This window comes from Actinopolyspora mzabensis, assembly GCF_900101095.1.
GTDB classification, from domain to species: Bacteria; Actinomycetota; Actinomycetes; order Mycobacteriales; family Pseudonocardiaceae; genus Actinopolyspora; species Actinopolyspora mzabensis.
Window position 1 is genome coordinate 57,672 of record NZ_FNFM01000012.1, and the last position, 115,343, is coordinate 173,014.

Consider the following 115,343-nt stretch of genomic DNA (forward strand, 5'->3'; position numbering starts at 1 on the left):
ACACTCTTCGAGGCGGTCGTCGAGCACGTGGATCGTGTGGTTGCGCATCGGCCGCCCGTACGGGATCGAGTCCAGCTGCGGGTCGATCTCACCCAGCTGGTTGACCACACACCAGATCGCGGTTTCGGTAGGTCCGCCCGAAGCGATGATTCGCGCCTTCGGTGCGATCTCGCGCACCCGATCGGGCAAATCGATCGGTATCCAGTCCCCGGAAAACCACACAGCACGCAATTCGTCGGTGCCTGGATGCTGCCGCGTGTCGGCGAGGTGCTCGACGAGCATGCCCATCAACGCGGGTACGGAGTTCCACACGGTTACTCCGTGCTGGGCCATCAGCTCCAGCCAGCGAGCCGGATCCCGTTGGGCTTCCGGCTCCGGCAGCACCAGAGCCGCGCCCGCCCCCAGGGCGCCGAAAACGTCCCACACCGACAGATCGAAGCTCAGCTCCGACAACCCGAGAACCCGATCGTCGGGTCCGACTCGCATTCGTTCGTTCGCGTCGACGAGGGTGTTCAACGTCGCCCGATGGGTTTGCATCACGCCTTTCGGCTCACCGGTCGAGCCGGAGGTGTAGAGAACGTAGGCCAGATCGGTCGGTTGCTGGGCCGGCTGCGGCGCGGGTTGTTGCTCGACCGGCTCGTCGAGATCCACAACGAACCTGGTGACGCCCTCCGGCCAATCGCGGTCCGGCCCCTGCGCCCGAGTCAGTACCAGTGACACTTCGCCGTGAGACAGCAGGTGATCCTGCCGTGCGGTCGGCAGATCCGGATCCAGTGGCAGGTACGCCGCGCCCGCGAGCTGCACGGCCAGCGCCGCGACGATCTGTTCGGCGCTTTTGTCAGTGGCAACAGCGACCAATCGGTTGGGCACGGCGCCCGCCTCCCGCAACAACCAGGCCAGGCGGCAGGCGTGTCCGTGGAGTTCCGCGAACGTCAACTTCCGCATCGAGGTGATCACCGCGGGACGCTGCGGATGCGTGGCTGCCTGCTCGACGATCCCGGAGAACAAATACCCGGCGGGCGCCGGCCCGGCGGTGTCGTTGGCCGAGTCGATCAGTTCCCGGTGTGCTCGCGGCAACGGATCGAAACCGCCTGGTTCCCAGGTGTGTTCGTGGTCGGCGAGTTCGTGCAGCAGGCGCAGATAGGTCGCGAACATGTCGTCGAGAACACCCGGTGCGAACAGTCGCTCCACCGCGTCCCAGTTGAACGTCAGAGCACCGTCACGTTCGTAGACCTGGTGATCGAGCAGTACCTGCGGTGTCTGGGTAATGCCGTAGACCAGCTCACCCAGCCACTTCGACCCCCACTCCCCCTGCTCGAAGGCTTGGTCGCGCCCGTGCTCACGTGTGCTAGCGAAGACCACGGACGCGAACGCGCTGGGGGGAACGCCGCGTGCTCGGGCCGCCTCGCGCATCACCTCCACGCCGCTGAAGTAGCGGTGTTCCAGGTCGCGCCACATCTGGTGCTGCAGCCGCTGGGCCAGCACCCCGATGCCCTCGTCGCTGCGCAGATCCACCTCGAGCAGGCTCACCGAGGTGAAATCGCCGAGGATGTTGTCGATGTGCGGGTGCAGCGGGAACCGGCTGAACAGCGGGACGTCGATGGTGAAGTGGCTGGAGCGGCTCCAGGCTCCCAACGCGGTGGCGTAGGCGGCCAACAGCACGGAGGTGGGGGTCACGCCGAGCTCGGCGGCGTGTTCCTTCAACCGCTGCCAGCGTTGCGCATCGAGCCGGTCGTGCCTGCGTTGACGGATCGGGCGATCGAGCTGCTCCGCTGAGTTCGCCGATGGCAGTTCCGGCGAGGGCGGCAGCGTCGCGATCCGATCCATCCAGTAATCGCGGGAGCGTTGGTACTCGTCGGTATCGGCGATGTGCTCCGCAGCGAGCACGAAGTCGCGGAACGACACGTCCACCGGCGGCAGCTGCGTGTTCGGATCTCGGTAGAGATCTCCCCACTCCAGGAAGAACAGCCGGACGCTGGCCACGTCGAATATGAGCAGGTCGAGGCTGACGTGCACCCGAGCGTGGTTGCCTTCCATCCAGGTCACCCGGATGTCGAACATGGGCCAGGTATCCAGCGGGATCACCTGGTGGCCCATCTCCTCCCGCATCGCGTCCAGGTGATGTTGCACAGCCCGCTCGTCGGCGTCGCGCAGGTCGTATTCGGCGATCGGGACCGAGGGGACCTCGGCGAGGATACGTTGGTAACCGTCGGCGGAGACCACGGCACGCAGCATCTCCTGGCGCTGCACGAGCGTGTCCAACGCTCGTTGCAGCCGTGGAAGATCCAACTCAGGACTGTCGTGTTCGGCGTAAAGGTGGATCGAGGTGCCGCTGAGCTCGTAAGTCGCGGCTCTGCCCACCAGATAGGCGTGTTGCAGGCCGGTGAGCGGGAACGGTTCGAAGCGGTTGTCCGGATCGCTGGTCAGCGTGGGCCAGGATGCGGCCGAGGAACCGCCCCCGTCGAGGCCACGATCGATCAGCTCCCCGAGCTCGGTCACCGTCGAACGGAAGAACTCGGCCGTCGGAAGGGTGACACCGAAGTCACGCTGCAACGAGTGGCGCAACTCGATCGTGCGCAGCGACTCGATCCCCAGCCCGGCCAGCTGCTGATCGCCGGGCAGCTCCTCCGGGGAAGTGCCGCACGCGTGGGCGACTCGACGCCGCACTTCGGTGCTGATAACGGAGGAGCGCAGTTCCGGCGCGAGTCCGAGCACCATGTTGCGCATCTCGGAGTGCTCGGAATGCGTCTCGGTGGCCGTCCGGTCCACGTCTTCGGGTGCGGCGCTGCGTGCGACGGTGCGGAGTTCACCGCGTTGGTAGCTTTCGCGACAGTTGCCACGTCGAACTTTCCCACTGTGCGTGGTGGGTATCTGGCCGGGTTCGACGAGTAAGATCTCATGCACGGCGACCTGGTGGTCGCTGGTCACCGCCTGCCGGAGACGTTCGGCCACGGCGGCGAGGTCGTGCCGCGCGCTGTCGGGAGTGCCGGGCACGGTTTGAACGACGACGAGTTGCTCTTGCTCGTCGACCTCGGTCGCGAAGGCCGCTGCCGGCAGCGCCGGGTCGGGGCTTACACGCTGGGCCGATTGCTCGATGTCCTGCGGATGCATGTTTCGGCCGTTGACGATGACCAGTTCCTTCAGCCGGCCGCAGATGACCAGTTCGCCTCCGCGCAGAAATCCGAGATCACCGGTGCGCAGAAATGGTCCTCGACCGTCGTCGAGCATCGCGCCGAAGGTGTTCTCGGTGGCCTCGGGTTTGCGCCAGTACTCTCGGCACACCACGGGGCCCTCGATCCACACCTCGCCGATCGCGTTGTCGGCGCGCTCGGCCCCGGTCTCGGGATCGACGATGTGCACATTCGCTCGCGGACCAGGGGCCCCGCAAGGCACGAAAGCCTGCGATCGCTGTTCACCGGTGGCCTCGGCAGCATGTCCTTGTTCCAAGCGGACCGCGTCGAGTTCCACCCCCTCCGGGGCTGTCCCCGGCCCGGCGGTGACGATCTGCATCGTCTCGGTCAACCCGTAGGCGGGAAACAACGCCCTCGTGCGAAAACCGCACGGGACGAACAAGTCGGCGAACCGGCGCAGCGTGTGCGGCCGGAGCCGTTCGCCACCGATCAGCGCGGCGTGCCAACCGCTCAGGTCGAGCTGTTCGCGCTGCTGTGGCGTGATCAGGTCCACACACCGCTGGTAAGCGAAATTGGGTCCACCACCGAAAATCGGTCCTTCGGTGGCGGTGATGGCTTCGAGCCACCGGTGCGGTTGTGCGACGAAGTCATCGGGATTCATGAACACGCCTTCGCCACCGACGAACTGGGCCAGCAACACGTGACCCAGGCCGAGCGCATGATGCAGTGGCATCCAGCTGACCACGTTTCCGCCGGCGGGCAACCCCGCGAGGTCGCGGAAGTTCACCAGTTGCGCGGCGAGATTGTCGGCGGTGACGGCCACGCCCTTGGGGTCACCGGTGGACCCGGAGGTGTACTGCAGCATCGCCAGATCCGTGCCGTGGAGGAGCGGCGGCTTCCACAGCGATGCCGCGTCCGGGGCGACGCGATCGACCTCGATTCGGGCGACATCATCCGAAAGCGGGTCCCCTCGCCCACGCGGATACGCGGGGTCGGTCATCGTCGAGTGCATCAGCACGGCGCCGACATCGGCGTCTTCGGCGACGCGAGCGATCCGGCCGCTTTCGGAGGAGTCGGCATTGCTCGGCGGTGCGCAGGGAACAGCTGCCACACCGGCGTACAAGCACCCGAAAAAGGCGACCAGGAAATCCATTCCCCCAGGCAGCAGTAGCAGTGCCCGATCACCGCCGAGCCGACGATCTTGGAGCTCCGACGCGATGGCACGAGCACGGGTGTCGAGCTCGATACTGGTCAGAGTCCGTCCCGGATACTCGCCCGAGGACAAAAACCGCAACGCCACCGCGTGTGGATCGCGCTCGGCGCGCTCGCGGACGACGTCGAGCAGCGATTCGGACCGGCTGTGCGGGGCACGCTCGGCGAGGTCGGTCATGCTCGGCTCCCGTATGGCGGTCTCGACGATGGAACGGAGGGGCGCTTCGGCAGGCAATGCTCGCGGCGACTCCACGAGCCGCGACATCCCCGAAAAGACCGCCCGAACGATCACACGTGGCACTACCCGTCCAGTCACCTCAATTCGGCGGTAGCCGACCGGGCACCTCACTCGGAGGAACCAGAAGATGACTCTGATTCGTGGCAACGATCGGCACCATGAGGCCTCGCGGCCGAATCACCGTGAGCCTGCGAGAGAGGGACCCGATGGTCGAGCAAACACCGCAGACGGAAGCGTCCGCGCAATGGATCGTGGAGGACCTGTGGGCGGCTCGCGAAGCACAAGTCCTGATCGCAGGCACGGAACTGGACGTGTTCACCCACATCTTCCGAGGGGCACGGAGCGCCGAGGAGGTGGCGACGGCGATCGGCGCCCCCATACGCGGTGTAGAACGCCTGCTGGATGCGCTTGTCGGGATCGAGTACCTGGACAAGCAAGACGGTCACTACACACTTTCGTCCTTGGCGGACAAGCTGCTGGTGCGCGACAAGGACACCTACGTCGGCGAGATGGTGCAGGAGATGAAGCTGTTGTGGAACAGCTGGTCCAACCTGACCGAGGTGATCCGCACCGGGGAGCCGGTGCAACCGTGGGACGACGAGGAGACCGGACGACGGTTGTTCCCCAGCCTGGTGCGGGCGCTGTTTCCGATGAGCTGGGGATCGGCTCGTGCCGCTGCCGCGGTCGCGCTGGAAGCCGACGATCGCGTCGAACGGATCCTCGACGTGGCCGCGGGATCGGGTGTGTGGTCAATCGCGTTCGCCCAGCAGGCACCGAGAGCGCGCGTGACCACGGTGGACTACTCCGAAGTGACCCCGCTGACCCGTGAATTCGCCGAACGTTACGGAGTTGTCGACAGGTTCGATCACATCGAGGGCAACCTGCGTGACATCGACTTCGGAGCGGAAAGCTACGACCTGGCGATACTGGGCTACATCCTGCAGACCGAAGGTGAGGACCGCAGCAGGGATCTGCTGGAGAAGTGCCACCGCGCGCTGCGTCCCGGTGGTCGGTTGTTGATCGCCGAGATGATCCCCGATGACGATCGAACGGGGCCCGCGGCGCCACTGGTGTACGCCATGGACATGGTGCTCTACACCGAGCACGGAGACGTTTTCACCATGACGCAATACCGGGACTGGCTGCACACCGCGGGTTTCCGGCGAGTCGAGACGATCGACATACCCGCCCCTTGGCCACTGGTCCTCGCCACCAAATAGCTCCGCGTTCGCCGGTGTCCACGGCGGAGCGCAGGATCGAGGTGTTCCACCGATGACGAACGCGCCGAGCGGTCACGAGGACATGCCGGTGACCATCGATGTGTTCAAAGCTCTCATGAGCACTTTCCCGAGCGGTGTCGCCGTGGTAACGACCACCGACGTCGACGGCACTCCGCACGGTCTGACCTGTACGTCGCTCTGCGGAATCACCGACGAACCGTCCACCTTGGGCGTCTGTCTGCACAACCGTGGCGCGACGGTGCGGGCGGTGCGACGGCGCGAGAGGTTCGCGGTCAACTTTCTGCACACCGGTGGTCGTGCGGCTGCCGAACACTTCGCTTCGGGAGCGCCCGACCGCTTCGAACGCGTCGATTGGAGGACCGGCGAGTACGGTTTACCGCTTCTTCCGACGGCCTCGCACGGAATCGCCGAGTGCCGGGTTCGCGATCTGATCGTTTTCGGCAACCACACGATCGCGTTGGGCGAGATCGCGTCGGCCACCACCGGGACGGAAACGCCGCTCTTGTACGGTGCTCGGCGGTTCGCGGCGTGGCCCCCGGATTCGGCGGAGCGATCTCTCAAGGACGCAAGCCAGCCAACATCGACCGACCCCACCACTCAATCTGAGGAGCGCCAAGTGTCCCGGAGCGTGGTTCCACCGGACCTGAACAGTCGTACCGAGCAAACCGAAGGCGCCAGTTACAAGAGCGTGCTACGACTCGACGAGCTGCTGCGCTTGCAGCAAGCTCCGGTAGAGCACGACGAGTTGATGTTCGTCGTGGTCCACCAGGTACACGAACTGTGGTTCAAGCTGATGCTGCACGAACTCGAAGAAGTCCGCGACCTGCTGTTGGACGACCGTGCCGAAGCCGCCACTCACCTGGTCGAACGATGCGCGACGATCCAGAACGTACTCGTCAGCCAGTGGTCGGTGCTCGATACCATGCTCCCCGCCGATTTCCTCGCATTTCGCGACGGTCTCGAAGGCGGCAGCGGCTTCGAGTCCGTACAGTACCGCGAGATCGAATATCTCGCCGGCTTGAAGGACGAAACCTATTTGGAGCGAGCCGTGCTCACCGACGAGGAGCACAAACAGCTACGGACCCGGCTTGAGGAGCAAAGCGTTCGTGAGGTCTTCCTGGACCTGGTGCGACGAAGGGGATTCGGTTCACCGGCGGAGTTGAGCAGCAATCGCTACCGCGACCAACCCGCTCGGGATTGGGACCTGCTGCGGTTGGCCGAGAAGCTGCTGGATCTGGATCAAGCGTTCGCGACCTGGCGAGCCCGGCACACGCTGACGGTGGAACGTCAGATCGGCACCAAATCCGGCACAGGGGGTTCCTCGGGAGTGAACTACTTGCGATCGAGGATGAACGCACGATTGTTTCCCGAACTTTGGGAGCTGCGTGGCGAGCTGTGAAGCTCGCTCGCATCTCACGACGGCCAGCTGTTTTCCCACGCGTCGATCCAGCCACGGCTGTTGTCTTCTTCCCGTTGCGGTACTACGAACCGCACGGTCGCAGCCGTCGATCGGCGCCGAAAACCGGACCGACAAGCCCGCCGGTCAGCGCCGAGTTCCGGCGCTGACCATCGCGCACTACGCACTGGTCCCGTTCGAAGCGGTTATCGGGCCGCCGTCGTCGACGTCGCATGCGAAGCAGAACTCACTCCACCGCTCGACCCCGCATGCTGCTCGGGCACCGGAGGACGAGGATCAACGCATGCCGGCCAGGTACTCGTACTGGCTGGGCAACGTATTCACGAGCTGTTCGGCCTCGGCCCTGACCCGTTCGAACTCGGCGCGCGCAGCGGCGCTGTCCAGACCACGCAGCGCCGGATGCGGATAACGCGGCCGTTGCCCCAACCCCAGCAGCATGACAGCGTAGGAGTAGGGCTCGAAACCGTGGTAATCGGCGATCACGGAGCCCGAGTCGGGCAACCGGGACTTCCACAACTCCATGCGATCGGCCATCCCCGGCGGCAGCGGCAACTCGTTGATCGCCTTCCAGTACGGGGTGTCCTCACGGCGCGCTGCCCGATAATGCAACACCAGAAATTCACGCACGCCGTCGAAGCAACCGGCCATCAACCTGTTGTAGTTGTCCCGTAGTGCTGGACTGCGATCAGGGCCCGGGAAGTGGCGCACGAGCTGTTCGATCCCGTACTGGATAAAGAAGATCCCGGTGGATTCCAACGGTTCCACGAACCCTCCGGAGAGTCCGATGGCCACACAGTTGCGCATCCAGAAGCGCTCGTTGCGTCCGACGCGCATTCGGATGTGATTGGCTTCCACCTCGTCGGCTGCCGGCCCCACATGGGCCCGCAAGTCGGACTCCGCCTGCTCCGGAGTGGTGAACTCCGAGGAGTAGACGTATCCGGTCCCGATGCGATCGTACAGCGGGATCGTCCAGGCCCATCCCGCGTCCATTGCCGTGGCGGTGGTGTACGGAGCGATGCCCTGGCTCTCCCCATCGACCGGAACCCGCAGCGCCACCGCACGGTCGTTCGGCAACACGTCCTGAAACGACTCGAACCGCGCGCCCAGCGTCTGGTTGATCAGTAATCCACGGAAACCGGTGCAGTCGATGAACAGATCACCGTAGATGTCACCGTGCTGCTTCGTCACGAGATGATCGATCGCACCGGTCTCGTCCTGGACCACACGCTCGACATCGTCGAGCACTCGGTGAACCCCGCGTCGCATCCCGAGATCAGCCAGGAAGTGGGCGAGCAGCGTGGCGTCGAAGTGATACGCGTACGGAAACTGGGTGTCGGCTCCGTTCATGACTTCGCGTCGAGGTAGATCGCCGCCGTCGTGCAGGTTCCGGTCGAACAGTGCCCCGCCGGCTCTGTTCGGAGAGCGTCGAGCTTCGCAGAGAGCGGCCAGTACGAAGCTTTCCCGATCGAACGCCTCGGATCCCACTTTCAGCCACCAGTCGGCGAGAGTACATCCGTCGACGTGGCGGGGACGTTCGAAGGGATGGTAGAAGTGCTCGTTCTCCCCACCCCAGTTCTGGAATCGTATGGCGAGTTTGTAAGCGGCACTACAATGCGGCATCCACTCGTGTTCGCGTAGACCGATATAGTGAAAGAAGTGGCGAACAGTGCTGAAGGTAGCCTCGCCCACTCCCACGGTCGGCAGATTCGGTGATTCGACGAGTGAGACGGTTACTTGATCACCAAAGGTCGCGTTGAGGTAGGTGGCTGTCATCCACCCGGCAGTGCCACCACCGACGATCACCACGTTGTCGACCATGCTCAGCCTTTCCACTATACGCCGTTCCCACGAGGACGCGGGCGAACCGAGCCACGCGACGTTCACGCGGCTGGAACGCGACGTCGCACGTTCCGCGAAGCACGGAACCGGTGCCCACACACCGGCACACTGCCGCACAATGCCCGCGGATCCCGCTACCCGAGCGGACGGATAGGGCGGGCATGTCCGAGCGCGCCGGATGGAGTAGCCGTTCGGGGGGTGTCAACCACACCGGCGGGCATCCCCGAATCGGCGCCGAAGCGGGGATCGGCACGAAGCGCTCGGTGTGGTCGACTCGTAACCATCCGGCAAAAACGGAACGACAATTTTCCGATGGGAGGTGGAGCTGTTACTTCGCCGTGCCCAACAAGTTGTCGCGCACCGCGAGCGCGGCGGCCGTGGTTCTGTTCGGGCAGTGCAGCTTGGCCAGAATGTTGGCGACATGACGTTTGGCACCGTGATCGGATATCGATAATCGGCGGGCTATCTGCTTGTTGCTCAGCCCCTCGGTGAGCAGTTCCAGTACCTGCATTTCACGTGCGGTCAGTGGTGCCGTTTGGTTTTTGCCCGACTGGTCCTGGCCGTTCCGTGACAAGAGCTCACGGGCGAGGCTTGTGGGCAGCGGCATCTCGCCCCTGCGCAGCAATGTGAAAGCGTGTTCGAGATGATCAGCCGTGAGACCGTTCTCCGCGAGATAGCCGTCGACGTTGGGCCCCGATGGTGCGATCAGATTCGGATCCGACGAGGACAGCAGCACGAGAACGGCGATGCCCTGGTCCCGAGCTTCGGAGATGGTCGCACAGATGAGGTCGATATCGCGGTCCTGCGGTGGCGGCACGATCAGCACATCCGGCTCCGCAGCCGCCAACCTCGTGCGCAGCTCCCGTGGCTCGTGGCTGGTGTCGATCAGCCCGGTACAGGAGACGTTGCGCAACATCGTCGTAAGCCCGCACCGCACCATCTCATCGGGATGGAAGACCATGACGGTCAGACTGGCACCATCGTTGAGGGTGGCCGCGGCACTTGATGATCGCCCGTCGTACTGTTCGAACATCTCTTTCACAGCAGTTCCCCGTTCGTACCGCCGACGACCCGCCGGATCGGTGGGCGTCGCTTGGACTCTTGCTCAACCGTGAGTCGGTCCTGCCTGTCGTGCCGGCCGGCCACGTTGACAGGCTGCGTCTGGTGAGATCGATCTCAGCCGCCCGTTCGCTGGAGGGAATCGGGCTGATCGGTGGCGAGTGCGGGTATGGTTCGCGCACCAACCAACGCTTGAACGTGTTCACGGCCATCTCGTAGATCATGTGATCGTTTCACTGTCGAACGGAATGGTCGGTGACCACATTTTCTGTTGTGGATAGTTGGTCTCCGCCGCTTGGCTGACGGTCACGTGACGTTCGGCTGTCGCCTGCCGTACAGGTACTCGACCACTGCCACCGATGCCGCTGCCGCCCAAGCCTGCGGTGAGCACGCCGAAGGGTACGGCAATGGAGGTCCTCCGTCCTCGTTTCCGGTGCCTGAGAACAGTTCCGGCATCCGATAATTGAACCGACCGGCCGCTCGCACCAGGTTGTTGGCGAGTTCTCGCGCCTGCCCGTGGTGCCCTTCGGCCGCCAGTCCCAGCACCGCGATCGCCGTGTCGTGCGGCCACACGCTGCCGCAGTGGTATCCGAACGGGTTGTAAGCCTCGGTTCGAGCTGACAGCGTTCGAAGTCCATATCCGCTGCACATACCGGGGTCGGCTAGTTGCCGAGCCACCGCTTCAGACTCCCCGCGGTCCAGCATTCCGGTGCCCAGCAGGTGAGCCATGTTGGAGGCGGGGCCTGCAACCGGCTGCTTGTCCCCGTCCAGCGCGATGGCCGGGTAATGGCCGAACTCGTCGTCGATCCAGAACTCACGGCGGAAGCGCCGCCGCAGCTCGCCTGCCCACTCGCGCCAGGGTTGTCCGTGCGAGCCGAATCGGTCGAGCAACTCGGCCCCGGAAATCGCCGCCGCGTACGTGTACCCCTGTACTTCGCACAACGCCAACGGTTGGCACGCCAACGAACCGTCGGGCCATTTCACGCCGTCCGGTGAGTCCTTCCAGCCCTTGTTGACCAAACCGGCCCGCGCCCCCCGCGAGTACTCGCAGAAACCGTCACCGTCAGGGTCACCGAACTCGGCGATCCAGTCCAGCGCAGCACGCAACGCGGGAAGCAACTCTCGAATCTGCTCCTCGGGCAGCCCCGCGCGCCATGCCTCGTGCAACAAACACACCCAAAGCTGGGTCGCATCGATCGTGCCGTAGTACAACAACGGCAACCTCTGCGACGTGGGACCTGAGAGGTCCATCGGTGTGCGCCGCAGTTCGTGCGGTATCTTGCCCGGCTGCTCCTCGGTGCTCGGATCTTCCTCGCTACCTTGCCGTGCTGCCAGTGCCCGCAAGGTGTCACCCGCCAGCTCCAGGTTCGCCGGGAGGAGGAACCGCGCGGCCCATATGGCGTCCCGTCCGAAAAGAGTGAGAAACCACGGACTTCCCGCCGCCAGAAAAACGCGATCCCCGTCGGAGTCCGACAGCGTGAGCCCTTCCAGATCGTCGAGACTTCTGCGCAGCAGCATCGCCGAACGATCGTCGGCGTGCTCGATCCGCGGTCCGCGCAGTTGCATCGCCGGAGTGGGGTGATGTGGCGAGAAGGCATGGCAGGTGTCGGTTTCCTCGTGCTCGACTCCCAATCGCAACGACCACTGCCCGTGTTCGGTCAGCCGGACCGTCCACTGCCACTCGACTCGATCGTGGTTGACGGAGATCGCGGAAGCGGCACGATCAGGACGCAGGCGGATACGGCTGTCGTCAAAGGACCACTCGGCACCTCGCCCCGTCAGCCACGGTGACAGGTAGCCCCGACTTCGACCACTCTTGACCCGCGACATGCTCTCGAAGTCGCACGCAGTGAAAACGCTGAGCGTGATCGTGCGCGACGACGGCGACGAGTTGTACAGCGTCCATGTCTCGGTCAACGAATCCGAACCGGTATCGCGATCGTGGACGTAGTACAGCGTCGGGTCAGGGGCATCGTCGACGTCCTCGACCACCACACCGTAGAAGCTGATCTCCCCGGAACCACGCCGGGTACTGCCGAGGTGGTGCAGACAGCCGTCGGCGACGTCGTACTCGAGTCCGCGGAGGATACGTCGATCGTGGCGATAGGCACCTTGAGTCCCGGTCGGACGTATCTGACCATCGTTTTCACTTATGGTAACTACGGGTGCGCATACAGCGGTGGTCAACTCGTGCAGTTGTGGGGACCGCTTATCAGACACCTGCTCCCACCTGTTCCGCGTGCTCGATCCGGTGCGCTCTCAGCGGGTGTGGCGACCACTACGAGAGACAGTCGTGCGAGCTCACGCCGTCGTAATCGTACGCATGCCACCCCAACGGGCGCTGTTCAACATCCGGGTGACGAAGGACAACGCTGTTGTGACCTTCATGTGAACGTTCAAACCGCCAAGCATGTACTGTTGTGAGCTACTCGACGAGATCGGAGTCTCGCACGAGCCCTCGATCCGACGCCAGAGCGCCTTGAAAGGTATTCGCGATCCACATGCACCGCGAGACAACTTTGGAAGAGGTCGCCGAACGTGCCGGTGTGTCGCGGCAAACCGTGTCCAACGCCCTGAACGCTCCGCACAAGCTCCATGAACGAACACTCGGCCACGTACGTGAAGTGATAGCGGAACTGGGATATCGTCCCGATGCTCGGGCACGTGGCCTACGTACCAACACGAGTTCTCTGATCGGCTACTGCCTGCCGTCCGACGATGTGGCTGGTTCCGTCAACGCCGTCATGGACCAGTATCTGCACGCGCTGAGCGTGGCGATAGAACGAACCGGCAGGCACCTGCTGTTGTTCACCCGTGCTACGCACGGTTCTGAGCTGGAGGTCTACCGTGAACTGCTGGCCGCGCACTCTGTGGACGGGTTTTTGCTCAGTGACATTCGTACTCACGACCCGAGACCACAATGGTTGGCCGAGCGTGCGGTGCCGTTCGTATCGTTCGGCCGCACCGGAGACGAGCAGCAACGCGGGCCGTGGGTGGACGTGGACGGAGCCGCCGGGGCAGACCAAGCCGTTCGACACCTGGTGCACGGCGGCCACACACGCATCGGTTTCCTCGGATTGCCTGCGGGAAACCGCGTAGGCGACGATCGCGCGCGAGGCTGGTTGCGTGCCTGCGCGGCCGCAGGACTGGGCGACTGCGAGCGAATGCTCGTCCACTGCGCGGACGAGCACCACGACAACGGCGATTCCGCTCGGCGTGCCCTGGCACTGCCTGAGTCCCCCACCGCGCTGGTCGCGGCGAACGATGCCCTCGCGCTCGGCTCCTATGCGGCCTGCGCGGAACGCGGTCTCCGGATCGGAGAGGACATCGCGGTGATCGGTTTCGACGACAGCCCCACGGCCACCAAGGTCCACCCCGCGTTGACGAGCCTTCGTCAACCCGTCGAACACATAGCACAACGCCTCGTCGCACGACTGGACTCAGCTGAGCCGGGCGGTGAACTGTACGAACCGGAACTCGTGGTACGGGCCAGCAGTGCCCCCTGACCGTTGAGTTCCGCCTCGGGTGAGCGCTCCAACGTGGTAGCTACTACCAGGTGAAATATCCGGAATCTCTGGCGATCAAGCCGCTCCCACACCGAAGCGTACTCGCCGAAGAGCGGACACTTGGTTACCGAGCAATCCGAATTATCGGTGATCAGGAACGTGCACTCGCACAATCTCATCAACAACGATTCGACGGGCGTAGATCAACCGCGCGGCGAGGGGTGAGTCGGCGCTTCGCCGCACTGTGAGACACGTAGCGTAATTGACCTACCCCACTCGTCCCGCTGTCCTGCCGCGAATCCGATTCGGCAGCCGGCCCCGGAGCAAGCCTCGAACGGATCGGGCCGAATCCGGTAGTGGCCTTCACCGACAGCGCGCGCCCCGTAGCTCCCGACTCCGGCTTTCGGTTCGGAGAGCTTCCAGCGGCCACACCAGCACCACACCTGTACCATCGGACATCGTACTACTGCAGCCGGCTCAGAAACCGGCTCCGCACGGCCCAACACCTTTCCAACTCGACAAGTGATCGCAACTGTCTCGACCGTGAAGTTCTCCGGCCGACCGAGCAATTGGGGAGACGATGTCGATGCCGATATCGACCAGGCACGCGTTGCGTGACTTCACCGGTGCCGTGGTTTTCGGTGGTTGTGTAGCGGTCGTGGCCGTGGTGGGGGCACTGGCAGCGGGGGCGGCCGGACAGGAGTACGCGGCGCTGCGCGCACCGTCCTGGGCACCTCCCTCCTGGTTGTTCGGACCCGTCTGGACCGTCCTGTACGTGATGATCGCCCTGTCCGGCTGGCTCGTGTGGCGCCGCTCCGGTTCGGTGCGGCGAGCACGTATCCCGCTCGGGGTCTACGCGCTGCAGCTGCTGCTGAACCTGTCCTGGACCCCGTTGTTCTTCGGAGCGGGGCTCTACGGCACGGCATTCGCAGCCATCATCCTGTTGCTGGTCAGCATCGTGATCACGATCGTGCTGTTCGTTCGCGTTCATGTACCGGCTGCGCTGCTGCTCCTCCCCTACGCGGGCTGGACGTTGTTCGCCACCGCGTTGAACGGATCGATATGGCTGCTCAACGCGTGAACGGTCCGGTTCTCCCACTCGGCACGGCGGTCGCCGATCCGCTGGGTTCGACCCAGTGGAACCTGACCGTCGCCTCCCCTCTCGGCCAACGGTAGTGTCCGGCTCGTTGCGGTTCGGGAGTACGAGCACGACGCCGCACGTCGTCCGTGCGGTAACCAGGTAGCGGTCACCACGGTTCTCGCAGTGCCCTCTGCGGGGGAGGTTTGGCTCGACAGCGGGTTGCTCGACAACGGGAGGGAATCGGCCGAGATGGGTTTGCTCGTCGAGAGTCGGGCGTCGGAGTCGCGGTGGATCGAGCGAGTGTGGCGCAGCCGCAGTTTTGCTGCGGTCTCGATGATGATGTCGGTCGCGACCTCCCGACCGGAGCTGGTGATTTGGCAGCAGCACGGCCGGGTGAACGTGGCTGTTCGCGGGCCCGAGTCGAAAGCGAGCCGAGCCCCGGTGCCCGTGGACACGACGTTCTTCGGAATCGTCTTCGCGCTCGGCACGTCGATGTCGCATCTTCCCACCAGCAGACTGGTCGACAGCTCGGTGGAGATTCCCGACACGACGAGCGCTTCGTTCTGGCTCAAGGGCGGGTGGTGGTCGCTTCCCACCTACGACAATGCCGAGGCGTTCGTGGCGCGGCTGGTAAGCCAGGGTGTGCTGGCCGCGGATCCGCTCGTGGTGGGTGTGCTCGGTGGGAACTCGCCGAAGGTGTCCGAACGGACCCTCCAGCGGCGCTTCGTGGCTGCGACCGGGCTGACTCGCGGCGGCGTCCGGCAGATCGACCGTGCCCGGCAGGCGGCGGCACTGCTCCAGGAGGGTAGCTCGGCCCACGACGTGATCGATCGGCTCGGCTATTTCGATCAACCGCACCTGACCCGCTCGTTGAAGCGATATGTCGGGCGGAGCGCGACGCGGTTGCGTCCCGCGGCGGAACCGGACGAACCGCTGTCGCTGTTGTACAAGACGGAAACGTGGGCAAGCGCATAGCCTCTCGAGCGCGACACAGGGCTCAAGCACGAGGAATCGGGGAAGAGTATGCGCAGGATAGTCTCGAGTTTGTTCGTCTCGCTCGACGGCGTCGTCGAATCGCCGGACCAATGGCAGCACGACTTCGACGAGGAGATGGGCGCGTCGCTGGCCACCACCCTGGAGACCACTGACACGGTGCTGCTGGGGAGGGTGACCTGGACCGAGTGGGCCGGGTACTGGCCGTCCTACGACGAGGGGGACGAGGACTCCGAGTTCGCCCGGTGGATCAACGGTTCGCCCAAGTACGTCGCTTCAACCACCTTGGACAGTGTCGCGGAGTGGCCGAACAGTTTTCTGCTCGAAGCCGATCTGGCGAGCGCCGTCAAGGAACTCAAAGCCGCTCCCGGGAAGGGGATCACCGTGGCGGGCAGCCCCGGTCTTGTCGTGTCCCTGTTGGATCGGGGTCTGCTCGACGAGCTGCAGCTGCTGATTCATCCGGTGATCGCCGGTGGCGGCCGCAGGAAGTTGTTCGCCGACAACAGTCCGTTGCAGAATCTCGAGCTGGTGGATTCCAGTTCGACCAGCAGCGGCACGATCATCGCCACCTATCGACCGAAGTGATGAGCTCCCGCTACGAATGCTCGGGAACGTCGACGGCTTCTCACCTCCGGGGAGCCGGAAGTAGCCCGTTCACACCGCGGTCTGACCGCGATCGCTCCGTTCGCGTCGCAGGTTGGCACAGACCGTCGATCGCAGTCCCGGTGGGCGCACGTCGAGTGGAGCGCGGGCTCACGGGATGGGCGCTCCTTCACATGGATTCAAAGATGTGAACCGGATGGCGTGACTTCGGACCACTGCCTGGTACGCGAAACGTGCTCGTGCTACTACCTGTTGACGTGCTCTCCCCGGGACGGGACTTCCGGAACAGCGATGCGCATGGGAGTGACGTGGAGTCGCACGTTTTCAACCGAAGGAACCCGTTGCGCTCCTCGGCCGCGCTCGGCGCGACAGGTGCCGGACAGAGCGTGGGCTCGCCCGACCCGGCAGCGTCCGAGACGGCCCCTGGCGACCGAGCAGCCCACCCGGAGTACGTCATCGAGGTCTTTCGCACTTTGCACAGCCAGGTAGGCGGCTACGGTTTCGCGCCGGCGGGCACACGCACCGAACCGCCTCGAAAGCCGACCAGGTTGCGCGACCTCGTCGAAGGTGGTTCGCTCGCTTACCAGATCACCGTCGGAGACCGCCTGCCAGTCGTGTTCCTCAGCGGCACGGCCGATTTCGCCGAACGGGAGGTAGCAGGCGCCCACCCGGATGTGCTGGTCCTGGGAGCAAGCGGTCACGCGACCGTGCACGACTACTATCGGCGTGTGCTCACCACCCTGGACTGGCCCGAGGTCGTCATCCCCACTCACCACGACGACCTGAGCACGCCACTGACCTCACCGGACATTCACGACACGGTCGATCGCGAGCAAACTCGTGCGCTGCAGGACCTGATTGGTAAGCATGGCATCGCTCTCGACCCCCGCCATCTCGAACCGATCCACCTGTGAGCTACGAGTTCCGTACCGCCGGGAAGTCTCAGCCTGCCACGGCCGTGGCGAGGGCCTCCGAAGCGCGTTGCGGCCGAGCGCTTGCTCGTCACTCCCCTGGTGTCCTCAACCCCGGAAGCCCCTCGGAACCCCCACTGGTGCGATAAACACCAGCGTTGTTGCGGAAGCGCTGTCCGCGCCGAGGCGCGAGGAGTGGTCACCGCCGACCACGAGTGGAGACCACCTGTTCCGACGAGGCCCGGGAGTTCGCTTCCCCACCCGGCGGATATCCGGAATTCGGACCCGGTCAGCACGAGCCGGTGCGCACGTTCCCGCCACGTTCGTAACTCGCCACGAGGACGCCGCTGCTCGTCGGTGAGGACGTGGCCAGCCGCAGGCCGGTCGGGACCGTGCCGTCGGCGAACAGTCGTTTCCCGCTGCCGAGCAGCAGCGGGAAAGTCATCAACCGCAGTTCGTCGACCAGGTCGTGTTCCAACAACGTCTGGACGAGGCCGTGACTGCCGTGCACCTGCAGTTCACCACCGTCGTGGTTCTTCAGTTGCTCGACGGCGCCCACGACGTCGGGCCCCAGCAGGGACGCCCCCTTCCAGTCGACCTGCCGCAGCGTCCGCGACGCGACGTGCTTGGGACGTGTGTTCAGCGCCCGGGCGATGGCGTCCTCCTCGTCGCCCACATAGGGCCAGTAGGCGGCGAAGATCTCGTAGGTTCCGCGTCCGAACAGGAAGTCCTCGGCCCCGGCGAACCACTCCTCGATCCGCCTGCCCAGGTCATCGTCGAAGTAGGGAACTACCCACCCGCCGTGGTCGAACCCCCCTTCCCGGTCCTCTTCCGGACCACCGGGGGCCTGCATCACTCCGTCGAGACTAACGAATGTGGTTACCACCAGTTCGCGCATGAGCAGTCCTGGCTCTCGGGATCGGGAACCAACCGGGCAGGCCGCGACGAGCCCGGTTCGATCAGTCGACGACTTTCACCGGTCACCCCCGATTCTGCCGCCCACCGGCGTTACCCCGCACACCGAGGAGGTCGCCGCGGGCCTCGGATAAGAGCACACTCGACCGCAGCAGTGGCGCGCCCCGAGGAGCCGTTCGATGAGCACCGGATTCGAAGAAGTACCCCCCGTGGCGGTGCGGCGACCCAGCTCAGAAGTCGTCGAACTGACGGTCGGCGACGCCACGAAACGCAATGCGCTCGACCGGGCGGGCTGGGACCTGCTACGGCACGCCGTCGAGCGGATCGGCACCGACGAAACCGTGCGTGTGGTGGTGATTCGCGGCCGCGAGGGCACCTTCTGCGCCGGATCGGACATGACCGAATGGGTCGATGCCGACATGGACTCGGTGGAGGATTCCTTCTCCCGGATGGAAGCGGCCTTCCAAGCCGTCGAGCGATGCCCTGTACCGGTGATCGCCGAGATCACCGGCGTCGCGGCCGGAGCCGGATGTCAACTCGCTCTCGCCTGCGATCTGCGGTACATGAGCACCTCCGCCCGCATCGGCATGCCCATCATCCGACTCGGCATCAACACCAGCCCGGCGTTCGCGAAACGGCTGGTCGTGCTCGTGGGTCCGGCACGGGCGCGACGGCTGCTGTACACGGGAGAACTGCTCGCCGGCGTGGCCGCCGTGCACGAGGGGCTGGTCGAGCGCGCGGTCCCCGAGGCGGAGTTGACCGAACGCACCGGGGAACTGCTCACCACGATCGTCGAGAAACCACCGGCTGCCATCCGGGCGGCGAAGACAGCCGTCGCCACGGCACTGGAGCACCCACCGTCCAACGACACCCCGGCCGTGGATCCCGAGACGTTTCCGGCGAGCATCAAGGGATTCCTCGGGGTCTGATCCCGCTCGGGCTCCGTTGCCGAATCCGGGCCCGTGTGCTGTCGCGGACCTGCTCCTCGGGGACGCCGGGTGCGAGCGAGACCAGCTCCAGGCCGTCCGGGGTCACGTCGAGCACCGCCAGATCGGTGATGATCCGGTTGACCACTCCCGAACCCGTCAGCGGCAGCGTGCACTCCTCGACGAGCTTCGGGCTTCCGTCCTTGGCCACGTGATCGGTGAGCACGACGATCCGCCGGGCACCGACGACGAGGTCCATGGCGCCACCCATGCCCTTGACCATGGCGCCCGGGATCGTCCAGTTCGCCAGATCACCGTTCTCACCGACCTGCAGGGCTCCCAGGACGGCGATGTCGATGTGCCCGCCGCGCATCATTCCGAACGAGAACGCCGAGTCGAAGTAGCTCGCGCCGGGAGTGACCGTCACGGTCTGCTTGCCCGCGTTGATGAGATCGGCGTCCTCGGCCCCCTCCCCCGGGAACGGCCCGAGGCCGAGAATGCCGTTCTCGCTCTGCAGCGTCACCCGCACGTCCTCGGGGATGTGGTTGGCGACCAGCGTCGGGATACCGATCCCGAGATTGACGTAGTCGCCGTCGCCGATCTCGGCGGCGGCGAGTTCCGCCATCCTGTCGCGGCTCCAGGCCATGGCTACCTCCTGCTCGAAGTTTTCCGGTCGGGTTGTCGGGATGTTCGCTCGGCGGAGCCCCTGCCGGCTCCCGCTCCGGGCGGCCCGACGTCGGGTAGGTGGTTCGAAGGGGCATGTTCAGCCCCGCGAGCGCTTTGCGGGCCCGGTCAGCGCATCGGAGTCCGCACGGTGCGCTTCTCGATGTCCTTGACGCGCGGTTCGGCGCGAACCAGGCGGTCGACGTAAATCCCGGGGGTAACCACCAGCTCCGGGTCCAGGTACCGCTCGCCGGGGTTCTCGACCTCGACCACGGTGACTCTTCCGCAGGTCGCCACAACCGGATTGAAATTCCGTGCGCTGGCCCGATAGGTGAGATTGCCCGCGGGATCGGCGGTGTGGGCGTGCACCAGCGCGAGGTCGGCGACGATTCCCCGCTCCTGGACGTAGGTCCGCCCGTCGAACTCGGCCGAGGGCTTTCCCTCCGCCACCGGGGTTCCCACTCCCGCCCGGGTGTAGAACGCGGCGATCCCGGCACCGCCCGCTCGCAGCCGTTCGGCCAGCGTCCCCTGTGGCGCGAACTCCACGGCCAGCGTCCCGTCCAGGTACTGCTGGGCGAACAGCTTGTTCTCACCCACGTAGGAGGCGATCACCCTGTCCACCTGGCGGTCCTCCAGCAGCAGGCCGAGCCCCTTTCCGTCGATCCCCATGTTGTTGGACACCACCGTCAGACCGGTGACCCCGCTGTCACGGACGGCCTCGATCAGGTCGTTCGGAACGCCGCACAACCCGAAGCCACCGACCGCGATCGTCATTTCGTCCGTGAGCGACCCGGCCAGTGCCTGTCGCGTATCGGTACACAGCTCGGACAAGTCGTCACCTCGCGATCTCGGTTCCACTGAGCGGACAGGCGGCAGTAAAAGGGTCACCCGCTTTCCGCCGCAACAATTCACGACGAACGAGACCCGAATCGCTCACCGATCGACCATCGCACCGACAGTGCGTCCACTCCGCGAACGCTAGGATGGCGGCCGTGACCGACGTCCCGAACGCCCACCTGGTCCCCCGGATCGGCTCCGTGCTGCGCGCGTTGTCCGCCACCAACGAGGTGGGCGCGGCCACCAGCGACCTCGCCAGGGCGACCGAGCTGCCGCGACCGACGGTGCACCGACTGCTCAGCTCGCTGGCCGAGGAGGGATTCGTCGATCGCGACCGCCGAACCGGGCGGTGGTTCCTGGGGCCCGAGCTCTACCTGCTGGGCCAGACCGCGGGCACTCGCTACGACGTGACGCACCACGCCCGTGCCTGCGTGCACCGACTGGCGGCCCGAACCGGCGAGAGCGCGTTCTTCTCGGCGCTGCGGGGTGAGGAAACGGTGTGCCTTCTCCGGGAGAACGGCGACTTCCCGATCCGCTCGTTCGTACTGCACGAGGGAGCCCGGTTCCCGCTGGGAGTCGTCTCGGCGGGGCTGGTCCTGCTGGCTTTCCTGGACGAAGCAGAGATCGACAACTACCTCGGTCGTACCGATCTGACCGCCCGGTGGGGCCGGTCGCACTCCGTCGAGGCGGTCCGGGAGCGCATCGCCCGCACGCGTCGCGACGGCTACGCCGTCAACCCCGGACTGGTGGTCGAGGGAAGCTGGGGAATGGCCGCGGCCGTCTTCGACCGGTCCGGCCGCCCCGCTTGGGCGCTGACCCTGACCGGTATCGAGACCCGATTCCGTCCGGAACGCCGCCCCGAGCTCGGGGCCCTGCTGCTGCACGAGGCCCACAACCTCGGCCGCACGCTCGACGTCCCGGAGGACCGGACAGCGCGCTGACCCGGAAACGCGGCTCGCGACATCGGCGGAGGGCGTGCACACCGGCTTGTATACTGAGCTGTATCCCAACCGAGGAGAGCGATGTCGTTCGGTAAGACCCAGGCTGTCTACCTGCGCCTGCGAGAGCTGATCGAAAAGATGGAACTACCGCCCGGGGCGCAGCTGAGCGAGACGAGCCTGGCGGAGCGCCTCGCGGCCTCCCGCACGCCAGTACGGGAGGCGATCCGACAGCTCTCGCACGAAGGGCTGATCAGCTTCACCCCGGGCTCGGGCGCGCGCGTCGCACCGATCTCGCTGCACGGTGTGCGGACGTTGTTCGAGTTCCGCATGATCCTGGAGCCCGCGGCCGTGCGGATGGTCGCCGAGGACGGCCGGACCCGCCCCGAGCTGCTCACCGAGTTCAGCGAAATAGCCGTCGAGCTCGACGCCCTGGCCGAACGGATCGAAACGACACCGCACGCCGAGCTGGCACCGCCCTTCCACCGGCTGACCGAGCGGTTCGACCTGGCCATCACCGCCGCCTGCCACAACCAGCAGCTCGCACGGACGATCGATCACCAGCGTGGCCAGTCCGCACGGCTGCTCGAAGTCGCGCACTCGGCGACCCAGCGGCTGCCCGGATCCGCGCGCGAACACCGGCGGATGTGCCGTGCGGTGCTCGACGGCGACGCCGAGGAGGCCGCGGCCACACTCACCGCGCACCTCTCCCGCACACGGGAGGCGATCATCGAGCAGCTCACCACCGGGATCGACGCGGGCACCTTCGACGTCGAGATCGGCCCGACCGCGTGAGCACGACGAGAACGAAGGGCGTCTCGCTCCCGAAGGGCCTATCGCCGCAACTGGCGCTGCTGCTCGTGTGCGTCGTCTGCACCCAGACCACCCTCAACCTGGCCCGGCCGCTGATCTCGTACCGCACCATCTCCCTCGGTGGCGGCGAGGTCGCGGTCGGACTCATCACGGCTGCCTACGCGATGCTGTCGCTCGTGGTGGCGTTACCGCTGGGCCGCTACACCGACCGACACGGCGGAACCGTGCCGGTGCTGCTCACCGGAACCTGCCTGCTCGTCGCGGCCCCGCTGTGGTTGGCGAGTTCGACGTCGCTGCCGGGGGTGACCGTCGGGTCGGCCGTGCTCGGCCTGGGGCACATCGTGTTCATGATGGGTGGTCAGCGCTTCATCACCACGGTCTCCGCCGATGACGCGCTGGACCGCAACTTCGGCCTGTTCACCGCCGCCGTGTCGGTCGGCCAGATGCTCGGCCCGCTGGGCTCGGGTCTGCTGCTGGGGCAGGCCTCCGGGGATGCGTTGACCGGGGCGACGAGCGAGGCGTTCCTCGTCGGGGCGCTCACGGCCGCCGTCGGTGTGCTGCCCGCGCTGCTGCTGCGTCGCGGCACTTCCGGCACTCCCCCAGCCCCTGATTCCGGCGAGCAGCGGGGCACGCTCAGCCTGCTGCGCAGGCCGGGGATGGCCACCGGATTGTTCACCAGCCTCGCGCTGCTCGGCGCGGTCGACCTGCTCACCGCCTATCTACCGCTGATCGCCGAGAACCGCGGCATCGCTCCCGCCCTGGCCGGTACGCTGCTGGCGGTGCGATCGGCGGCCTCGATCCTGTCGCGACTGGGGTTGGGGTATCTGGCGGCGCGGTGGCAGCGACGCACTCTGATCGTCACCAGCTGCCTCGGCGCCGGGACGTGCCTGACACTGGTCACCGCACCCGGGTTGGGAGTGGTGGCGATGGCCGCCGCGCTCGGAGTCGGCGGATTCCTGCTGGGAATCGGTCAACCGCTGACCATGACCGCGGTGGTGCGCACGGCGGGTGCGGCCAACCGTGGTTCCGGGCTGGCGCTGCGGCTGTGGACCAACCGCGCGGGGCAGGTGGCGCTGCCCGCCTGCGCCAGCGCGGTGTCCGGTTCACTGGGGGCGGCGAGCGCCCTGCTGTTCGCCGCGGTGTTGCTGCTCGCCACCGGCGGACTGGCCCGGTTCGGGGGCGGCGAGCTCCCCGCAGCGGATTGAGCCACGGCTGGCGAACCGAAGAGCGAGCAGACCGGCTCCGGATCAGTGAACGATGGCTACCGGGCACTCCGCGTAGTTGACCACCGCGTGGCTGACCGAACCCAGCAGAGCAGCGCGGACGATTCCTCGGCCGTGAGTTCCGACGATGAGCAGGTCGGCGTGCCCCGCGGCCTCGAGCAGCGGATCGGAGACCCTCCTGGCCGTCGTGACCTCCTGGCGGACCACGACATCGGGATACTGCTCGCCCCAACCCGCCATCGCCTCGGCGAGCTCCCGTCGACCGGTCTCGATCGGATTGGGTTCTGCTTGTTCTCGTTCCCCTCTCCGACCGGTTTCGGGATGCACCAGCAGAGCGGTCAGCTCGGCTTGGTGCCGCGCGGCGAAGTCGTGCGCGAAGGCGATCGCCCGCAGGCTGTGTGTGGAACCGTCGACCCCGACGACCACGCGTTCGAGTACAGGTACCCCTTCTCCCTGATTATTCTCGGTCTCACCTCGGACGGTGATGACGGGAACGTGTGCCCGGCGTACAAGCTCGGCGGCGGTCGAGCCGAGCAGAACCCGCTGCGCCCTGCTCGGCTCCGGGGGCCCCAGCACGAGAACGCTCGCCCGCAGCGAAGCGTCCAGCAGTACGTTCGCAGGATGGCCTACGAGGGTTTCGGTCCGCACCCGTAGATCGGGCAACTGTTCTCGACATTGCTCGGCCATCCGCGTGATCTCCTCGTCCGCCACACTGTGGGGGGAGTCGAAAACGATCGGTTCGGTGGGCAAGTGGATCCGTGTCAGTTCCTCCAGCGGCATGGTGAAGGCTTGGACAAGCAGTAGCGGTCGTGAGCGGGTTACCGCTTCCGACGCCGCCCACCAGACGGCCCTGCGGGACTCGGCGGAGCCGTCGTAGCCGGCGACGACCGTTTCCGTTTCGAGCACGCTCATACCAGTCGACCTTCGCGACGATGTACTGGGTCGGCTCGTAGTGTCCGGCTACCCCGGAGCGAGCGCAGTGCGGAACGGAGCGTCACCGATCTCGTCAGTCCCACCGGATGGGGTGTATACCGGTCGTAGCCGTCATGTCCACGCCTCGACCGCGAGGACATCTCGCATCGAGATCACTCCGATGACCATGCTGTCCTGCACGACGGGCAGGTGCCGAACTCCCGCGTCGAGCATTCGCCGCGCGACGGTCATGGTGTTCTCGTCCCGTTTGGCGGTCTCGACATGTTCGGTGGCGAACATCTCGGCCGTCGCCGTCGACGTATCCGTACCGTGGGCGACCGCTCGTGCGATGTCTCGTTCCGAGATGATTCCGACGATCATGTTCCCGTCGAGCACGGCAAGTACACCGGTACTGTTCTCCAGCAGTTCACGCGCGACGTCTACGAGCGGATCGTCCGTCTCGCAAGTCAGAGCTCCCGGCCGGAAAGCCTCCGCCACCTGCATCGAGCACCCCTCCAATATTCGGCGAGTACCTGCCCGGAAAGATTTCCGAACAGGTATACCTCGCTTGGACGTAGCGGCGTTTCGCTCATGCTCGTCATCTCGGACGGTTCGCACGTGCACCGGCACCACCCGAAGATCCGACGAGCGCGCCTCGTCGGGAGCAGTTCACGATCCATGGGCGAGCGAGCCGTCGAATCGCGGTCCGGCTTCGCCTCTCCGGGAATGCGAAGCAGCCTACACACTCCAGGTGCCGGTGGCATGCGGTTTCCGGTCACTCCGCTTTGCCCACGACGCCGCGTATCGGCCGCGACGACTTCCCGCCGGAAACGATTTCGCCGCGATCTTGGCTGCCGAACTCATCAGGCGCTGACCTGCAGCTGCTTGCGGATTTCCTCGATCATCCGGCCGTAGGGGAGTTCGTACACCGCGTGCACGTCCCAGCTCACGAGATCCATGTAGGGCTGCAGCAGATCGGTCACTTCGTGCGGCGAGTCCGACTCGATCAGCAGGAAACCCGCTCCGCCGCCGACGAGGTTGTACCAACCGCGGATCTTGTCGGCCTTGTTGTTGCCGAGATCGTGTTGTTCCAGGACTCGACGACGCACATCATCGGCTCGAGTGTTCTCGTGCCACCGGAAGCGGCAGTACCACAACATAGTCCCCCCGTCAGAATGAAGCGGTGCCGAATACGGGCCCGTGTGAACCACGCTAGAACGTCGTCCGGTTCATCGCAGTTCGCGACCGGGTGTGGCGGCCGGATATCACCGCAGTCTCACGGGAGCACCCCACGCGGAAGGCGGCGGATCACTACGCGTTCGCGGTTTCCTCTCGCTCCGCGACTCGCTCGTCACGAACGTTCTCGGAACTGAGCTGTTGCGGCACCTGCTCGCCGGAGGCGATCGGCACCTGACGAGGTTTGCTCTCCTCCGCGACCGGGACGGTCAACGTCAGTACGCCACCCTCGTAGTTCGCCGTCAACTTACCCAGGTCGAGGTTCTCACCCAGGAACAGCTGCCGGGAGAACGTCCCCTGCGGGCGTTCGTCGACGAGGAGCTCGTCGCTTTCTCGACGCGCGGTGCCGCGCTTGGCGCTGATACTCAGTACATTGCGTTCGACAGTCAGCTCCACGTCCGCGGGATCGACTCCTGGAAGGTCGAGGTGAATCATGAACTGGTCGCCGTGCCGGTAGGCCTCCAGCGGCATCGCCCTGGGTGACCGACTTGCCGCGGCCAGTTGTTCGGCCAGTCGGTCCATGTCCCGAAATGGATCGAACCGCATCAGAGTCATCGTCGAACCCCCTGTTCGAAAACACTCATCCCTTTTCAAAACCGTCGTCGGCGGTCCACGACCGATGTCCGGTTCCCGCTGCCGCGCAGCAGCTGCACCAAGTCTCGGCCCGTCCACCTCGCACGTACAGTGCCTAACGTCCCTTGCTCGCCCTGAGCGCGAGAAGCTCCTCGCCCGAGCCGGGTGCTTACGGGCCCCGCTGCGCTGCACACAGCGCGAGAACGCCGCCGGCGGGTACTAGTTGCCAGCGGTTCCGTGTGGTTTCTCGCGGTCGACGCCGTCGTCGGCTGCACAGCCACCCGAGGAGACCAGTGGCGATCTCGGCAGACATCGGAGCGAGCGCAGCCCGTGTGTAGTGTTCACCGACCTACCGAACGCTCAACGTGCTCACCACAGGGTGAAAGAAAACGACGAGTCTTATCGTCGGTCAGGACAAGCATCGAGTGGGCGTCCCGGCCGGACCGGGCGTTGTTCGTCATCGCGCAGCCACGAGTTCCAGCGAGGAGTCCGCGGTGAGGGATTGTTCGACCGCAGGAGTGCCTCGGGTAACGGACTCCACGAGGACCTCATCGGCCGCGGCAGGTCGGCTCCGACCAATGCACCCGGTCGCTGTCGGCCGGCCACGCGATGCGCTTCCCACAGGAGCGCCTTCGGTCGTGCAGCTGAGATAACACGCGCCCCGTTCCTTCAGTTCGTCGAAACTCGAGGAGGGCCAGGTATGCGATCGACCACCACGGGGAAGCCGCCGATCGAGGAAGTCCTCGCCGGCGAGGAAAGCCGCCGTATCGACGCCTACTGGCGGGCGGCGAACTATCTCTCGGTCGGCCAGATCTATCTGCTCGACAACCCGCTGCTGCGCGAGCCGCTGCGGCCGGAGCACGTCAAACCCCGGTTGCTGGGGCACTGGGGGACAACCCCGGGGCTGAACTTCTGCTACGCGCACCTGAACCGAATGATCAACCAGCACGACCTGAACATGATGTACGTGATCGGCCCAGGGCACGGCGGACCGGCATTGCTGGCCAACACGTGGCTGGAGGGCAGCTACACCGAGGTGTACCCGAACGTCCCCCGTGACGAAGCCGGTATGCACGAGCTGTTCCGGCAGTTCTCCTTTCCGGGAGGGGTACCCAGTCACGTCGCCCCCGAGGTTCCCGGCTCGATCCACGAGGGCGGAGAGCTCGGCTACTCCTTGGCTCATGCTTACGGCGCGGCCTTCGACAACCCCGATTTGATCGTGGCCTGCGTGATCGGTGACGGCGAGGCCGAAACCGGCCCGCTTGCGAGCAGTTGGCACGCCAACGCCTTCCTCTCCCCCAAACAGGACGGGGCCGTGCTGCCGATTCTGCACCTCAACGGCTACAAGATCGCGAATCCGGCCGTGCTCGCCCGGCTGCCCCGGGAGCAGCTGGACTCGCTGTTGCGAGGACACGGCTACACCCCGTACTTCGTGGAAGGAGACGATCCCGCACCGCTGCATCAGCGGATGGCGGCCGCACTGGAGAACGCGCTGGCCGATCTCCGCACCGTCCAACACCGCGCCCGCACCGGCTCCGAGCATTTCGAGCCACTCCGGTGGCCGATGATCGTACTGCGCACCCCCAAGGGCTGGACCGGTCCAGCACATGTGGACAGACTCCCCGTGGAAGGCACGTGGCGCGCGCACCAAGTACCACTGTCGGCCGTGCGGGAGAATCCGGAACACCTGCGGATCCTGGAGAGCTGGATGCGAGGCTACCGCCCGGAGGAGCTCTTCGACGAGCGCGGTCGTCCCGCCCAGGACATCACCGCTCTGGCCCCTTCCGGAACCCGGCGTATGGGATCGAACCCGCACGCCAACGGTGGAACGCTGCTCAAAAATCTGGCCCTGCCGGATTTCCGGGACTACGCGACCGAAGTAACCGGACACGGCTCGGACCTCTCGGAACCGACCCGCGCACTGGGACGCATGCTCGGCGATGTCATCCGACTCAACGGGCACGAACGCAACTTCCGGCTGTTCGGGCCCGATGAGACGGCCTCGAATCGATTGGACGCCGTCTACGAGGCGACCGACAAGCAATGGGGAGCCGAAACTTTTTCGACAGATGAGCATCTGGCCCGGGAAGGACGAGTCCTCGAGGTGCTGTCCGAACACCTCTGCCAGGGGTGGTTGGAAGGCTATCTGCTTACCGGTCGGCACGGGGTGTTCAACTGCTACGAAGCGTTCATCCACATCGTGGACTCGATGTTCAACCAGCACGCCAAATGGCTCAAGGTCAGCCACGCCCTGCCGTGGCGGCGACCGATCGCGTCGTTGAACTATCTTTTGACCTCGCACGTGTGGCGACAGGACCACAACGGGTTCTCCCACCAAGATCCCGGGTTCATAGATCACGTGGTCAACAAGAAGGCCGAGATCATCCGGGTATATCTGCCACCGGACACCAACACCCTGTTGTCGGTGGCCGATCATTGCCTACGCAGCCGCGACTACGTCAACGTCATCGTCGCCGGGAAGAACGCGAGCCCCGACTGGCTGGGCATGGACGAAGCGGTCCCGCACTGCACACGTGGTGCGGGAATCTGGGAGTGGGCGGGTACGGAGGGGCCGAGCGAGGAACCCGACGTGGTGCTGGCATGCGCGGGTGACGCCCCCACCCTCGAAGTGGTCGCCGCGGCGGCACTGCTGCGTGAGCACCTGCCGAACCTGCGGGTACGGGTGGTCAACGTGGTCGACCTGATGCGACTGCAACCGGTCACCCAACATCCGCACGGCATGCCCGATGCCGAGTACGACGCCCTGTTCACCACCGACCGTCCGATAATCTTCGCCTACCACGGCTATCCGTGGCTGATCCATCGACTGATATACCGACGCACATCACATGACCGCACCCACGTGCGTGGCTACCAGGAGGAAGGAACCACCACCACACCCTTCGACATGCTCGTGCTCAACGACATGGACCGCTTCCGCCTGGTCATCGACGTCGTCGACCACGTGCCCGGGCTGGGCGCGAGGGCCGCCCGGCTGCGCCAGCTCATGCGGGACAAGCGCATTCAGCACCGAGCCTGGATTCGCTCCCACGGCGAGGACCTCCCCGAAGTGCGCGACTGGCGATGGCCCTACTGACACGTCGTGGCCGAGCGCGCGGTCACTTCGAGTCCACACGAGCGGCTGCCGCCATCGAACCAGGACGAGAGCACGGCGGCTCACCGGTGGACGGTCTACCCGCGCTCACTCGTCACACGGCTGGCAGGGTGCTCTCCCGGTAGTCACACGCACCACGCGAAACGTGAGAAGATCTCGTCGGGGCGCGTTCGGACCGACATTTCGGCAACAGATTCGGTACCGGAGGTCGAGCTGCCCGAGAGGCTTTCTGACAGCCGCGGCTGTCATACCTTCTCGTGAAACGTTGCGCTCGGAGGGGGCATACCTGCTTCTCCCGTGGCCCCTCGGTTTCGGAGCGCTCGGTAAACCGACTCGAATCGGTCGGGTCGCCCGGAACTGTGGCCGGGGCGGGAGTCGGGCCGGCTGTTCGCTACCGATTTCCGAGAACGGTTCGGGAAGCTTGTGCGATCTCGAGGTCTTCACGGGCGTTGATCATGAAAGTGCGTACCGGGGCCTCGCGAGCGCTGATATCGGCGTCGGCAGCGGCTGTCCGGTTGTGCTCAGCGTCGAGTTCGACCCCCAGGTATCCCAGCCCCCGCACAGCGCCTGAGCGCACTTCTGGGGAGTGCTCTCCCACGCCCCCGGTGAACACCAGCGCATCCAATCCACCGGCCGCCGCTGTCATCGCGGCCAACTCACGTCGCAACCGATGCAAATAGACCTCGAAGGCCAGAGTCGCCGCCGGGTCGGCCGCGGCGACACCTCGCAGGACCTCGCGCATGTCCCCACTGCCAGCGGTCATGCCGGCCAATCCCGAACGTTGTTCCAGCACGTGTGACAGCTCAGCAGCGGTCGCCCCGGTGCGGCACTGCAACCAGAGCACGAGTCCCGGATCGACGCTACCGCTGCGAGCTGCCATCACCAGCCCCTCCAGGGGAGTGAAGCCCATGGTGGTGTCGACCGACCTTCCCCGGACGGTGGCGGCGAGGGACGCGCCCGCACCGAGGTGGCAGGTGATGACCCGCACCTCGGAGACCGGGCACCTGAGCAAGGTGGCCGCCCGCCGTGAGGCGTAGGCGTGCGACAGCCCGTGAAAGCCGTACCGTCGCAGGTTCCACTTCTCGTTCCACTCACGTGGCAGTGCGTACAGTGCTGCCGCCTCGGGCAACGTGGCGTGAAAAGCGGTGTCGAAACACGCAACGGCCGGTACGTGCGGCAGGACAGCCGAGAAGGCGTCGATGCCCGACACTCCGCGAGGCTGATGCAGCGGGGCCAGTTCGGCCAACTCCGAGATTCGGTTCCGAACATCCGTGTCGATAAGTACCGGCTCTCGAAAATTCGCGCCGCCGTGCACGATCCGGTGCCCCACGGCGTCGATTCGAGGAGCCCCCGCCACGAATTCCCGCAACGACCCGATCTCCTGTTCTCCGGACCACTCGTCGAGGTCCAACGAGGCGGCCAGCTCGTCCCGGGGATCGAGCAGCCGCAGCTTCAAGCTGGACGATCCGGCATTGACCACCAGGACGTACATGTGGCACCCCAGGGAAGCCGATTGCGATCACGGACGTGTCAGTCGTTCCCAGCCTCATCCCGCTTCCGCCCCTGGAGCAAGCGCGCCGCCCACACGCGGCGAGAACCTCACCGTGCTCACCACTCCAGCATCCGCGTAACGTGCCCCCGCACCCGTGCAGGCGATTGCAACTGCTCCCCGAGAACCGCTCGGATTCGAGAGAGCACTCGCACGCGGCGCAGCTTCCCGGTACCGGCTACCACACTCGACAAAAAGTTTCGGATAAGGCAACGCGTTGCGTAGTGCGCGCAATATCCTTATCTTATTTTTGTGCGTCTTGTCACAACTACTTGTCAGGCTTCGGGTGCTCGCCAGCCGACCGGTCCGGCCGAGTTCGAGTCCTGGCACCAAAACACGCCCATTCTCAACAGCGGGGCGTACCCCATGTACCCGAAACCGGTTGATCACTCCGCGAACACGACCGGGGGAAGCACGCTCATCACGTTGCGGACGGGACCACGCACCACGCGCGCCTATGCGCCACCTTCGAGGACCACAACGTTCCCACCACGCGGACGCGGTTTCCCGCGCTCCACCGGCTCAGCTGACTCGAGGAATCCCTCGGCGACCACGGCGATCCGCTCACCGCTCCCACCGAAAGCAATGCCGCGTCGGGGCTCCCGCACGAGCACGTCGCCGCACTCGGACAAGAGAACAGATCGGTGATCCAGCACAGCCAGACTCACCCGACAACCCGATTGGAGTCCCCATGAGCCACCTTCCCGACAGGGCCGAGGCCGTCGTCATCGGTGCGGGGATCGTGGGTAACTCCGTGGCCCATCACCTCGCGCAAGCCGGTTGGCACAACATCGTGCTGCTGGACAAAGGCCCCTTGCCCGACCCGGGAGGATCTACCGGCCACGCATCCAACTTCATCTTCCCCGTCGATCATTCCAAGGAGATCACCGCGATCACGGTGGACTCCATGCACCAGTACGAGAAGCTGGGCACGTTGGTCACCTCTGGCGGTGTCGAGATCGCCCGCACCGAGGCACGCGTCGAGGAGCTCAAGCGTCGCATGGCCTCGGCAAGAGCGTGGGGCATCGACTCCGAGCTCATCGGCCCCGAGAAGGTGGCCGAACTCGTGCCCTTCATCGACTCGAGCATCGTAAAGCTCGGTTTCTGGACCCCCTCGGTAGCGGTGGTCGACCCGCTGCGGAGCGGGGCGCTGATGCGGGAGCAGGCTCAGGCGCTCGGAGCGTTGACCGTGTCGGCCAACACCGAGGTCACCGGTATCGAAACGCGGCACGGCACGGTATCGAAGATCCGCACCGATCGCGGTGATGTCGAGACCGACACGGTCGTCGTCGCGTGCGGGGTGTGGAGTCCGCGCATCGCACGGATGGCCGGTGCCCGGATCCCGCTCACCCCGGCTGTGCACCAGCTGATCGACGTCGGCCCCATCCCGGAACTGGCCGAGACCCGCTCCGAGATCGGATACCCGATCGTGCGCGACATGGATCCGCTCATGTACGAGCGGCAGAGCGGTGCCGACCTCGAGATCGGCTCCTACGCGCACCGGGCGATCCTGCACGATGCCGACGACATCCCCTCCTACGAAACCGCGCAACTCTCGCCCACGCAGTTGCCGTTCACCCAGGAGGACTTCGACCCGCAGATGGAAGACGCCCTCGAACTGTTCCCCGAAATCCTGAACGCTCCCGGGGCGGGGATCCGGCACTCCATCAACGGCCTGCTGTCGATGACACCCGACGGCGCGCCCCTGCTGGGAGAGACCCCGGAGGTAAGGGGCCTGTGGTCGGCGGCCTCGGTGTGGATCAAGGAAGGCCCCGGGGTCGGCAGGTTGCTCGCCGAGTGGATGACCCACGGCAGCACCGAGATCGACCTGCACGGTGCGGACATCGCCCGTTTCTACCCGAACCAGCGCACCACGACACACGTTCGGGCACGTGCCCGCGAAGGGTTCAACAAGATCTACGGGATCGTGCATCCCCAGGAGCAGTGGGAATCCAACCGCGGGCAGCGGCTTTCCCCCTTCCACACCCGCGAAGTGGAGCTTTCGGCGAAGTTCTTCGAAGTCGGCGGGTGGGAGCGGCCGCACTGGTACGAGTCGAACAGCCCGCTGCTCGAGCAGTACGCCGATCGCATCGGCAACCGCCCGCACGAGTGGGACGCTCGCTGGTGGTCGCCGATCATCAACGCCGAGCACCTCGCGATGCGCGAGCGGGTCGCTGTGATCGATCTGACCGCGTTCGCGCAGTTCGACGTGTCCGGCCCGGGTGCTCTCGATTACCTGCAGCGCATGGCGGTGGCCCAAGTGGACAAGGACGTGGGCAGGATCGTCTACACACCGGTCCTGGACCGCTCCGGCGGTTTCCGCAGCGATCTGACAATAGTCCGGCTGGGCACGGAATTCTTCCGCGTCATCGCCGGTGGTGCCGACGGCGCGCGCGACAGGAAGTGGTTCAGCGACCACCTTCCCGAGGACGGATCGGTCACGTTCACCGACATGACCTCGGCGGTGTGCACCCTCGGTCTCTGGGGACCGCGCGCTCGCGACGTGCTGTCCTCGGTCACCGAGGCCGACCTCTCAGCCGGAACTTTCCCCTTCGGCACGGCACGACACATCGATGTGGACGGAGTGCCCGCCCTCGCCGTCAAGATCTCCTACGTCGGGGACCTCGGATGGGAACTGCACGCCCCCTTCGAGCAGGGAATGAAGCTGTGGGACACGCTGTTCGAAGCGGGCCGGGAGCACGGCATCGTGCCCGCCGGAATCGGCGTGTACGGCACGACGGGGCGGTTGGAGAAGGGTTATCGGCTCATGGGTGCCGAGCTCGAGGGCGAGTACGACCCGGTGGAAGCGGGACTGGCGCTGTCGAAGGTGAAATCGCCCGACTTCATCGGGAAACAGCCCTACCTCGAGGCGAGGGAGCAGGGTCCCGCCGCCACGTTGTGCACGCTTTCGCTGGTAAGTAACACCGACTCCGCGGGCGTGGCCCGGTATCCGCAGGCCCACTCGCCGATCCTGACCACGAGCGGTGATCGGCTCGTCGACAGCAAGGGACGGGGCAGCTACGTCACCAGCGCTGGATCGGCGCCCTCACTCGGCGAATACCTGCTCATGGGATATCTGCCCGCGGTTTACGCGGTGGAGGGAACCGCGCTGCTCGTCGAGTACATGGGCGAGCGCTACCCCGTCAAAGTCGCGCGAGCGGGGCGCACCCCGCTGTTCGACCCGGATGACGAGCGGATGAAGTCCTGACGGAGGAACGGCCATGAAGATACTCGTCTGTATCAAGCGGGTACCCGCTCCGGGTGGGAAGCTGCCGCTGACCGAGGACGGCACGGACATCGACACCCGCCACATCGGATTCACCATCGGTCCTCACGAGGAATGCGCCGTGGAAGAGGCGGTCCGGCTCGCCGACGAACACGGCGGTGAGGTAACAGTTCTCAGCGCGGGCCCGCCCGACGTGGCACAGCAACTGCGCTACGCGCTGTCCATGGGTGCCCACACCGGAGTGCTCGTCGAACAGACCACGCAGGCACCGGAGACCACGGCCGTCGTGCTGGCGGAAGCGATCGGGACGTTGGAGGCGGAGAAGGGAACCTTCGACCTCCTCCTTTTCGGCAACGAATCCGCCGACGCGGGCAATTACCAGGTAGGCATTCGGGTCGCGTGCGCGCTGGGCCGCCCCGTGGTCGGCGGCATCAAGGGCATCCGGATCCCCGACGAGAGCACCCAGGTGTTCCTGCGTCGGGAGGGTGCCGACGGCATCGAGACCTACCAGGCGCCGCTACCCGCGGTGGCCGCCGTCAAAGAGGGGCTCAACCTGCCGCGGTATCCCACCATCAAAGGCAGACTCCGAGCCAAGAAGGCGTTCCTGCGCACCATCCGTCCGGAGGTCTCGCCGGGGAACCTGCGCACGCTGCGACTGCGACAGCCTCCTGAGCAGGAACAGGAGACCGTCGTACTCGGGCACGGAACCGACGCCGCCGAATCCGTTGTCGATCTCCTCACGCGGAAGGGACTGGTGTGAAGCATGCTGCTCGTCCTCGTCGAAGACGAAGCGGGAACCGTTTCCGACGCTTCCCGCGAGACGCTCACTCTCGCCCGCGAGCTGGCGACGAAGCTGGATGTCCCCGTGCACGCCGTGACGTTCAGCGCCGATGACGGGTTCACGAGCGCGCTCTCCGCTTACGGCGCCGCCAAGCTGCACCGGATCGAAGGACCGTTCGCCGACGAGCAATCCCCCGAATGCCGGGGCCTCGCTCTCGCGGAGCTCGTCCAACACGTCCGAGCCACCGGTGTCGTCGTGACGGCAGGCGAGTGGGGCAATGAGATCACGGCTCACGCTGCCGCACGTACGGGTGAGGCATTCGCCAGCAACTGCGTAGCTGTGGAGGCGGGTGAGCTGTGGAGTCTGACCCGGCTCCGCGGGGGCGGGATGCTGCTCGAGGACGCCGAGCTGGCCGGGGCGGTCAAGTTCGTCAGTCTGGTTCCCGGTTGCGTCGAACCGGCCGAGGTCGCCGTGCCCGGAGACATCGCCACCGACACTTTCGTACCCGAACACGCCGACGAACTGGTCCACAGCAGGCTCGTCGAACGCACGGCGCCCGGCGGTACCGGTGTCTCGCTTGCCACGGCCAGGGTGGTCGTCTCCGGAGGTCGCGGAATCGGCAGCGCCGAAGGCTTCTCGACCTTGGAAGAACTGGCCGAACTGCTCGGCGGGGCGGTGGGCTGTTCCCGAGTGGCCACGAACAGCGGGTGGCGACCGCACAGCGACCAGGTCGGCCTGACGGGCACGAAGATCGCCGCGGATCTCTACGTCGCGTGCGGTATCAGCGGTGCGACCCAGCACTGGGTGGGGTGTATGGGCGCCAAGACCATTCTCGCGATCAACACCGATCCCGAAGCACCACTGGTCACACGCGCGGATTACGCGGTCATAGGTGACGTGCACGAAGTTCTGCCCGCCGTGCTCGAACGGGTACGAGCTAGCAAGCAGGCCCGGGGAGCCGCGTGATCAAGGATGCCGATCGGGATCGATCGCGAGCGAGCGTGCAGCCCCGCTCCCCCCTCCGGCGCACCGTGCTCCCCGTTCCTTCAGGACACGAGCACCAGTCGCTGTTCGGCCTCGATCGCTTGCAGCAACTCGGAACGCATGATCGCCCGCGGTCCGCACTCGCACGCGGCGGGCAGCTCGTCCTCGGCCGTGGCGTCGGTACCGGTGTCGAGGAAGTCCACCACATCCACCCCGTGCTCCGAATCGTGGTGGGCGACATCGACAAAATCCTTCGAACCGTGGGAATGCAGTCCGCTGCGCGCGGTGTAGACGAGCCCGGCATCAGTGGTGTAGACGCTCGCCACGCGGTGGTTGGCCGCGCATCGCACCCGCACTTTCACATCGCGGTCGTGTCGCTCCAGTTCGCGCAGCGCGGCACGTGCGGCCGAGCGCCTGGCCGCGGGCGTCGCGAAGCCCCTCTTGCTCATGGACGCCTCCGAGTGTCGACGGAACTCACACGAGTGCTCGCAGCGGCGGACGGCGCCGGTCACTCCCGGAGACCGTGCACGCGGCTCCGCAAAGGGCGAGCCCGGGATTGCCGTTTCCGAGTCCCCGTTACGGGCTCGGTTGTCGTGGGTACGGTGATGGGCCCCGGGTGACGGGATACGTGAACTCGCGGGTACGACCGGTTCGGGCCGCGACGTTAGACCGCACCCACCGGACTCGCGGCATGCTCGAAGCGATTCACCGGTCGGTTCGGCGGCCATCCTTAACCTAACCGGAGAATCGGCTTACCCGGCAAGAGCGACTGTCGAGTTCTTCCGGTCGACTCAGCTACGTTGCTCCCACCGGGGCCTGCGGCTGAAGAATCGCACGAATCCCCGCGGCGACCGGCCGAGTACTTTGTCCAACTGTCCGGGAGACAGCTGCCGGACAACGATCGCCGTTACGGCCGGGGCCACCCGATGTACGTCCGCAATCGAGATATCGGCTTCCCGCGCGAAACGCGAGACGAATTCCTTCGCGTCGTACATCTCGGGACAGCGGTGGGGTTTCCCCTCGTAGTAGACATCGCGCAGCGGCTCGGGAAGCTGTGCGGCGAAGTGTGCCGCACTCTCCACCGATTGGCGATCACGGAGTGTGCATCCAGGCACGCAACACCCGGTAGGCGAAATGTCGACGGTCGGTGTCGAACTCCCGACAAACGTCCTGCACCCGCTTGGTTGCCATCTGCACGGCGTGGTCGAGGATGGTGGTGTTCGTCGTCGGCACGGTTACCCCCCTTCACCCGGACCACCCCAGAATCCGCTTCGGTGTCGGAGTCGCTGTAGAGACGGAAGTCCATCGACCTTCCCGATGCTGGCTCCCGGCGTCGGTGGAAGCGGCTCACGTCTTTCGGACCCGCTGAGAAGTCCTGCCGAAGGCCGGGGAGGCACGAGCCGTCGGGCCGGGTTCACACCTCTGAAGTCGAGCGATTCGGGTCACCGAACGACGACGACGGGCCTGTCAGCGTGGTTCACCAGGTGCTGGCTCACCGACCCGAGCAGAACACTGGCGAAACCACCGTGACCACGGTTGCCCACAACGATCAGCTCGGCACCGGATTCATGAGCGACGTCGAGCAGCGCTCGTGTCGGATGTCCACGGGAAACCGACCTGTCGATAGGTGCAGTGCTGTCACCAGCGACTTCCCGCACGGTTTCCGCGAGCGACTTTTCGGTCTCCTCGCCGAGATTCTGCAACCCGGGCATGCTCCAGTCGTAGGATGTCGGCACGTCCCAGGTCTGTACTGCTTTGATACGTCCGCCGAATTTGTTCGCATGACGAACAGCCCAACGCAGGGCGGCCTTGGACGGTTCCGAACCGTCCACGCCGACCACAACGGTATAAGTATGCGGACTCGTCATCGTGCTCCCTCCCCCGCAATGTCGCCCTGCCCATACTGGTTTCGTTCCCACTCCTCCGCCCGATGACCAACGGCCGCTTGTCGTCGAACCCCACTCACCGGAGAGCTCGAGACGGGAACATGCCGAATGGCGGCACGAGGCCACAGGTAACCCGCGTGGCGAACAGTGCAGGACGCCGTAAGCCGCCACGCCGAACCCGACCTGCGCAACCGCCGCTACCGCGACGGGTCACCACCGTTCGAGTCACTTCGACAACCCGAACGATCCGCGAGTGGGGTGCTCATCAGACCCCGCATCGGCAGGAAAACGCCGCGGACCACGATGAAGACCACGCACGCGGTGAGCACGACCGCGGGGCCGGAGGGCAGGTCGAACGTGTAGGAGGCGCTCAATCCTCCGAGGGTGACGAGAACGCCCACCGCGACGGTGGCTGTCATCATGCTCGCGAGCGTGCGGGTGAACAGTCCCGCGGTCGCGGCGGGGATGGTCAGCAGTGCGATGAGCAGGACCACACCGACCAGTTGGATGAGCACCACCACGGCCAGCGCGATGGCCGCCAACAGCACCAGTTCCAGCGGGAAGACCGGCAGGTTGCGGCTCAGCGCGAAATCCCGGTCGAAGGAGTGGACCAACAGCGGCCGGTAGTACAGCACGACGAAACCGACGAGCACCGCTGCGACCGCGCCGAGCAGCGGAAGGTCGCCGCGTGGGATCGACAGCAGCGAGCCGAACAGGAAGCTGCGAGCGTTGGCGGTGTACCCCGGGGTGAGCTGGACGAAGACCACTCCCAGCGACATACCGACGGCCCACAGCATCCCGATCAGGGTGTCGTTGCGTTGCCGAACGTAACGCCGCAGCACACCCATGATCACAGCGGCGACGACACCGAAGAGCATGGCCGTCACGGCCGGGTCGAGCCCGAGCAGGAAGCCCAGCCCGACTCCGCCGTAGGAGGCGTGCGCGATACCGCCGCCCACCAGGACCTCCCGGTTGACCACCACGAGGGAGCCGACCACGCCGAGCACCACGCTGGCCAGTACCGCCGCGGTGACGGCGTTCTGCATGAACTCCAGACGCAGCGCCTCGATCACACCGAACCTCCGATCGCACCGGCGTGCTCCGGAAAGCGGCCATCGGTCTCGTCCGGTGGATCACCGACTCCTCGTGACGGCTCGTCCTGCCCCCCGTTGCCGGACCACGGGGTCAGGCCGTGGTCGACCGTTACGCCGCAGGTCGCCAGGGTGGCGATGCCCTCGATGTCGTGGGAGGCCACGACGACGGTCATGCTGCCGATCAGCGAGGACAACAGCTGTTGGAGCCGCTCGGCCGACTCGGCGTCGATCCCCGCTTCGGGTTCGTCCAGCACGAGCAGGTCCGGCTCGGTGGCCAGCGCCCTGGCGAGCAGCACACGTCTGCGTTGTCCGGTCGACAGGGCCGCCACGGGGCGCGCGGCGAGCTCCGCGAGCCCGACCCACCGCAGGAGATCCGCCACCGCCGCGCGGTCGGCGGCACGCAGTCGTTGTGGTAACCAGGTCGAACGGAGACGCCCCATCGCGGTGAGGTCGCGGACCGTCAGCGGGAACTCGAGGTCGAGCCGCGCTGCCTGGGGTAGGTAGCCGATGCGTCCCCGAGCCCGGCGCGGTGAGCTACCGTGGATCTCGACCTGCCCGGTGAACGGGCGCAGCAGACCGACGAGCAATCCGAGCAGGGTGGACTTTCCTCCGCCGTTGGGGCCGGTCACCGCGAGACACTCACCCGATGCCAGTGTCAGGTTCGTCTCGGACAGCACGGGGGTGGCACCGTACCCCGCGCGCACCCCGGTCAGTGTCACGGCGTTCGCCCTCGGGCTCATCGGGAGCCGTCCCGCAAGGCGTTCGCGAGCTCGGTCGCGACGTGGCGCATGTTCTTCTCCCAGTCCCGTGCCAGCGGATCCAGCGGCTGCACCGTGGCTCCCACCTGGTTGGCGATGGTGCGCGCGTCGTCCTTCGAGAACTGGGGCTGGACGAACACGGCCCGGATGTCGCGGTTCTCGGCCCGCTCGACGATCTCGCGCAACCGCGCGGCGCTGGGTTCCTTGCCACCGGACTCGATGGGGAGCATCTTCAGGTCGTAATCGCCTGCGAAGTAGTTCCACGCCGGGTGGAACGACATGAAAGTGCTACCCGCGACAGGTTCGAGCTCGCGCGCGATGTCGGCGTCGACGGCGTCGACGCGCTCCTCGAACCGCCGCAGGTTGTTCCGATAGTCCGCCTCGTGCGCGGGGTCGATCCGGCTCAGCGCTGCCGCGATCGTCTCGGCCTGGGTCTTGACCCGGCGCGGTGACAACCAGATGTGCGGATCGGGTTTGCCGCCCGCCAGTTGCCCGCGGTCGACGTTCTGCCAGGTCCGCACCCATCGCATGTCGTCTCCACCGGCCGCCTTGATCCGGTCGGTCATGGAGCGTTCGAAGGGCACGTCCACGCCGAAGTAGACGTCGGCCTCAGCGAGGGACCGCAGTTCGGACGGCTTGGGTTCGTACAGCGCGGGCGAGGCCGCGGGTGGCAGCAGCACGGTGGTGTCGACGTGCTCCCCGCCGATGTGCTCCACGAAGTAGCGCTGCGGGGGGATGCTCACGAACGCCCGTAACGGCTCGGAACCGTCTCCGGTGGAGCTTTGATCACTTCCCACGGTTCCGCAGGCACCGGCCAGCACACCGGACACCGCCAGCACGAGCGCCAGCGACTTCCGTGCGCCGCGGGGCTTTCCTCGTTGTTCGAACAAGTCTCGGTTCACCTCGAAGTTGGACACGTTGGGTAATCGGTCACGCAGGGTTTCCGACAACCAGTGACATGAAAATGAAAACCGTTACCAACAAGCTGTGTCAATCGCCCAACGGGCCCCAGGAATGTGGAAAAGATCACCGGACGGGGGAGTTGCGTGAAGCAACTTCGAGGGCAAGGGGTCACGATTTCGCTCGTCGACACCCGAGAGCGCGCGACGCCTCCTCCCCGAGGATCGACCCGCTGCTCGCGCGGGCTCGGACGGCTTCGGCCTCGACCATCGCCGCTGTGGGAACCCGACGACGCTGCCCGCACCGAGCTCCAAGACGCGGGGGCACAGGCCTTCGACATGCTCGAGCTGATCCGTGACCTCGAACTCGTCCCCGACACCTACCGCCTCAACGACCTCGCCTCATCTATCAGCCACCCCGGCTCCGCTCGTACCGAAGATCTGAGGACGACCGTGGCCACGTCGGAACAACACCCCGAACTCATCGGCACGCTGGAAGCCCATTTCCGAGTGCTCTCCTGGGGTTCAACCGCCGGGAATCCGCAGGTGCGTCCCAACACCGTCGACGGCCCGTCATTGCCGGCCGATCGAGGAAACCATTCCACATTCGGCCCCGGAACTCCGGGCGAACCACGGAATTCCTGCCATTTCGAGAAGCAACGATCGTCACTCGCGCGGGACCCGGACCAGCACGCGCGAACCCTCTTTCCCGATCTGCTGCAGCATTCCGGGAGGAACAACGAGCCCCACTACGTCATCCGCAAACTCTCTCGCCCTCATAGCAGTTTGTCGCGGACTTTCCCGAAAAAAAGCACGAGGGCACGGCAGCTTCACGGTACGCGAGCAACTCCTGAGCAGCAGAACCCTCGCTCCGATTTCGGCTCGACGACGGAAGCAGGCCGACCAAGAACATTCCCGGCCTCGGCACCCGAGTACGCGGCACGATTCTCACCAGCACCACGCACCGAAACCGGCAGGTTGTAACTGCACGACGATCCAGCTCGACGGGTGTCCGGATGAGGTGAGCCGCATCCACTCACGCCCGCATCCACTCACACTGCTCCTCCCGGAGATTTGCGCCCGGCTCCTGCACGCTTCGGCATCAGGCCAGTAGTCCAGGGCAGTTGTCAGGTCGCCCAGATCGAGATGCCCAGCTGGAGCAAGGGGCGGGTCGTGCTGCTCGGAGATGCCGGTTACGCCGTATCCCTGCTGGCGGGCATCGGCGCGTCGCTGGGCATCGCCGGCGCGTACCTGCTCGCCGACCAGCTGACCCGAGCACGATCGATCGACGACGCCCTGGTCACCTACGAACGGCTGTGGCGCCCGGTGGTCGAGGAGAAACAACGGACCGGGCGTGGCACCGCACGCTGGTTCCTGCCCGCATCGAGGCTGCAGCTTCGGCTACGGCGTGCGATGCTGCGCCTCGCGCGGCTTCCCGTCATCGGCCGTTACGTGGCCACCACACTCACCGGCAAATCCACTTCCCTCATCGAGAAGCTGCGCCGGACCGGCGACTCACCGCGGTTGACCTCCACCGACCCGAGCCGGAAAGGAGATTCGTGATCCCGGTCCGAGGCAGCCATAAGCGACGCTCGCCACGGATCCGCGTCGTGATTGCACGGTGTCGTCACCACCGATTCGCGAACAAGAAGCGAGGCGATCCGCGGCTCCCCAGGGGAACGGCGTACTTCGACAGCTCCGCCCGTGGGGATAGCACTGCGGCGGCCGGGAAACCGGCTCTTCTCGTCGAACATCGTCCCACCTCGTCGACCTGCCGCTCCGCGAGGAACCGGGCCGAGCCACGAGCGGCGTCGGAGAGGTCGGTCATGTCCCCGTGGTCCACCCGAGACGAACCACTGCTGCTGCACAACACGATGCGCATCGCCGAGGGCCACCTCGAGGAGTACAAGCGGGCGGTAACTCAGGCGGTGCAGTTCGTCGAACAACACGGTCCCCAACTGATGGTGCAGGTGTTCATCGACGAGGATCAGCTGCTCGCGCACAGTTTCCAGCTCTACCCGGACACGGCCGCGATGCTGCGGCACTGGGAACTGTCCGACCCGTACATCCGGGAGGTCATGCGACACTGCACCGTGGAACGACTCGAGATGTACGGCGAGCCCGACGGAGCCATGACGGGGATACAGGCCCCGGCAAGCAGCGATGACGGCTTCCGGGTCAACGTGCCCCGTCACATCGGCTTCCTCCGCACACCGGGAGGGTGGGCGACCACTTCCGGCTCATCGGACCGGGAGGGGACCGCCGACCCCGACCAACGACACTGAACTCTCGTCGCGGTGAGCATTCCCGGAATCGACCCCATCGGCACCAACTCGCACGAACGCTGTTCGCATCCGCCTCGGCAGTGGAGGAGCCAGGCTCACCGTCATCCTCGTACGTCCGTGTACCCACTGCATGGGACGGACTCACTCGTTGCCGGCGCCCGGCGAGGAAGCCTCCCCACCACGGCGGCTGGTCCGACGCGGCGTGCTCGGTACGTAGAGGCCGAATCGCAGACCCAGCATTCGGATGACGAAGCAAACGGCCGCGGCGACCAATGCGCTGGCCAGGCCGTAAACTCCCATCCGCTCGGCGAGCACGGTCACCGCGCCCCCCACCATGGCGGGCACGACGTAGAAATCACTGCTCAACACCGTCGGAACGCGGCGGAGCAGCACGTCGCGTATCGTTCCGCCCCCGACGGCGGTGATCGCCCCGAGCAGAACCGCCTGCACCCCGTCCAGTCCGAATTCCAGGGCCTTGCTCGCCCCGGTTACGCAGAAAACGCTGAGGCCGACCGCGTCGAAGATCGTGATCAGCGCGGCGAACCGTTCCAACGGCAGACTCAGGAAGAACGCGAGCAACGCACCGGCCGCGGCCACTCCGAGATAGCTGATGGCGTTGAAGGTGGCCGGTGGAAGTGAGCCGATGAGAACGTCTCGAACGATGCCGCCGCCCAACGCGGTGACTATTCCCAATGTGAGCACTCCGACGAGATCCAGCCGTACCGCGCGTACCGCGGTCAACGCGCCGTTGAGACCGAACGCGAATGTTCCGGTCAGGTCGAGGGCCAGCAGCAACGGTGTCTGGGTCATTGCCCCAGTGTGCCGGGCACCTGGGGAGTTCCCGGTATCGCGGGCGAGGCGATTCCGAAACGTGAGAGAGGATTCACATTTTCCGGAATTCGGCACGCGCGCCAACTCGCTCGCGAAAACCGCCGAAAAACGTGACGAAACGACCGACACACCGGTTTTACCGGGCATTCACCGAATTTCTGGGAGTGACACACGACAAGGTGTGATGTGCGCGGTGAACCGGACTAGGCGCGGGCGAACCGGGCAATAATGGGAGTGAAACCCGAGCCGCGTCGAAAGTTCGAGCGGCGTACTCATGATCATCGGGAGGTGGAGTGTTCTCCGTCGGTGCGGTTACCCGACCACGGCCGTGGTGGAGCGGATTACTGTATCTACTGCGAATTGTCGTGCCTTCCTGGCTGCGCAGAATGCTGCGTCCTGCCCCGATACCGGTGGACTGGAGCCGGGTCGGTGTGGCGGCACTGGGAATAGCCGGTCCGCAGGCGGTGGGGCTTGCGAGCGGACGGATCGCCGAGACGGTCCTGCTTTCGCTCGGAGCGCTGTGCATCAGCTTTTCCGACCTGACCAGCTCCTACCGGTACCGGCTGCGCCGGGTGGGGCTGACCGTGGTCCTGGGGGGTATCGGCTTCGCCCTCGGTGTGCACGCACCCGGACCGTGGGTTGCCGCCGGTGTGGTGGTGACGGTCTCGGTGCTGTCGGTACTGGCGAGCCGGATGGGCGACCTCTGGGCGGCGGCTGGCACCCAGATGCTGACGTTCTGCATCGTGGCCACCGGCCATCCTGCCGAGACGATGAGCGCTGCCGGACAGCTGTGGTGGTTCGTGGCGGGTGAGCTGATGGCGTTCGCACTGATCGCCGCCACCTGGCCGTTCCGCCGCACAGCACCCGCGCGGCAGGCGGTGGCGCGGGTCTTCGACACCACCGTTCGAATGCTCACCGCGGAGAGCTCCCGGACCCGTACCGACGCGCGGCAGGCCCTGACCAGAGCACTGGACGAGGCGCACGACACCCTGATCACAGTCACGGCGGGAGCCACCGCCCGCAGCCGCGTGCACGACCGGCTCCACGTGGTGCTCTCGCAGGCCACACCGATGGTTGAGGCCTCGGTGGCCCTCGCACACGCGGGGAGCAGACCCCCGGAACGCACCCTGAGCACGATGCGCACCCTGGCACGGTGCGTGCGCTCCGGCGCGACTCCCCCACCCTCCCGAGCGACGACGCACGAGACCTCCACCGCCGTGCGTGCGCTGGAACAGTCCCTGGCGGGGTTGATCGACTCACTGCGCACCGCGAAGCTCGCCGACCCCACCGAGCTGGATGACAACCGGGATCGCCGCGCCAGGTTCCGGGCCTGGCGAGAGGGCTTGGCCGTGGGGCGCAGCGGCTGGCTGCTGGCGTCGCGGATGGCGCTGTGTCTGGCCGTGGCCGAGGTGGTGGGACTGGCGCTGCCGCTCGAACAACCGTACTGGGTCGCTCTCACGGTGGCGCTGATCCTGAAGCCCAATTCGGGATCGGTCTTCGCGCGTACGATGCTGCGCGGTATCGGAAGCGTGGTCGGCGTGGTCGCCGCTGCCGCACTGCTGGCCCTCGTGCCGCACGGCTGGTGGCTGCTGCCGTTCATGGTGCTGCTGGCAGCGCTGGTGCCCGACTCGTTGAGCCGCCACTACGGTCTGTTCACCGGTGTGGTGACGTGCCTGGTGCTGCTGAAGATGGTCCAGGTGGAGTCGATACCGGCACTGCCCGCGGTACGACTGGTCGACTCGCTGCTCGGCTGCGCCATTCTGCTGGTGGTAGGTGTCCTCTTCTCCCCGCTGCAGCGGCAGGCTCCGCTGGCGCGGCGGTTCGCCGCGGCTGTGGAAACGGTTTCGGAATACGTGTCGCTGTCGCTGGCCGGAGTCGAGCAGGGACGGTCGGCAGCACGCCGTCGTAGCTACCGCCAGCTGTCCGAGCTGCGTACCGCGCTGCGCCAACGCCTGGTGGAACCCACCTCGGCCAGCACCGCGGAGCAGTGGTGGACCTCGATCATCGTGCTGGAACGACTCGTGGACGGCGCCACCGAGCGCGCCATTCACATCGAACGGGGCGACGAGGCGTTCAGCCTGCAACACACTCAACGGATCGTGTCGAGCATGCGATCGACGGCACGCCAGCTGCGGGAACTGGCCAGCACCGGGACGGCGGAGCCTCCGGCCACCCTTCCCGACCGACTCGCCGAACTCGGCAACGAGATCAACGAGCGACAGCGGGAGTTACCCGGCCGACCGCGGAAGCGTGTCGAGGCCGCGCGCCGTTGATTCCCGCGCGCCGCCGATCGAGATGCCGGTCCGGCGCCGGCCTCTCCGGTGGGCCGAACCTCCCAACAGGTCTCACCTCGGTAGGCCCGAGATCGCTCGACCGGCCTCCGGTACGGATCACCACGGCGGAGCCCGGCCGAGCGCTCCGGATGGCGGCTCAGCGAGCGACCAGCAAGGATGGAAGTGGGAGTCTCCGGAGGTGATGGCGTGAACGGTGCGCTCACACTGGGTGTGGAGGAGGAGTTCCACCTCGTCGACACCACCACCGGGCAGTTGTCCGACGCCGGTCCCCGACTCGCGGGAGAACGCTTGACAGCCGTGGCGCCGGGACGGGTGGATCCGGAAATGCTGGCCTCGCAGATCGAGTTGTCCACCCCCGTGTGCACCGAACTGGCCGAACTCCACTCGGAACTGGTCCGACTCCGTGGTGAGCTGGTCACCGCGGCGAACGAATGGGAGAACAGTCTGATCGCCAGTGGCACGTACCCGGGGAGCCAGCGGGTAACGGTCACCCCGAAGGCGCGCTACGAGGAAACGATGGCCAGGTTCGGCGTAGTGGCACGACAACAGCTGGTCTGCGGCTGTCACATCCACGTCGGGGTCGACGACCCGGAGGACGCCGTGGCGGTGATGAATCGTGTTCGCCCCTGGATGTCGGTGCTGCTGGCCCTTTCGGCGAACTCACCGTTCTGGCGCGGTGAGGACACCGATTACGCCAGCTACCGGGCACAGATCTGGTGGCAGTGGCCGAGCGCCGGTATGCCGGGGCTGTTCGACTCCTACGCCGATTACGTGGCCGCCACCCAGCGGCTGGTCGACGTCGGGGTGTTGCGCGACCGCGAGATGCTCTACTGGGACGTGCGCCCCTCGGAGCACCTTTCCACAGTGGAATTCCGGGTGTGCGACGTGGATCCGCGTCCGGAACAGACCGTGATGCTGGCCGGGCTCGCCCGAGCACTGACCGAGCGGTGTGTGGCGGAGCGGCGGGAGCGAGCACCCCAGCGCCTCCCCAGGCCGGAACTGGAGCACGCGGCTCGCTGGCGAGCTGCCCGTTCCGGGCTCTCCGGCGAGCTCGTCGACCCGATCTCGGCGCGTTCCCGGCCCGCCGCACAACAGGTACGACGCATGCTGGACTACTTGGACGCGCCGCTGCGCGCCCGCGGCGACGACGAGCGGGTTCGCGGTTGGATCTCCCGGCTGCTGAACGGGAGTACTAGTGCCGCCGCGCAACGACTCGCGTTCCGGAAACGGGGCAGTCTGAACGACGTGCTCACCGCGATGACCGTCACCCGGGGCGAGGACTGAGCGGGCGCTGCGGAAACCGTATCGGCGCGCGAGGTCCGGATGAACTCCGGCACCGACCGGGAAATTCCCATCGCCCGGAACGGGCTCACCGAAAACCACGAACAACACTCCGGGTGTTGACGCTGATTCGTCAGGTAACCGATCATCCCGCCGGATCGATCGCGATCATCCGCAACAGGCCCACAAGGCACAGGAGGATCATCATGAGTCCGGACGGGACGGAACGGAACACCGAGAGCGAACTCGCCCGGCGGAACTTCTTGAAACTGGGTACCGCGGGAGCCGCGGGACTCGCGCTGGCGGGAGCCACCACGAGCACGGCGACGGCATCCGCTCGGTCCGTTGCCACGCCCATCGCGGCCAACACGGCGGCTCCGGTGAACACGATGCCCGACCCCGCCCCGGTGGACCTGAAACAGGGTGGCGGAAAGACCTACCACGCCAGCCCGGGGGACACTCCGGAGTTTCACGTCAACGACTTCGACGGGCTCAAGAACGCGCTGCAGAACGCGGGGGACGGCGACATCATCCGCGTGGCCGACGACGCGGCGATCGACATGACCGGGGCGGAGAACACCCTCACGATCCGCACCGGTGTCATTCTTTCGGGGGGCCGTGGCAACAACGGCAGTCTCGGCGGGCTCATCTACACCAACAGGAACCGGAATCCGGTGGCGGACAAGCCCCTGCCCATGTTCAAGACCTACGGGGACCGGGTCCGGTTCACCGGCCTGCGGATCCAGGGGCCGCGGTTGGCCAACTACTGGGACCCGGAAGGCTACGACGGCGATCCTTCCGACGACACGGCCTACGACAACTACCTCATCGGCGGTATCCACTTCCTGGGAGACAACTGTCGGGTGGACAACTGCCAGCTGTACGGCTTCACCCACGCCGCCATCTCGGTCGGCGGCGGCAGTTACGTGGTCTCGGCACGGATCGACCACTCCAGCATCCACAACAACCCGATGGAGCACTTCGGTTACGGTGTGAACCTCTACAACGGCGAATCCGTGATCGAGTGGAACTACTTCGACTACAATCGGCACTCCATCGCCGGGTACGGCTACGACACCAACGGCTACACGGCTCGTTACAACCTGGTCGGCGAGCATCCGATCAGTCACGCCTTCGACATGCACGGGCGCACCCAGAACGACGGCAGCGACACCGAAGTGGCGGGTGGAACCATCAACATCCACCACAACACGTTCCGGTTCACCACCGACGTCTATCCCGCGCACCGCGACCAGGAAGCCATCGCGATCCGCGGGGTCCCGGCGAACCGCTGCGACATCGACAACAACTGGTTCTACCACGACTCGAAACCCGTGGCGGTCAACAAGCAGGGCAACGCCTACCGCCAGGAGAACGAACAATGGATGCACATGTGGGCCTCCGGCAACCACTTCGGCCGGAGCGAGCCCGCGAGTGACATCGGGCATCCCCGCTGATCGAAGTTTTCCGTTCGAGTGGGCGGGAGCTGCGCTCGGCGGAATCTCCCGCCGGTTCTCGCGCTCGGTGCCCGACACCGGGCAGCGACCCGAACGAGGTGTCCCGGCGCCGCGCCCGCCGCGGCGCCGGGACCTTCGGTCGGGTCCCGGCAGAGAGAACCTACCTGGCACGTGCCACGGGGTCGGAAACCGTCGACGGCCCCCGTGCGGTGAGAGGCGTTCAGTAATATTTCGCGGGTGACCGACGACCCCGCGCCCCCGAGCTCCGAAGCACAACCCACCTCCCCCACCGTGGTGACCGAACCGTCGTGGACGTATCCCGCGGTCGGAGTCGTGTTCACCGGGCTCGGTGCGGGACTGGGCTGGGGTGTGCGGCTGCTCGCCGACTGGTTGGTGGGGCTGCCTTGGGCACCGATGCGGGGGCCGGCGGAACTGGTGAACTCGTTGCCCGAACCGTGGGTGACTCTCGGCCTCGTCGCACTCGGAGCACTGGCCGGGGTCACGCTCGCGTTGCACGCCTACCACGACAGTCTCACTGTGACGGTTTCCGCCGATCGGGTGGCACTGCACCGGCGAGGTAGCGCGCGGGAATGGCCCGGCGAGACCGTGGACATCGCGTGCCGCGACGGCAAGCAGCTCGTACTGCTGGATCGCGACACGGCGGAGCTGGCCCGTGAGGAGTTCGACTTCGAAGCCGAGAAGCTGGCCACCGCGTTCCGCTCCCACGGCTACCGCTGGGCCGACGAGGACCCCTGTGCGGACGAGTTCCGCCGCTGGGTACCCGATACCCCCGGCATGCCCACGGGTGCGGACGCGCTGCTCAAGGCCCGTGCGAAAGCACTGCGCCACAGCGATTCCAGCGAGGACACGCGAGAGCTGCGCGAGGAACTCGCCCGCATCGGCGTGGTGGTGCGGGATTCGAACAAGAAGCAGTACTGGCGGCTCTCCCACGGCCGGTGACTCCCCTTCGGCTCCCCCGGAACCACCGAACTCCACCCCGCCGAGCCGTGGGACACGGGCGACTTCCCCGCGTCGGCCCGCCCACGGCATCGGCGGAAGACGCTGTCAGCCTGCTCGCGATCAACCGGTCTCGTCGGTCGCCGTTTGGTCGAGCCGCCGCAGCTGCTGGTCGTAGTCGCGCAGCAGCGCACGAAGCTCCTCCCGCGCCGATTCGGGCACCTCCGCCGAGGTCGCTTCCGCGACACAGCGCGCGGCGGTCATCAGCGTGGCCAGTTCGTGTGCGTGCAGCACCAGCCCCAGCACCGTCGGGCGGATCCGTTCCAGACGCATGAGCTCAACCCCGGGCACCGAGGTAATCGCCCATACGGGTCAGCTCCGCGGCGAAGTTGTCGTAGTCCTCCCGGATACCGTTCAGGTAGGCGCTCCAACCCAGGCTGCTCTTGGCGTAGTGCACCGCCTCCTGGATCTCCTCGTCACTGGCGCCGAAGAGTTTCGCCGCCTCGGTGTGGAACAGGGTGCAGTAGTAGCACTTGGTCTCGGCGTGCAGCGCGACGCCCATCAGTTGCTTGTACTTGTTGGGAATCAACGTCTGCTCGAGTTCCAGGCGCTTGAAGATCTCCCATTCCGCGGCGAGCAGCTCGTCGGGGATCCGGGAGAAGAAAGTGGGTACCAGACCGAGGGTGTCCCTGATGTCGGCCTCCACCTCGGCCCGGCTCAGAGTTGTTGTTGTGGTGGTCATGATCCGCACCTGCGCTTTCCGTCACGTGGCCGGACCGCGGGCGAACCCCGCGCCGACGATGCGATGCCTCTGCCGCGTGGCTGCCGCGGCAACGCAACGGCAACGAAAGCACTGGACATCGCGGCGGATCGAGCCGCTCGCGACCGCTTCGACCCCTTCATCGTGCGGCCGGCTCCCCGACGGCACTAGAGTCTTCGGTCTTTCGGTGTCCGGGGCGACGGTTCCGAAGAACACTGCCGGTTCGGAGAGCGTTCCCGGTTTGATCGAGTCCTGCCTCGGGTAAGCGGAAACGGAGAGGAACCGACCAGTTGGGAACGCGATGGGACGCAATCGAGTAGTGATCGTCGGGGGCGGTTTCGCCGGTTACCACGCGGCCAAACAGCTCGCCGAGAACACTCGACCGGATGAAACCGAGATCATCCTCGTCAACCCCACCGACTACTTTCTGTACCTGCCACTGCTACCCGAGGTCGCTTCCGGGATTCTCGACCCCCGCGCGATCACGGTCTCGTTGCCGGGCACGCTGCCCGCTGTTCGGCTGGTACTGGGCGAGGTGGACCGGATCGATCCGGAAGCAGGCTATCTCACCTACACCGATGCCGAGGACAACACGGGGTCGGTGAACTTCGACAGGCTGATCCTGGCCGCGGGCAGCGTCAACAAGCTCCTGCCGATCCCCGGCCTGGCCACGCACGGACACGGATTCCGGGGAGTCCCGGAAGCACTGTACTTCCGGGATCACGTCACCAGGCAGATCGAGCTCGCGGCCGCCACCAACGACCAGGCCGAACGGGACGCCCGCTGCACGTTCGTGGTGGTCGGAGCCGGCTACACCGGAACCGAGATCGCGGCACAGGGCCCCGATTTCACCCGCATCCTGGCGGAACGCCATCCTGAGCTGCGCGACCAGGAGATCCGCTGGAAGCTGCTCGACGTGGCGCCCCGGGTACTTCCCGGCCTCGACCGACGACTCTCCAGTACCGCGACCGAAGTACTCCGGGAGCGGGGTGTGGAGCTGCTGACCGAAACCTCGATCAGCGAAGCCACCGAGAGCGGTGTCACCCTCGACAGCGGACAGCAGGTGGCGACGCGCTCACTGATCTGGTGCGTCGGTGTGCGCCCCGACCCGCTGGTGCAGTCGCTGGGCCTGGAGACCACGGAAGGCAGGATCACGGTCGACGCGACGCTGACCGTGCCCGGGTACCCGCACGTCTTCGCCTGCGGCGACGCCGCGGCTGTTCCCGATCGTGCCAACCCCGGGCAGCTCACGGCCATGACCGCCCAGCACGCCACGCGCCAGGGCAGGTTGGCGGGCAGCAACGTGCTCGCCTCGCTGCGGGGCGAGCGGCTCGACGAGTACCGCCACCGAGACCTCGGGTTCGTCGTGGACCTCGGGGCGCGCAAGGCAGCCGCCAATCCACTGCACATCCCGCTGTCCGGTTTTACCGCCAAGGCGGTCACCAGGGGTTATCACCTCATGGCGATGCCGAAGAACCGGCTGCGGGTGGCCATCGACTGGCTGCTGGAGGCCACCACCAAACGGCAGTGCGTACAGCTGGGACTGGTCCGTTCCGGCACAGTGCCGCTGGACACCTCCTCACCCGAGCTGCCGAACCTGCGTGGCGAGCAGGAGGCACAGAGCTCGGCCCGGACCTAGCCGGACTCCGCCGCCGAGGTTCGCCGAGAAGCTCACTCGGTGAGGGCTTCCGCCCGATCCCGCTCCGCACGGCCCGACCTCGGAGAGGAGCCGGCGAACCGCCAGCTGGCGACGAAGTATCCGACTCCGTAGGGCGCGCTGTAGTCCAGCAGCTCACCGACCGGTGAACGTTCGGAAGCGGCTCCGGCGAGCACCTGCCAGGCCGGGCGCCCGGCCACCAGCAACCGCTCGGCGGTCTCCGGCCGCAACGCGGCGAGCGCGGTGGTGTCCCCACCGCGCAGCGCCTCGGCTATGTGGTCGTCGTAGGCGATCGCGTCCGGTTCCAGAAACCCCGGGGAGCGCTCCGTGCGACACGCCGAACCGTCACCCAGCACCAGCAGTGCCACCTGTGTGGCGCGATCGGCGATCCGTTCCCCCAGTCGGAAGCACTCGGCCGGTGTGGCGTTCCAGGCCACCGAGTGGAATTCACAGGCCGCCCGATCGAGGTGTGACTCGAGCAGCCAGCGTCCGATCGTCAGCGACAACGGCAGTCGGGCACTTCCGTCCCCGAAGGTCGTGGCCTGTCCGTACGGGGCCAGTGTGCCCGTGACGTCCGAACCGTGGCACGCGGTGCGATCGTCCCCACCGAGCACCACGACCAGCTCGGGGTCGGCGTCGAACAGCCGGTTGAGAGCCAGCTCGCAGTTGGCTCGCGTCCCGTCGAGATCCGCCGACCGCTGCCCGGCCACACCGGGCACCAGCACCGGGGGGTGGGGGAATACTCCGGCCGCTACCAGCATGTTCGCCTCGTCTCAATCGTGCCTGTCAATCGTGCCCGGTGGAGAGCGCTGTCCTGCTCATCGCGTCGAATTCCGCCGCACGCTGCGCAACGGTGGACGCTCCGCGGTCGGAATCGGCTGCTCATGTGGCAACCACTCCGAGCCGGACTGGATGAACTGGGTGTAGGAGATCTCATCGCGCGAATCGTCCAGCACCTCGTCCGGGGCAGTGCGTCCCTCGGTGCGGGCCAGGGCGGCGGCCAGAATCTGCCGGGACATCACCCCGAGCTGCAGCAGTCCTCGGTTGCGGTGCTTGCGCACTCCGAGATTGACCTGGGCCAGCCCGTCGAGGCCGTGGCGATCGTAGGCGTCGATGAGCAGTCCGGTCTCCACTCCGTAGCCCGGGGCGAAGGGTACGGATTCCAGGAACTCGCGGGCGGCCGCGTACTCGCCGCCCAGGGGCTGGATCACGCCCGAGAGGTCGGGCCGCACGGCGGAGAGTACGGGGCGGGCAAGCAGCTCGGTGACGCGTCCGCCTCCCTCGGTCTGGCGCACACCTTCCCGCGGCAGCCGCAACGGTCGCCGGTAGAAACCCTTGACCAGTACCGGTTCGTCACCGGCGAGCAGGGGTCCGAGCAGTGCCGGCACGAAGCGGGCGTCGAAATCGACCAGGTCAGAGTCGAGGAACACCAGGAGATCGCCGGAAACGGCAGCCAACGAGCGCCACAGTACTTCACCCTTGCCCGCTCGGGGCTCGAACTCGGGCAGCACGTCCTCGCGGGCCACCACGCGGGCGCCTGCGTGCCGGGCGTACTCGCGGGTGTGATCGGTGGAACCGGAGTCGAGCACCACGAGCTCGTCGACCAGGGCTTCTCCCGCACCGTCCGGTTCCGCCAGCGGCAGGAGCTCGGCGATGATGGGGGCGATCGTTTCCTGCTCGTTCAGCGCGGGCAGCACGACGCTGACGCGACGAGTGCCTTTCAGCCGTGTCAGTTCGTCCACCGACCAGGAGGGGTCCTGCCAGCTGCGCGCGGCGAACCACCGCTCGGCCTCGGGTGTCATGTTTCCGGTCACTGCTCCCAGCGGCTCGAATGCTTCCTACCGCCCCGAACACCTCGTTCGCGCGTGGAACGGCACCGCGGTCAGGCCAGTCCACGCACGGTCGAGGCGGGTTCCCGTTCGCCGGTGATGCCCGCGACCATGTCCAGCACCTGGCGCGTCTGCCGTACTTCGTGTACCCGGAACGCGGTGGCTCCGTCCCTGGCGGCCAGCGCGGTGGCGGCCAAGGTGCCCGTCACGCGTTCGGAAAGCTCGGTACCGAGGGTCTCACCGACGAAATCCTTGTTCGAAAGCGCCATCAGCACCGGCCAGCCCGTTGCGACCAGTTGGTCGGTGTGGCGCAACAAAGCCAGGCTGTGCCGGGTGTTCTTGCCGAAGTCGTGGGTCGGATCGATGAGGATGCCGTCCGTTGGTACGCCGATCTCGGCGGCGTGTTCGGCCTGCCGCGTGGTCTCGTCCACCACGGAGCGCACCACGTCCTCGTAGCGCACGCGGTGCGGACGGGTGCGCGGTGCGGCGCCGCCGGTGTGCGAGCACACGTAACCCGCCTGGAACTCGGCCGCGACCTCGACCAGCTTGGGATCGGCCCCGGCCCAGGTGTCGTTGAGCAGATCGGCTCCCTGCACGCACACCGCACGCCCCACCTCGTGTCGCCAGGTGTCCACGCTGATCACCAGATCGGGGAAGTTCCGCCGCACCTCCGTCACGAACGGAGCGGTACGCTCGATCTCCTCGTCCACCCCCACGACGCTCCCCGGACCGGCTTTGACGCCGCCGACGTCGACTATGTCGGCGCCGTCTGCCACGGCTTCGTCGACGGCGGACAACGCGGCGTCGAACTCGAAGGTCCTGCCCCTGTCGTAGAAGGAGTCCGGTGTGCGATTCACGATCGCCATCACCAGTGGCCGCTGCGTGCCGAGCTCACGTCCCCGGAAGCGCACGGTCGTCCGCATATCCACCAATCCGCTTCCTCGGGGCCATCACCCCGCCCAATGTGCCACATCGAACGGGTCGGCCACGGTCTCGTTTGTCGTGGGCCACTCAAAACAGCGGTCCTCGGTTACTTCTACACCGCGGCACTGACGTGATCAACACACCTCGTCCAGTCTGCGGAGCGCCTGTTGGGTGTAGTACCGCAGCAGCAGTGCGTCCTCAGCGCGCACGACCGAGCACAGCCGAAGTCTCCGGTGGGGATCCTCCACCAGGTCACTGACGATGCGCCCCGCCCCGGAGCCCGCCAGCACGGGCGAGACGGTCAGGCACACCTCGTCGACGAGACCGTTGCCGACCATTCCGCCGAAAAGCCCGGGGCCGCCCTCGCAGACCACGTGACGCCAGCCGCGCCTGCCGAACTCGGCGACGGTCCACGACAGGTCCACCTCCCACTCGCCTGCCACGAGTACCTCGGCGCCCGCGGCGCGGTAAGCCTGGAGACGTTCCCTGCCCGCCGTGGCACAGGTGACGACCACGGTTGGCACCTCGGTGTCGGTGAGCACCCCGGCGTCCGGCGGCAGAGCTCCGCGAGTGACCACCGCGAGCGGTGGCACGTCGGCGCGCCCCAGCGCACGTCGACGTCGCACACGCTCAGCGGTTCGGGACACACCGCTGTAGCCCTCCGCCACCGCGGTGCCCGCCCCGACGAGCACCACGTCGGCGAGGTCCCGCACCAGTTCGAAGACGACCCCGTCCGCGGGATGTCCCAGCCCGCCGCTGCGCCCCTCGACACTGGAGGCACCATCGACGCTGGAGACGAAATTGACCCTCGTCCAAGGGTGAGTCAACGACTCGGGATAGGCATAGCTCGAAGCGAGTTCCTCGACTTCGAGGTCGCGACTGCGTTCCACGTCCCGCACGAACACCGCGGCCCCTTTCCTCGGCACCTCCGTGCCGTTCACCACCGACACGATCCTACTCGGAGACCGAACGAAAAGTTCGGTCGCTCGTGCGGTATTCGAGAAAAGGGCATCACCGATGACCGATGCCGTCACGGGGAAAGGCTCGCCCGATCACGCAGCGGAATTCCGACAACACGATTCCCGGGCGGATCACCTCCCGGAACATCCCGGTGAAACGGTACCGGGAACCGCGGCGGCCACGATTCCGGTGGCCGAACGCGTGAGAGCGGCGCCCACCGGGGGAGAACTCATCGGTGGGCGCCGCTGGACCGATCACGCGATCACCGCATCAGTCGACCGAGACCTCGATCTGCTGGGTGTAGTGGGGGTAACCACTGTAAGGGGTGATGTCGACGTCGATGTGCTTCTTGTTGGTGTTCTTGACCACGTGGTAGCCCTCGGTGTGGCTGCTCTTGATCTTCACCCAGCCCACCTTGGCGAAGTTCACCTTGAACGAAGCGGAACGCTTGGCACACTTGCCACGTTCCTTCTTCTCGATGTACTGGCCCGGGCCGGACTCCGGGTAGCTTTCGTTGACTCCGTACCAGCCCTCGAAAACGCTGATGTTCGAGCCCTGCTCCCCGTCGTCGTAGAGGCACTTGACGTTGTTGATCTCGACGTGCTTGGCGCTGTAGCTCTCGTTGTGAACGCTCATCAGCGCAGTGACTCCCCGCTCCGGGGAGGGCGGCCGCTCGGCGGTCTGCTCTGCGGTCTGCTCTGCGGTCTGCTCCGCGGCCTGCACGGCGGCCGGAGCGGTCAACGTCAGCGCGGCCAGACTCAACGCGCTCAGAGTCTTGGTGGTGATGGACACGAAAACCTCCTGTTGTCCGACTCTTCCCGAGCCACTCACAGACAAACAGAATCCTTCTTTTCCCGCAGCGCGACCACATATTCTACACACTTTTCGGGGACAACGAACCAAAACAATTCATTCCTCGCCGCGCAAAATGACGCCATTTCACTTCCGCGATCACCGAAAACCTCAAGAACGAGAAAGACGCTCGAACACGAACAATCTATACCAAACCGAAACACGGCGAGCCGACAAAATCTTTCCACTGTTCCGCACAGGGCCGAGCACGGTCCCTAAGACGGAACGCGGAAACCCGCCACGAGCTCCGTACGGGGATGCCAGGACCCGCTCCGTCCGGTTTCAGGGGAGCTCGAAGGACTCGAGACTGGCCGCACGCCGAGCGGCCCGGCGGTGCGCAGCCCGTCGAACCGGTTCCGGAACGGTTCGTCGAACGACGAAGAGATCGGGGACAATCGAACGCATGGAGGACGTGGAGATCGGCGAGGGCACCATTCGACTCGGTCAGCTGCTGAAGCTGGCGGGGCTGGTCGAGCACGGCGGCGAGGCGAAAAGCCTGATCCAGGACGGCGAGGTCCTGGTCAACGACGAGCCGGAGACGCGACGTGGCAGGCAGTTGTCACCGGGTGACCGGGTCAGCGTCGGAGCGGAGACCGTGCGGGTCACCTCGGTCTGAATCGCAACGCTGTAACGAAGGCGACATCCCGGAACAACCGGGGCCCGCGGCCGTGTTCCCGACGCGGAAACCATTGTCCAAGCGCACCGAGAGGTCGGGTTTATGCAGTTCGGAGTCTTCACCGTCGGCGACGTCACGCCGGACCCGACCACCAACCGAACTCCCACCGAGCACGAGCGGATCAAGGCGATGGTGACCATCGCCCGCAAGGCCGAGGAGGTCGGGCTGGACGTGTTCGCCACCGGTGAGCACCACAACCCGCCGTTCGTGCCCTCCTCTCCCACGACCATGCTGGGGTATGTCGCGGCACGCACCGAACGGCTGATCCTGTCGACCTCGACGACGCTGATCACCACGGACGATCCGGTCAAGATCGCCGAGGATTTCGCCATGCTGCAACACTTGGCCGACGGTCGGGTGGACCTCATGCTGGGGCGGGGTAATCAGGCCCAGGTGTATCCGTGGTTCGGGCAGGACATCCGCCAGGGACTCGCGCTGGCCATCGAGAACTACCACCTGCTGCACCGGTTGTGGCACGAGGAGGTGGTGGACTGGCAGGGCGAGTTCCGCACCCCGCTGCAGGGTTTCACCGCCACGCCTCGACCGCTGGACGATCTGCCGCCGTTCGTGTGGCACGGCTCCATCCGCAGCCCCGAGATCGCCGAACAGGCCGCGTACTACGGCAACGGCTTCTTCCACAACCACATCTTTTGGCCACCGGAGCACACCAAGCGAATGGTCGAGCTGTACCGGCAGCGGTTCGAGCACTACGGGCACGGCTCGGCCGACCAGGCTGTCGTCGGTCTCGGCGGTCAGGTGTTCATGCGCCGCAACTCCCAGGACGCGGTGGCCGAGTTCCGGCCCTACTTCGACGACGCCCCGGTCTACGGTGGCGGCCCCTCGCTGGAGGAGTTCACGTCGCAAACCCCGCTGACCGTCGGCAGTCCGCAACAGGTCATCGACCGAACCCTGTCCTTCAGGGAGTACGTCGGCGACTACCAGCGCCAACTGTTCCTCATCGACCACGCGGGACTGCCGCTCAAGACCGTGCTGGAACAGCTGGACATGCTCGGTGAGGAAGTGCTCCCGGTACTGCGCGAGGAGTTCGACGCGCTCAAGCCCTCCCACGTTCCCGAGGCACCCACGCACGAATCCAGGCTGCGTGCGCGCAGCGGCGAGGCGGTGCACTGAGCATCACGTCCGACCGCTCCACACCGCACCGGGGCAGGTCACGCGTGGCCGGCTGGCCGATCATCCGCTCGGCACCGCTGTCCGGCCACGCGGACCCACGCGCGAGCTCGGGAACACCCCCGATTCGGCGGCCCCCCCTTCGGGAAACCCTCTCGGTTCAGGAAGCTCCCCCGGTTCAAGAAGCTCCGGTCAGTTTCGAACTCTCGATGTGTCCCAGCTGGGTGAGAATGCCCAGCTGGTCGTAGTAGACCTCGCCACCGATGACCCTGCCCTGCTGGTCATATCTCAGCGTCTCGCAGAAGGGGATGTCCATCTGCCGTCGCGTCGCGGGCAGTGACCCCATCGGGCCGTCGTTCTCACCACGCCCGTGGAAGTAGGCCACGGAGACGTGCTCGCCCTCGACGAAGGACTCGCCGAGCACGCGAGCGTCGGAGAAGGCGGTGGACCACTCCCGCATCCAGTCCTTGAACTCGTCGAGTGAGTGCATGGTGATTCCCCGGGCGTGGTCGATATAGGCGTACTGCTCACCGACGTAGGCGTCCATGTCGTCGAACCGACGCTCGTTGAACAGTTGGTGCAGCTTCAGGTGCGTCTCGGCGTGTCTCATGACTCCTCCAGGAGCACACGGACCCCGGCGCCGGATTCCGTTCGCGCTCGCCGACCTGACACACGGCGTGGACGGCGCCGGGGAACATCCTCGACGGCAGCCCCGACGGCCCCGGTTCCGACCTTGCTCCTCTCGGGCGTTCCCCACCAGAGTCCAAAGACTCCTGCCACTCCCCGCCTCGTTTCGCGCGCCGTTCGCGCCGTGCCCCGCTCTGCGGAACGCCCGATTCGGGCGCCGTGGGTTGACTCAGCGGTAAGCCAGTGACATGGTTACCCACATGACTAATGAACCAACCAACTGGTTCGCACGACGGTGGTGGACGTAATGGACGACGGTCGCCCGCTGTTCCTCCAGATAGCCGAGCAGATCGAGGGCTCGATCATCGACGGCTCACTGCCCGAGGAGACACGGGCTCCCTCCACCAACGAACTCGCCGCGTTCCACCGGATCAATCCCGCGACCGCGGCGAACGGGATCAACCAGTTGGTCAGTGACGGGGTGCTCTACAAGCGAAGGGGGATCGGAATGTTCGTGGCAGGCGGGGCACGCGAGCAGTTGCTGGAACGCCGCAGGCAGGACTTCGGCCGGAAGTTCATCGCGCCGCTGCTCGGCGAGGCGCAGAAGCTGGGAATGGACGCCGAGGATCTGAAGAAGATGATCGACGCCTGGAGGGAAGAGGCATGACGGTAGCCGGTATGAGCGGGGTGAGCAAGCGCTACGGCGACTTCGTCGCGCTCGACGACGTGTCACTGGGATTCACCGAGAACCGGATTCACGGATTGCTCGGCCGCAACGGCGCGGGAAAAACGACGATCATGCAGATTCTCACCGGGCAGAATTTCGAGACCTCCGGAAATGTGGAGGTTTTCGGTGAACACCCCTACGAGAACGCCAGGGTGCTGCGCGACGTCTGCTTCATCAAGGAATCACAGAAGTATCCCGACATGTTCGCGGTCCACCACGCGCTGACCGCGGCGAGCCTGGTTTACGAGAACTGGGACGGGGAGCTCGCCGAGGAACTCGTCGAGGAGTTCGCGCTGCCGCTCAAACGACGCATCAGGAAACTCTCCCGCGGCCAGATGTCGACGGTGGGCATCATCATCGGACTGGCCTCACGTGCACCGCTGACCTTCTTCGACGAGCCGTATCTGGGCCTGGACGCGGTGGCGCGGCACCGGTTCTACGATCGGCTGCTCGCCGACTACGCCGAACATCCGCGCACCATCGTGCTTTCCACACACCTCATCGACGAGATCAGTGACCTGGTGGAGCACGTCACCCTCGTGGAGAAGGGCCGAGTACTGCTCGACGAGGACACGGACGAACTTCGTGCCGGCACGGCCACGGTAACCGGACCGGCGCGGGCGGTGGAGGAGTTCGCGGCGAACCACACCGAGCTGCACCGTGAACAACTCGGTGGTCTTCTCCGGGTCACCCTCAGCGGCGCACTTCCCGAACGGAGCCCGGAGGACCTGCACGTGGAGCCGGTCTCCCTGCAACAACTCGTCGTACGGACCACCCGACAGGCGACCGGTGAGCAGTTCGTCGGTGCCACGAACGAAAAGGAAACCCACTCATGAGGCGCCTGCTCAACGTCAGCCGAATCCAGCTGGTCAACGTTCCGGTCATGCTCGGTCTGCCACTGCTGGTACTCGGGTTGGCATTCCTCCTCAATGTGGCGATCTTCGCGATGATCAGCGACTCGGCCCGGGCGGGCGAACCGGTCAGCGGGGCGATGGTCTCGATCTACTTCGTCCTGCTGTCGGTGCACCTGCAGACCATGACCCAGGTCTTTCCGTTCGCCGCCGGTCTCAGCGTCACCCGCCGTACGTTCTTCGGAGCCACGACACTGGTGGTACTGGGGCAGTCACTGCTCTACGGAATCCTGCTGACCCTGCTGAAGCTGGTCGAAGCCGGCACCGACGGCTGGGGGCTGGGGATGCGGTTCTTCGGACTGCCCTTCCTGGTGCAGGACAATCCGCTGCTGCAGCTGCTGATCTACACCGCGCCGCTCCTGCTGCTGTCGTTCATCGGCGTCTGGGTCGGCATCGTGTTCAAGCGGTGGGGCCAGCCGGGGGTCTACACGGTCGTGATCGGCGTCGGATTGCTGGCCGTGCTGTTCGCCTTCCTGGCCACCTGGCGGGGATGGTGGGCCTCGATCGGAGCCTTCTTCGTCGAGCAGTCACCGCTGGCGTTGCTGTTCGCCTACCCGCTGGGTCTGGCAGCGGTGTTCGCCGCTGCCGGTTACCTGACGATCCGCCGCGCGATTCCGTAGGAACCGCCTCGGCGGGGCCCAACGGCGAAACCACCGAGGACACCCGGTCCGGACCGAACGAGCACGGAAGGACCGGGTGGCATTCGTCCGGAATGCACGGTCGCACGACTCGTGGCAGCTTGGTCGCAACCGCACATCCACTGGGGGACGGTGACCACGTGACCGCGCCGAACGGGATCAGCGCACGATACGAGGGTGCGGTGCTGATCGACGGCACCGGTGACGATCCGATCCCCGGCTCCGTGCTGATCGTCGACGGCGGGGGAACGATCACCTACGCGGGTGCGGCCGACGCGGCCCCGCCCCAGGACGCGACACCAGTGGTCGACCTGTCGGGGCTCACGCTGCTACCGGGATTTTTCGACTGCCACGTGCACTTCGGGCTGGGCGGGGACATGATGTCGTCCCTGCGGAACATGGCGGCACCACCGAGCCTGCGGAGCTTCGAGACCGCCCACCGAATGCGGGAAACACTGCACGCGGGGATCACGACCGCACGCGACCTCGGCGGTATCGACGCGGGCTATCGGCAGGCCCAGCAACGAGGGCTGCTCGAAGGACCACGGCTGCGGGTCGCGGGCCGCATGTTGGGGCCTACCGGTGGGCACTCCGATTTCACCCTGCCCGACGGATCGTGCCCGGATCCGGGACTCGGAAGCGTCGTGGACACCCCGGAACAGGCCCGACGGGAATCACGGACGCTGCTTCGCGACGGGGCCGACTGGCTCAAGGTCTGCGCGACCGGGGGAATGTCGACTCCCTCGGACGATCCGGAGGACGTGGGCTTGGACGAGGAAACCATCCGGATCGTGGTCGGCGAGGCAGCCGACCGCCGAAGGGACGGCGTGGCCGCGCACTCGCAGGGAACTGTCGGGATTCACAACGCGCTGCGCGCGGGGGTGACCAGTCTCGAGCACGGCTACGGACTCGACCGGCAGGGCAGCGAGCTGATGCTGCGCAACGGGACCGTGCTGGTGCCCACCCTCTCGGCGGCGCTGCGGATGCCGGAACGCGGCACCGTGCCGGACTACCTGTGGCAGAAGAAGCACCGCTGGGCGGACCGCTGCCGGTCCAACATCGCCGAAGCGGTGGCGGCCGGTGTCCCGGTAGTGCTGGGCACCGATTCCGGGATCGGTCCGCACGCGAACAACCTGGAGGAGTTGCGGCATCTCGTCGACGTCGGGTTGAGCCCGCTGGAGGCGATCAAGGCCGGCACCGGGGATTCGGCACGAGTGCTGGGGCTGCGGGACCAGGTGGGAACGCTGTCCGCCGGCATGCTCGCGGACTTCGTGGTTACCGACGTCGACCCGCTGCGCGACATCGCGGAGCTGGCCGATCCCGCCGCCGTGGTACTCGTCGCCCAGGCAGGTGAGATCCGCAAGAACACGCTCGGGAGCAGGGCCGCTTCCGTCTCGTAGCGACAGTGGGCGGCATCGGCCACGCCCCGCGCGAGTGGCGTTCCGGCCACCACACCACGAAGACCCGGTGTTCACACGTTCCCGGACATGGCCGGTTCCCGCGTGTCGTCCCGCTCCGCTTTCCGGCCGAGCTCGGCGGTCGGTACTCGGTGGGTTTCCTTCCCCGAAGCCACCGCGATCGCGTTGACCACGCAGAGCGCACCGACGAACATCGAGACACCGAACCAGCTCCGTTCACCGGAACCGGCCAGCCACACCGCCAGGCTCGGCATGAAACCCGCGATGGCGAAACCGATCTGGGTTCCGATCGCCATTCCGGACAATCGCACCCTGGTGGTGAACATCTCCCCGTAGAAGGCGGGCCACACCCCGTTCGCGGCACTGTAGACAACCCCGAACATCACTATGCCGAACACCAGGATGAGCACCCTGTTGTCCACGGATATGGACCACAGGTAGGCGAACATGAGTACGCCACTGCCCAACGAGCCGGCGATGAACACGGGTTTGCGTCCAATGCGGTCGGCCAGCTTCGCGCACAGTGGAATGGCGAACAGCGCGGTGATGTTGGCCAGCACCCCCACCCAGAGCATGAAAGCGCGGTCCACGCCGAGGCTGACCGCGTAATCCAAGGCGAAGACCGTGAAGATCGTGCTCACCGAGGCGATGACGGCGGCGACCACGATGCGCAGCACGGCGGCCCAGTGATCCCGGAACAGCACCGCTGTCGGCAGTTGCGCGACCTCGCTGCCGGAAACCTCCTTCTTGAACTCGGGGGTCTCGTCGAGAGTCTGTCGAATGACGAAACCGATGAGCACGACCACGGCGCTGATCCAGAACGGGATTCGCCACCCCCATGCGAACAGCTGCTCCTCGGGAAGTGCCGCGATCGGCAGGAACACTGCCGTTGCCAGGATCTGACCACCCTGGGTGCCGCTGAGCGTGAAGCTCGTGTAGTAGGCGCGTTTGTTCTCGGGTGAGTGCTCGAGGGTCATCGAGTTGGCACCGGCCTGCTCACCGGCTGCCGAAACTCCCTGCAGCAATCGCAGCACGACGAGCGCGATCGGGGCGGCCACTCCGATGTCGTTGTAGGTGGGAAGGCAGCCCACCAGGAACGTGGACATTCCCATCAACAGCAGGGTCAGGACGAGCACCCGCTTTCGCCCGAGCCGATCCCCCAAGTGTCCGAGGAACAGCGCGCCCAGCGGGCGGGCCACGTACCCCACCCCGAAGGTCGCGAGGGAAAGCAGGGTACCGGTCACCGGGTCGGCCTCGGGAAAGAAGATCCGCTGGAACACCAGAGCGGCCGCCGTGCCGTAGATGAAGAAGTCGTAGTACTCGAGTGCGCTGCCGATCCATCCCGCCAGTGCCGCTCTGCGCGGTCTTCCTGCCTTCGGGGTCATCCCTCGCTCCGTCGAGGCGTCCGCGTAATCGCTCACGGTGGCTCCTTCGTCGCCGTGTCGCAGTGTGGCCGGCTGGGGACACGGTCCGGCCCTCTCCCGGTTTCGTGCCACGAGCTCCGGTTCGCCAGGGTGAGGCGCGAATTCGGCTCGTGCGCCGAGCCGCCGGTCCCGTGGTGACGGGACCCCGCACGACTCGGTTACAGGCCATGGGCTACGTATTAACTAGTTAGTTAAGTACAGCAGCGTGGGGCGGCTCACGCCCTGTGTCAAGCCCTCGTCGCCGCGACTCGCTCGCTTTCAGCGAGCGGTCAGATAGTCCAGCACCATGTCGCCGAGCATGGTGCGGTAGTGCGCGCGGTACCTCGGATCCAGCATGTCGCGGTCGAAAATGGCCTTGAACGTGTGCCGGTTGGCGGTGCGGAACACGCAGAAGGCACTGATCATCATGTGCACGTCGAGGGCATCCACATCATCGCGGAACTCACCTTCCGCGCGCCCGCTGCGCAGGATCTCGCTCAGCACTTCCAGCACGGGATCGGCCAGCCCCGGGAGGCTCTCCGACTTCGCGATGTGCTTGGCACCGTGGATGTTCTCGATCGTGACGAGTCGGATGAAGTGGGGATGCGACTCGTGATGGTCGAAGGTCAGCTCCGCCAACCGCCGGATGGCCTCCCGGGGGCCGAGCCCTTGGACGTCCACTTCCCGTTCGCTCGCCCTGATCATCTCGTAGGCGCGTTCCAGGGCAGCCAGGTAGAGATTCTCCTTGCTCTGGAAGTAGTAGTAGATCATCCGCTTGGTAGTACGCGTCTTGGCCGCGATCTCGTCCACTCGGGCTCCCGCATACCCCTGTTCGGAGAACTCGGTGGTGGCGACGTCGAGAATGTCGGCCCGGGTACGGTCCGCGTCGCGTACTCGTTCGGCGGTGGGCGTGACCGCTTCCGGCTGTGGCTCGTCGAACGACGATGGATCCACCGCTCCCCCTATACCGCCGCGAACATCGGGTTATCCAAGCCTAGTAGTGCTCCCTCGATCCCCGCCGTGCCCGTTCGGGATCGAACGTCGCCTCTTCGGGGGCGGAGCCCACCGCCCCCGAGAAGCACGCGAAAGGCCCGTCTCCACTGCGTATCGGAGAGTACTCCCACCGGAAACGCGGAAGCTCGTCATATTTTTAACTATCTGGTACGTTCACTAGCGGGTTGGCACAGGCCCCGCAGAAGATCTGCGAACACCCCCTTGAGGAAGATCCGTATGTCCGACACGCCCGGCCACCTCACGGGACTGATCGGTTCCGGAATCGGGCCGTCGCTGTCCCCGGCGCTGCATCACCGGGAAGCGGACGCACTCGGGATCCGCTACCTTTACCGCCGGTTCGATCTCGATCCGAGCGATCACCCCGGCGATGCGTTCGGCGAGCTGCTGCGGGCCGCTCGAGCTTGCGGCTTCGACGGACTCAACATCACTCATCCGTACAAACGACTCGCGACGGCGCACCTCGACGAGCTCTCCCCGGACGCGGCGGCACTGAACGCCGTCAACACTGTCGTCTTCGGCAGCCACGGAGCCGTCGGACACAACACCGACTGGTCCGGCTTCGCTCGCGCACTGGACAGCGGACTACCGGATGCTCCGCTCGGCACCGTCGTGCTACTCGGTGCGGGTGGAGCCGGCTCGGCCGTCGCACACGCGCTGTCGACACTCGGAGCCGGATCGATCCACATCGCCGATGCCGATCCGGACCGAAGTTCCGAGCTCGCCGAGGCCGTCAACGAACGTTGCTCCGGCATCCTGGCCCACAGCGAACCGATGGACCATGCGGGCATGCTGCCGAAGCCCCTACTCGATCGTGCTGACGGCCTGGTGCAGGCGACCCCCACGGGAATGGCCGAACACCCGGGGATGCCGATTCCGGCCGAATCGCTGCGCGCCGGGATGTGGGTAGCCGAAGTGGTCTATCGCCCGCTGCGCACCGAACTCGTACGCGCTGCACTCGCCAGGGGATGCCGAGTGCTGGACGGCGGACGCATGGCGGTGTTCCAGGCCGCGGACTCGTTCCGCCTGTTCACCGGGGTCGAGCCCGACGCGGAACGGATGCTGCGTCACTTCGCGAGGCTAACCGAAACCGAAGGTACGAACACCCGTGTCCGCGGTTGAGTACGTTTCGCACGGGAGCTCGCCGGTCGGTCGCACGTTCAACGGTGCCGCGCGAGTTTCCGTGAGATCACTTGACGAGGTCGGCACGCCAGCGTCCGATCTCGGTGAACCAGGAGCGCGGCTGCCACGTGGAATCGATCCCGGCGTGGTCCGGCCCGGAAACCTCGGTTTCTTCTGGCGATCGGACCTCGGAAGAGACCGTCTCGCTCTGAACGTCCTGCTCGCGCATCGTCGTCTCACCACTCCCAGGGCGGTCGGCCGCGACCGCCGAGCACCTGCCCCGGGCTCCGGCGGTCACAGTTCGTTGGCTCCGCCAACGATGCGGACGAAATCGCGGTAGCACAAGTGAATCTTTCTACATTATCTGGTAGCAAAACTTCAATTTTGATTTCGTGCTGGTCACGCCGTCGACACAGGTGGAGCACCCGGCGGGACGCCTCCGTTCGGAATGCGGATGACACGGCTGCCCACTCACCGCACCCGAGCCGGAGGCCGCCACGGAGAGCAGCCGAGCCAACCGCACGGGATGCGCCCGGTAACCGCTCCCCTGCACACCCGCGCCGAGAGCAGGCGCCCGAGCTGTACCCGATATGCGGAGAATTCGGTTCGGAATACGAGGGGACGGATTCACGCATCCGCTGCCACCCCTCCGGATCCTCCGGGGAGCTGTAGGATTTTCGGTTCGAATCCAACCAACAGGAATAACGATTCGATACCGGAAGCGTCGCAGGGGGGTTCTGCAGCCCAAAAACGGACAGCATTCCGCCGCCCGAACAGCCACGTGATGCGCGGCAAACACATCGAAACACTGCCGAGAAGAACGTCGCAACGGGAGCACTCCATCCCGCATCACGTGGATCGCCTTTCGTCCCCAAGCCGCGACCGTGTGGAAATCGGGCTCGATGACTCATCGAAATCTGCCGCGGACCTGCGCGACGAGCTCTTCACGGAAAGTCCGCTCGGTAGATCAGCGCGTGGGATACTTGCCGACTCTCACCGCTGGAGACCGGATGCCGGGTTAATCACCACGCCGTCTCGGAAGTCCCTCCCGAATGGAGATTCGGGAGAAGCCGCGGTAGTGCTGAGCGCGCCAGGGTTACTCGCGGAATGGCACGCCCGGCGGTCGGTTACCGGCACGCGAGTCGGAGCCTCGCCGCACTACGGACACATCCAGTAACCAACTGAGCCACGTGCCCAGTGTCCGTGCGATGGGGTCGACTCACGCACCGGAACCACTCGACCGAATCAGGATGAACAGACGAACCAACCCGAGGTCCTCGAAGCCCGCTCGGTCCTGCGAGGATCCCGAGAGGGATGTTCGGTACTTCCGACACAGGAAGCGCCACGCCGGTCGGCTAGCCAACGAAAAACATCAGCCGGAAAAGAAACGATCGCTGATCGTCGTCGCACGCGCCCCCACGTCTGATCCTGACCGATGATGCGCGGTGTTCATCCGGACGGTAAATGTGTTCTCCCTGTAACCAGCGATGCTATAAACCGTGCAACATATGTTTACACCTCCTTCGCGGAATCACGCTGTTCCACCGTGCTCTCCGGTCAGCCATGCCCCGGCCAACGCCCGTTCCGACCAAAGCAAGGTCGAACCGGCACCGGTACCGACGAACACTACGGAAAGCTCGCATCGCACTCGCTGATCAAAAGCTTATACACCGAATGTGGACCTCGACAAACGCTCACTCCGGGAAACACACGAACGAGCTACTAACACCGTAACGAAGATCCGGGGGCATCGCCCGGACAAAAATGACGAAATTAATTCACAACGCGGCGTAGTGCCTCCCCCGCGGCTCACCGACCGGGGGCATGCCCACTTCACGGCTCGACCCCACTTCACGGCTCGACCCGAGCTCCGAATCAGAGCCGACCACTACGTGTAGAGCGGCTCTTCGCGGGATACCCGAATGGACAGGTCATTGGTGTGCCCGGGCCATACCTGGCCGAGGGATGCGGGGTTGAACCCACAGCCACGTCTTCCCGGGGATACACGGGGTGTTCTCGTTCGAACCAGCAGCGGGAACACCCTTCCTTCACCACGGGGCCGACTCCTTCACCACGGGCCCGGCCCGACGAGGTCCCTGCCAAGACCCGCCCCCCCCTGCTGCGACCGCTCCCTGCCGTGGCACGTCCCGTTCCGGCACGCCGCGACGGGAACTCCGCGACCGAACCGGGTGAGGCGGCTCACGAGCGCTCCGGTGAGATGTGCTCCACCGGCGTGGTGGTTGCTATACTCGTCGCAGGTTGAGCAGTCAGCCGGACCACATTCCAGCTTGGATCACGTCCGAGCAGGGTGTCGTTGGATCCAGGCTCGTAGGACTGCCTTCACGGCCGGGCACGGGCTCAGGCCTCACCTCGATCGGTTCCGCTTCGGGCTCTCACGCCTGGGTCGACGACACACGTCGATGCAGGAAAGAGGAGAAGCCAATGACGCCCACACCGTTCGAACAACACCCCGTTTCCCCCGGTTCGGACCCGTTCACACCCCTGGTACCCGAACCCGCCCGGCAGGAGCCGGTCGAGCGTCCCGAGAAGCTGCGGCTGCGAGTCACACGACCGGGGCCGAACGCCATTCTGCTCACCGCTGCCGGCGAGGTGGATTCCACCACTGTGACGCGGTTCCGAGAAGTGCTCCTTCCTCGGCTGTCGGCCACCGCCCGGCTCCTGGTCGTCGATCTCGGTGCGGTGGAGTTCCTCAGCGTTCCCGGCCTGGAACTGTTGCGCTACGCTCACTCCCAGGCATTCAACCGGGGTATGCTGCTGCGATTGGTCGTGAACACGCACGCGGTTCGGCGAGCGATGTGGCAGACGGGACTGGACACCGTGTTGGAGAACCATCCGACGGTGGCATCGGCGCTGGAAGCCGTCCCGGAGGAACGAGTGCCCGAAGGGGTTGCTTCCACCGGAATCGCCGAGTCCCCCGGAAGCGTTTTGAACGGCGAACGGTAACGGGAACCGCCAACTGGGTAACCGCCAACCGGTAACCGGCTGCCGGTTTCGCTGCCACGGGACTTCCGCATCCGTGTGCACCCTCTCGCGTGCCGAGCGCACGCGGCTCCCCGCGAGCATCACGGCCGCGCAAGTAGGATCGGTCTCGGCTAGCTCACGGCAAGGAAGGCCCGAATGCAGCAGTATCCGACGCAGGACACGGAGTGGCAGGCCCAGCTGGAGGAGATCACCGGGGCCCTGGAAACCGTGACCGAGTCCATGGAACGCGAGGAGAAACTCGAGGAACTGCTGAGTCGGGTCTGCCAACAGGTGTTGCGCGCCGTACCGGATGTGGACATGGCGGGAATCACACTGCACCGGGAGAACGGGCCGGAAACCTTCGTCTGTACCGACGAGCGGGCTGTCGAGGTCGATGCGGAGCAGTACCGGGCGGGCAACGGACCTGCGCTGCACTCCGCCAAAACCGGAAAAATCGTGCGGGTCGAACTCACCGAGGCGAAGGAGCGCTGGCCGGAGTTCACCAGCGCGGCCACCGAGGCGGGACTCGGCAGCTACCTGTCCGCGCCGTTGTTCATCGACCACGAGTACCAGGGGGCCATGAACCTCTACTCGCGGCGGGAGCACGGCTACCGCGAGCTGGACGCGACCGTGCTGGATCTCTACACCACCGCGGTCGAGGGTTATCTGCGCACCTGGCAGCGCTATCTGGCCACTCGAAGACTCACCGAGCAGTTACGCACCGCCCTGGAGTCGCGTCCGGCGATCGATCAGGCCAAGGGTATCCTCATGGTGCTGCACAACTGCAGCGCGGAACAGGCCTTCGCCACCCTGGTCGACTATTCCCAGCGCAGCAACACCAAACTCCGCGAGGTCGCCGAGCGTATGATCAATGAGGCGGTCGGCTCAGCGAGCTTCGACAAGTCCGGGTGAACCGCACGCCCGCGCCGTCACGGGCACTTCGGGTGCGCGGGCCGCTCGGCCACTAGGTGGCGAAGGGTACCGACAGGCCACGTGGAACGGTTGACGACGATCGAAAGCGACGACGATGAGGGTGCTGCTCGCCGGATGCGGTGATCTGGGTACGGAAGCCGGTCTGCGGTTCGCGGCAGCCGGGCACCAGGTGCTCGGTCTACGACGTACTCCGGAGCTGCTTCCCGAGGGTATCGAGGGGCAGGCCGTGGACCTCACCCGGGAGCGTCCCGCGGTGCCCGGCGACACCGACATCGTCGTCATCGTGCTCACCGCCGATCAGCGAACGGCCGCAGGGTATCGCTCGACGTATCTCGACGGGCTGAACAACGTGCTCGACGCGATCGACGAGGCGGGAGTCCGACCACGGATCCTGTTCGTGTCCTCCACGGCGGTCTACGGCGACATCGACGGCCCGGTCGACGAGACCACTCCGACCGCGCCCGCCTCGGCGACGGCCGAGATGCTCGTGGCTGCCGAGGAGCGGCTGCACAGCAGGTTTCCCGAGGCGATCGCCCTACGGCTGGCGGGGATCTACGGTCCCGGCCGTACCTCGCTGCTCGACCGGGTTCGGGACGGCACCGCCACTGTGGATCCCACTCCGCGCTACACCAATCGCATCCACCGCGACGACGCTGCCTCGGCCATCGTGCATCTCACGACAGCGGTGGAGAACCCGGAACCGGTCTACACGGGCGTGGACCACGAACCGGTCGACCGCGCCCGAATACTGCGTTTCCTCGCCGAGGAGCTCGGCACGGCTCCGCCCGCCGTACGTGACTCGGCGGCACCGGGCGGCTCGGGCAAGCGGTGCCGCAACGATCGACTCCTCGAATCGGGATTCCGGTTCGCCTACCCCGACTACCGCGCGGGTTACCGGGCCGTGCTGGCCGGGCAGGGCACACGGCATCGTTGACTCGGGGGCGACGCGTTACGGGCCTCGTGGCGGGTCGTCCGGCCCCGGCCGCCTCACGTGGCGCCGTGCGGACCCGACCGAACGGTGTTTCGGCTGGTCTCGGGCTCACTCCAGGGCGAGCAGGGCACGGCGCGTCTCGGCACACATGCCCGCTTGTCCCGCACCCTCGAAGTAACCAGCGGCCAGGGAGTAGTACTCCCGAGCGGAAGCAATCCTGCCCTGTTGCTGCTGCGACCACCCCGAGGCGCGACACGCGTGGCCCGCACCCTCGGCGTCGTCGAGCGCGTCGAAACGGTTCCTGGAGAGTTCGAGGAGGCTCTCGGCCTCCGAGTACCGATGTGTCCTGACGTGGAGCACGCCACGCTGTTGGAGCAGGATCGCCTCGGTGCGCGCGTCGACGCGTCCCAGGGCGACGCGGTTCAGCCGTTCCCAGTCCCCGAAGCGAGCTCGGAGGTCACAGTAGGCAGCCGAGGCGATAACCAGACCGTGCGCCTGCTCGTGCAGTCCGAGCTCCGCGCTCTGCAACACTCCCGCTCGCAGGACGGGCCACTCGACCTCGAACCACAGTTCCGGATCGCGTAACAACCGGCCCGACAGAGTCGCGTTGCACGGCTCGTGGCGACGAGGGAGGGGTTCGAAGAGCGGAACCCGACGCGGCAGCGAACGGGCTGCCCGGGCGGCGAGATCCCACCAGAGATCGAACATCCGCAGGAACGGTTCTCGAACGTCCGCTTCCGCGACGAGTTCACGAGCGAGAACACCGAACAGCTCGGGCACGCGGTAGCGTGCCTGACCGAGCCGGTCCCGCCCGACGCAGTCGACGAGCCGTTCGTCGACCAGTGTCTCCAACACGTCCTCGGCGGTGTCGCGATCACGGGCGAGCAACGGAGCAGCCACCCACCGGGGGAAATCGGGAATCCTTAACAGAGCGAACAGCCGAAACGCACGGCGACGGGGTTCGTCCAGCCTCTCGTAGCAGGACGCCAGCCTGGCCCGCACGTCCAGGTCGCTCACGTTCAGTTCGTCGAGTCTGCGTGATTCCTCGGAAAGCCTGCTCGCGAGCTTCCTCAACCTCCAGTGTGGGCGTGCGAGCAGCCGCGCCGTGGCAGCGCGTAACGCCAACGGGAGGTAGCCGCAAAGCCGCACGATCTCGGAGGCCGCTGCGGCCTCCGCACGCACGCGCGCCTCGCCGACGGCCCCTTCCAGCAGACTCAGGGCTTCCCGCTCCGGAAACACTTCGAGCGATACCCGATGCGCCGCTTCCAGTCCTGCCAACGGGGTGCGACCGGTGAGCAGGGCGACCGAGTCGGTGGTGTTGGGAAGCAACGGACGTACCTGCTCCTCGTCACTCACCTCGTCCAAGACGAGCAGGACACGCAGGTTCGCCACCCTGTCGCGGTAGAGTTCGACGAGTTCCTCCACCTCCCCGGAGGATTCCGGCACGACGCCGAGGCCTCGCAGCAGCCTTCCGAGAGCCTCGGCAGTGCTCATCGGGACACGTTCGGCCCCACGCAGGTTCAGGTACAGCTGACCGTCCGGATAACTCCGACGTACGAGATGCGCGGTGTGGATGGCCAAGGTGGTCTTGCCCACGCCGGCGGTGCCGGTGATCGTGCACGTCCGGCCGCTCGATTCCAGGAGGGGGCCCAGTCTCGCGACCTCGCGGGTTCTGCCGGTGAAGTCCGCGATAGCGGGTGGAAGTCGTGCCGGGACCGACCGCGGCGCGTGCCGCTCACCGGAATCGGTCAGGATCTTCAGGTGCAGTTCGCGCAGTTCGGTGTTGGGATCCACTCCCAGCTGGGTCTCGAGAACCGTGCTGGCTCGCTGGTAGGTGTCCAATGCCTGCGCCGGCTGTCCGGAACGGTGCAACGCGAGCATCAGTTGTGCCCAGAAACGTTCCCGCAGCGGATGTTCGATCACCAGTGTTCGCAGCTGGTCGATGACGCGGTGGTGGTTGCCGCGGGCCAGCTCGAGTTCGTTTCGTCGCTCGACGGTCTCGAGGCGGAGTTCGTCGAGCGACTCCGTTTCGATCCAGTCCGGCCGCCGCGAGGACACGTCGGCGAGTGGACGGCCCCGCCAGAGTGCGAGTGCCTCTCCGAGCAGTCGGAGTTCTTCGGCGGTATCGCCGTGCTGCTCGGAACGAGCGGCCGCAGCACGCAGCGCGTGGAACCGGCCGAGATCGAACCGCTCGACCGAGGGGGTGATCGAGTAACCACCGGGAACGGTGCGGATGAGTCGCCGATCATCGAGCCGGCGTCTGAGGCGCATCACATGGGTCTGCAGCCTGGCCCTGGCATTGTCGGTGACGTGCTCGCCCCAGAGGTGTTCGATCAGTTCCTCCGCCGGGACGCTCCGGTCGGCACGCAGCAGCAGCACGGCGAGCAGGACTCGCTGCGCTGCGGACCGCAGGGGCACGACTTCCCCGTCGCGACGTATCCGAAGGGGACCGAGAACGGAAAAGTCCCATGAGGGAGACATCACGACTGTCCTTTCAGGAGCGAACCGTGCGAGCTCGGTCAGTCTAGCCACCCGGGAGGTGACACCGGACTGTCAGCGAATCGTGGTAAGCAACGCTTCTACCTGGTCTTTTCCGCTAAAAACCTTTGAACGTCACCGGCGGCACCGATTCCGCGGCGCGGCGGTCGAACGCGCGGTGTCAGGAATTCGCCAGTGCATCACGACATGCTTCCGCCAGTCGGTCGGCAGGGGTACCGACAGGATCGAGCCGAAGGAGACAGCTGGTGTCCGGCAGTACGACCCTGGGCCGCATCACCGGAGCGGTCGGGGGAGCGCGACGCTGGGCTCCGAATCGGCTGATGCCCGCACGAGCCTGCGGTGCTGAGGCGGACCAGGACTCTCGAGGCAGCACCATCTTCGCACCGCGACGGTCCACGTCGCCGTGCGGTACGGCCGCGGCGACCAGCAGGCAAGGCGTCGCCGACCGATCGGTTGAACGAACGCGGAGGAAGAGCACAGTGAAACTCAGCAAACTCGCCTCGGCAGGCTTCGGCCTACTGCTCGGGCTCGGTGTCCTCACGGTGGGAACGGAGGAGGCCGAGGCCGCGACGAACTTCCAGATGCCGTTCCCGTGTGGTCAGACCTGGCAGGGACAGACCCGCAGCGGACACAGTCCGCAGAACGCGGTCGACCTCAACCGGGCCAACGACTACGGCGACACCGTGGTGGCTTCGGCTTCCGGCACGGTCAGCCGGGTGGCGAACGAGGGCAACACCAGTTACGGCAGATGGATCGAGATCGACCACGGCGGCGGATGGACCACCCGCTACGCGCACCTGTCGGTGCAACGCGTGCCCGTCGGGGAGAACGTGGCGCAGGGCGAGACGATCGGTGACGTCGGCAACTCCGGTGGCTCAACCGGCTCGCACCTGCACTTCGAGGAGCGTTACAACGGTTCTGCCCAGCGCATCGACTGGAACGGCAGCCGAATCCACTACTTCGGCAGCCGCGACTACACGAGCCGCAACTGCGGAGGCGGCGGCAACCCCTACACCGCCGGGGAAGTCTGCGGCGACGGTTACGAACAGATCGACTCGCACGCACTCGGCAGCGCCGCGCGGATACACCTGATGTACAACAGCTCCAACGGGAAGAACTGCGTGGTCACGCTCAAGACCAGCGACATCGGTACAGCCACGTCCACCTCGGCCTTCCTCGAGGTGGCGGGCGGCAGCAGATCCACCGACTCGGGTAACTACGGCTACTACGCCGGGCCGGTGCGCGAGTACGCTCCGGGCACCTGCGTGCAGTGGGGCGGCTCCGCCGGATCCGAGTCGTACACGAGTCCGTTCGAGCACTGCGGCTGACGGAACGGGCGGCGCCTGCTCGAGAACGGCACCGGACTTCGTGGTCCGGTGCCGTTGTCCGGGGAAGCACGTCTCCGGCCCGGATCGAAGTCAGCGAACCACCGATGTCGCGGAATGGCTACTCGAGGTCGTACCGTCCGCGGCGCGCGCAGGCGGGATGTTCCAGCGGACGAACCGCTCGGGAGCGGGGCGGACGAACCGCTCGGGAGCGGGGCGGCCGAACCTCCACCACCGCTGAGCCGCTCATATTTCACGTTCGTAGTACAGCATCCGCGTCTCAGGATGCCCAGCGCGTTCGAGGTTGGTGAAACCGTACTTCTCGTACAGGTTTCGTGCCGCCGTGTCGTTCTGGGCCGTGCCCAGCTCCATCGTGGCCGCGCCACGCCGGCGGGCGAGATGGATCGCACCGCTGAGGACCGCGGTTCCGTAACCCCGCCCACGGTACTCGGGCACCACGTAGAACTCCTCGAGCAGGCACACCGGATCCGCGGTGAACAGGTGATCGCGGAAACGGAGTTGAGCCACTCCCACATGACGTGGACCGGCGAGCACGAAAACGCTGGCCTCCGACGCAACATGGGCGCGCACCCGCTCGGCCAGTGGTCCCGCGCCCGGCGTGTACTCGTCGAACTCGCGCTGGAAACGATCGAGCAGTCCGGCTATCTCGTCGGCCTCGGCCTCACCACCTGGTCGGCAACCCGTCTCCGAGGGGATCATTCGGTCAGGATACGCGCCGACGAACCGATTCGGGACACGCGAAACGGACGATTCAGACCAAGCCACTGACGAAGCCACGCGCGGCGTCGGTCCCCGAGTCGAGTGCCTCGCCCGCGTCATCCGCCAACCGCCCGACATCGTCACTGCCGTCCTCGAAGGCGTGGTCCACCGCTCCCGAGGTGATCGCACCGGCGGCTACACCGGCGAGAGCACCGACCGTGAACCCGACCGGCCCGCCCACCGCTGTGCCCGCCAACGCTCCCGAGACGGCCGAGCTGACGACCACCGAGGAAGCCAGCCCGAGCCCGTTGGAGGAAACCGCCTGGGCGGCCGATTCGCCGTTGGACATGTCGTAGGCAACCGCTCCGACGGTCAGCGCACCGCTGAATGCCAGCCCAGCTCTGCCGATCGTTCTGCCGTAGGCGGCCACGTCGTCCGAGACGGTGCTCGCCCGGGTGGCGTACTCGTCGGACAGTCCGAGCAGGCGTTCGAGCTCTCCCCGGTTACCGGCACGCCAGGCACGTTCGGCCCAGCCGGCGCGCAGCGCCGCCTCGTCAGCGAGCATCCCGGCCTGGGCGGACTTGATGGACCGGTCGTAGTTCGCGACGCTCTCCCCTGCCGCGACCACGGAGCTGCCGATGACGGGCCAGTTCTTCCGCAGAAATCGCCCTGCCGTGTTTTTGATGTCGGCGCCGGTGGCACTCCACTCCGCGTGCGCGACCTCGGCCTCGACACGAAGTCTCTCGTAAACTCGTTGCCGTGCCGCGTGATCCTGCCTCGCGGTCACGGCCTCGGCGTGTGCCCGCAGCGCGTCCGACGTGGCAGCGCTCCCCGTCGGTGCCGGCCCGGGATCGGGAGGCACGGGTCCCGGTTCCTCCACCGTGTGCTCGGTGACCGGAAGTCCCGCCGCCACGGCTTCGGTGCGGATGCGGCGCATCTCCCGCTGGGTCCACCGCAGACTGGCGGCGACCTCCTCGAACCTGGCGGCTATCTTGTCGGCATCACCGGCGAGTTCGTCCGCGAGGTGCCCCCCTCGGGTCAGCGTGTCACGGAACGCCTCCCCCGCCGTGCCCTGCCAATCGGAGTCCGCCCGGTTGCGGGCGGTGAAGACTCGGTCGGCGGTCTCGGTAACGGCCCCCGCCAGCGTGCCTCGTACCCAATCGGCCGTGGCGAACACTGCGGAGGGGTCACCGGTCACTGTGGTCTGGATCGGCATGTCCTACTGTCCTCGTAAGGCGGGGAGTCCCTCGCGAGCCCGACGATCGGACTCGATATAGGCGGCCGCGCTGTCGGCCACCGCGTCGCCGGTGGCCGAAGCGGTGGCCGAGAGCCGATCCGCTTCCTCGACGAGCTGGTTGAGCAGCGTGGCCACGGCGGCACTCGCATCACCGGCGTCCGGCTCCGCGGGAGCGGCGGCGCGTGTGCGGTGCAACTCGTCGCCCGCCTGCCGCAGGGTGCCGATGATCTCGTCCAGAATCACCGGGTCGGCTCGAAAACCGGCGTTCATCGGTCCACCTCCTGGAGCCGTTGTTCCTCGGGAATGTCCATGTCGAGCACCACGAGATCGAAGTGGGCGACCTGCCGGAGTTTCCCCAATTGGGTGGCAGGCATGACCAACCAGGGCTGTCGCCGTCCGCAGCAGGAACGCAACCGGTCGAGGGCCGAGTAGACCGGCAGCACCAGCCTGCCGTCGTCGAGTTCGCGCAGTTGCACAACCGCGTCCTCCGCCCGAGTCACGTGCGCCTCACAGGGCAGATACACCATGGGCGGGAAGTCCTCGGGTAGCCGCGACTGTCGCGCTTCATCGGTCGTCTCGGACACACCACTCACTCCTCGTGCCGGCACGCACCGACAAAGGTTGCCGCAACTGGTCGCCGTACACAACGAATCGGCTCCTCCCGCGACCGTGGGACGCGCTCCCCCACCTCCGGGTTGTGTGGCCGGGCTGCCCGATCCGCATCGTCTGCACGGCTTCCGCTCGGAGGTCATCATGGCGGGGTGAACAGCGATCCAGGACGTTACGCAGCGGTTCTGCTGGACATGGACGGCGTACTCACCGATACCGCCCCTCTGCACCTCGCGGCGTGGCGACGGGTTTTCGACGAGTACCTGGCGGCCCGCACGGCACTCCCGGAGGAAGATCGCGGCAGCTTCACCGAGCAGGACTACCGACGTCACGTCGACGGGAAACGCCGGACGGACGGCGTGCTGGCACTGCTGCGCTCGCGCGGGATCGAGATACCACTGGGCCACGCCGAGGACGGGCCCGAACGGAACACTGCCCATGGCCTGGGTAACCGCAAGGACGCCTATTTCCGCGAACTCGTCGAAGCGAACGGTGTTCGGGTCCATGCGGACGCTAGTCGCCTGCTCGAATCCCTGCGCGCGTGCGGAATGCGCACGGCTCTCGTCTCGGCCAGCCGCAACTGTGAGTGGGTGCTGCGGCGGGCTGGGCTGTACGAGGCGTTCGACGTCGTGGTCGAGGGGGTTCGGGCCGACGAGTTGGGGCTGCCGGGCAAACCCGATCCGGCGATCTTCCTGGAAGCCGCCCGCCTGCTGGAGGTCGCCCCGTCGCGGTGCGTGCTGCTGGAGGACGCGGAGGTCGGCGCGCGGGCGGGCAGCACCGGAGGTTTCGGGCGGGTGATCGGGGTGGACCGCACCGGGCACGCCGAGGCGCTGCTGTCCGCCGGGGCGGACGAGGTGGTCTCTGACTTGAGCGAGGTGTCGCTCGGAGCACTCGGGGGCAGGCGGGATGTGCGGACACTTCCAAAGGCCGCGTCGAACTCGGCTCGGATCGTCGAGGAGATCGGTGGCGGACCGCTGCTCGTGGCACTGGACTTCGACGGCACGCTGGCCCCGATCGCCGACACCCCGGAGGAGGTGAGGTTGCCGCGACGGAGCCGTGAGGTGCTGCGAAAGCTGGCCCGGAGCTCACAGGTGGCCGTGATCAGCGGGCGCGACCTGTCCGATCTCCGGGCGAGGGTGGGACTTCCCGAGCTCTGGTACGGCGGGAACCACGGATTCGAGCTTTCCGCCCCGTTCGGAGACGTGACCGATCGCAGTGCGGGTAAGGCGAGCATCGGCGATCTCGACGCGATCGAAACCTGGCTGCGCTCCGAACTCACCACTCCGGGAGCGGTCCTGGAACGAAAGCGGTTCGCGCTGGCGGTGCACTACCGGGATGTCGCGGACGAGGACGTGGCCCACCTGACGACACTGGTTCGCGCTGCGGTCGCGGGGCGGGAGACAGTGAGAACGACCGGCGGGCGCCGGGTGACCGAGATCGTGCCGAACGTGGCGTGGGACAAGGGGACCGCGCTGAACTGGCTGCTGGAGCGGGTGGGGGTCGGGACGGGCGAAACAGGCTTCACCGTGCTGTACGCCGGTGACGACCGGACGGACGAGGACGCGTTGCGGACGGTCCATGCCGAGAATACCGGGATCTTCGTGCTCAGCGAAGAGCACCGCGAACACCTCAGCTGGGCGCACTACGTGGTCAGCGGACCGGACGAACTCGTGGATGTGCTCGAGCACCTCGCCCGATCTCGGGACGCCGAGAACGTGTGAGCGCAGCTTCCCGGAAGGTCGGAGCCACGTAGAAGCGTGCCCGGGCGAGCCGGGACGAACACAGCGGTGTTCAGGTAGCGATGGGTACTCTGCTCCGGTGCCCCCGCCGGAGAAACCCCCGATACGTCTCGTCGGCCGCCCAGACGATCAGCGGGAACGGCAGCAGCAGCACGTAGACCCACGCGGGGGGCGCTGCCGTGTCGAACACTCTCTGCAGCGGGGGTACGTACACGATCGCGGCGGCGAACAGCAGCTCGAACCCGAATCCGGCCAACAGCAGCCGATTCGTGAGGGAACCGATGTCGCGCAGCGCGGCACGGCGGGTACGCGAGGCGAACGCGGTGCCGAGCTGGCAGAAGACTATGCCGAGGAACGTGGTCGTGGTGGCCTGCGCGTAGGCGTGCCGCAGCCCGGGGGCCTCGGTGAGGTCGATCCCCGGACTCCAGCCCGCGTCGAACAGGACGAGGAAATAGCCGAGCAGCACCAGCACGGCTGATGTGATCCCCATGATCGCCCAGGCGCGCAGCAGCAGTTCACCGCTGATCACGTTTCGCGAGCGCTCTCGAGGAGGCTCACGCATCAGTCCCGGTTCGGCGCGTTCACGTCCCAGCGCCAGCGCGGGCAGCGTCTCGGTACCGAGATCTATCGCCAGTATCTGCAGCACGGTCAGCGGCAGCGGAACCATCCCACCGGAAAGCGCGAACAGCAGGAACGGCAGCACCTCGGGAACGAGATGGGCGAAGATGTAGAGGACGAACTTGCCGACGTTGTCGTAGACACGTCGGCCCTCCTCGATTCCGTCCACGATCGTGGCGAAATTGTCGTCGGTTAGCACGACCGAGGCCGCCTCCCTGGCGACATCCGTACCACCGACCCCCATCGCCACGCCGAGGTCGGCCCGCCGGAGAGCGGGCGCGTCGTTGATACCGTCACCGGTCATGGCGACCACGTGACCGCACTGGTTCAGAGCATCGGCGATGCGCAGCTTGCTCTCCGGCGAGGCGCGGGCGAAGACGATTTCCTCACCGGAAAGGAGCATCCGGTCGAGATCCGCTTCGGGCAGCTCGTCGAGTTCCGGACCGTCCAGGACGCGTTCCGCGCGAATCCCGACCTCTCGTGCCACGGCGGCGGCCGTTCGCCCGTAGTCACCGGTGACGATGTGCACCCGGATTCCCGCGGAGTGACAAGCGTGAACGGCTTCGGTCACCTCCGGGCGTGGTGGGTCGATCAGTCCGACCAGTCCTAGCAGGCACAATCCCGTTTCGGCCGAGTCACGCTGCTCCGGCACGGTTCGGGCCCCACGGACGGCGAAAGCGATGACACGCAGTCCCCGATCCGCCATGTCCGAAACCACACCGGTCAGCTCAGTTCGCCGCGTGTCGGTCAGTTCCACGCTTCCCTCGCCGGAGAACAAGGTGACGCAACGGGCGATGATCTCTTCGGGAGCTCCCTTGACGTGAACGACGAATCCCTCTCCGCGAGGTTCCACGCTGGCCATTCTTCGTAGGCGCGGATCGAACGGGTACAGCTTTTCACGCTGCTCGTTCCTGGTGTCAGCGGTGAGCCGGACGTCGTGGGCGCGGGCGAACTCCAGCAGTGCGAGCTCCATCGGATCACCGCTGGCGGTCGCGTCATCCGCCGTTTCACACCGCGCGAGGGCCCGCAACAGTTCCGTACCGGGCGGAGCCCGCTCTCCCGAGCCGTCCCGGGACTCGACGACCCGCATGGCGTTGCGGGTGAGCGTACCAGTCTTGTCGGTGCATATCACCGTGGTGGAGCCCAATGTCTCAACGGCTGACAGCCGTTTGACCAGGGCTCCTTTCCTCGCCATGCCGCGTACACCCGCTGCCAGCGCGAGAGTGATCGTGGGCAACAGTCCTTCCGGAACGTTGGCGACGAGGAGTCCGATCGCGAACAGGAAGGACTGGGCCCAGCTGAGACCGGCCAGCACCCCCAAGGGCAGGAACGCGGCCGCCACCCCACCTGCCACCGCGGCGATCAGCCAGGCCACCCTGCGGACCTGTCGTTCCAGTGGGCTCTCCGCCAATCGGACACGAGCCGACAACGTGGCGATACGCCCGAGTTCGGTGCGGGCCCCCGTGGCATGAACGATCGCCTCACCGTGCCCACGGGTGCACACGGTTCCGCTGAATACGAGTACCGGCGAGTCCAACACCCGCTCGGCGGTGTCGGTGAGATCCGCTGCCCGCTCGACCGGGTTCGACTCACCCGTCAACGCGGAGGCGTCCACCTCCAACGTCCCGCTGAGCAGTCGGGCATCGGCCGGGACGCGTTCTCCCTCCCCGATCAGCAGCACGTCGCCAGGCACCAGTTCACCGACCGGCACGCTCATGTGTTCCCCGCCACGACGGACGTGGCTGTGCTGCGGCAGATAACGACCGAGGGTCTGCACGGCGTGTTCGGCTTGTTCCTCCTGCCAGAACGCCAACGCGGCGTTGAGCACTATCACCAGGATGATGGCCGTGGCCAGCTCCCCGGTCCCCGAGAACCATGCCAACGCCGCGGCGATCCACAACAGCACCGCCAACGGATGGGTGAACTGGCGCGACAACGCGCGGGGCCAGTTCCGCTTACCACTCGTGGGGAGCTCGTTGTTGCCGTAGACCTCCAGCCTGCGCGCGGCCTCCCTGGAGCCGAGTCCACGAACATCGGATCTCAGGTCCAGCACCAAGCGGTTGACGGGCTCTCGCGGATCGACCCGGGATCCGCGGGTCGAGTCCGTGCCACGTCCGTGACGAGGTTGCGACACGGCTGCCCTCCCTGCACGACTCCGGCCGAATCCGCATTGTCAGCGATCCGGTGACTCGCGGCATCCGAGGCGGGGGAGACGACACCTCGTGGGAGTTCCGGTTTGGAGGAGTGCTCTTCGGGGCGCGGGAGCAGCCGTGCCGCGTGGCCTCGCTCCGGCATCCGAACCGGTGGAAACGTACCCTCGAGCACCGGGCGACGAACGCGGGGCAGGGGCCCACCAACAGAAACCGACCTACCGCCCAGCCGTTGTGCTCGTGCGAGGAACACCGGTCATGAATGATTCACCGAGTCCACACCGCCTCGTCTTCACCGACTTCGATCCGGCCGACGAGAAGCGGCGGGAGGCGTTGTGCACGCTGGGGAACGGCTACTTCGCCACTCGGGGGAGCGTGCCGGAGGCACGCGCTGACGGCGTGCACTGTCCGGGAACATACGTCGCGGGCTGCTACAACCGCCTGACCTCGGTGGTTTCCGGGCGGGAGCTGGAGCACGAGTCGCTGGTCAACCTGCCGAACTGGCTGCCCGTCACCTTCCGCGTCGACGACGGCCCCTGGTTCGAGTTGGCGGGGGTGGAGCTGCTGGCGCACGAACAGGAACTCGATCTGGAACGAGGGGTCCTGGTACGCAGGGCGCGGCTGCGGGACAGTGCGGGAAGAATCACCAGGATGGTGCAGCGCCGCTTCGTGCACATGAGTCGGCCTCATCTTGCGGGGCTGGAGACCACACTCGTGCCGGAGAGCTGGTCGGGGACCATCACGTTCCGCTGCGGCCTGGACGGGCGGGTCGGCAACCACGGCGTAGCACGCTACGAGGGGCTGAACGGGCGGCATCTGGTCGACATCCGCGGCGACGAGGCCGGGGAGAACCTCGTAGTGCTGCACACCCGCACCTCGGGGTCCGACATCCGGGTGGCCGAGGCAGCCAGCTGCCGCACGTTCCGCAATGAGGTACCGCTGGCGGGCGGAGGTCGAACCGTTCACGACGAACAAGCGGTCTTCCAGGAGTTCACTGTCGATTCGAACCGGCTCGACGAGATACGGATCGAGAAGCTCGTGGCGCTTTTCACCTCGCGGGACTCGGCGATCGTGGAGCCGGTCTCGGAGGCGGTGGAGGCCGCTCGCGAGGCAGAGGGCTTCGACGAACTGCTGAGCTCCCACGTCGCGGCCTGGGCCCGGCTGGGCCACGCCTTCCGCTGCGGGCTGTCGACGAGCGCGGCCACCCGCCAGGCGGTGCGGCTGCACGTGTTCCATCTGTTGCAGACCGTCTCGCCGAACACGGCTGATCTGGACGTGGGTGTCCCGGCCCGTGGGCTGCACGGCGAGGCGTACCGGGGACACGTCTTCTGGGACGAGTTGTTCGTACTTCCGACCCTGACGCTGCGCATGCCGTGGGTGGCCCGGGCACTGCTGCGCTATCGCTCTCGCAGGCTGCCCCAGGCACGACTCGCGGCGAGGCGAGCGGGACTGTCCGGCGCCATGTTTCCCTGGCAGAGCGGCAGCAACGGACGGGAGGAGAGTCAGTCGTGGCACCTGAACCCGCGCTCGGGAAGATGGCCGGCCGACCACACGCACCTGCAGCGACACATCGGCATCGCGATCGCCCACAACGTGTGGCACTACTACCAGGCCACCGATGACGAGGAGTTCCTCGCCGAACAGGGCGCGGAAACGATACTGGAGACGACCCGGTTCCTCGCGTCACTGGCCAACTACGAACGCGGAAGCGACCGCTACACCATCAGCGGGATCGTGGGGCCGGACGAGTACCACACCGGCTACCCGGACCGGGATTCTCCGGGGATCGACAACAACGCCTACACCAACATCATGACGGCGTGGCTGTGCCGCACGGCGCTGCGAACCCTGGGCGAGCTCGACAACGCACGCCGCGCCGAACTGACCGACCAACTCGATCTCGACCACAGCGAGACCGACCGGTGGCGGCACATCTCGCGGCGGATGTACGTGCCCTTCCACGACGACGGGATCATCAGCCAGTTCGAGGGCTACGACCGATTGGCGGAACTGGACTGGGACGACTACCGAGGTCGCTACGGCGACATCAGTCGACTCGACCGAATCCTGGAAGCCGAGGGCGACTCCCCCAACCGCTACCGGGCGTCGAAACAGGCCGACGTGCTGATGCTGTTCTACCTGCTCTCGGCCGAGGAACTCGAGCAACTTCTCACGACGCTGGGCTACACGATGCCCCGGGACACCATCCCGCGAAACATCGACTACTACCTTCGACGCACCAGCCACGGGTCCACGCTGAGCGCGGTCGTCCACGCCTGGGTACTCGCCCGCGCCAACCGAGCCAAGGCGCTGGAGTTCTTCGACAACGTACTGGCCGGTGACCTGCACGACGTGCAACGAGGCACCACTGCCGAGGGAATTCACCTCGCTGCCATGGCGGGCAGTATCGACCTGTTGCAACGCTGCTTCGCGGGCATCGAGATAAGGGATCACACTCTCGTGCTGAATCCGCTCTGGCCCGCGGAACTGGGGGCGCTGGAGCTGGCGATCCGTTTCCGCGGCCACCCGATCGACATCACCGTCACCGGACGGACCGCGACGGTACGCACCGCGCCGGGCAGCAGGAAGTCGCCGATCCGATGCGCCTGTGGTTCCCGCGCGGTGACGCTGGGGCCGGGTGAGACGACCGTGTTCTCGCTGGAGCACGCCGAGAGATGATTTCTCGGTTTCCGTGGTGCACGCGGCGAAGCCGTTCCGGAAACGGGGCCCCTCCGGGAACCTCCCGGCGGCGAACACCTCGAGCCGGTCAGCCCACCCGCAGCGGATCAGTGGTTCGGGAACAGGTTCTCCACGCATTCCGCGAGCGGTCGACGCGGCGTGGGCGGCGCGGGGAACCGCTCGGTGACCGGCCACCCCAGCCGCAACGCGAACCTGGGAACTCCCGCGCCACCGAGCACCTGTTCGCGCACGAACTCACGAGCGGAGAACACCTCGGCGAACTGACTCAGCACGCACCCGGCCAACCCCTCACGGGCCACGTACAGCGCTGTTTCACCCAACACCTCCCCCGAGAGCAACTCGCTTTCGAGGGTGTCATCCAGGGTGTACAGCAGCGCCAGTTCCGCACCGTCGTCGAGCACCGGGATCGGCAACTCCCCGGCCCCGAAATCCCGTTCGAAGGCACTCGGCGCATGAGCTTCCGGGATGGAGCGAGCGGGCACTCCCTCCGAACTCGCATGACGCGTCGACCACTTCGCGAGCTCGTGGCGGTACTCCGGATCGTCCTCGCGTGCTCTGCCCGCCTGGCGGAGCGCGTGGGACAGCTGCTGCCTGGCCGGCTCCGAGAGCACGAAATCGAGCACGCACCCCTTGGTGGCCGCGGCTTCTCGCAGCTCGCTCATCAACTCCGGGGGGACAGGGTCGGGTAGGAAGGGTCTGCGGTCGGTCCGCCGCCGCGCGGCCAACCCGGCCAGCACCACGGCCTCGGCGTCGATGTCGGCGAGCCTGCTGAACTCGATCGAAGCCAGATGATCCGGCTGGTCCGGATTGGGCAGGCGATGCACCAGGGTCCGCCACCCCTCCGCGGCGAAACCGATACGAGCCTGGTGGAGCGCCGCACCACAGCCGATCACCGACTGCTCCCCCGTGGGATCGAGCACGGGTGGGACGCGGGAACGGTCCAGAAACAGGTGCACCGAACGTGGTCCGATCACCCAGCGCCAGGGCTGGATGTTGTGCAGCGAGGGCGCTCGGCAGGCCACGACCAGCGCCGAACGCATCGTGGCTGCCGCGGGCTCACTTTTACCGGTCATACGGGCCCCTACTCGTATTCTACGACCCCTGTGGCCCGGCGAATAACTCAACCGCCGAGCGGACGCGAAAGAGTTGAAGGCACCTGACAACCGGTTGCCGCTCACTCGGGAGCTCGCACATCCCCCCCCATTCGGTGCTGCGATCTGAACGCCCACGGGGCAACCTGGGGCGGATGGAGCGTCGACAACCCTGATTCTCGGACAAGGTGCTTGCCATGGACACCTCGCGGTACGACATCCTCGTCGGGGTGGACGGCTCGGCTTCCGCACGACGAGCGGCCGACTGGGCCATCGCGGAGGCTCGGCGACACACCGGGTCCTCCCTGACTCTCGTGCTGATCAACGACGATCCGGCACGGGAGAGCTACGCCCGGCAGGCCGTCGCGGAGATCGCCGCGCGGTGCGGCGAAGCGCAGCCCTCCTTGGAGGTGGGCCACGAGGTCGCAGAGGGGCACCCCATCGAGGAGCTGGTGCGCCGTTCCTCGACGGCCGATCTCCTGGTGCTCGGTTCGCGTGGGCACGGTCCGGTGGCCGACGCGCTGCTCGGCTCGGTCAGCGTCGGGGTGGCGCGGCGAACGAGCTGCCCGCTCGTGGTGATCCGGGGTGAGGAGACCGAACAACGCGGCGAGGTCGTGGTGGGTGTCGACGACTCGGTGCGGAGCGAGGCCGCGCTGGAGTTCGGCTTCACCTGCGCGCGGAACCGTGCCGCGGAGCTGCTGGTGCTGCGAGCGATGGCCCGCCACCCGCAGGCCCGGCAGGCGAGGTCGGGGCGGGAGGCCCCTTCGGAACGGGTGGAACACGACCTCGCGAAACGACTGGAACGCTGGGGCGCGTGGTTTCCGAATGTGACGGCACGCCGCATCGACGTGGACAAGCATCCGGTGACCGCCCTGCTCGAGATCTCCCGAGGTGCGGACCTGGTCGTGGTGGGTCGTCGCGGGGGCGGTGGTTTCGGCGGGCTCATGCTGGGATCGGTGGCCCGTGGTGTGCTGCACCGGGCCTCCTGTCCCGTGGCGATGGTTCCCGAGTCGGGTGATCAGGAGTGATGCGGCGGGATCGCTCCGCCCGGTGGGAGGTGTGACGGGCATGGCGGAGTTCGCACCGACGCTGGGACTGTCCGCCGAGCAGGCCGAGGGAGTGGTCCGGATCGCGGGCAAGGCGCCCTCGCTGCACAACCGGCAACCGTGGCGCTTCCGGCTGCTGCCCCATTCGATCGAACTGCACTACGATCCGCGAGCGCGGCTGCCCGCCACCGATCCGCAGGAGCGGGAACTGCGGATCGGCTGTGGCGCGGCGTTGCTGAACATGCGGCTCGCCCTGGAGCACGAGGGGGTCAGCCCGGTCGTAACCCTGCTACCGCACACCGGGGCGGAGGCTGCCCTGGCGGAGATACGCGGCGCGGAAGCCTCGAACATGTCACCGGGGCAGCGGGTGCTGTATCGGGCGATCACTGATCGGCACACGAACAGACGTCCCTTCCGAGAAACCCCGATACCCGTGGGGCAGCGACACTCGTTGCTCGACTCGGTGGAGCGGGAGGGGTGTTGGCTGCACATCGTGGAACGGGACGAGCTCGGAAGACTGGAGGGCATGGTTCACCGCGCGCACCGGGCACAGCTGGCCGATCCGCGGTTCCGGGAGGAGCTGGCCGGTTGGACCGGACACGACGCCGAGCTCAGCGAGGGGATACCCGCCTCGGCGGCGGGCCCCGAACGCGAACCACAGGACCAGTGGGTGTTGCGGGACTACTCGGCGGGCAAGGCGAAACCACGCGTGCCGGGCAAGGACTTCGAGTACGAGCCACTGCTGCTGGTCGTCTGTTCCTACTACGAGGGCCGAGCCGCGGACCTGCGTGCGGGACAGGCCCTGCAACGAATGCTGCTGACGGCCACCGCCAACGGCCTGGTGGCCTCCCTGATGTCGCAGGTGATCGAGATCGACGAGACCAGGGAGGAACTGCGGCGGATGCTCGGGGGCAGCCTGCGCCCCCAGGTGTTGCTCCGGGTCGGCTACGGTTCGCGAACGGCACCGACGCCGCGGCACGAGCCACGCGAGCTGTTGCTGTAGCCCACGGGAACCGCGACGGGGAGCCGCAGGGTTCACGGCTCGTCACCCGCCGGAGCCGCGGTCGCGTCGTTTTCCCCCCGGACCACGAGCACGGGGCAGTGCGCGTGCCGTACGCAGTACTGGGCCACCGATCCCAGCAAAGCGGCCGCGAAGCCGCCCAGTCCCCTGCTGCCGACCACGAGCAGGTCTGCCTCGACCCGCCGTGCCGCGTCCAGCAGCACCCTGGCCGGGTGTCCGTAGCCGACCTCCCGGCGCAGCGGCACCGTCTCGTCTCCCGCCACGACCCGCGCGATCGTTTCGTCCAGTGCCGCCGCCGTACGGTGGGCCACCGCCTCGGGGCCGGCCACCGGCCGGTCGTACAGCTCGGGGTAGTCCCAGCCACGCACCGCCAGAACCGAGCCACCGACGAGTTCCGCGTGCCACAACGCCCAGCGCAGTGCCTGTTCGGACCCGAACGAGCCGTCGAGTCCCACTACGACGCGGTAATCCCCCGACACGACTACCTCCCCGAACACGTCTGCCCGCACACGCCTGGCACCGGAACCGAGCACGATTCCCACCACGGCCACCGGCCGGTGGTCACCCCTCGCACACGGCTGGGCACCGACCCAGGTGGGAACCGATGGCCGCTGATCCACGAGGATGCTCCGTAGGGACACGATCGGCCCTTCCGACGGGACGCGCAGCGCGGGACCAACCGCCCCGAGAACGAGGAGCAGCTGGTGCACGACGACAGGAAACTGACCGAGGAACGGATCCACCGGATGCTGCGCGACCGCATCCGGCCCGCTCTACGACCGGAGTCCGCGCCGCTCGCCCTCGACACCTGGCACGGCACGAGCGCGCCGGTACCGGTCGCGAACAGGGGTTCCGGGGAGTACCGCGGGTCGGGTGTGGGTGTCCGCTGGGGGCTGCCGTGGAACACCACCTGGTTCCGGCTGCGCGGCGAGGTTCCCGCGGACTGGGCCGGACGTGCCGTGGAGCTCGTGTTCGACCCGGGGTTCGACCACCGACGACCGGGATTCCAGTGCGAAGGGCTGGTGTACCGACCGGACGGTTCGATCGTGAAGGGGCTGAACCCGCGCAACGAGTGGGTACGCGTGAGCGAGGCCGTCGCTGGGGGTGAACCGGTGGAGTTCCACGTGGAAGCGGCGGCGAATCCTGTGATCCTCGGTGACCATTCGTTCACCCCCACCGAACTGGGCGATCCGGACACGAGCGGCACGGAACCGCTGTACCGGGTCGAGCGTGCCGAGCTGACCGTGTTCGACAGTCGGGTCGAACAGCTGCTCCACGACGTCGAAGTGCTCGACCAGCTCATGCGGCAGCTCGGCACGGACGAGCCGCGGCGCTGGGAGATACTGCGCGCCCTCGACCGCGGCATGGACGCGGTGGACCCGCGCGACGTGGGCGGCAGCGCGGGCCGCACGCGCGAGCTACTGAGCCCGGTGCTGCGGAAACCGGCACACGCCAGCGCGCACCGAGTCTCGGCGATCGGCCACGCGCACATCGACTCGGCGTGGCTGTGGCCGTTCCGCGAGACCGTGCGCAAGGTGGCCAGGACGGTCTCGAACGTGCTCGGGCTGTTGGAGGAGCACCCGGAGTTCGTCTTCGCCATGTCCCAGGCGCAGCAGTTCGCCTGGCTCGAGCGGCATTATCCCCAGCTCCACCGACGGGTTCGGTCCGAGGTGGCCTCGGGGAGGTTCGTGCCGGTGGGCGGCATGTGGGTCGAGGCCGACACGAACATGCCCGGCGGCGAGGCGCTGGCGCGGCAGCTGGTGCACGGCAAGCGGTTCTTCCTGGACGAGTTCGGTGTGGAGACCGACGAGGTGTGGCTGCCCGACTCGTTCGGGTACAGCGCGGCGCTGCCGCAGCTGATCGCCCTGTCCGGTTCGAGCTGGTTTCTGGGGCAGAAGGTGGTCTGGAACCAGACGAACGCGTTCCCGCATCACACCTTCCACTGGGAGGGCATCGACGGCACCAGGATCCTCACCCATCTGCCCCCGGTGGATGTCTACGACTCCGAGCTGTCCGCGGCCGAACTGGCACACGCCTCGGCCAACTTCGCCGAGAAGGGCGAGGCCGGTCGTTCGCTGGTTCCGTTCGGCTGGGGTGACGGGGGCGGCGGCCCCACCCGCGAGATGCTGGCGCGGGCCGAGCGTCTGGCCGATCTGGAAGGATCACCGCGAGTCACCGTCGAGTCCCCCGCCGAGTTCGCCCGCGAGGCGCGTGCGGAGTACGCGACACCCCCGGTATGGGTGGGTGAGCTGTATCTGGAGTTCCACCGCGGCACCTACACCAGTCAGGCGGGCACCAAGCGGGGGAACCGGCACAACGAGCACCTGCTGCGGGAGGCCGAGCTGTGGACGGCGACGGCGAACGTGTACCTCGGTCTCCCCTACCCGCACGAGCGGCTGGACCGGCTCTGGAAAGCGGTGCTGCGCAACCAGTTCCACGATGTCCTGCCGGGCTCGTCCATCGCCTGGGTGCACCACGAGGCGGAGCGGGAGCACGAACTCGTCCGGGGCGAACTGCAGGAGATCATCGACGGGGCACAGCGAAAGTTGGCCGGGTCGGGCTCGACACCGCTGGTGTTCAACGGTGCTCCACACGAGCGGGACGGGATTCCGGCGGGCGGTGCGGCACCGGCGACCGAACCGGACGCGTTCGTGGAGCTGGCCGAAACGGACGAGGGCTTCGTGCTGCGCAACGAATCGCTGCGGGTCGTGATCGACCGACGGGGCACCATCACGTCGCTGCGCGACCTGGCAGCCGAGCGCGAGGTCGTCCCGGCGGGCTCGGCGGGCAACGTGTCGCGGATTCACCCGGATCTGCCGAACCGGTGGGACGCGTGGGACATCGACGCCTTCTATCGCAACAACGTCACCGAACTGCTGGATGCCGAGGAAGTGGCGGTGTGCGAGGACGCTGCGGATCGTGTCGTGGTGCGCGTGGTGCGTTCCTTCTCCCATTCGCGGATCACCCAGACACTGACGCTGCGAGGCGGCGCCGCACGGCTGGAGATCGACACCGAGGTGGACTGGCACGAGTCCGAGACGCTGCTCAAGCTGGCTTTCCCGCTGGACGTGCACACCGACCGCATGGCTGCCGAGACCCAGTTCGGCCACCTGTACCGGCCGATTCACGAGAACACCAGCTGGGACGCGGCCAAGTTCGAGACGTGTGCCCACCGCTGGGTTCACGTGGGTGAGGCGGGGTACGGCGTGGCCCTGGCTAACGACACCACCTACGGCCACGACGTGACCCGCTGGGCCAAGCACAGCGGCGGTACCGCGACGACCGTGCGGGCCTCGCTGCTGCGCGCCCCGCGATTTCCCGACCCGGAAACCGACCGGGGGCTACACCGTTTCCGGCACGTCCTCGTGCCGGGGGCCGAGATCGGTGACGCGGTGCGGGAGGGCTACCATCTCAATCTGCCCTCCCGAACCGTCCGAGGTGCCTCCTCGGTGGAACCGCTGGTCACCAGTGACAACTCCGCCGTGGTCCTGGAAGCGGTGAAGTCGGCCGAGGACGGTTCCGGAGACGTGGTGGTGCGACTGTACGAATCCTCGGGTGGTCGCGCTACGAGCCGGGTCACCACCGGTTTCGCCCCGGTGAGCGTGCGGGCGACCGATCTGCTGGAACGACCGTGGGCCGGCGGGGAGATCGAGCACGACACTACGGGGTTCCGGCTGACGCTGCGCCCGTTCGAGATCCGCACGCTGCGGCTGGAGCGGACGTGACCGGATTGGAGAGCTCGGCCGCTCGGCGACCTCGAATCAGGAAGCGCACTCCTTCCAGGCGAAGTGGTAGGTGGTCTCGATACTTCCGTCGGTCGAATCCATCGTCATGAAGCTGGTCTCGCCGGAGTCCGAGTCCCCCGCGTCCACCCGCAGTTCGGTGTTGATGTTGAAGTTGCGCTGTACACCGCAGGGCTTGTAGACGATGTCGGCGATCTCGGTCTCGTCGGTGACCTGCCAGTTGTCGCTGTAGGATCCCTCGAACGTCTTGCTGGAATGCGTGGTTCGGGAATCCCCCTGGAAGTAGTAGCTGGCCTGCTGGGTACCGGTGGCTCCTTCCGCGAGGTGGGCGAATCCGCGGTAGTCGGCCCGGGCTATGCCGTAGGTGAGCCCCTGGGGAACGTGCACGACCAGATTGAGCTGGCAGTTCTTCCGGAAGGCCGTGGGGTCCGCGTCGGGCCCCACCTCTGCCAGATAGTCGCTGTAGGTGACGGTGAAGGCCTTGTTGTCGGGCGAAACGGCCACGTCCGCCGTTCCTTCCGGACATCCGGAACCGTTCACGGTGGCGACGTCGATCACGATCTCGTCCGAAGGTGGGGAGTCGAACGGACCAGACGTCGGTACGAGAAGAGTGGACAGCGCCATTCCGGACGCGATCAAACCGTTGAGCATCCTGTTTCTCCTGTTCGGGTGAAAAACCACACTGCTGTTCGTTTCCGCCACGCGGACCACTGGCCGATCATTTTCGGGAAACGGCCGGCAACGAGTTTATGGGAGCGCTCCCAAAAACTATAGACACTTTCGGAGCAATCTCCGGACGAATCGGTGAAAGCGCCGCGCGACAGGGCCAATGATGGGATGAACCGAATTTTCGGACGCACTTTCAGCAGCCGATTCGTGCGGAATATTCCCTCCCGAAACGTGTTCACCAGAACGATTTCGAGCTTCTCGACGCCGCAGCGGATTTTCGCCGCCCCGGGTTGTTGCCGGGCGTCAGGAACGCCACCGAATCCAGGTACCGTGCGAGTCGGTCGTGGCCAGCGTCTCGTGGCCGTCCCGCGCCAGAACGAACGAGTTCTCCGGCCCCGCGGATACTTCCGCCGGGCCGATCACCCCGGCGGCCTCGTTGGAGAGCCACACCGCACCGAGCTCCCGCACGGCGGTGGCGAACTCGCGGCGAACGGATTCGGGGACGTAGGCCAGCACCGCCGAGTGATACACCACCAGGGTGGCCTCGCTCGGTGCGCTCGCGGCGATCCGCCCGAGATCGTCGAGGAGGTCACCGCGGTGGACCACCGGACGATGCCGCGCCGCGACGCGCAGCGCCGCGCGCAGCCGGTCCCGCCGCTCGGTCTCCCCCGGCCACAGCAGGCATTCCAGCCAGTTCGCGTGCTCGTCCTCCGTCGCGTCGAGCGGGGAGGTGTCGAGTCCCGCGCGCCACGCGACGCTCGGGACTCTGCCGGGTAGCGGAACCGGGCCGATGGGACGACAGCGCAACGTCGGCGCTTCGGGCTCGGTACCGGTCACGTGGTGCCCGGCGAAATCGTACGAGTAGAGATCGGGAAGCAGGTTCAGCCCGGCCGAAGCACCGACCTCCAGCAACGCCAGCGGTTCCGGGAGCCGAGCCAGCGCGGGAAGCAGTGTGGCGCACCGCCCCGCCTCGTTGGTCTGGGTGCGCCTGGCCAGCAGTACCGAGGCCAGTTCCGCAGCACGCTCCCGTACCAGGTCACGCAGCGTTTCGGGATCGGCGGGGCGACCGAGCAGGTATCGGGCGGCGGCGAACAGCAGGTTCGGTTGGCGTTTCTCACTCGGCAGTGATTCCAGCAGGCCCAGGATCTCCGCGTCGGAGGCGACCGCCTCGGCGAGTACGCCGTACTGCGGGGATTTCTCGGCCACCGCCACGCCGAACCTCCGGTAGTTCTCGGCGGTGCTCACTCCCGATTCGAGCCCGGTCATGCCGCGCTCGCCCGTTTCGTTGCCCCTACTTCCGTCGATCATGCCGAAAGCATGCCCTACAACGGTGGAAACAACGAGGACCGATTTCCGTCGTCCGCGGCACCGGAGCAGCATCGGAGGGGCGGCGAACGGAGGAACAACGGTGCGCAAGATACGAAACCTGACCGGTCCCGGCGTGACCGACGATTTCGGGATCGGTGGCACCGACCTTGGGGTGATGGCCACCGCGCCGGACGGCCGGTTGGTGGCGGTGTTCGGTGACACCTTCGAACGGGCCGGGGTGGGTGGCAGGGGGTGGCGTTCACCGGTGGTGCTCTTCGGTGACCCGAACACGGTGCGCACCGGAATCGTCTGGACCGGTTCGACGGGCAGGGGTCGCTACGCCGAGCAGGCGTTGCCCTACCGGCACAACTCGATCCTTAGCGGCAGGCGGGTGGGCACCGTGATTCCCACCGACGTCATCACGATCGGCGGGACGATGTATCTGCACGTAATGGTCTGCGCCGGTATCGGCAGGGTGCACTGGACCGAGATACACCGTTCCACCGACAACGGGGAGAGCTGGACCCGCACCGGGGCGAGCTGGCCGGGCGATCACCACGGCGGCTTGTTCCAGATGCTGACCTGGGAACTGGGGGACGACGGCTACGTCTACTGCTTCTCCACCGGTTTCCAGCGCGACAAGGGGCTGGTGCTGCAACGTGTCCCCGCCGAACGGATCACCGAACCCGGCGCGTGGCAGGGGTGGGGTTTTCGGCGGGGCGCGTGGGCCTGGGGCAATCCGCCCACGGTCGCGTTGACCGGGGCTTACGGTGAGCTGTGCCTGCGCCGGATCGAGGACCGGTGGTTGCTGTGCCTGTTCGACGCGGGCAACTACCGCATCGACGTACTGTCACTCGCCCACCCCACCTCGAATCTCTACGAGGTGCCGCGCACCACGGTGCTGCGTGGCACCGCCTGGCCCGAGGAGAACCACGCGAGCGGACACGTCGCCCAGCTCTACGGCGGCTACATCGTCCCGGGATCCACGTTGGACGAGCTTCATCTGGTGATAAGCCAGTGGAACACCGGACGGAACTGGCCCTACCGGGCGATGCAGTTCGCGGGAGCGCTGCCCCACGGGCCTCGGTAGGCCCCGCTGGACTTCGATCACTCGGCTTCCGTGCCGGTCCTCGCCACCGGAACACGAGCGGCTCGCCCGGGCACAGCTGCGGACGCTCTACCGGCTGCCGGCTCGGCCCTGTGCCGGCCAGTGACCCCTGGTCCGCCCGCGACTCCGCGAGCGGGTAGGACCGCACCGACTCAGCCGGTCGACAGTGCCCACCCGCCGGCCGCTTCCCCGATCCCACGGAACAGCACAGCTAGCCGATGCTGCCCGCCTTACCGGAGAGTTTCGTACGCAGCCGCGCCAGCGGTCCGCCCGATCCGGAGACCCGGGCGCTCGGCTCCGGCAGCCGACCCGCCACCGCGTCGTGCAGCAGTGCCTCGACCGTCTCCTTGGCACAGCTGCGGTTGGTTCCGATCCCACCGGAGGGACCACGCTTGATCCAGCCCACCACGTAGGTCCCGGGCCGGTCGGTGACCCGACCCCCGGAGTTCGGCACCGTCGCGGTTCCTTCGTCGAAGGGCAGGCCGGGCACCGGCACTCCCCGGTAACCGACCGCTCGCACCACCAGTCCGGCGGGGATCTCGACGGCCTCGCCACCGGCATCACCCACTCGAATACACCGAACCGCGTTCTCCCCCACCAGCTCCACCGGGGCGGAGTGGAACCGGAACACGACGCGACTCCGCCCGTTCACCGCCGCGTCCCCGGCAGGGGTGGACCAGTCGACGGTCTGCCGGGAGACGTCCCGCAGCAGCCCCGCCTTGTCGTCGGTCCCGGCGGCGTCGATGGTGGACTCGATTCGCGGATCGTGCGTGTCCACCACGAGTTCGATGTCCTCGCGCTGGGTGAGTTCGAGCAGTTCGGGCCTGGTGAAGGCGGCGTGCTCGGGACCACGGCGTCCCAGCAGCACCACTTCACGAACCCTGCTGGAACGCAGCAGTTCCAGTGCTCGCGGCGAGATCGAGGTGTCGGCGAGTTGTTCCGGCTCGGTGCTGAGGATGCGCGCCACGTCCAGCGCGACGTTGCCGTTGCCCACCACGACCACCCGCTCGGCGGACAGGTCGACGGCCTCGGCGACGGCGTCGGGATGGCCGTTGTACCAGGAAACCAGGGTGGTGGCGCTGACGCTGCCCGTCAGTTCCTCACCCGGAACACCGATGTCGCGGGCCGAGGAGGCCCCGACCGCGTAGATCACGGCGTCGTGCCGAGTCGCCAACTCCGCGGCGGACACGTCCTTGCCGACCTCCACCCCGAGCCGCAGCCGCATCCGGGGGTGGTTGTGGAACCGCGCGAACGTCTCACTGATCCGCTTCGTCGACGGATGATCGGGCGCCACGCCGTATCGCACGAGCCCGCCCGCGACGGGCAACCGGTCCAGCAGGGTGACCCGGCAGTTGGTGTGCAGCAGCAGGTCCTCGACGGCGTACATCCCGGCGGGGCCGGTGCCCACCACCGCGACGTCCATCGGTGCGAGATCACTGGGGATCGAGTGGTCGAACACCGGCGGTCCCCAGGAGTGGAAGTTGGGTGAGTTCCCGGCGGTGCTCGTCCCCGAAGCGCTGCCGGCCCCCGGACCGTTCAGCTCCACGCCGTTCGGCCCCGCGCCGTTCGCCTCCGACCGGCCGCCGGATTCCGAAGCTCGGCCGCTCTCGGGAGCACCACTGGTCTCCGGAGCGTCACCTGACTCCGGTTCGACGGCCGCGTCGCGGTCGGCGTAGTAAGCGGCGTTGATGTCGGCGTAGGCCCGGAGCGAGCCGGTCAGCCGGTCCACCGGGAACACCGCGTCGACCGGGCACGCGTCGGCGCAGGCGCCGCAGTCGATGCAGGTGCTCGGATCGACGTAGAGCATCTCGGTGGTGCCGAAGTCCGGCTCGTTCGGGGTGGGATGGATGCAGTTGACCGGGCACGCCGCGATGCAGGAGGCGTCGGTGCAGCAGGTCTGGGTGATCGCGTAGGCCATGGCTCAGATCAGGTTCGCCCGCTTGTAGAACCACATGGCGGGTTTGGTGAGCAGTCCGGCCGAGTCGAGGAACTCCATCAGCCCGGCGCAGCTGGAACGCACCAGCGACTTGTAGTGCTGGTTCGCCTTGGCCTCGCGGACGGCTCGGTCCACGTCCAGTCCCGCGTTCTCGTAGACCTTCTTGTTGACCATGCTGGTGACGATGAAGTACGAGGCGGCGGCGACCACCACGGATTGGAGCTGCCTGCGAATCGGCCCCACCCCGCGGAGACGCTCCTTGGTCTCCTGCCGGGCGAACTTCATGTGCCGGGACTCCTCGACCACGTGGATGTTGTTGATGGTGCGGACGAAGGGGGCGACCCGTTCGTCGCGCATCCAGTCCCGCTGCATGACGTCGAGGACCTCCTCTGCGACCAGGATCGCGGCGTAGGCCGCCTCGCCGAAGGCCAGCGTCTTGAACGCGCGGCCGAGTTCGATCACCGGACGCGGCGGACGGTAGGCGGGTGCGCGCAGCTTCGCGGCGCCGCGTCCGAACATGATGGAGTGTCGGCACTCGTCGGCGATCTCGGTCAGCGCCCACTGGAAAGCGGGGTCGGCCGGATCCTTGGCGTAGAAGTCCCGCAGCACCATCTGCTGCAGGATCATCTCGAACCAGATGCCGGTGCTGGCCACGCAGGCCGCTTCCTGCCTGGTGAGCTCGCGCTGCTGTTCCGGACTCATCTCGGACCAGTAGGCGGTGCCGTAGAGCGTGCTCCATTCCGGACTCGCACCGTGGTGGTCGGTGTCGAGAGGTGTCTCCCAGTCGACCTCCTGGGCGGGGTCGTAGGACAGCGTCTCCGAGGAGTCCAGCAACCTGCGGGCGACGTCCTCACGTTCGGAAGCCGCGCCCGTGGCGTCGGATCCGGTGATACTGCTGGTCATGGGCACTCCCTACCGAAATGACGACGATATTCCGGTGCCGCCGAAATAGTGTTACCGAAGGTAACAACTACTTGCGGGTAGCCGCGAGGGTGCGACATACGCTACATGTGTGACTTACAACACCTTCCAGGTTGCGGTGCCTCTCACGGTGCCGAACGAACGAGGAGCGCGGGCCTCGGAGCGGCTGCCACGGGGCCGCACCGCACAGCCGCGCGACCCCGTAAACCGCCCCCTACCGCCGCACCACCGTCACCGAGCGCGGAGGCAGCGAGCGGACGAGACCCGAGGCTCGCCCCTCGCGACGGACGAGTGGCGTTGACCACCGGACAGCTGATCTCGAATCGGGCATTCGGCACAATGGTCACGTGGCGATCGCACTCTCCCTGCTCGGTGGCCTGCTGTTGATCGCTTTGATCATCGCGGCCAACGGGTACTTCGTGGCCCAGGAATTCGCGTTCATGACCGTCGACCGGGCTCGGCTGCAGGACCGGGCCGAGCGGGGCGACCGGGTGGCCGCGCGGATGCTGCGGGTGACCCGCCGGACCTCGTTCATGCTCTCCGGTGCCCAGTTGGGTATCACCGTGACCGGCCTGCTGGTCGGCTACGTCGCCGAACCGCTGGTCGGCCGCGCGGTGGGCGAACTTCTCGGCGGGGTCGGCGTGCCCCCGGGCGTGGGCATCGCGATCGGCACCACGGGAGTGCTGGTGCTGTCGACCTTCGTGCAGATGCTGTTCGGCGAGTTGTTCCCGAAGAACCTCGCCATCGCACGGCCGTATCCGCTGGCGCGGTGGCTCTCGGCGTCCACGGTGGTCTACATGCGCCTGGCGGGCTGGCTGATCCGGTTCTTCGACCGGGCCTCGACCGGGCTGTTGCGGCTGCTGCGGATCGAGCCGGTGCACGACGTCGAGCACGCAGCCAACCCGAGTGACCTGCAGCGGATCGTGACCGCCTCCCGGCGGGCCGGTGAGCTTCCGGCGGAACTCTCGCTGCTGCTGGACCGGGTGCTGGACTTCCCGGAGCGCGACGTGGAGCACGCCCTCGTCCCCCACTCCCGGGCGGACGTGCTCACCGACTCCGCCACGCTCGCCGAGGTGCGCGGGACCATGAGCAGCGGCCACTCCCGCTATCCAGTGCTCAACCAGGACGGCGGCATCGAGGGGGTGGTGCACCTGGTGGACGTGCTGGAGTCCATGGGAACGGACACGAGCGGCGGGGAACGCCCGGTCACCGAGTTCACCCGACCGGCCACCATCATCCCCACCCTGATGTCCCTGCCCGACGCGGTCACCGCGATGGCGGAATCGCGCGGCAGGATGGCCTGCGTGGTCGATGAGTACGGCGGCTTCGCGGGCATCATCACGATCGAGGACCTGGCCGAGGAACTGGTCGGCGAGCTCACCGACGAACACGACGTCGACGAACAACCCCACCTGGTCGGCACCGACGACGGTGGCGCGCGGTGGCGGGTCCAGGGCGACGCCCCGCTCGACGAGGTGGAACGCGAACTCGCCCACGACCTGCCCCGTGGGGACTACGAGACCGTCTCAGGCCTCGTCATCGCCAACCACGGCGCACTGCCCGCGGAGAACACGGTGGTCGACATCAGACTTCCGGACGACCCTGCCGAACTCGCCCACACGCAGCACCCACCGGTTCGGACGCTGCGCGCCACGGTCGTCGAGGTCGACCAGCACGTCCCCGCGGAGCTGGTGCTGGAGCTGAGCGAGAGCACTCCCGACGAGCACTCGACCGACCCCGACGATCGGACGGGCAACCCCGACTCCGGGCTGTCCGGGCAGGAGGAGTCCTGATGCAAGGCCCCTGGATGGCCACGCTGATCACCATCGCGATCATCGCGGCCAGCGCGTTGTTCGTCTCGATCGAGTTCGCCACCATCGGCGCCCGGCGCACCCGCCTGGAGCAGCGGGCGACCACCAGCCGGGCGGCCCGCGCGGCGGTGCGCAACGCCTCCGAGGTGTCGGTGCTGCTGGCGGGCTGCCAGCTCGGCATCACCGCCTGCACCCTCGCGCTGGGCGCGATCACCGAACCGGCAGTGGAGCACGCGCTGGAACCCGTGATGACCGCGCTCGGTCTGCCGCACTGGCTCGGCGGCACGGTCTCGTTCATCCTCGCGCTGCTGCTGGTGACCTTCCTGCACCTGGTGGTGGGCGAGATGGCCCCCAAATCGTGGGCGATCGCCCACCCCGAGCGCTCGGCCACCCTGCTCGCCTTCCCCATGCGCGGTTTCATGTGGGTGTTCCGGCCCGTACTGCTGCTGCTCAACAACGCGGCGAACAAGCTCGTCGAGGCGGTCGGGGTGCGGCCGGTCGAGGAGGTCGCGATCGAGCAGAATCCCGACGAGCTGCGCCAGCTGGTGCGCCACTCGGCCGAGAGCGGTGAGCTCGACACATGGTCCTCCGACCAGCTGGCCGGGGCGCTCGAACTGACCCGGCTGCGCGTCGGCGACCTCACCGGCGAGGAGTCCGTCGCCGCCGTGCCCCGCACTGCCACCGTCGCCGATGTGCAGGCCGCCAGCAGGCGGTCCGGGCATCTGCGGATCCTCGTGGGGGCTCCCGACTCCCCGGAGGGGCTGGTGCACGTCCGCGACACCCTCACCCTCGATCCGGCGGATCCCCTGGACGGGCTGGTCCGGGACTGCCCAGAACTCGACCCGAGCACCAGCGTGCTCGACGCCCTGTCCCGGATGCGCCGCACCAGCACCCAACTGGCGCTGGTCCGCACTCCCGGACGAGCGACCGGAGTGGTCACCATCTCCGACATGCTGCAGGGGCTCTTCCCTCGCGGCACGGAGACCGAACCCGCCGAGCGGTGAACCGGGGCCACCGGCGACTCGGCATTCCCGCCCCGTTCCGTGCCGACGGACCGCCGCCCCACACCACCGCACGTAGGCGCACCGGAACAGGAAGTGCGCTTTCCGCGTTTCGCCGGGCAGAGTGGAACCGAACCGGCAGCACGGCTACGCGAAAAACGAGGTGGGACCGATGGGCGGCGACGAGGAGATCCGGGTCGAGACCTCCGGCAAACGGGTGCGCGCGATGCTCGGCGGGCACGTGGTGGCCGACACCAGGCGGCCGGTGCTGGTCTGGGAGCACCCCTACTACCCCACCTACTACGTGCCGCGCGCGGACGTGCGGGCCGAGCTGAGCGACACCGGCGAGGTGCGGCACTCGCGGCGGCTGGGCGAGGGCACGATCCACGACGTGGTCACCGACTCGACCACGGCCCCGGCGGCCGCGATCGGTTACCGGAACTCCCCGGTCGCGGAACTGCGGGAGCTGGTCCGGCTGGACTGGAACTCGATGGACGAGTGGTTCGAGGAGGACGAGCCGGTCTACGTCCACCCGCGCGACCCGTACAAGCGGGTGGACATCCTGGAGAGCTCGCGGCACGTGCAGGTGCGGCTCGACGGAGTCACCGTGGCCGACTCGCACCACCCGCGAATCCTGTTCGAGACCGGTCTGCCGCCCCGCTACTACCTGCCGCTGCCCGACGTGCGGATGGATCTGCTGCGGCCCAGCGACCACGAGACCCACTGCCCGTACAAGGGGACCGCGGGCTACTGGCACGTGCACACCGGCGAGGCCGAGCACCCCGACACCGTCTGGACCTACCGCACCCCGCTGCCCGAGAGCCACAAGATCGCCGGGCTGGCCTGCTTCTACGACGAACGCGTGGACATCCTCCTGGACGGCGAGCCGCAGCGGCGGCCGGAGACGCCGTTCTCCTGACGGACTACCCACCACAGTGGCCGGGTGAGGTCGGGGACGTGCGGCTCTCGACCGGAGTGGCGCGAAAGTGGGAACGAGCCGAGCTTTCCCGACGAAACCCAGGACATCCGGCCGGAGCCGTGGTGTGATCGGAACATGCCACGTGGACGTAACGGACATCCGTGCGAACCGGACACTTCACGAATGGGATTGTGGCGCTGCGAGGAGTGCGGGCAGCAGTGGGAGATTCACGGCGTGGAAGGTAATCCCCAAGTCCGCAGGGTCAGCCGCGTCGGGTGGTTCATCGCCAAGCTCTTCGGCTGAAGCCACCGCCGGACGCTGTTCAGCCGACGAGCGGGGGCGGGCTCGGCACGTGGCGTGCGGCGAGTACCGCCGTGGCAGCGACGATTCCCGACGCCTCGAAGAGCCGGACGTACGTCCGTGCGGCTCACCGCCCGAGTTCGTCGAGCCGTGCCAGCATCCGGCGTGCCTGCTCGGCGAGGAGCTCGGACTCCTCGGTGGTGGCCACGGCCAGCACCTGCCGCAGCAGTTGCCTGGCCTCGTCCGTCTCCCCGGTGTTCGACAGCAGCGTCGCGAGCTGAACCCGGACCTCCAGGATGCGTTCCAGCTCGCCGGGCAGCAGGCGTAGGTATTCGTTGAGCAGCGAGCGAGTTCGCGGGCCGCCCGCTGTCCTCAAGCTTGTGCTGATCCGAATCTCGGAGGCTCTGCTTCGAGTTCGCAGCGCACCGGCTCCCCTGGGGGCCAAAGACCTCCCAGTCCTCGGGGCTGTTGCTGGTCTCGGACCGCCGCCCCCGACAGTCTCACCCGACCCCGGTGCCAGCTCGCCGTCCGTTTTTTCTTCTGAGCCGGAGGCGATCCCCGGGGCTCGGGTCCCGCGTGGACCCGTAAGGCTGCGAGCCCCCCTCGATCTCGGGTGTGTCGCGTGTTCGACACACTTCTCCCGGGATCGAGGGGGAGGTGAAGCTTCTCGGTATACCGGAATTGTGACTTCGGAGCTTCACCCCGCGAGCCGGATTAAGGGCTCGCCGAGCCGGGGGTTACGCGCATTGCCGGGATGATGGCCGGGCTACGCGAGCATGAGCGCCAGGGCTTACCAAGGACACGGCCGGGTTCGCCTAGATCGTGCGTTGCCTGACGCGCGGACTTCACCCGCTCTAACCGGGAGCCGCACGGCTGTGAACCGTGGCCAGGACTTGCAGCCCTACCCACACGCTGCCTGGGGCGCGCGTGGAGGGGAGTCATTCCGTGCTAGACTCAGCACTGCTTTATTTCACTCTTGGCGGATGAAATATAGCACGAGTCCCCTGGTCACGATCAGGGGACTCTTTTTTGTCCGTGACCGAGGGTGCGCGCATAAAAAGCACCCCCGGAACGAATCCGAGAGTGCGAAGCAATCCGTCTGAGGATCAGTCGAACCGGGGTTCAATCGAGTTCGCGAATCCGCTGTGTGGCAGCGTCGCCCTCCCATCCGGCGAGAGCACGGTGGTCCGCCGCCCACTCGGCGCGGGTCCAAGCTTCCGGCATGGCTTCCAAGGATTCCCTCGCGGTCTGGCGGGCTTGCTCGGCGTCTCCGAGGGCGTGGAGCACGAACCCTTTGTGCCCGTTGAGGACAGGGAATATGTGCCAGTACGAACCGTCCGGTAGTTCTTGGGGATCGGGAGCGTTCTCGATCAGGCGATCGGCTTGGGTGAGCATCCGTGTGGCGGTATGGGCATCCCCGTCGTAGGCCGCGATCTCGGCGCCCTGCAAGTGCCCGTACGCGCGTAGTCCCGGATCGACCCGGCTGTCACGCATCGCCGCTCGGTTGAGGTTGGCCGCCTGGCCGTAGTTACCGAGCAGCAGCGCGCGATACGCGGCGAAGCTCAGCGCGGTGGCGAGCCGTTGCGGGTCGTCGGCTTCCAGCGCCAGCCGCGCCGCACGGTCCAAGTGGGATTGCGCGTCGCCGTATTCGTCCCGTGCGATCTTGAGCCAGCCGAGATACTGGCTGATCTCCGAGGCCAGTCCCACCGCCTCGGCCGTGTGCTTGGACTCGTCGGCTAGGTAGTTCACGAGCTCGGCGTGGGCCGCGACGCTGGGCAGCACGGCAGTCGGGGACGTTTCGTCTTCGAGCCTGCGCACGGTCGAGAGCATGTCGGCTGCTTGGGACAGGGCCGTGGTGTCGGCCCTGCGGGGATGCTGTGCGGCCCGGCGAAGCCGCTCGGTGCGTGGGTCGAGTGCGAACCCGAGGTCGCGATCGGATGCTTGCAGAACCGCGCGGAAGGCCGTCCGGTAGTCCCGTCCCGGCCGTTGAACCTGCCCGCGCTCAAGCCTGCCGAGATAATGCCGGTCCAGCGCCCCCGGCCTGCCGGTGTTGTCGAGTAGCCACGCGTTGACCCGTTCGGCCAACTCGGCACGGCTCATGTGCTCACCGGGCACGCGAGCAGATTCCGCCGCGTGCCGTGCGGCCTTGAGGTGATCGTTGCCGACCATGCTCGCCAGTCTGCCACCGAGCTGGAGAAGGTGAACGAGTGTGGAACCCGTGGAACGACAGCACTGCTGGCTGCCCGTATCGGAACGGACTGGTTTCAAGCCTTCGCTTGCTCGGACTGCACCGAATTCCGGATCACCGAGTATTCGGGCACCGGCAGCGCTGCGGGAAGCGATAACGAAAGCACACCACAAACCGCAGCGACCACGCGGGACTTCCCCGCGTCACTGGACTCAGCACTGCTGCTGTGAATCTCGCCAGATACGAAGCAGCGTGAGTTCCCTGGTCACGAGTAGGAGACTCTTCTTCGCTCGTCACCGAGTGTGCACATACGAAAACACCCCCGGAACGAATCCGAGGGTGCGAAACTGTTCGGCTGTTGGTCAGTCGAACCGGCTGGTCTTCACAGCGTCGAGGAAGGCCGACCACTGCGAGCCGGTAGCGGTGAAGTACCCGGCAGCACGGTCCTTCGTGTCGCGCACGCCGATGGTGTTGGTGGTCACCGCGACTTCGACACAGTTGTTCGCGCCCTGCGAGCGGCTGGACTTCCGCCAGGTCACACCGGTCAGATCAGCCATGTTTACCTACTCCGTGGTCTGGTGTCGCAGCTCCTTGATTCGGCGGTCCAGCATCGTCGCCGTCTCGCGCTCGGACGCCGCCGCCGCGCGCAGCCTATCGAATGCCTGCTTGTAAGCGTCCGTGTGGGCGGGACGGTCGATATAATCGGCTGACGTAAGTGCTTCCGTGTACACGTAGGTAGCTTCGGGCTCTTCCAGGGTGAGCAGCACCCAGCCGGTACCGAGCGCGACATGCTCGCCGGTCGTGAACGGGATGATCTGGATCGTGACGTTGGAGCGTTTCGCCATCTTGCGCAGGTGCTGCAGCTGGTCACGCAACACCTGGTAGTCACCGATCTGCCGGTACAGCACGGCTTCACCGAGGACCACCCAGATTCGCGGGCCTTCGTCCTGAAGCGCCCGATCGGCCCGCATCATCCGCTCCGCCACACCCGGTTCGGGGTCCACGGACTCATCCAGGGGATTGGACAGTACGGCTCGTGCGTAGTGCTCGGTCTGCAAGATCGCGGGAATGACCTCGGGATCATAGACTTTGATCTCCGCCGAGGCACCTTCCAGGGCCAGAAACGTGTTCGCCCAGTCTGGGACCGTCGATGGCCGATCACGGCGTCGTGCTTCCTTGCCGAGCGCTCGCAGTCGTTCGGCTTGCTCCTGGTCGTCCGCCACGCCGTACATCTCAAGCATGACTTCGATCTCGGCCGCGCTGGCGGTCAGGTCGCCGCGCTCCACTTTGGTCAGCTTGCCCGAATACCAGTCGAGCCGTTCGGAAATCTTGGGTGGCGACACCCCTGCCGCGTTGCGCAGGTTTCGCAGGATCAAGCCAACTTGGACACGGCGCACTGCGGGTGGCGTATTGCTCATGCAAGGAAGACTATCGCGCAACTTCGCCAGACAAGATCCCCTGATTGAGGGATCGTCAATTGCAATTGCAGTTGGCTATGTTTCTAGTTGATGAGCGCGCTAAGCAGCTTGCAGGCAGGCCGCGATCTGGGTCGGGCTGCCGTGGAACGGGGGAGCTCTGTGGAGATCAGTGCGGAGACGGAGCGCATCGCGGTGTACTGGTTCACCCCGGAAGGAGATCGCTACCAGCACGCCACGTTGGACGTGTTGCCGACCGAGGGCGGCGGTGTGAGCACGCTCGGCGGGCACGACTACGCCGAAGCTCCCCCGGCCGAAGACCGGCGCATGAACCATATTCGGCCGTTCTGCGAGGACTGCTTCAACGAATACCTGCGGCTGGACCGTGGACAACCGAGCTGGAAAAGGTGAACGAGCGTGGAAACCACCGAACGACAGCACTACTGGCTGCCCGTGCCGGACCGGACCGGGTTCAAATGGCACCGGCACGCCTTCCGAGGCAAACACTGGGACGGCCGACCGAGCGACACCTCGGTGTGCGGCAAGCCCTGCGCCATGGCCAAACCCAGCGAACTCGACTGGTTCCAATCCCCCACCTGCCCGGACTGCACCGAACTCCTGATCGCCAAACAGTCAGACACCGGAAGTACCGTACAGCCGCGCACCGCGAGCCCCGAGCAGTCGGACACCACGAGCGCCGAACAACCGAACACCGGCAGCGCCGAGGGGGAACACTGACAAGACTGCACCGCGGGCCGAACCGCTTACGCGGCTACGTCCCCGCGTTCTCCGGCGAGCTGCACGAACCACCGAGAAAACGAACCACGGTGCCGCACTCGATCCTCGAACGAGTACTCGACGGGCTCCACAAACTCTGAGAACGCCCGCGGGGAAACGAGCACGCGACAAGCGAGCGTCCTCGTCACCCTGGACACAGCGACCGAACCAGCGGGTAAGGCCTCGTCTTGCCCGCTGTGAATCAGCTGTCGGCCATCGCGGTTTTCCAATGGTTCCCCGGTTGTGCCGATTCGATACTGCTCTCGGAGCGCGATCACCGACAACCTTCAGCAGCCCGGAACCAGGCCGCCGTCCGGCTTTCCTGGCGAGCCGCAGATGACACCCCGCTCGGGAACCGCGTGGACGCGTACAGCGGAGAGCCCCTCGCTCCGAGGACGGGGCTGGTGCCGACTATCGGATCTTGGCCCGGATCGGATGTGGGTATCGTTCAACTCGAAACCGCCGCTGGAGGACCTCCACCTGGCCAGCGACATCGACGCCGGACGCTACCACGATCGGTTCACAGCGCGCTCCCCCTCGAACAGGCCCGCATCGCCGTCCGAGAGTTCTGCCGCACAGGCGGCGCACGACCGCAGTCGGTGACCTGGGTACGCGGCGATTTCACCGGTGCCATCCTGCAACCGTTGCCGGACGTCGTCGCCTAGGTTTGTCGAGTGGTGCTGGTGGTCAGTGTTCGGAGGAGTTCGCGGGCGGTGCAGGCCCTGTACTCCCGAAGCCGTCCACCGGATACCCGGGAGGCCTGTGCGCGCCGCGCCTCCTCGGACAGATCCACCCGTACCGGCGCCGCTCGGTAGCAGGCGAGCACGTCCGCAGTACGCGAGTGCGACAACCTGCCGTGTTCGGCGTGCGAAGCGGGCATCCAAATCTGCCTGATATCGGAAGTATCGTCAGTGCACCGGAGCCCGCGGACCGCGGGCTCCGGTGGCACCGGTCTTGCTGCCGTGATGCCTTCAGTGGTTCGCCACTTACGATCGGCTCGCGGTGAGCAGCAGCGGGGTGGTGACGCCGTGCTGGGCGCTGAGGTCGGTGAGGAAGCCGCCCAGCCAGCCGAGGACATCCAGCGACCATTCGGCGAGTGTCCCGTGAAAGGTCGCCCGATGAAGAGGTGGCCCGTTCCAGAAGCTGCCCTCGAACGGAGGCTGGATCGCCAGCGGGTCGTGCTCGGCCGGGGAACGCGACTCGCACACGAACACGTTTTGATCCAGCCGATCGATCTGCTCCTGTAGGTGCGGCGCCGCCGATGACAGCGACGAAGCCTGACCACTGTCCAGCGTGACTCGCACCGGCGTCCTGGACTGCGGATCACTGTCGCCGAACCATTCGGCGGTGAGCAGCGACGGAATCGGAGCGTAGGCCGGACGCGAGGAGGCGTCGAGGCCGTGGACGGGCAGCAAGATCTGTACTGCTTGCAGGCTTAGGACGCCGAGCCGTGTAGCCACGTCACCGGCGCAGCGCAAGAACGGCTGCACCGGCATCGGTCGTTCGCCGCCCACCGGTTCCATCTCTACCTGAAACCACGCGGCCAGTGGTATCTTCGGAGCAGCAAGCGGGTGATCACACCCCGCATCGTTCATGCCCCACAAGCCTCCAGCGGTCTCGTCGATCCACCCCATGGCAACCGACCTGTCGTGGAAAACGACATACGCGTCCCGGTCAGAGTTCGGGTCCCTCCACGGATGCGGCTCCAGTTCGCCGTACAGCGCCGCGAACATGGTGGCTGCGGAGCCGTAGGCACCAGGAGCCACTCCAGGGCGAGCTTCCTCGCGGTTGCCTGTCAATCGGCTCCCCTCTCAGAACTTTCGGCACGCCACATCGCGCGTCATGTAGCGTATCCCTCCGTCGTCGATTTCCCAGTTGACATCGACATCGACGTGAACGCGCCACGTGGTCGTCGCCGTGCTGGGCAATTCTTACGTACGGGGACACGCCTGGCACTTCCACCGCCGGGTTTGAGGTTGCCGTCTGTGTTGCATGCTTTCCGTCGCCACGTGCCGTCCGTGTAGTACTCGTACAGGCACGCCTTCACCGTCGCCGTGCCGTTGCTGCAAGTACCCTTCTTCCACCAGCCGTGAGCCGACACAGCAGCCCCGGTCGATGAGCGATGCGGATAATCGGCTCCGGTATAGGGTGCGCAGCCGGCTACCTTGGCACCGTCCCTTTCGGCTCTCGTGGGGGTTTCTGCTTCCTGCCAGGACTTCAACATGCCACTGGTGAGGGTGCTGGATGGTGCGATGGCGGGGACGGCGTCAGGATCGGGTGATTGGCCGGGCTCAAGTCCCAGGATCTTCGGGGGCACGGGGCCAGGCTCGTCGCTGCTACCTGTCGCCGCATCAGACACCTGGTGCTGGTGCCACAAGCACACGCTGCTTTTGGTGCGTGATCGAACCTCCCAAGATACACGGACTGCCCGTGAGGTGGCGCAACTCAAGTGGGCACCCAGCCCCAGCCAGCTCTGCCAGTGCTGCAGAGATCCCCAGCCCGCCCCTGGAAGCCGCGAGATCACCATCCACTGATCGTGTGCGATCAACCCGCACAGCGCGTCGATCAATAACGGTGGTGATGTCTCTTGCTCGGCCGACATCGAGCTAAGAGCAGGGCTCCTGCGACAGCAGCACAGGGCCGCCGACACAATCCGCTGACCAGCGGTAACGGTGCTTGATCGGAGAGGCTGTCCCGCGCTAGTTGGACGAGGGGGATACCTGACGATCGTGTCGACCAATTGCGCCGAGACGGTTCCCGGACTGCTCGGGCAGCTCCCCGCACGTGATCGGTAGCTTCGATCTCCCGGGCGGGCACGAACGGCCGGGAGACTCGACGCGAGTCTGTGCAGGCGACCGAAGCCTCGGGGCACCGCCCCACCGCACGGCCGATGCCCTCGGGGCAGGCCGGGCGGTGGACGGCCAGCTGCCGAATCTTCGGGCTCGACGGCACCGGTTCAGACCGTGAGTCCGGTGCCGATGGCAGCGAATTCCGGCGGTGCTCGTTCCGGTAGCCGTTCCGATCAGATCGGATCACCGAACGAAGCGCACAACGCACCCGCACGCAACCGACGAATGCGTTCCCCGACCGGTGTACCACGAGAGGCACAATGCACCGCCTTTCGGTACCAAATTCACTCTTTTACGAGATTCGGCCTAGCACTGGAAGCCGAAATCTTCGCGAAGAGTCACAGATCATACTGTGCAAAACACGAACGGAGAACGACATTTCAGGCGAGCCTCGCAGTGAAACTTCCCGATTATCTATAATCTCTTTCGACTTCGAGCGTGCGCACTACGACGTGGTCCCACCATGCGTGCAAGCAACACTCGGTGGTGAATTCCACGAGACCTGATCGGCGGCTGGTGGCAACGAGGCGGGACGAGCAACATGAAATATCTCTACTGCGCGACGGTAGAGCACCGCGAGCCGAAAGAGATCAAAGACAGCGTCGGAACTCGACCACATAGAATCGCTTACAACGAGGGAGTTGCCGCAATTGTCGAAACGTCTATCAATCCTGATCGCGACGGTAGCCGCACTCGTGCTGTCCGTTGGCACGGTGTCCGCGTCCGCGACACCGGCACCGCAGCGCGACTTGGCAGTACCCGAACGCCCAGTGACCGCGGCGTCGGTCGAGGCAACACCGGGATTCGACAGTATGACCACGAAGGTGCACAAAGCGGCCCCGGGGGTCTGGTGCATCGATATGGGCTACAAGGGAGAGTACAGCGGTACGGGTTGTTTCAGGAACCACGGCGACCATGTGACCGCCTACGACGGCTACGCGGACGGCAAGCACATCAGAACGGACTGGCACACCGACTACGGTCGGGATGGAGCATGCACCGATGGTGGGGACGCCGGTGGCGACGACTGCAACTACGACATGCGGGAGAACGGCTACCTGAAGTTCCAAGTGGAACTCCGGAACGGAAGCAAGCTGGTCCATGAAACCGGTTGGTACGGCTACCACCCGATCGGGCAGTGAAGCGGGAGGCCAGTACAGCGCGGTAGGCGTCCCGGCGGGGCGCCTACCGCGCTGTACCGTAGCTCATCTCTGCTCCCGTATCCAGCAGCGGAAGCGAGCTGCTGGTTCGACCGAGTTCGGCGTGGCCTGGAGGCGGTCGCCCCGAGTTTTCCTCCGCTGTGAGTCCCGGTTCGACGATCTCCGCCGAACCGGGACAAGGCAATCGTCTACCTTGGACACATGCAGCGATACGTGCCACCCGATATTCCCGTGAAGGTGTCGAGCAGGACGGCGTGGTGGCTATTCGTGACCTGCATAGTCCTCGGCGGACTGAGCGGGCTCATCGCAGCGGTGTATCTCGCTGTGCCTTACGTGACCGGAAGAATCCCCTCGGGAAGTTTCCTGATGACCAGCTTGCTCAACACCGCCACCTTCGGGCTTCTGATATATCCTTTTTGGTCGGCCTACCGCAGGGCGCTGCGGCAGGAGGCCGAGCGGGCGGAACGGGCAGCGAACTCGACGGGCGACTGAGACGGGACGGCATCGGGGAGGTTCAGCACCTGCCGACGGCGGCCCAGAACGCGTTGCGAGCGCCTTCCGGCACCTCCTCGGAATCCGGGTGCCAGTCGACGGCGTGCACCAGACCGGGTTCCACGAGTTCGAGGTCGCCCAGCAGCGCGGCGAACTCCTCCACCGAGCGGTGCCTGGCCGTGTGGCTGGTGTCGCGGTACAGCCGCGAGATCCCCTCGACCCGCTCGGGCTCGTCGTAGTGGTCGGTGATGTGCGAAACCACCAGGAAACTGCCCGGTGCCACCGCACGGCGGTAGGCGTCGACCATCTCGGCCGGACCCTCCTCGTCACCCACGAAGTGCAGCACGGCCGCCGCCAGCACGGCCATCGGCTCGTCGAAGTCGAGCAACCCGGCCACACCGGGTTCGGCCAGCACCTCCTCCGGCTTGCGCAGATCGGCCCTGCTGATCGTCGCGTTCTCGACACCGTCCAGGAGCTGATCGGTGTGGGCCACCGCCACGGGCTCGTTGTCGACGTAGGCCACCCGTGCCGAGCTGTCCCGCTCGTGGGCGATCTGGTGCACGTGCCCCACGGTGGGAATACCCGAACCGAGATCCAGGAACTGGCGTACCCCCTGATCGAGGCAGAACCGCACCGCCCGCTGCAGGAACGCCCGGTTGGCACGCGCACCGGGAATCATGGTGGGAGTGATTCCCACCGCCCGCTCCGCGGCCTCCCGGTCCGCGGCGAAGTTGTGCGACCCGCCGAGGTAGAAGTCGTACATCCGCGCCGCGTTCGGCGTGCGTACGTCGATGCCCTCGATACCAGCCGGTTTACCGGTTGCCATACCGCTCGCTCCCCACGATCCTGATCACTGCTCACCGGGAAGCCTACCCACGCGGGCATGAATCGCGAAGAGCTGAAGCGATACCGGGAGCGGGAGCGGGGTTGCGTGCTGTTCCATCGTGAATAGAAAAGTATGGAACTTCGTGTTGAAATATCAAGCATGAAGTTGAGTGAGTGGGCGCGCGGGCAGGGCGTCACGTACCGAACCGCATGGAACTGGTTCCGTGCGGGAACCCTGCCTGTGCCCGCACGTCAACTCGACACCGGCACGATCCTGGTCGAACCTCCCACCACTGAGGATGGGCGAACCGTGGCGTACTGCCGGATGTCCAGCGCGGACCAGTGTGACGATCTTGACCGGCAAGTTGGTCGGGTTGCTCAGGAGTGCGCCCGACGTGGGATTGCGCTCGATTCGACCATCACCGAGATCGGGTCCGGATTGAACGGCAACCGGAACAAGCTGGCGAAGCTGCTGGCCGACCCGACTGCGACCACGATCGTGGTGGAGCACCGTGAACGGCTGGCCAGGTTCGGGGTGGAACACCTCGAAGCCGCGTTGTCCGCCCAATCCCGCCGGATCGTCGTGCTCAACGACGCCGACGTGGAAGACGACCTGGTGCGCGACGTGACCGAGGTGCTCACCAGCATGTGCGCCCGGCTGTACGGTCGCCGGTCTGCGGCCAAGCGCGCGAAAGCAGCGATGAAGGCGGCGGAGGTGGCACCCCGATGAGCAGCACGGTGGTGCAGGCGTACCAGTTCGCTCTCGATCCCACGCCGCAGCAGCGAGCCATGTTGTCGTCGCACTGTGGCGCGGCGCGGTTCGCCTACAACTGGGCGCTCGCGCAGGTCAAGGCCGTGATGAACCAGCGGGACACCGAACGATCCTACGATGTGGCCGAGGACGACCTCACGCCGACGATGAACTGGTCGGCCTACAGCCTACGGAAAGCCTGGAACGCGACCAAAAACGAAGCGGCCCCGTGGTGGGGCGAGAACTCCAAGGAAGCGTACTCGTCCGGGCTGGCGAACCTCGCGACCGCGCTGGACAACTGGCACAAGTCCCGCACCGGAAAACGCGCCGGTCGCAGGGTCGGGTTCCCCCAGTTCAAGTCCAAGCGTCACCGGTGGTCGTGCCGGTTCACCACCGGATCGTTCGGGCTGTCCGATTCAGACCGCCGCCATGCCAAGCTTCCGCGTATTGGCACGGTGCGTACCCACGAGTCCACCCGCAAACTCGCCCGCCACGTCGAACGCGGAACCGCCCGTATCCGGTCGGCCACCGTGTCGTTTCAGCGCGGCCGGTGGCACGTGTCGTTCTCGGTGGAGATCACCAAGACCGAGCCCGCACCCGCCACACGCGGAGGAACCGTGGGTGTCGACCTCGGAGTGAAAGAACTCGCGGTGCTGTCCACCGGGGAAACCATCGCCAACCCCAAACACCTCGACCGTGCGCAACGCCAACTTCGCCGCCTACAACGGCAAGCCGCCAGGCGCGTAGGGCCGGACAAACGCACGAAGCGACCCCCATCGAACAGGTGGCGCAAGACCCAGCGGCACGTATCGAGACTGCACGCGCGGATGTCCAACGCCCGCCGCGACGGGCTGCACAAACTCTCCACCCGACTCGTGCGCGAGTACGACACGATCGCGGTGGAAAACCTCAACGTCGAAGGCATGAAACGCAACCGTCGGTTGGCTCGCCACATCGGCGACGTGGGTATGGGCGAGCTACGGCGCCAACTCGACTACAAAACCACCTGGCACGGCCGCGCCATGATCGTGGCCGACCGGTTCTACCCCAGCTCGAAAACCTGCTCGAACTGTGGCGTGGTGAAAGCCAAACTGCGCCTGTCAGAGCGGACCTTCACCTGGGATCACTGCGGCCACACCGCTGATCGCGACCTCAATGCGGCCCGCAACCTCGCGGGCCTGGCGGCGTCCACGGCGAGTTGCGTCGGGACGGAAAACACGCCCGCTGGAAACCCACGTAAGACCAGCCACGCTGGCGACGGGTATCGCCACGGGAAGACCCAGCGCCACACCGACACTGGGCCAACCTTGGTGGAGCAATCCACCAAGTCACCAGAACAACTTTCCAAGTTCTAGTGAACGGTGATTCGGCGTCGGCTCAATGCCGGCCCGCGAGGTCGACCATTCCGCTGACCTCGGCGACCAGTTCGAAGGAACGCAACCAGGCCTCCCGCTCCGGAGCCAGCGAGGTGACCATCAGCTCGTCGGCCCGGGCGTGCTCGGCGAAACCGTCCAGGTAGTTCTTCACCTCGTCGGCGGTACCCACCGCCGAGTAGGTCAGCATCTGCTGTGCCTGCTGCCCGGCGGGTGAGTCCAGGGCGCTGTCGGCTTCCTCACGGGTGAGGTTGCGGCCGGTGAGCATCCGCAGCCTGCTGCGCTTGGCCGCCTGGAGCTGTTCCCGCGCCTGCTCGGTGGTGTCGGAGGCGACGACGTTGACCCCCGCGATGACGTACGGCTCCGAGAGCTGCTCGGAGGGGGTGAACTCACGCCGGTAGACCGACACGGCGTCCTCCAGCGCGTTCGGGGCGAAGTGCGAGGCGAACGAGTACGGCAGGCCGAGCGCGGCGGCGAGCTTGGCGCCGAACAACGAGGACCCCAGGATGTACAGCGGCACACCGGTCCCCTTGCCCGGCACGGCCTGCACTCCCTGCACCAGGGACTTCTCCCCCAGATAACCCTGCAGTTCCTGCACGTCCTGTGGGAAGGTCTCGGCCGCCTTCGGATCGCGGCGCAGCGCCTTCGCGGTGTTCTGGTCACTGCCGGGCGCCCTGCCGAGGCCGAGGTCGATGCGCCCAGGATGCAGCGTCTCCAGGGTGCCGAACTGCTCGGCGATGGTCAGCGGGGCGTGGTTCGGCAGCATGACGCCGCCCGCGCCGAGGCGGATCGAGCTGGTGTTGGCGGCGATGTGCCCGATGATGACGCTGGTCGCCGAGGAGGCGATGCGGGACATGTTGTGGTGTTCGGCGTACCAGATGCGCCGGTATCCCCACCGCTCGGCTCGTTGCGCCAGGTCGATGCTGGCCCGCAGGCTGTCGCCCGGGGTTTCGTCATGACCGATGGTGGCGAGATCGAGGACGGACAGTGGGACACCCATGGCAAACGCATCCTTCCGCGCGGGCACCGTGACGAGCTCAGCCGTAGTTGTTACGACCAACCGTTCGAACGCGTTCACCCGGGACGGCTATTCCGGGAATTGCACAGATCACATTCCCGGGATCGCCGCAGTGGCCGTACCGGGCGCGAGTCATCCGGGTTCCTCCGGCGGAACCAGACACGGATCCCGGAAGACCTCCTCGGTGATCACGATCGCTGCCCCGCGTACGGCGGCGGTGAAACCGAACACCGAGGCGGTGACCGGACATATCGCCGACGGGCCCGCCACGGCTCTGCTCCGCAGTTCCCGCATCGCGGTCGGTACCACGTGGGCGGAGACCGTGGCGAAGTAGCCACCGAGCACCACGACACCCGGATTGAGCATGTTGACCGCGATCGAGATCCCCACCCCGAGCCAGCGGCCGATCTCGTCGAGACCGGTCAGCGCCTGCTGATCACCGTCCTCGGCACGCTGCAGCAGTATCCGCGCCTGCTCGTCCGGATCCCGGAGGGTTCCGACCAGGTCCGGTGCGGCGGTTCGGACCGCGGCGGCCAGCCCGATCTTGGTTTCCAGACAGCCGTGCTGCCCGCAGCGACACCTGCGCCCGTAGGGGTCCACCGGGAAGTGCCCGATCTCCCCGCTGTAACCGTCCGAACCGCGCAGCAATCGCCCCGCGGTGATCAGGCCGGAACCGATACCGAGCTCACCGGTCAGGTACACCAGTTCGGAGACGGTGTTGGCCTCGTCGCCGAACTCGGCGAGCGCCGCCAGGTTGGCCTCGTTGTCGACGGTGATCGTGGTCTCCGGGTCGAGATCCAGCCGGCCGCGCAGCCACTCGGTGATCGGCACGTCCTGCCAGCCCAGGTTCGGCGCGTGACGCACGGTGCCG

101 protein-coding genes and 1 pseudogene (2 of these 102 cut by a window edge) are annotated in these 115,343 nt (G+C 66.6%); 50 read left to right on the forward strand and 52 right to left on the reverse strand.

Annotated elements, in window-relative coordinates:
• Window positions 1-4,521 carry the 5' portion of a non-ribosomal peptide synthetase gene (locus BLR41_RS19345; RefSeq protein WP_176798066.1) on the reverse strand. The gene continues 1,608 nt to the left of window position 1, outside the view, so the window shows 4,521 of its 6,129 coding nt (coding positions 1-4,521); the start codon lies at window positions 4,519-4,521; its stop codon lies off the left edge, out of view.
• Between the two features lie 266 nt (window positions 4,522-4,787).
• Between BLR41_RS19345 and BLR41_RS19350 the strand changes: the two genes are divergently transcribed.
• Both BLR41_RS19350 and BLR41_RS19355 read left to right on the forward strand, forming a co-directional pair.
• Window positions 4,788-5,801 carry a class I SAM-dependent methyltransferase gene (locus BLR41_RS19350; RefSeq protein WP_176798067.1) on the forward strand — a complete coding sequence of 338 codons (1,014 nt, stop codon included), beginning with the start codon at window positions 4,788-4,790 and terminating at the stop codon, window positions 5,799-5,801.
• Window positions 5,802-5,853: 52 nt separating this feature from the next.
• Window positions 5,854-7,221, forward strand: coding sequence for a tryptophan 2,3-dioxygenase family protein (locus BLR41_RS19355; protein ID WP_092631170.1), 1,368 nt, complete (start codon window positions 5,854-5,856; stop codon window positions 7,219-7,221).
• 294 nt (window positions 7,222-7,515) lie between these two features.
• Here the strand turns inward: BLR41_RS19355 and BLR41_RS19360 are convergent, their stop codons facing one another.
• From BLR41_RS19360 to BLR41_RS19370, 3 genes are all read right to left on the reverse strand, one after another.
• A complete protein-coding gene (locus BLR41_RS19360) occupies window positions 7,516-9,057 on the reverse strand; it encodes a tryptophan halogenase family protein (protein ID WP_092631173.1) in 1,542 nt (513 codons plus the stop codon).
• A 349-nt stretch (window positions 9,058-9,406) separates the two neighbouring features.
• Window positions 9,407-10,111 carry a helix-turn-helix transcriptional regulator gene (locus BLR41_RS19365; RefSeq protein ID WP_092631175.1) on the reverse strand — a complete coding sequence of 235 codons (705 nt, stop codon included), beginning with the start codon at window positions 10,109-10,111 and terminating at the stop codon, window positions 9,407-9,409.
• A 332-nt stretch (window positions 10,112-10,443) separates the two neighbouring features.
• Window positions 10,444-12,357: a glycogen debranching N-terminal domain-containing protein gene (locus BLR41_RS19370; protein WP_092631178.1), complete on the reverse strand. Its 1,914-nt coding sequence runs from the start codon at window positions 12,355-12,357 to the stop codon at window positions 10,444-10,446.
• A gap of 281 nt (window positions 12,358-12,638) precedes the next feature.
• On the opposite strand from BLR41_RS19370, the gene BLR41_RS19375 reads away from it, so the two are divergent.
• The 5 genes from BLR41_RS19375 (at window position 12,639) to BLR41_RS19395 (ending at window position 17,234) form a co-directional block, all read left to right on the forward strand.
• Complete coding sequence (locus tag BLR41_RS19375) at window positions 12,639-13,643, forward strand: LacI family DNA-binding transcriptional regulator (protein WP_092631181.1); 1,005 nt, start codon at window positions 12,639-12,641, stop codon at window positions 13,641-13,643.
• Between the two features lie 586 nt (window positions 13,644-14,229).
• Window positions 14,230-14,724, forward strand: coding sequence for a TspO/MBR family protein (locus BLR41_RS19380; RefSeq protein WP_092631532.1), 495 nt, complete (start codon window positions 14,230-14,232; stop codon window positions 14,722-14,724).
• A 249-nt stretch (window positions 14,725-14,973) separates the two neighbouring features.
• Complete coding sequence (locus BLR41_RS19385) at window positions 14,974-15,699, forward strand: helix-turn-helix domain-containing protein (protein ID WP_092631535.1); 726 nt, start codon at window positions 14,974-14,976, stop codon at window positions 15,697-15,699.
• 48 nt (window positions 15,700-15,747) lie between these two features.
• Window positions 15,748-16,302 (forward strand): dihydrofolate reductase family protein, encoded by a 555-nt coding sequence (locus tag BLR41_RS19390; RefSeq protein ID WP_092631184.1) that lies wholly within the window; start codon window positions 15,748-15,750, stop codon window positions 16,300-16,302.
• A gap of 404 nt (window positions 16,303-16,706) precedes the next feature.
• Window positions 16,707-17,234, forward strand: a complete 528-nt coding sequence (locus BLR41_RS19395; RefSeq protein ID WP_143013139.1) for a hypothetical protein — start codon at window positions 16,707-16,709, stop codon at window positions 17,232-17,234.
• A gap of 286 nt (window positions 17,235-17,520) precedes the next feature.
• On the opposite strand, the gene BLR41_RS19400 is transcribed toward BLR41_RS19395, so the two are convergent.
• Entirely contained in the window at window positions 17,521-18,129 is a 609-nt protein-coding gene (locus tag BLR41_RS19400) for a dihydrofolate reductase family protein (RefSeq protein WP_092631190.1), read from the reverse strand.
• A 196-nt stretch (window positions 18,130-18,325) separates the two neighbouring features.
• Between BLR41_RS19400 and BLR41_RS19405 the strand changes: the two genes are divergently transcribed.
• Window positions 18,326-19,075, forward strand: coding sequence for an enoyl-CoA hydratase/isomerase family protein (locus tag BLR41_RS19405; protein WP_092631193.1), 750 nt, complete (start codon window positions 18,326-18,328; stop codon window positions 19,073-19,075).
• Here the strand turns inward: BLR41_RS19405 and BLR41_RS19410 are convergent.
• Entirely contained in the window at window positions 19,053-19,718 is a 666-nt protein-coding gene (locus BLR41_RS19410) for a 3-oxoacid CoA-transferase subunit B (RefSeq protein ID WP_092631196.1), read from the reverse strand. The genes BLR41_RS19405 and BLR41_RS19410 overlap by 23 nt on opposite strands.
• 146 nt (window positions 19,719-19,864) lie before the next feature.
• Window positions 19,865-20,566 carry a CoA transferase subunit A gene (locus BLR41_RS19415; protein WP_092631538.1) on the reverse strand — a complete coding sequence of 234 codons (702 nt, stop codon included), beginning with the start codon at window positions 20,564-20,566 and terminating at the stop codon, window positions 19,865-19,867.
• Between the two features lie 161 nt (window positions 20,567-20,727).
• Between BLR41_RS19415 and BLR41_RS19420 the strand changes: the two genes are divergently transcribed.
• The 3 genes from BLR41_RS19420 to BLR41_RS19430 all read left to right on the forward strand — a co-directional run bounded on the left by BLR41_RS19420 (window position 20,728) and on the right by BLR41_RS19430 (window position 23,528).
• The gene (locus BLR41_RS19420) at window positions 20,728-21,513 is read left to right on the forward strand and encodes an IclR family transcriptional regulator (RefSeq protein ID WP_218120258.1); all 786 of its coding nucleotides are present in this window, start codon (window positions 20,728-20,730) and stop codon (window positions 21,511-21,513) included.
• An 81-nt stretch (window positions 21,514-21,594) separates the two neighbouring features.
• Window positions 21,595-22,305: a GntR family transcriptional regulator gene (locus BLR41_RS19425; protein WP_092631202.1), complete on the forward strand. Its 711-nt coding sequence runs from the start codon at window positions 21,595-21,597 to the stop codon at window positions 22,303-22,305.
• Window positions 22,302-23,528 (forward strand): MFS transporter, encoded by a 1,227-nt coding sequence (locus BLR41_RS19430; protein WP_218120259.1) that lies wholly within the window; start codon window positions 22,302-22,304, stop codon window positions 23,526-23,528. The genes BLR41_RS19425 and BLR41_RS19430 overlap by 4 nt, the downstream gene beginning before the upstream one ends.
• A 42-nt stretch (window positions 23,529-23,570) precedes the next feature.
• On the opposite strand, the gene BLR41_RS19435 is transcribed toward BLR41_RS19430, so the two are convergent.
• From BLR41_RS19435 to BLR41_RS19450, 4 genes are all read right to left on the reverse strand, one after another.
• The gene (locus tag BLR41_RS19435) at window positions 23,571-24,458 is read right to left on the reverse strand and encodes a universal stress protein (protein ID WP_176798068.1); all 888 of its coding nucleotides are present in this window, start codon (window positions 24,456-24,458) and stop codon (window positions 23,571-23,573) included.
• A 132-nt stretch (window positions 24,459-24,590) separates the two neighbouring features.
• Window positions 24,591-24,962, reverse strand: coding sequence for a CBS domain-containing protein (locus tag BLR41_RS19440; protein ID WP_218120260.1), 372 nt, complete (start codon window positions 24,960-24,962; stop codon window positions 24,591-24,593).
• A 359-nt stretch (window positions 24,963-25,321) separates the two neighbouring features.
• Window positions 25,322-25,618 (reverse strand): DUF3303 domain-containing protein, encoded by a 297-nt coding sequence (locus tag BLR41_RS19445; RefSeq protein ID WP_092631205.1) that lies wholly within the window; start codon window positions 25,616-25,618, stop codon window positions 25,322-25,324.
• 151 nt (window positions 25,619-25,769) lie between these two features.
• Window positions 25,770-26,240: an Hsp20/alpha crystallin family protein gene (locus BLR41_RS19450; protein WP_245694557.1), complete on the reverse strand. Its 471-nt coding sequence runs from the start codon at window positions 26,238-26,240 to the stop codon at window positions 25,770-25,772.
• Between the two features lie 727 nt (window positions 26,241-26,967).
• Here BLR41_RS19450 and BLR41_RS19455 point away from each other — a divergent pair.
• Window positions 26,968-29,364 carry a phosphoketolase family protein gene (locus BLR41_RS19455; RefSeq protein WP_092631211.1) on the forward strand — a complete coding sequence of 799 codons (2,397 nt, stop codon included), beginning with the start codon at window positions 26,968-26,970 and terminating at the stop codon, window positions 29,362-29,364.
• Window positions 29,365-29,773: 409 nt separating this feature from the next.
• Here BLR41_RS19455 and BLR41_RS19460 read toward each other — a convergent pair whose 3' ends face one another.
• The gene (locus BLR41_RS19460; RefSeq protein ID WP_092631214.1) at window positions 29,774-30,874 is read right to left on the reverse strand and encodes an acetate/propionate family kinase; all 1,101 of its coding nucleotides are present in this window, start codon (window positions 30,872-30,874) and stop codon (window positions 29,774-29,776) included.
• A gap of 748 nt (window positions 30,875-31,622) precedes the next feature.
• Between BLR41_RS19460 and BLR41_RS19465 the strand changes: the two genes are divergently transcribed.
• The 3 genes from BLR41_RS19465 to BLR41_RS23210 are packed head-to-tail and all read left to right on the forward strand — an operon-like array spanning window position 31,623 to window position 35,904.
• Complete coding sequence (locus BLR41_RS19465) at window positions 31,623-34,139, forward strand: GcvT family protein (RefSeq protein WP_092631217.1); 2,517 nt, start codon at window positions 31,623-31,625, stop codon at window positions 34,137-34,139.
• Between the two features lie 13 nt (window positions 34,140-34,152).
• Entirely contained in the window at window positions 34,153-34,917 is a 765-nt protein-coding gene (locus BLR41_RS19470; protein WP_092631220.1) for an electron transfer flavoprotein subunit beta/FixA family protein, read from the forward strand.
• Window positions 34,918-34,920: 3 nt separating this feature from the next.
• Window positions 34,921-35,904 carry an electron transfer flavoprotein subunit alpha/FixB family protein gene (locus BLR41_RS23210; RefSeq protein ID WP_092631223.1) on the forward strand — a complete coding sequence of 328 codons (984 nt, stop codon included), beginning with the start codon at window positions 34,921-34,923 and terminating at the stop codon, window positions 35,902-35,904.
• An 80-nt stretch (window positions 35,905-35,984) separates the two neighbouring features.
• Here the strand turns inward: BLR41_RS23210 and BLR41_RS19480 are convergent, their stop codons facing one another.
• The 7 genes from BLR41_RS19480 to BLR41_RS19505 form a co-directional block, all read right to left on the reverse strand.
• Entirely contained in the window at window positions 35,985-36,371 is a 387-nt protein-coding gene (locus BLR41_RS19480; protein WP_092631226.1) for a hypothetical protein, read from the reverse strand.
• A gap of 342 nt (window positions 36,372-36,713) precedes the next feature.
• A complete protein-coding gene (locus tag BLR41_RS19485) occupies window positions 36,714-37,004 on the reverse strand; it encodes a DUF2267 domain-containing protein (protein ID WP_218120262.1) in 291 nt (96 codons plus the stop codon).
• A gap of 10 nt (window positions 37,005-37,014) precedes the next feature.
• Window positions 37,015-37,155, reverse strand: coding sequence for a DUF2267 domain-containing protein (locus tag BLR41_RS23215; protein ID WP_218120263.1), 141 nt, complete (start codon window positions 37,153-37,155; stop codon window positions 37,015-37,017).
• Between the two features lie 209 nt (window positions 37,156-37,364).
• On the reverse strand, window positions 37,365-37,790 hold the full coding sequence (locus BLR41_RS19490) for a universal stress protein (RefSeq protein ID WP_092631229.1): 426 nt from the start codon (window positions 37,788-37,790) through the stop codon (window positions 37,365-37,367).
• A gap of 215 nt (window positions 37,791-38,005) precedes the next feature.
• Entirely contained in the window at window positions 38,006-38,881 is an 876-nt protein-coding gene (locus tag BLR41_RS19495; RefSeq protein WP_218120265.1) for a metal ABC transporter permease, read from the reverse strand.
• Window positions 38,878-39,642: a metal ABC transporter ATP-binding protein gene (locus tag BLR41_RS19500; RefSeq protein ID WP_092631232.1), complete on the reverse strand. Its 765-nt coding sequence runs from the start codon at window positions 39,640-39,642 to the stop codon at window positions 38,878-38,880. Before BLR41_RS19500 ends, BLR41_RS19495 begins: the two co-directional genes overlap by 4 nt.
• Entirely contained in the window at window positions 39,639-40,550 is a 912-nt protein-coding gene (locus BLR41_RS19505) for a metal ABC transporter solute-binding protein, Zn/Mn family (protein WP_176798069.1), read from the reverse strand. The genes BLR41_RS19500 and BLR41_RS19505 overlap by 4 nt, the downstream gene beginning before the upstream one ends.
• Window positions 40,551-41,687: 1,137 nt before the next feature.
• Here BLR41_RS19505 and BLR41_RS19510 point away from each other — a divergent pair.
• Together BLR41_RS19510 and BLR41_RS19515 are read left to right on the forward strand one after the other, a co-directional pair.
• Window positions 41,688-42,122: pseudogene (locus BLR41_RS19510) on the forward strand (FAD-dependent oxidoreductase); the annotation flags it as partial.
• A gap of 263 nt (window positions 42,123-42,385) precedes the next feature.
• On the forward strand, window positions 42,386-42,844 hold the full coding sequence (locus BLR41_RS19515) for an amino acid kinase family protein (protein ID WP_176798070.1): 459 nt from the start codon (window positions 42,386-42,388) through the stop codon (window positions 42,842-42,844).
• Window positions 42,845-42,985: 141 nt separating this feature from the next.
• Here BLR41_RS19515 and BLR41_RS19520 read toward each other — a convergent pair whose 3' ends face one another.
• Entirely contained in the window at window positions 42,986-43,654 is a 669-nt protein-coding gene (locus BLR41_RS19520; protein ID WP_092631238.1) for a trimeric intracellular cation channel family protein, read from the reverse strand.
• A gap of 386 nt (window positions 43,655-44,040) precedes the next feature.
• On the opposite strand from BLR41_RS19520, the gene BLR41_RS19525 reads away from it, so the two are divergent.
• The 4 genes from BLR41_RS19525 to BLR41_RS19540 all read left to right on the forward strand — a co-directional run bounded on the left by BLR41_RS19525 (window position 44,041) and on the right by BLR41_RS19540 (window position 49,667).
• Complete coding sequence (locus tag BLR41_RS19525) at window positions 44,041-45,948, forward strand: FUSC family protein (protein WP_245694568.1); 1,908 nt, start codon at window positions 44,041-44,043, stop codon at window positions 45,946-45,948.
• Between the two features lie 207 nt (window positions 45,949-46,155).
• Window positions 46,156-47,253, forward strand: coding sequence for a carboxylate-amine ligase (locus tag BLR41_RS19530; protein WP_245694570.1), 1,098 nt, complete (start codon window positions 46,156-46,158; stop codon window positions 47,251-47,253).
• Window positions 47,254-47,456: 203 nt separating this feature from the next.
• Complete coding sequence (locus tag BLR41_RS19535) at window positions 47,457-48,707, forward strand: polysaccharide lyase domain-containing protein (RefSeq protein WP_092631553.1); 1,251 nt, start codon at window positions 47,457-47,459, stop codon at window positions 48,705-48,707.
• A gap of 237 nt (window positions 48,708-48,944) precedes the next feature.
• A complete protein-coding gene (locus BLR41_RS19540) occupies window positions 48,945-49,667 on the forward strand; it encodes a YqeB family protein (protein WP_245694572.1) in 723 nt (240 codons plus the stop codon).
• A 120-nt stretch (window positions 49,668-49,787) separates the two neighbouring features.
• On the opposite strand, the gene BLR41_RS19545 is transcribed toward BLR41_RS19540, so the two are convergent.
• Both BLR41_RS19545 and BLR41_RS19550 read right to left on the reverse strand, forming a co-directional pair.
• Window positions 49,788-49,997, reverse strand: coding sequence for a hypothetical protein (locus BLR41_RS19545; protein ID WP_143013140.1), 210 nt, complete (start codon window positions 49,995-49,997; stop codon window positions 49,788-49,790).
• Between the two features lie 4 nt (window positions 49,998-50,001).
• Complete coding sequence (locus tag BLR41_RS19550) at window positions 50,002-50,406, reverse strand: carboxymuconolactone decarboxylase family protein (protein WP_143013141.1); 405 nt, start codon at window positions 50,404-50,406, stop codon at window positions 50,002-50,004.
• Between the two features lie 319 nt (window positions 50,407-50,725).
• On the opposite strand from BLR41_RS19550, the gene BLR41_RS19555 reads away from it, so the two are divergent.
• Window positions 50,726-52,063 carry an NAD(P)/FAD-dependent oxidoreductase gene (locus BLR41_RS19555; RefSeq protein ID WP_092631252.1) on the forward strand — a complete coding sequence of 446 codons (1,338 nt, stop codon included), beginning with the start codon at window positions 50,726-50,728 and terminating at the stop codon, window positions 52,061-52,063.
• A 32-nt stretch (window positions 52,064-52,095) separates the two neighbouring features.
• Here BLR41_RS19555 and BLR41_RS19560 read toward each other — a convergent pair whose 3' ends face one another.
• The 5 genes from BLR41_RS19560 to BLR41_RS19585 form a co-directional block, all read right to left on the reverse strand.
• Complete coding sequence (locus BLR41_RS19560; RefSeq protein ID WP_092631255.1) at window positions 52,096-52,842, reverse strand: class III extradiol dioxygenase subunit B-like domain-containing protein; 747 nt, start codon at window positions 52,840-52,842, stop codon at window positions 52,096-52,098.
• A 57-nt stretch (window positions 52,843-52,899) separates the two neighbouring features.
• The gene (locus BLR41_RS19565) at window positions 52,900-53,883 is read right to left on the reverse strand and encodes a glucosyl-3-phosphoglycerate synthase (RefSeq protein WP_092631258.1); all 984 of its coding nucleotides are present in this window, start codon (window positions 53,881-53,883) and stop codon (window positions 52,900-52,902) included.
• Window positions 53,884-53,963: 80 nt separating this feature from the next.
• The gene (gene folP, locus BLR41_RS19570) at window positions 53,964-54,833 is read right to left on the reverse strand and encodes a dihydropteroate synthase (protein WP_092631261.1); all 870 of its coding nucleotides are present in this window, start codon (window positions 54,831-54,833) and stop codon (window positions 53,964-53,966) included.
• Between the two features lie 135 nt (window positions 54,834-54,968).
• Entirely contained in the window at window positions 54,969-55,775 is an 807-nt protein-coding gene (locus tag BLR41_RS19575) for a pyrimidine reductase family protein (protein ID WP_245694574.1), read from the reverse strand.
• 289 nt (window positions 55,776-56,064) lie between these two features.
• Entirely contained in the window at window positions 56,065-56,586 is a 522-nt protein-coding gene (locus BLR41_RS19585; RefSeq protein ID WP_143013142.1) for a hypothetical protein, read from the reverse strand.
• Between the two features lie 463 nt (window positions 56,587-57,049).
• Here BLR41_RS19585 and BLR41_RS19590 point away from each other — a divergent pair, with 463 nt between their 5' ends.
• Together BLR41_RS19590 and BLR41_RS19595 are read left to right on the forward strand one after the other, a co-directional pair.
• Complete coding sequence (locus BLR41_RS19590; RefSeq protein WP_092631269.1) at window positions 57,050-57,262, forward strand: RNA-binding S4 domain-containing protein; 213 nt, start codon at window positions 57,050-57,052, stop codon at window positions 57,260-57,262.
• A gap of 102 nt (window positions 57,263-57,364) precedes the next feature.
• Window positions 57,365-58,453: an LLM class flavin-dependent oxidoreductase gene (locus tag BLR41_RS19595; RefSeq protein WP_092631272.1), complete on the forward strand. Its 1,089-nt coding sequence runs from the start codon at window positions 57,365-57,367 to the stop codon at window positions 58,451-58,453.
• A 175-nt stretch (window positions 58,454-58,628) separates the two neighbouring features.
• Here BLR41_RS19595 and BLR41_RS19600 read toward each other — a convergent pair whose 3' ends face one another.
• Window positions 58,629-59,060: an ester cyclase gene (locus tag BLR41_RS19600; RefSeq protein ID WP_092631275.1), complete on the reverse strand. Its 432-nt coding sequence runs from the start codon at window positions 59,058-59,060 to the stop codon at window positions 58,629-58,631.
• Between the two features lie 324 nt (window positions 59,061-59,384).
• On the opposite strand from BLR41_RS19600, the gene BLR41_RS19605 reads away from it, so the two are divergent.
• From BLR41_RS19605 to BLR41_RS19620, 4 genes are all read left to right on the forward strand, one after another.
• Window positions 59,385-59,744, forward strand: a complete 360-nt coding sequence (locus BLR41_RS19605; RefSeq protein WP_092631278.1) for a GntR family transcriptional regulator — start codon at window positions 59,385-59,387, stop codon at window positions 59,742-59,744.
• Window positions 59,741-60,640 carry an ABC transporter ATP-binding protein gene (locus BLR41_RS19610; RefSeq protein WP_092631281.1) on the forward strand — a complete coding sequence of 300 codons (900 nt, stop codon included), beginning with the start codon at window positions 59,741-59,743 and terminating at the stop codon, window positions 60,638-60,640. Before BLR41_RS19605 ends, BLR41_RS19610 begins: the two co-directional genes overlap by 4 nt.
• Window positions 60,637-61,335, forward strand: coding sequence for a hypothetical protein (locus BLR41_RS19615; protein ID WP_092631284.1), 699 nt, complete (start codon window positions 60,637-60,639; stop codon window positions 61,333-61,335). The genes BLR41_RS19610 and BLR41_RS19615 overlap by 4 nt, the downstream gene beginning before the upstream one ends.
• 119 nt (window positions 61,336-61,454) lie before the next feature.
• Entirely contained in the window at window positions 61,455-62,753 is a 1,299-nt protein-coding gene (locus tag BLR41_RS19620; RefSeq protein WP_218120267.1) for a metal-dependent hydrolase family protein, read from the forward strand.
• Between the two features lie 71 nt (window positions 62,754-62,824).
• On the opposite strand, the gene BLR41_RS19625 is transcribed toward BLR41_RS19620, so the two are convergent.
• Together BLR41_RS19625 and BLR41_RS19630 are read right to left on the reverse strand one after the other, a co-directional pair.
• A complete protein-coding gene (locus BLR41_RS19625) occupies window positions 62,825-64,156 on the reverse strand; it encodes an MFS transporter (protein ID WP_092631562.1) in 1,332 nt (443 codons plus the stop codon).
• Between the two features lie 297 nt (window positions 64,157-64,453).
• Window positions 64,454-65,128, reverse strand: a complete 675-nt coding sequence (locus tag BLR41_RS19630) for a TetR/AcrR family transcriptional regulator (RefSeq protein ID WP_092631291.1) — start codon at window positions 65,126-65,128, stop codon at window positions 64,454-64,456.
• 276 nt (window positions 65,129-65,404) lie between these two features.
• Between BLR41_RS19630 and BLR41_RS19635 the strand changes: the two genes are divergently transcribed.
• A complete protein-coding gene (locus tag BLR41_RS19635; RefSeq protein WP_092631294.1) occupies window positions 65,405-66,307 on the forward strand; it encodes a shikimate dehydrogenase in 903 nt (300 codons plus the stop codon).
• 67 nt (window positions 66,308-66,374) lie between these two features.
• On the opposite strand, the gene BLR41_RS22955 is transcribed toward BLR41_RS19635, so the two are convergent.
• A complete protein-coding gene (locus BLR41_RS22955; RefSeq protein WP_176798071.1) occupies window positions 66,375-66,536 on the reverse strand; it encodes a hypothetical protein in 162 nt (53 codons plus the stop codon).
• A gap of 2,213 nt (window positions 66,537-68,749) precedes the next feature.
• Here BLR41_RS22955 and BLR41_RS19640 point away from each other — a divergent pair.
• The 3 genes from BLR41_RS19640 to BLR41_RS19650 all read left to right on the forward strand — a co-directional run bounded on the left by BLR41_RS19640 (window position 68,750) and on the right by BLR41_RS19650 (window position 71,156).
• Window positions 68,750-69,271 carry an STAS domain-containing protein gene (locus BLR41_RS19640; RefSeq protein ID WP_092631297.1) on the forward strand — a complete coding sequence of 174 codons (522 nt, stop codon included), beginning with the start codon at window positions 68,750-68,752 and terminating at the stop codon, window positions 69,269-69,271.
• A 174-nt stretch (window positions 69,272-69,445) separates the two neighbouring features.
• Window positions 69,446-70,201, forward strand: coding sequence for an ANTAR domain-containing protein (locus tag BLR41_RS19645; RefSeq protein WP_092631300.1), 756 nt, complete (start codon window positions 69,446-69,448; stop codon window positions 70,199-70,201).
• Window positions 70,202-70,316: 115 nt separating this feature from the next.
• A complete protein-coding gene (locus tag BLR41_RS19650) occupies window positions 70,317-71,156 on the forward strand; it encodes an SDR family oxidoreductase (protein WP_092631303.1) in 840 nt (279 codons plus the stop codon).
• A gap of 105 nt (window positions 71,157-71,261) precedes the next feature.
• Here the strand turns inward: BLR41_RS19650 and BLR41_RS19655 are convergent, their stop codons facing one another.
• A complete protein-coding gene (locus tag BLR41_RS19655) occupies window positions 71,262-73,571 on the reverse strand; it encodes an AfsR/SARP family transcriptional regulator (protein WP_176798072.1) in 2,310 nt (769 codons plus the stop codon).
• 560 nt (window positions 73,572-74,131) lie between these two features.
• On the opposite strand from BLR41_RS19655, the gene BLR41_RS19660 reads away from it, so the two are divergent.
• Window positions 74,132-74,980, forward strand: coding sequence for a M23 family metallopeptidase (locus tag BLR41_RS19660; RefSeq protein ID WP_218120269.1), 849 nt, complete (start codon window positions 74,132-74,134; stop codon window positions 74,978-74,980).
• Between the two features lie 243 nt (window positions 74,981-75,223).
• Here the strand turns inward: BLR41_RS19660 and BLR41_RS19665 are convergent, their stop codons facing one another.
• Genes BLR41_RS19665 through BLR41_RS19680 form a run of 4 tightly spaced genes read right to left on the reverse strand, consistent with a single transcriptional unit; the run spans window position 75,224 to window position 77,518 of the window.
• On the reverse strand, window positions 75,224-75,697 hold the full coding sequence (locus BLR41_RS19665) for a GNAT family N-acetyltransferase (protein ID WP_176798073.1): 474 nt from the start codon (window positions 75,695-75,697) through the stop codon (window positions 75,224-75,226).
• A 52-nt stretch (window positions 75,698-75,749) separates the two neighbouring features.
• A complete protein-coding gene (locus BLR41_RS19670; RefSeq protein WP_092631312.1) occupies window positions 75,750-76,913 on the reverse strand; it encodes a hypothetical protein in 1,164 nt (387 codons plus the stop codon).
• Between the two features lie 3 nt (window positions 76,914-76,916).
• Window positions 76,917-77,204: a hypothetical protein gene (locus BLR41_RS19675; protein ID WP_092631316.1), complete on the reverse strand. Its 288-nt coding sequence runs from the start codon at window positions 77,202-77,204 to the stop codon at window positions 76,917-76,919.
• Entirely contained in the window at window positions 77,201-77,518 is a 318-nt protein-coding gene (locus BLR41_RS19680) for an SAV_915 family protein (protein ID WP_218120270.1), read from the reverse strand. The genes BLR41_RS19675 and BLR41_RS19680 overlap by 4 nt, the downstream gene beginning before the upstream one ends.
• Window positions 77,519-77,695: 177 nt before the next feature.
• Between BLR41_RS19680 and otsB the strand changes: the two genes are divergently transcribed.
• Window positions 77,696-79,264, forward strand: a complete 1,569-nt coding sequence (gene otsB, locus BLR41_RS19685) for a trehalose-phosphatase (RefSeq protein ID WP_092631319.1) — start codon at window positions 77,696-77,698, stop codon at window positions 79,262-79,264.
• Between the two features lie 70 nt (window positions 79,265-79,334).
• On the opposite strand, the gene BLR41_RS19690 is transcribed toward otsB, so the two are convergent.
• Complete coding sequence (locus BLR41_RS19690) at window positions 79,335-82,034, reverse strand: cation-translocating P-type ATPase (protein ID WP_092631322.1); 2,700 nt, start codon at window positions 82,032-82,034, stop codon at window positions 79,335-79,337.
• 274 nt (window positions 82,035-82,308) lie between these two features.
• Between BLR41_RS19690 and BLR41_RS19695 the strand changes: the two genes are divergently transcribed.
• Complete coding sequence (locus BLR41_RS19695) at window positions 82,309-84,729, forward strand: glycoside hydrolase family 65 protein (protein WP_092631325.1); 2,421 nt, start codon at window positions 82,309-82,311, stop codon at window positions 84,727-84,729.
• 107 nt (window positions 84,730-84,836) lie between these two features.
• On the opposite strand, the gene BLR41_RS19700 is transcribed toward BLR41_RS19695, so the two are convergent.
• Window positions 84,837-85,823 carry an Acg family FMN-binding oxidoreductase gene (locus tag BLR41_RS19700; RefSeq protein WP_176798074.1) on the reverse strand — a complete coding sequence of 329 codons (987 nt, stop codon included), beginning with the start codon at window positions 85,821-85,823 and terminating at the stop codon, window positions 84,837-84,839.
• A gap of 215 nt (window positions 85,824-86,038) precedes the next feature.
• On the opposite strand from BLR41_RS19700, the gene BLR41_RS19705 reads away from it, so the two are divergent.
• Window positions 86,039-86,869, forward strand: a complete 831-nt coding sequence (locus tag BLR41_RS19705) for a universal stress protein (RefSeq protein WP_092631328.1) — start codon at window positions 86,039-86,041, stop codon at window positions 86,867-86,869.
• A gap of 40 nt (window positions 86,870-86,909) precedes the next feature.
• On the forward strand, window positions 86,910-87,890 hold the full coding sequence (locus BLR41_RS19710) for an Acg family FMN-binding oxidoreductase (RefSeq protein ID WP_092631331.1): 981 nt from the start codon (window positions 86,910-86,912) through the stop codon (window positions 87,888-87,890).
• Between the two features lie 32 nt (window positions 87,891-87,922).
• On the opposite strand, the gene BLR41_RS19715 is transcribed toward BLR41_RS19710, so the two are convergent.
• Window positions 87,923-88,528, reverse strand: coding sequence for a universal stress protein (locus tag BLR41_RS19715; RefSeq protein WP_218120271.1), 606 nt, complete (start codon window positions 88,526-88,528; stop codon window positions 87,923-87,925).
• An 84-nt stretch (window positions 88,529-88,612) separates the two neighbouring features.
• On the opposite strand from BLR41_RS19715, the gene BLR41_RS19720 reads away from it, so the two are divergent.
• The gene (locus BLR41_RS19720; protein ID WP_092631334.1) at window positions 88,613-91,633 is read left to right on the forward strand and encodes an alpha-mannosidase; all 3,021 of its coding nucleotides are present in this window, start codon (window positions 88,613-88,615) and stop codon (window positions 91,631-91,633) included.
• A 36-nt stretch (window positions 91,634-91,669) separates the two neighbouring features.
• On the opposite strand, the gene BLR41_RS19725 is transcribed toward BLR41_RS19720, so the two are convergent.
• Both BLR41_RS19725 and BLR41_RS19730 read right to left on the reverse strand, forming a co-directional pair.
• The gene (locus BLR41_RS19725) at window positions 91,670-92,302 is read right to left on the reverse strand and encodes a DUF4360 domain-containing protein (RefSeq protein ID WP_092631337.1); all 633 of its coding nucleotides are present in this window, start codon (window positions 92,300-92,302) and stop codon (window positions 91,670-91,672) included.
• A 321-nt stretch (window positions 92,303-92,623) separates the two neighbouring features.
• Window positions 92,624-93,628, reverse strand: coding sequence for a DUF2332 domain-containing protein (locus BLR41_RS19730; RefSeq protein ID WP_245694576.1), 1,005 nt, complete (start codon window positions 93,626-93,628; stop codon window positions 92,624-92,626).
• Window positions 93,629-93,728: 100 nt separating this feature from the next.
• On the opposite strand from BLR41_RS19730, the gene BLR41_RS19735 reads away from it, so the two are divergent.
• Window positions 93,729-94,718: a glycoside hydrolase family 183 protein gene (locus BLR41_RS19735; protein WP_245694578.1), complete on the forward strand. Its 990-nt coding sequence runs from the start codon at window positions 93,729-93,731 to the stop codon at window positions 94,716-94,718.
• 229 nt (window positions 94,719-94,947) lie between these two features.
• Here BLR41_RS19735 and BLR41_RS19740 read toward each other — a convergent pair whose 3' ends face one another.
• Together BLR41_RS19740 and BLR41_RS19745 are read right to left on the reverse strand one after the other, a co-directional pair.
• On the reverse strand, window positions 94,948-96,654 hold the full coding sequence (locus BLR41_RS19740) for an FAD-dependent oxidoreductase (RefSeq protein ID WP_092631344.1): 1,707 nt from the start codon (window positions 96,652-96,654) through the stop codon (window positions 94,948-94,950).
• Between the two features lie 3 nt (window positions 96,655-96,657).
• Window positions 96,658-97,575: an AurF N-oxygenase family protein gene (locus BLR41_RS19745; protein ID WP_092631347.1), complete on the reverse strand. Its 918-nt coding sequence runs from the start codon at window positions 97,573-97,575 to the stop codon at window positions 96,658-96,660.
• A 365-nt stretch (window positions 97,576-97,940) separates the two neighbouring features.
• Here BLR41_RS19745 and BLR41_RS19750 point away from each other — a divergent pair, with 365 nt between their 5' ends.
• The 3 genes from BLR41_RS19750 to BLR41_RS19760 all read left to right on the forward strand — a co-directional run bounded on the left by BLR41_RS19750 (window position 97,941) and on the right by BLR41_RS19760 (window position 101,324).
• The gene (locus BLR41_RS19750; RefSeq protein ID WP_092631350.1) at window positions 97,941-99,386 is read left to right on the forward strand and encodes a hemolysin family protein; all 1,446 of its coding nucleotides are present in this window, start codon (window positions 97,941-97,943) and stop codon (window positions 99,384-99,386) included.
• Window positions 99,386-100,408: a CNNM domain-containing protein gene (locus BLR41_RS19755; RefSeq protein WP_092631353.1), complete on the forward strand. Its 1,023-nt coding sequence runs from the start codon at window positions 99,386-99,388 to the stop codon at window positions 100,406-100,408. The genes BLR41_RS19750 and BLR41_RS19755 overlap by 1 nt, the downstream gene beginning before the upstream one ends.
• A gap of 169 nt (window positions 100,409-100,577) precedes the next feature.
• Entirely contained in the window at window positions 100,578-101,324 is a 747-nt protein-coding gene (locus BLR41_RS19760; RefSeq protein ID WP_092631580.1) for a DUF427 domain-containing protein, read from the forward strand.
• 427 nt (window positions 101,325-101,751) lie between these two features.
• Here BLR41_RS19760 and BLR41_RS19765 read toward each other — a convergent pair whose 3' ends face one another.
• Together BLR41_RS19765 and BLR41_RS19770 are read right to left on the reverse strand one after the other, a co-directional pair.
• The gene (locus BLR41_RS19765; protein WP_092631356.1) at window positions 101,752-102,000 is read right to left on the reverse strand and encodes a hypothetical protein; all 249 of its coding nucleotides are present in this window, start codon (window positions 101,998-102,000) and stop codon (window positions 101,752-101,754) included.
• A 746-nt stretch (window positions 102,001-102,746) separates the two neighbouring features.
• Entirely contained in the window at window positions 102,747-103,724 is a 978-nt protein-coding gene (locus tag BLR41_RS19770; RefSeq protein ID WP_143013144.1) for an NsdA family TPR-like regulatory protein, read from the reverse strand.
• 51 nt (window positions 103,725-103,775) lie between these two features.
• On the opposite strand from BLR41_RS19770, the gene BLR41_RS19775 reads away from it, so the two are divergent.
• Entirely contained in the window at window positions 103,776-104,042 is a 267-nt protein-coding gene (locus tag BLR41_RS19775; protein WP_092631362.1) for a hypothetical protein, read from the forward strand.
• A 132-nt stretch (window positions 104,043-104,174) separates the two neighbouring features.
• Here BLR41_RS19775 and BLR41_RS19780 read toward each other — a convergent pair whose 3' ends face one another.
• Window positions 104,175-104,369 carry a DUF397 domain-containing protein gene (locus tag BLR41_RS19780; RefSeq protein ID WP_092631365.1) on the reverse strand — a complete coding sequence of 65 codons (195 nt, stop codon included), beginning with the start codon at window positions 104,367-104,369 and terminating at the stop codon, window positions 104,175-104,177.
• 6 nt (window positions 104,370-104,375) lie between these two features.
• Window positions 104,376-105,188 (reverse strand): helix-turn-helix domain-containing protein, encoded by an 813-nt coding sequence (locus BLR41_RS19785; RefSeq protein ID WP_245694580.1) that lies wholly within the window; start codon window positions 105,186-105,188, stop codon window positions 104,376-104,378.
• Window positions 105,189-105,320: 132 nt separating this feature from the next.
• Here BLR41_RS19785 and BLR41_RS19790 point away from each other — a divergent pair, with 132 nt between their 5' ends.
• The 3 genes from BLR41_RS19790 (at window position 105,321) to BLR41_RS19800 (ending at window position 106,669) form a co-directional block, all read left to right on the forward strand.
• Window positions 105,321-105,638 (forward strand): hypothetical protein, encoded by a 318-nt coding sequence (locus BLR41_RS19790; RefSeq protein WP_245694582.1) that lies wholly within the window; start codon window positions 105,321-105,323, stop codon window positions 105,636-105,638.
• A 6-nt stretch (window positions 105,639-105,644) separates the two neighbouring features.
• A complete protein-coding gene (locus tag BLR41_RS19795; RefSeq protein WP_092631374.1) occupies window positions 105,645-105,965 on the forward strand; it encodes a hypothetical protein in 321 nt (106 codons plus the stop codon).
• Between the two features lie 476 nt (window positions 105,966-106,441).
• Window positions 106,442-106,669, forward strand: a complete 228-nt coding sequence (locus BLR41_RS19800) for an Imm1 family immunity protein (RefSeq protein ID WP_245694593.1) — start codon at window positions 106,442-106,444, stop codon at window positions 106,667-106,669.
• Here the strand turns inward: BLR41_RS19800 and BLR41_RS19805 are convergent.
• Entirely contained in the window at window positions 106,666-106,884 is a 219-nt protein-coding gene (locus tag BLR41_RS19805; protein WP_092631377.1) for a hypothetical protein, read from the reverse strand. The two genes, BLR41_RS19800 and BLR41_RS19805, sit on opposite strands and share 4 nt — an antisense overlap.
• A 106-nt stretch (window positions 106,885-106,990) precedes the next feature.
• On the reverse strand, window positions 106,991-107,737 hold the full coding sequence (locus tag BLR41_RS19810; protein ID WP_245694595.1) for a hypothetical protein: 747 nt from the start codon (window positions 107,735-107,737) through the stop codon (window positions 106,991-106,993).
• A 1,928-nt stretch (window positions 107,738-109,665) separates the two neighbouring features.
• On the opposite strand from BLR41_RS19810, the gene BLR41_RS19820 reads away from it, so the two are divergent.
• Complete coding sequence (locus tag BLR41_RS19820) at window positions 109,666-109,995, forward strand: hypothetical protein (RefSeq protein WP_143013145.1); 330 nt, start codon at window positions 109,666-109,668, stop codon at window positions 109,993-109,995.
• A gap of 285 nt (window positions 109,996-110,280) precedes the next feature.
• Window positions 110,281-110,505 carry a hypothetical protein gene (locus tag BLR41_RS19825; RefSeq protein WP_143013146.1) on the forward strand — a complete coding sequence of 75 codons (225 nt, stop codon included), beginning with the start codon at window positions 110,281-110,283 and terminating at the stop codon, window positions 110,503-110,505.
• Between the two features lie 22 nt (window positions 110,506-110,527).
• Here BLR41_RS19825 and BLR41_RS19830 read toward each other — a convergent pair whose 3' ends face one another.
• Window positions 110,528-111,331 carry an SAM-dependent methyltransferase gene (locus tag BLR41_RS19830; RefSeq protein WP_092631390.1) on the reverse strand — a complete coding sequence of 268 codons (804 nt, stop codon included), beginning with the start codon at window positions 111,329-111,331 and terminating at the stop codon, window positions 110,528-110,530.
• A gap of 159 nt (window positions 111,332-111,490) precedes the next feature.
• Between BLR41_RS19830 and BLR41_RS19835 the strand changes: the two genes are divergently transcribed.
• On the forward strand, window positions 111,491-112,060 hold the full coding sequence (locus BLR41_RS19835; protein WP_092631393.1) for an IS607 family transposase: 570 nt from the start codon (window positions 111,491-111,493) through the stop codon (window positions 112,058-112,060).
• Window positions 112,057-113,436, forward strand: coding sequence for an IS607 family element RNA-guided endonuclease TnpB (gene tnpB / locus BLR41_RS19840; RefSeq protein WP_092631396.1), 1,380 nt, complete (start codon window positions 112,057-112,059; stop codon window positions 113,434-113,436). Before BLR41_RS19835 ends, tnpB begins: the two co-directional genes overlap by 4 nt.
• 22 nt (window positions 113,437-113,458) lie before the next feature.
• Here the strand turns inward: tnpB and BLR41_RS19845 are convergent, their stop codons facing one another.
• Both BLR41_RS19845 and BLR41_RS19850 read right to left on the reverse strand, forming a co-directional pair.
• Window positions 113,459-114,454 (reverse strand): LLM class flavin-dependent oxidoreductase, encoded by a 996-nt coding sequence (locus tag BLR41_RS19845; protein ID WP_092631399.1) that lies wholly within the window; start codon window positions 114,452-114,454, stop codon window positions 113,459-113,461.
• Between the two features lie 150 nt (window positions 114,455-114,604).
• On the reverse strand, window positions 114,605-115,343 hold the 3' portion of the coding sequence (locus BLR41_RS19850; RefSeq protein WP_092631402.1) for an ROK family transcriptional regulator. It continues 515 nt past the right edge of the window; the window shows 739 of its 1,254 coding nt (coding positions 516-1,254); the start codon falls outside the window, past its right edge; it ends in the stop codon at window positions 114,605-114,607.

Coding starts and splice junctions, on each gene's coding strand:
- BLR41_RS19350 (WP_176798067.1), top strand. CDS start 4,788: ATGGTCGAGCAAACACCGCAGACGGAAGCGTCCGCGCAATGGATCGTG.
- BLR41_RS19355 (WP_092631170.1), top strand. CDS start 5,854: ATGACGAACGCGCCGAGCGGTCACGAGGACATGCCGGTGACCATCGAT.
- BLR41_RS19360 (WP_092631173.1), bottom strand. CDS start 9,057: ATGGTCGACAACGTGGTGATCGTCGGTGGTGGCACTGCCGGGTGGATG.
- BLR41_RS19365 (WP_092631175.1), bottom strand. CDS start 10,111: ATGTTCGAACAGTACGACGGGCGATCATCAAGTGCCGCGGCCACCCTC.
- BLR41_RS19375 (WP_092631181.1), top strand. CDS start 12,639: ATGCACCGCGAGACAACTTTGGAAGAGGTCGCCGAACGTGCCGGTGTG.
- BLR41_RS19380 (WP_092631532.1), top strand. CDS start 14,230: ATGCCGATATCGACCAGGCACGCGTTGCGTGACTTCACCGGTGCCGTG.
- BLR41_RS19385 (WP_092631535.1), top strand. CDS start 14,974: ATGGGTTTGCTCGTCGAGAGTCGGGCGTCGGAGTCGCGGTGGATCGAG.
- BLR41_RS19390 (WP_092631184.1), top strand. CDS start 15,748: ATGCGCAGGATAGTCTCGAGTTTGTTCGTCTCGCTCGACGGCGTCGTC.
- BLR41_RS19400 (WP_092631190.1), bottom strand. CDS start 18,129: ATGCGCGAACTGGTGGTAACCACATTCGTTAGTCTCGACGGAGTGATG.
- BLR41_RS19405 (WP_092631193.1), top strand. CDS start 18,326: ATGAGCACCGGATTCGAAGAAGTACCCCCCGTGGCGGTGCGGCGACCC.
- BLR41_RS19410 (WP_092631196.1), bottom strand. CDS start 19,718: ATGGCCTGGAGCCGCGACAGGATGGCGGAACTCGCCGCCGCCGAGATC.
- BLR41_RS19425 (WP_092631202.1), top strand. CDS start 21,595: ATGTCGTTCGGTAAGACCCAGGCTGTCTACCTGCGCCTGCGAGAGCTG.
- BLR41_RS19435 (WP_176798068.1), bottom strand. CDS start 24,458: ATGAGCGTGCTCGAAACGGAAACGGTCGTCGCCGGCTACGACGGCTCC.
- BLR41_RS19440 (WP_218120260.1), bottom strand. CDS start 24,962: ATGCAGGTGGCGGAGGCTTTCCGGCCGGGAGCTCTGACTTGCGAGACG.
- BLR41_RS19445 (WP_092631205.1), bottom strand. CDS start 25,618: ATGTTGTGGTACTGCCGCTTCCGGTGGCACGAGAACACTCGAGCCGAT.
- BLR41_RS19450 (WP_245694557.1), bottom strand. CDS start 26,240: ATGCGGTTCGATCCATTTCGGGACATGGACCGACTGGCCGAACAACTG.
- BLR41_RS19455 (WP_092631211.1), top strand. CDS start 26,968: ATGCGATCGACCACCACGGGGAAGCCGCCGATCGAGGAAGTCCTCGCC.
- BLR41_RS19460 (WP_092631214.1), bottom strand. CDS start 30,874: ATGTACGTCCTGGTGGTCAATGCCGGATCGTCCAGCTTGAAGCTGCGG.
- BLR41_RS19465 (WP_092631217.1), top strand. CDS start 31,623: ATGAGCCACCTTCCCGACAGGGCCGAGGCCGTCGTCATCGGTGCGGGG.
- BLR41_RS19470 (WP_092631220.1), top strand. CDS start 34,153: ATGAAGATACTCGTCTGTATCAAGCGGGTACCCGCTCCGGGTGGGAAG.
- BLR41_RS23210 (WP_092631223.1), top strand. CDS start 34,921: ATGCTGCTCGTCCTCGTCGAAGACGAAGCGGGAACCGTTTCCGACGCT.
- BLR41_RS19480 (WP_092631226.1), bottom strand. CDS start 36,371: ATGAGCAAGAGGGGCTTCGCGACGCCCGCGGCCAGGCGCTCGGCCGCA.
- BLR41_RS19490 (WP_092631229.1), bottom strand. CDS start 37,790: ATGACGAGTCCGCATACTTATACCGTTGTGGTCGGCGTGGACGGTTCG.
- BLR41_RS19500 (WP_092631232.1), bottom strand. CDS start 39,642: ATGAGCCCGAGGGCGAACGCCGTGACACTGACCGGGGTGCGCGCGGGG.
- BLR41_RS19515 (WP_176798070.1), top strand. CDS start 42,386: ATGTCCCCGTGGTCCACCCGAGACGAACCACTGCTGCTGCACAACACG.
- BLR41_RS19520 (WP_092631238.1), bottom strand. CDS start 43,654: ATGACCCAGACACCGTTGCTGCTGGCCCTCGACCTGACCGGAACATTC.
- BLR41_RS19535 (WP_092631553.1), top strand. CDS start 47,457: ATGAGTCCGGACGGGACGGAACGGAACACCGAGAGCGAACTCGCCCGG.
- BLR41_RS19545 (WP_143013140.1), bottom strand. CDS start 49,997: ATGCGTCTGGAACGGATCCGCCCGACGGTGCTGGGGCTGGTGCTGCAC.
- BLR41_RS19550 (WP_143013141.1), bottom strand. CDS start 50,406: ATGACCACCACAACAACAACTCTGAGCCGGGCCGAGGTGGAGGCCGAC.
- BLR41_RS19555 (WP_092631252.1), top strand. CDS start 50,726: ATGGGACGCAATCGAGTAGTGATCGTCGGGGGCGGTTTCGCCGGTTAC.
- BLR41_RS19560 (WP_092631255.1), bottom strand. CDS start 52,842: ATGCTGGTAGCGGCCGGAGTATTCCCCCACCCCCCGGTGCTGGTGCCC.
- BLR41_RS19565 (WP_092631258.1), bottom strand. CDS start 53,883: ATGACACCCGAGGCCGAGCGGTGGTTCGCCGCGCGCAGCTGGCAGGAC.
- folP (WP_092631261.1), bottom strand. CDS start 54,833: ATGCGGACGACCGTGCGCTTCCGGGGACGTGAGCTCGGCACGCAGCGG.
- BLR41_RS19590 (WP_092631269.1), top strand. CDS start 57,050: ATGGAGGACGTGGAGATCGGCGAGGGCACCATTCGACTCGGTCAGCTG.
- BLR41_RS19595 (WP_092631272.1), top strand. CDS start 57,365: ATGCAGTTCGGAGTCTTCACCGTCGGCGACGTCACGCCGGACCCGACC.
- BLR41_RS19600 (WP_092631275.1), bottom strand. CDS start 59,060: ATGAGACACGCCGAGACGCACCTGAAGCTGCACCAACTGTTCAACGAG.
- BLR41_RS19605 (WP_092631278.1), top strand. CDS start 59,385: ATGGACGACGGTCGCCCGCTGTTCCTCCAGATAGCCGAGCAGATCGAG.
- BLR41_RS19610 (WP_092631281.1), top strand. CDS start 59,741: ATGACGGTAGCCGGTATGAGCGGGGTGAGCAAGCGCTACGGCGACTTC.
- BLR41_RS19615 (WP_092631284.1), top strand. CDS start 60,637: ATGAGGCGCCTGCTCAACGTCAGCCGAATCCAGCTGGTCAACGTTCCG.
- BLR41_RS19625 (WP_092631562.1), bottom strand. CDS start 64,156: ATGACCCCGAAGGCAGGAAGACCGCGCAGAGCGGCACTGGCGGGATGG.
- BLR41_RS19635 (WP_092631294.1), top strand. CDS start 65,405: ATGTCCGACACGCCCGGCCACCTCACGGGACTGATCGGTTCCGGAATC.
- BLR41_RS22955 (WP_176798071.1), bottom strand. CDS start 66,536: ATGCGCGAGCAGGACGTTCAGAGCGAGACGGTCTCTTCCGAGGTCCGA.
- BLR41_RS19640 (WP_092631297.1), top strand. CDS start 68,750: ATGACGCCCACACCGTTCGAACAACACCCCGTTTCCCCCGGTTCGGAC.
- BLR41_RS19645 (WP_092631300.1), top strand. CDS start 69,446: ATGCAGCAGTATCCGACGCAGGACACGGAGTGGCAGGCCCAGCTGGAG.
- BLR41_RS19650 (WP_092631303.1), top strand. CDS start 70,317: ATGAGGGTGCTGCTCGCCGGATGCGGTGATCTGGGTACGGAAGCCGGT.
- BLR41_RS19665 (WP_176798073.1), bottom strand. CDS start 75,697: ATGATCCCCTCGGAGACGGGTTGCCGACCAGGTGGTGAGGCCGAGGCC.
- BLR41_RS19670 (WP_092631312.1), bottom strand. CDS start 76,913: ATGCCGATCCAGACCACAGTGACCGGTGACCCCTCCGCAGTGTTCGCC.
- BLR41_RS19675 (WP_092631316.1), bottom strand. CDS start 77,204: ATGAACGCCGGTTTTCGAGCCGACCCGGTGATTCTGGACGAGATCATC.
- BLR41_RS19695 (WP_092631325.1), top strand. CDS start 82,309: ATGAATGATTCACCGAGTCCACACCGCCTCGTCTTCACCGACTTCGAT.
- BLR41_RS19700 (WP_176798074.1), bottom strand. CDS start 85,823: ATGACCGGTAAAAGTGAGCCCGCGGCAGCCACGATGCGTTCGGCGCTG.
- BLR41_RS19705 (WP_092631328.1), top strand. CDS start 86,039: ATGGACACCTCGCGGTACGACATCCTCGTCGGGGTGGACGGCTCGGCT.
- BLR41_RS19710 (WP_092631331.1), top strand. CDS start 86,910: ATGGCGGAGTTCGCACCGACGCTGGGACTGTCCGCCGAGCAGGCCGAG.
- BLR41_RS19725 (WP_092631337.1), bottom strand. CDS start 92,302: ATGCTCAACGGTTTGATCGCGTCCGGAATGGCGCTGTCCACTCTTCTC.
- BLR41_RS19730 (WP_245694576.1), bottom strand. CDS start 93,628: ATGATCGACGGAAGTAGGGGCAACGAAACGGGCGAGCGCGGCATGACC.
- BLR41_RS19740 (WP_092631344.1), bottom strand. CDS start 96,654: ATGGCCTACGCGATCACCCAGACCTGCTGCACCGACGCCTCCTGCATC.
- BLR41_RS19745 (WP_092631347.1), bottom strand. CDS start 97,575: ATGACCAGCAGTATCACCGGATCCGACGCCACGGGCGCGGCTTCCGAA.
- BLR41_RS19755 (WP_092631353.1), top strand. CDS start 99,386: ATGCAAGGCCCCTGGATGGCCACGCTGATCACCATCGCGATCATCGCG.
- BLR41_RS19760 (WP_092631580.1), top strand. CDS start 100,578: ATGGGCGGCGACGAGGAGATCCGGGTCGAGACCTCCGGCAAACGGGTG.
- BLR41_RS19770 (WP_143013144.1), bottom strand. CDS start 103,724: ATGAGCCGTGCCGAGTTGGCCGAACGGGTCAACGCGTGGCTACTCGAC.
- BLR41_RS19780 (WP_092631365.1), bottom strand. CDS start 104,369: ATGGCTGATCTGACCGGTGTGACCTGGCGGAAGTCCAGCCGCTCGCAG.
- BLR41_RS19790 (WP_245694582.1), top strand. CDS start 105,321: ATGAGCGCGCTAAGCAGCTTGCAGGCAGGCCGCGATCTGGGTCGGGCT.
- BLR41_RS19805 (WP_092631377.1), bottom strand. CDS start 106,884: ATGCCCGCTTCGCACGCCGAACACGGCAGGTTGTCGCACTCGCGTACT.
- BLR41_RS19810 (WP_245694595.1), bottom strand. CDS start 107,737: ATGTTCGCGGCGCTGTACGGCGAACTGGAGCCGCATCCGTGGAGGGAC.
- BLR41_RS19820 (WP_143013145.1), top strand. CDS start 109,666: ATGACCACGAAGGTGCACAAAGCGGCCCCGGGGGTCTGGTGCATCGAT.
- BLR41_RS19830 (WP_092631390.1), bottom strand. CDS start 111,331: ATGGCAACCGGTAAACCGGCTGGTATCGAGGGCATCGACGTACGCACG.
- BLR41_RS19835 (WP_092631393.1), top strand. CDS start 111,491: ATGAAGTTGAGTGAGTGGGCGCGCGGGCAGGGCGTCACGTACCGAACC.
- tnpB (WP_092631396.1), top strand. CDS start 112,057: ATGAGCAGCACGGTGGTGCAGGCGTACCAGTTCGCTCTCGATCCCACG.
- BLR41_RS19845 (WP_092631399.1), bottom strand. CDS start 114,454: ATGGGTGTCCCACTGTCCGTCCTCGATCTCGCCACCATCGGTCATGAC.